102 protein-coding genes (1 of these 102 running past the window's edge) are annotated in these 115,343 nt (G+C 65.1%); 55 read left to right on the top strand and 47 right to left on the bottom strand.

What is annotated here, in order from left to right; translation table 11 throughout:
- Positions 1–293, top strand: partial view of an ABC transporter substrate-binding protein gene (locus CH278_RS18475; RefSeq protein WP_094622566.1) — the 3' end only. The gene continues 1,027 nt to the left of window position 1, outside the view; only the last 293 of its 1,320 coding nucleotides appear in the window; its start codon lies off the left edge, out of view; it ends in the stop codon at positions 291–293.
- A gap of 149 nt (positions 294–442) precedes the next feature.
- On the opposite strand, the gene CH278_RS18470 is transcribed toward CH278_RS18475, so the two are convergent.
- Positions 443–1,741, bottom strand: a complete 1,299-nt coding sequence (locus CH278_RS18470) for an acetyl-CoA C-acetyltransferase (protein WP_032374814.1) — start codon at positions 1,739–1,741, stop codon at positions 443–445.
- Positions 1,742–1,880: 139 nt separating this feature from the next.
- Between CH278_RS18470 and CH278_RS18465 the strand changes: the two genes are divergently transcribed.
- Both CH278_RS18465 and CH278_RS18460 read left to right on the top strand, forming a co-directional pair.
- Positions 1,881–3,227: a 3-oxoacyl-ACP reductase gene (locus tag CH278_RS18465; protein WP_032367092.1), complete on the top strand. Its 1,347-nt coding sequence runs from the start codon at positions 1,881–1,883 to the stop codon at positions 3,225–3,227.
- A complete protein-coding gene (locus CH278_RS18460) occupies positions 3,224–4,081 on the top strand; it encodes a MaoC/PaaZ C-terminal domain-containing protein (RefSeq protein WP_032369490.1) in 858 nt (285 codons plus the stop codon). The genes CH278_RS18465 and CH278_RS18460 overlap by 4 nt, the downstream gene beginning before the upstream one ends.
- 83 nt (positions 4,082–4,164) lie before the next feature.
- Here the strand turns inward: CH278_RS18460 and CH278_RS18455 are convergent, their stop codons facing one another.
- Both CH278_RS18455 and CH278_RS18450 read right to left on the bottom strand, forming a co-directional pair.
- Positions 4,165–4,767, bottom strand: coding sequence for a TetR/AcrR family transcriptional regulator (locus CH278_RS18455; protein WP_027495382.1), 603 nt, complete (start codon positions 4,765–4,767; stop codon positions 4,165–4,167).
- A gap of 62 nt (positions 4,768–4,829) precedes the next feature.
- Positions 4,830–6,005, bottom strand: a complete 1,176-nt coding sequence (locus CH278_RS18450) for a glycoside hydrolase family 3 N-terminal domain-containing protein (RefSeq protein ID WP_032406059.1) — start codon at positions 6,003–6,005, stop codon at positions 4,830–4,832.
- A 154-nt stretch (positions 6,006–6,159) separates the two neighbouring features.
- Here CH278_RS18450 and CH278_RS18445 point away from each other — a divergent pair, with 154 nt between their 5' ends.
- The 3 genes from CH278_RS18445 to CH278_RS18435 all read left to right on the top strand — a co-directional run bounded on the left by CH278_RS18445 (position 6,160) and on the right by CH278_RS18435 (position 11,171).
- On the top strand, positions 6,160–6,627 hold the full coding sequence (locus CH278_RS18445; protein WP_027495380.1) for a universal stress protein: 468 nt from the start codon (positions 6,160–6,162) through the stop codon (positions 6,625–6,627).
- A gap of 103 nt (positions 6,628–6,730) precedes the next feature.
- Positions 6,731–6,901: a DUF2613 domain-containing protein gene (locus CH278_RS18440; protein ID WP_072692026.1), complete on the top strand. Its 171-nt coding sequence runs from the start codon at positions 6,731–6,733 to the stop codon at positions 6,899–6,901.
- A gap of 22 nt (positions 6,902–6,923) precedes the next feature.
- Entirely contained in the window at positions 6,924–11,171 is a 4,248-nt protein-coding gene (locus CH278_RS18435; RefSeq protein ID WP_094622565.1) for an alpha-(1->3)-arabinofuranosyltransferase, read from the top strand.
- On the opposite strand, the gene CH278_RS18430 is transcribed toward CH278_RS18435, so the two are convergent.
- A complete protein-coding gene (locus tag CH278_RS18430; RefSeq protein ID WP_080966193.1) occupies positions 11,149–12,294 on the bottom strand; it encodes an acyltransferase family protein in 1,146 nt (381 codons plus the stop codon). The two genes, CH278_RS18435 and CH278_RS18430, sit on opposite strands and share 23 nt — an antisense overlap.
- Before the next feature lie 167 nt (positions 12,295–12,461).
- On the opposite strand from CH278_RS18430, the gene CH278_RS18425 reads away from it, so the two are divergent.
- Positions 12,462–13,586 carry a DUF3068 domain-containing protein gene (locus CH278_RS18425; protein ID WP_094622564.1) on the top strand — a complete coding sequence of 375 codons (1,125 nt, stop codon included), beginning with the start codon at positions 12,462–12,464 and terminating at the stop codon, positions 13,584–13,586.
- 102 nt (positions 13,587–13,688) lie between these two features.
- Here the strand turns inward: CH278_RS18425 and CH278_RS18420 are convergent, their stop codons facing one another.
- The 3 genes from CH278_RS18420 to CH278_RS18410 all read right to left on the bottom strand — a co-directional run bounded on the left by CH278_RS18420 (position 13,689) and on the right by CH278_RS18410 (position 17,453).
- A complete protein-coding gene (locus CH278_RS18420) occupies positions 13,689–15,407 on the bottom strand; it encodes a nitrilase-related carbon-nitrogen hydrolase (RefSeq protein WP_094622563.1) in 1,719 nt (572 codons plus the stop codon).
- On the bottom strand, positions 15,404–16,846 hold the full coding sequence (locus CH278_RS18415) for a purine-cytosine permease family protein (protein WP_094622562.1): 1,443 nt from the start codon (positions 16,844–16,846) through the stop codon (positions 15,404–15,406). Before CH278_RS18415 ends, CH278_RS18420 begins: the two co-directional genes overlap by 4 nt.
- A 169-nt stretch (positions 16,847–17,015) precedes the next feature.
- Entirely contained in the window at positions 17,016–17,453 is a 438-nt protein-coding gene (locus CH278_RS18410) for a MarR family winged helix-turn-helix transcriptional regulator (protein ID WP_094622561.1), read from the bottom strand.
- Between the two features lie 104 nt (positions 17,454–17,557).
- On the opposite strand from CH278_RS18410, the gene CH278_RS18405 reads away from it, so the two are divergent.
- Positions 17,558–18,634 carry a substrate-binding domain-containing protein gene (locus tag CH278_RS18405; RefSeq protein WP_094622560.1) on the top strand — a complete coding sequence of 359 codons (1,077 nt, stop codon included), beginning with the start codon at positions 17,558–17,560 and terminating at the stop codon, positions 18,632–18,634.
- On the opposite strand, the gene CH278_RS18400 is transcribed toward CH278_RS18405, so the two are convergent.
- Positions 18,603–19,829 carry a polysaccharide biosynthesis protein gene (locus CH278_RS18400; RefSeq protein ID WP_179274551.1) on the bottom strand — a complete coding sequence of 409 codons (1,227 nt, stop codon included), beginning with the start codon at positions 19,827–19,829 and terminating at the stop codon, positions 18,603–18,605. The genes CH278_RS18405 and CH278_RS18400 overlap by 32 nt on opposite strands.
- A 25-nt stretch (positions 19,830–19,854) precedes the next feature.
- On the opposite strand from CH278_RS18400, the gene CH278_RS18395 reads away from it, so the two are divergent.
- Positions 19,855–21,582, top strand: a complete 1,728-nt coding sequence (locus tag CH278_RS18395; RefSeq protein WP_094622559.1) for a hypothetical protein — start codon at positions 19,855–19,857, stop codon at positions 21,580–21,582.
- Here the strand turns inward: CH278_RS18395 and CH278_RS18390 are convergent.
- On the bottom strand, positions 21,517–22,749 hold the full coding sequence (locus tag CH278_RS18390) for a glycosyltransferase family 4 protein (RefSeq protein ID WP_032400525.1): 1,233 nt from the start codon (positions 22,747–22,749) through the stop codon (positions 21,517–21,519). The two genes, CH278_RS18395 and CH278_RS18390, sit on opposite strands and share 66 nt — an antisense overlap.
- A 95-nt stretch (positions 22,750–22,844) precedes the next feature.
- Between CH278_RS18390 and CH278_RS18385 the strand changes: the two genes are divergently transcribed.
- A complete protein-coding gene (locus CH278_RS18385) occupies positions 22,845–23,639 on the top strand; it encodes a class I SAM-dependent methyltransferase (protein WP_057474406.1) in 795 nt (264 codons plus the stop codon).
- A 9-nt stretch (positions 23,640–23,648) separates the two neighbouring features.
- Positions 23,649–24,527: an ROK family protein gene (locus tag CH278_RS18380; protein ID WP_032383203.1), complete on the top strand. Its 879-nt coding sequence runs from the start codon at positions 23,649–23,651 to the stop codon at positions 24,525–24,527.
- A gap of 66 nt (positions 24,528–24,593) precedes the next feature.
- Here the strand turns inward: CH278_RS18380 and CH278_RS18375 are convergent, their stop codons facing one another.
- The 5 genes from CH278_RS18375 to CH278_RS18355 form a co-directional block, all read right to left on the bottom strand.
- Entirely contained in the window at positions 24,594–26,423 is a 1,830-nt protein-coding gene (locus tag CH278_RS18375) for a phosphoenolpyruvate carboxykinase (GTP) (RefSeq protein WP_027495371.1), read from the bottom strand.
- 308 nt (positions 26,424–26,731) lie between these two features.
- Positions 26,732–27,034, bottom strand: coding sequence for a DUF6802 family protein (locus CH278_RS18370; protein ID WP_052067115.1), 303 nt, complete (start codon positions 27,032–27,034; stop codon positions 26,732–26,734).
- Between the two features lie 58 nt (positions 27,035–27,092).
- A complete protein-coding gene (locus CH278_RS18365) occupies positions 27,093–28,643 on the bottom strand; it encodes a hypothetical protein (protein WP_094622558.1) in 1,551 nt (516 codons plus the stop codon).
- A complete protein-coding gene (locus CH278_RS18360) occupies positions 28,640–29,017 on the bottom strand; it encodes a hypothetical protein (protein ID WP_094622557.1) in 378 nt (125 codons plus the stop codon). The genes CH278_RS18365 and CH278_RS18360 overlap by 4 nt, the downstream gene beginning before the upstream one ends.
- Entirely contained in the window at positions 28,960–29,721 is a 762-nt protein-coding gene (locus tag CH278_RS18355; protein ID WP_143538020.1) for a hypothetical protein, read from the bottom strand. The genes CH278_RS18360 and CH278_RS18355 overlap by 58 nt, the downstream gene beginning before the upstream one ends.
- Positions 29,722–29,950: 229 nt before the next feature.
- On the opposite strand from CH278_RS18355, the gene trmB reads away from it, so the two are divergent.
- The 3 genes from trmB to CH278_RS18340 are packed head-to-tail and all read left to right on the top strand — an operon-like array spanning position 29,951 to position 34,785.
- Complete coding sequence (trmB, locus tag CH278_RS18350; RefSeq protein WP_373557338.1) at positions 29,951–30,727, top strand: tRNA (guanosine(46)-N7)-methyltransferase TrmB; 777 nt, start codon at positions 29,951–29,953, stop codon at positions 30,725–30,727.
- Positions 30,728–30,741: 14 nt separating this feature from the next.
- Positions 30,742–31,428, top strand: coding sequence for an NYN domain-containing protein (locus tag CH278_RS18345; protein WP_228139387.1), 687 nt, complete (start codon positions 30,742–30,744; stop codon positions 31,426–31,428).
- A complete protein-coding gene (locus tag CH278_RS18340) occupies positions 31,429–34,785 on the top strand; it encodes an MMPL family transporter (protein ID WP_094622554.1) in 3,357 nt (1,118 codons plus the stop codon).
- A gap of 118 nt (positions 34,786–34,903) precedes the next feature.
- Here the strand turns inward: CH278_RS18340 and CH278_RS18335 are convergent, their stop codons facing one another.
- From CH278_RS18335 to CH278_RS18325, 3 genes are all read right to left on the bottom strand, one after another.
- Positions 34,904–36,817 (bottom strand): DUF2339 domain-containing protein, encoded by a 1,914-nt coding sequence (locus CH278_RS18335; protein ID WP_179274552.1) that lies wholly within the window; start codon positions 36,815–36,817, stop codon positions 34,904–34,906.
- Positions 36,818–36,892: 75 nt separating this feature from the next.
- Positions 36,893–37,543, bottom strand: coding sequence for a DUF1707 SHOCT-like domain-containing protein (locus CH278_RS18330; RefSeq protein ID WP_032369502.1), 651 nt, complete (start codon positions 37,541–37,543; stop codon positions 36,893–36,895).
- Between the two features lie 21 nt (positions 37,544–37,564).
- Complete coding sequence (locus CH278_RS18325) at positions 37,565–38,677, bottom strand: glycosyltransferase (RefSeq protein WP_027495363.1); 1,113 nt, start codon at positions 38,675–38,677, stop codon at positions 37,565–37,567.
- Positions 38,678–38,787: 110 nt separating this feature from the next.
- On the opposite strand from CH278_RS18325, the gene CH278_RS18320 reads away from it, so the two are divergent.
- On the top strand, positions 38,788–39,177 hold the full coding sequence (locus CH278_RS18320; protein ID WP_094622553.1) for a MarR family transcriptional regulator: 390 nt from the start codon (positions 38,788–38,790) through the stop codon (positions 39,175–39,177).
- Positions 39,178–39,180: 3 nt separating this feature from the next.
- On the opposite strand, the gene CH278_RS18315 is transcribed toward CH278_RS18320, so the two are convergent.
- From CH278_RS18315 to CH278_RS18300, 4 genes are read right to left on the bottom strand one after another with little or no spacing between them, the layout of a single operon-like run.
- Positions 39,181–39,399, bottom strand: a complete 219-nt coding sequence (locus tag CH278_RS18315) for a hypothetical protein (protein WP_032367104.1) — start codon at positions 39,397–39,399, stop codon at positions 39,181–39,183.
- Positions 39,400–39,436: 37 nt separating this feature from the next.
- The gene (locus CH278_RS18310) at positions 39,437–40,063 is read right to left on the bottom strand and encodes a response regulator (RefSeq protein ID WP_179274553.1); all 627 of its coding nucleotides are present in this window, start codon (positions 40,061–40,063) and stop codon (positions 39,437–39,439) included.
- A 35-nt stretch (positions 40,064–40,098) separates the two neighbouring features.
- Positions 40,099–41,268, bottom strand: coding sequence for a MacS family sensor histidine kinase (gene macS, locus CH278_RS18305; RefSeq protein WP_032367106.1), 1,170 nt, complete (start codon positions 41,266–41,268; stop codon positions 40,099–40,101).
- Positions 41,255–42,502: an AI-2E family transporter gene (locus CH278_RS18300; protein ID WP_371128955.1), complete on the bottom strand. Its 1,248-nt coding sequence runs from the start codon at positions 42,500–42,502 to the stop codon at positions 41,255–41,257. Before CH278_RS18300 ends, macS begins: the two co-directional genes overlap by 14 nt.
- A gap of 73 nt (positions 42,503–42,575) precedes the next feature.
- Here CH278_RS18300 and CH278_RS18295 point away from each other — a divergent pair, with 73 nt between their 5' ends.
- The 12 genes from CH278_RS18295 to CH278_RS18240 all read left to right on the top strand — a co-directional run bounded on the left by CH278_RS18295 (position 42,576) and on the right by CH278_RS18240 (position 53,909).
- Positions 42,576–44,051 (top strand): adenylate/guanylate cyclase domain-containing protein, encoded by a 1,476-nt coding sequence (locus CH278_RS18295; RefSeq protein ID WP_032367437.1) that lies wholly within the window; start codon positions 42,576–42,578, stop codon positions 44,049–44,051.
- A gap of 9 nt (positions 44,052–44,060) precedes the next feature.
- Positions 44,061–45,194, top strand: a complete 1,134-nt coding sequence (locus CH278_RS18290; RefSeq protein WP_032367107.1) for a lysylphosphatidylglycerol synthase transmembrane domain-containing protein — start codon at positions 44,061–44,063, stop codon at positions 45,192–45,194.
- Positions 45,195–45,306: 112 nt separating this feature from the next.
- Entirely contained in the window at positions 45,307–45,858 is a 552-nt protein-coding gene (locus CH278_RS18285; protein ID WP_027495356.1) for a YceI family protein, read from the top strand.
- Positions 45,859–46,059: 201 nt separating this feature from the next.
- Positions 46,060–46,434, top strand: a complete 375-nt coding sequence (locus CH278_RS18280; RefSeq protein WP_032406050.1) for a DUF3054 domain-containing protein — start codon at positions 46,060–46,062, stop codon at positions 46,432–46,434.
- A 134-nt stretch (positions 46,435–46,568) separates the two neighbouring features.
- Positions 46,569–47,885, top strand: coding sequence for a Na+/H+ antiporter NhaA (gene nhaA, locus CH278_RS18275; protein ID WP_032406211.1), 1,317 nt, complete (start codon positions 46,569–46,571; stop codon positions 47,883–47,885).
- Positions 47,886–47,964: 79 nt separating this feature from the next.
- Positions 47,965–49,218 (top strand): APC family permease, encoded by a 1,254-nt coding sequence (locus CH278_RS18270; RefSeq protein WP_032406049.1) that lies wholly within the window; start codon positions 47,965–47,967, stop codon positions 49,216–49,218.
- A 31-nt stretch (positions 49,219–49,249) separates the two neighbouring features.
- A complete protein-coding gene (locus tag CH278_RS18265) occupies positions 49,250–49,615 on the top strand; it encodes an ArsR/SmtB family transcription factor (RefSeq protein WP_032406048.1) in 366 nt (121 codons plus the stop codon).
- Complete coding sequence (arsB, locus tag CH278_RS18260; RefSeq protein ID WP_032406047.1) at positions 49,612–50,700, top strand: ACR3 family arsenite efflux transporter; 1,089 nt, start codon at positions 49,612–49,614, stop codon at positions 50,698–50,700. The genes CH278_RS18265 and arsB overlap by 4 nt, the downstream gene beginning before the upstream one ends.
- Positions 50,700–51,122, top strand: coding sequence for an arsenate reductase ArsC (locus CH278_RS18255; protein ID WP_032406046.1), 423 nt, complete (start codon positions 50,700–50,702; stop codon positions 51,120–51,122). The genes arsB and CH278_RS18255 overlap by 1 nt, the downstream gene beginning before the upstream one ends.
- The gene (locus CH278_RS18250) at positions 51,119–51,535 is read left to right on the top strand and encodes an arsenate-mycothiol transferase ArsC (RefSeq protein ID WP_032406045.1); all 417 of its coding nucleotides are present in this window, start codon (positions 51,119–51,121) and stop codon (positions 51,533–51,535) included. Before CH278_RS18255 ends, CH278_RS18250 begins: the two co-directional genes overlap by 4 nt.
- 5 nt (positions 51,536–51,540) lie before the next feature.
- Positions 51,541–52,596, top strand: a complete 1,056-nt coding sequence (locus CH278_RS18245) for an ArsO family NAD(P)H-dependent flavin-containing monooxygenase (RefSeq protein WP_032406044.1) — start codon at positions 51,541–51,543, stop codon at positions 52,594–52,596.
- Complete coding sequence (locus tag CH278_RS18240) at positions 52,593–53,909, top strand: FAD-dependent oxidoreductase (protein ID WP_032406043.1); 1,317 nt, start codon at positions 52,593–52,595, stop codon at positions 53,907–53,909. Before CH278_RS18245 ends, CH278_RS18240 begins: the two co-directional genes overlap by 4 nt.
- Positions 53,910–53,984: 75 nt before the next feature.
- Here the strand turns inward: CH278_RS18240 and CH278_RS18235 are convergent, their stop codons facing one another.
- From CH278_RS18235 to CH278_RS18225, 3 genes are all read right to left on the bottom strand, one after another.
- The gene (locus tag CH278_RS18235; protein ID WP_032406042.1) at positions 53,985–54,731 is read right to left on the bottom strand and encodes a sulfite exporter TauE/SafE family protein; all 747 of its coding nucleotides are present in this window, start codon (positions 54,729–54,731) and stop codon (positions 53,985–53,987) included.
- Positions 54,732–54,764: 33 nt separating this feature from the next.
- On the bottom strand, positions 54,765–56,435 hold the full coding sequence (locus CH278_RS18230) for an NTF2-like N-terminal transpeptidase domain-containing protein (RefSeq protein ID WP_441344195.1): 1,671 nt from the start codon (positions 56,433–56,435) through the stop codon (positions 54,765–54,767).
- A 98-nt stretch (positions 56,436–56,533) separates the two neighbouring features.
- The gene (locus CH278_RS18225; RefSeq protein WP_094622550.1) at positions 56,534–58,363 is read right to left on the bottom strand and encodes a penicillin-binding transpeptidase domain-containing protein; all 1,830 of its coding nucleotides are present in this window, start codon (positions 58,361–58,363) and stop codon (positions 56,534–56,536) included.
- A 91-nt stretch (positions 58,364–58,454) separates the two neighbouring features.
- Between CH278_RS18225 and CH278_RS18220 the strand changes: the two genes are divergently transcribed.
- From CH278_RS18220 to CH278_RS18210, 3 genes are all read left to right on the top strand, one after another.
- Positions 58,455–59,000 (top strand): hypothetical protein, encoded by a 546-nt coding sequence (locus CH278_RS18220; RefSeq protein ID WP_032369511.1) that lies wholly within the window; start codon positions 58,455–58,457, stop codon positions 58,998–59,000.
- Between the two features lie 133 nt (positions 59,001–59,133).
- Positions 59,134–60,753 (top strand): ABC-F family ATP-binding cassette domain-containing protein, encoded by a 1,620-nt coding sequence (locus CH278_RS18215; protein ID WP_094622549.1) that lies wholly within the window; start codon positions 59,134–59,136, stop codon positions 60,751–60,753.
- 64 nt (positions 60,754–60,817) lie between these two features.
- Entirely contained in the window at positions 60,818–61,603 is a 786-nt protein-coding gene (locus CH278_RS18210; protein WP_094622582.1) for an alpha/beta fold hydrolase, read from the top strand.
- 178 nt (positions 61,604–61,781) lie between these two features.
- On the opposite strand, the gene CH278_RS18205 is transcribed toward CH278_RS18210, so the two are convergent.
- Positions 61,782–63,497, bottom strand: a complete 1,716-nt coding sequence (locus CH278_RS18205) for an AMP-binding protein (RefSeq protein ID WP_373557337.1) — start codon at positions 63,495–63,497, stop codon at positions 61,782–61,784.
- Between the two features lie 50 nt (positions 63,498–63,547).
- Here CH278_RS18205 and CH278_RS18200 point away from each other — a divergent pair, with 50 nt between their 5' ends.
- Entirely contained in the window at positions 63,548–64,048 is a 501-nt protein-coding gene (locus CH278_RS18200; RefSeq protein WP_204847323.1) for a DUF3995 domain-containing protein, read from the top strand.
- On the opposite strand, the gene CH278_RS18195 is transcribed toward CH278_RS18200, so the two are convergent.
- The 5 genes from CH278_RS18195 to CH278_RS18175 are packed head-to-tail and all read right to left on the bottom strand — an operon-like array spanning position 64,045 to position 69,350.
- Positions 64,045–65,151, bottom strand: a complete 1,107-nt coding sequence (locus tag CH278_RS18195; protein WP_027495338.1) for an ABC transporter ATP-binding protein — start codon at positions 65,149–65,151, stop codon at positions 64,045–64,047. The genes CH278_RS18200 and CH278_RS18195 overlap by 4 nt on opposite strands.
- Positions 65,152–65,162: 11 nt before the next feature.
- Positions 65,163–66,029, bottom strand: a complete 867-nt coding sequence (locus tag CH278_RS18190; protein WP_027495337.1) for a carbohydrate ABC transporter permease — start codon at positions 66,027–66,029, stop codon at positions 65,163–65,165.
- Entirely contained in the window at positions 66,029–66,979 is a 951-nt protein-coding gene (locus CH278_RS18185; protein WP_032367121.1) for a carbohydrate ABC transporter permease, read from the bottom strand. The genes CH278_RS18190 and CH278_RS18185 overlap by 1 nt, the downstream gene beginning before the upstream one ends.
- On the bottom strand, positions 66,976–68,328 hold the full coding sequence (locus tag CH278_RS18180; protein WP_441344194.1) for an ABC transporter substrate-binding protein: 1,353 nt from the start codon (positions 68,326–68,328) through the stop codon (positions 66,976–66,978). The genes CH278_RS18185 and CH278_RS18180 overlap by 4 nt, the downstream gene beginning before the upstream one ends.
- Positions 68,325–69,350 carry a sugar-binding transcriptional regulator gene (locus CH278_RS18175; RefSeq protein WP_094622548.1) on the bottom strand — a complete coding sequence of 342 codons (1,026 nt, stop codon included), beginning with the start codon at positions 69,348–69,350 and terminating at the stop codon, positions 68,325–68,327. The genes CH278_RS18180 and CH278_RS18175 overlap by 4 nt, the downstream gene beginning before the upstream one ends.
- Positions 69,351–69,466: 116 nt before the next feature.
- Between CH278_RS18175 and CH278_RS18170 the strand changes: the two genes are divergently transcribed.
- Together CH278_RS18170 and CH278_RS18165 are read left to right on the top strand one after the other, a co-directional pair.
- Positions 69,467–70,501, top strand: a complete 1,035-nt coding sequence (locus tag CH278_RS18170) for an NAD(P)-dependent alcohol dehydrogenase (RefSeq protein WP_032383310.1) — start codon at positions 69,467–69,469, stop codon at positions 70,499–70,501.
- Positions 70,498–71,973 carry a mannitol dehydrogenase family protein gene (locus tag CH278_RS18165; RefSeq protein WP_094622547.1) on the top strand — a complete coding sequence of 492 codons (1,476 nt, stop codon included), beginning with the start codon at positions 70,498–70,500 and terminating at the stop codon, positions 71,971–71,973. Before CH278_RS18170 ends, CH278_RS18165 begins: the two co-directional genes overlap by 4 nt.
- Here the strand turns inward: CH278_RS18165 and CH278_RS18160 are convergent.
- From CH278_RS18160 to CH278_RS18150, 3 genes are all read right to left on the bottom strand, one after another.
- A complete protein-coding gene (locus tag CH278_RS18160) occupies positions 71,957–72,622 on the bottom strand; it encodes a potassium channel family protein (RefSeq protein WP_027495332.1) in 666 nt (221 codons plus the stop codon). The two genes, CH278_RS18165 and CH278_RS18160, sit on opposite strands and share 17 nt — an antisense overlap.
- A complete protein-coding gene (locus CH278_RS18155; RefSeq protein WP_094622546.1) occupies positions 72,615–73,928 on the bottom strand; it encodes a TrkH family potassium uptake protein in 1,314 nt (437 codons plus the stop codon). Before CH278_RS18155 ends, CH278_RS18160 begins: the two co-directional genes overlap by 8 nt.
- Before the next feature lie 167 nt (positions 73,929–74,095).
- Positions 74,096–75,175 carry an ABC transporter ATP-binding protein gene (locus CH278_RS18150; RefSeq protein WP_032406206.1) on the bottom strand — a complete coding sequence of 360 codons (1,080 nt, stop codon included), beginning with the start codon at positions 75,173–75,175 and terminating at the stop codon, positions 74,096–74,098.
- Positions 75,176–75,323: 148 nt separating this feature from the next.
- Between CH278_RS18150 and CH278_RS18145 the strand changes: the two genes are divergently transcribed.
- Positions 75,324–76,148 carry an NAD-dependent epimerase/dehydratase family protein gene (locus tag CH278_RS18145; protein WP_032383313.1) on the top strand — a complete coding sequence of 275 codons (825 nt, stop codon included), beginning with the start codon at positions 75,324–75,326 and terminating at the stop codon, positions 76,146–76,148.
- Between the two features lie 81 nt (positions 76,149–76,229).
- Here the strand turns inward: CH278_RS18145 and CH278_RS18140 are convergent, their stop codons facing one another.
- Positions 76,230–77,399, bottom strand: a complete 1,170-nt coding sequence (locus CH278_RS18140; protein ID WP_230597480.1) for a hypothetical protein — start codon at positions 77,397–77,399, stop codon at positions 76,230–76,232.
- Between the two features lie 149 nt (positions 77,400–77,548).
- Between CH278_RS18140 and CH278_RS18135 the strand changes: the two genes are divergently transcribed.
- The 6 genes from CH278_RS18135 to CH278_RS18110 all read left to right on the top strand — a co-directional run bounded on the left by CH278_RS18135 (position 77,549) and on the right by CH278_RS18110 (position 83,876).
- The gene (locus CH278_RS18135; RefSeq protein ID WP_236253901.1) at positions 77,549–78,469 is read left to right on the top strand and encodes a hypothetical protein; all 921 of its coding nucleotides are present in this window, start codon (positions 77,549–77,551) and stop codon (positions 78,467–78,469) included.
- A gap of 185 nt (positions 78,470–78,654) precedes the next feature.
- Entirely contained in the window at positions 78,655–79,605 is a 951-nt protein-coding gene (locus CH278_RS18130; RefSeq protein ID WP_048317892.1) for a carbohydrate ABC transporter permease, read from the top strand.
- A gap of 5 nt (positions 79,606–79,610) precedes the next feature.
- The gene (locus CH278_RS18125) at positions 79,611–80,492 is read left to right on the top strand and encodes a carbohydrate ABC transporter permease (RefSeq protein WP_027495325.1); all 882 of its coding nucleotides are present in this window, start codon (positions 79,611–79,613) and stop codon (positions 80,490–80,492) included.
- Positions 80,493–80,518: 26 nt separating this feature from the next.
- On the top strand, positions 80,519–81,841 hold the full coding sequence (locus tag CH278_RS18120; protein WP_027495324.1) for an ABC transporter substrate-binding protein: 1,323 nt from the start codon (positions 80,519–80,521) through the stop codon (positions 81,839–81,841).
- A gap of 13 nt (positions 81,842–81,854) precedes the next feature.
- The gene (locus tag CH278_RS18115; protein ID WP_027495323.1) at positions 81,855–83,015 is read left to right on the top strand and encodes an enolase C-terminal domain-like protein; all 1,161 of its coding nucleotides are present in this window, start codon (positions 81,855–81,857) and stop codon (positions 83,013–83,015) included.
- A 63-nt stretch (positions 83,016–83,078) separates the two neighbouring features.
- Positions 83,079–83,876 carry an IclR family transcriptional regulator gene (locus CH278_RS18110; protein WP_027495322.1) on the top strand — a complete coding sequence of 266 codons (798 nt, stop codon included), beginning with the start codon at positions 83,079–83,081 and terminating at the stop codon, positions 83,874–83,876.
- Positions 83,877–83,939: 63 nt separating this feature from the next.
- On the opposite strand, the gene CH278_RS18105 is transcribed toward CH278_RS18110, so the two are convergent.
- The 3 genes from CH278_RS18105 to CH278_RS18095 all read right to left on the bottom strand — a co-directional run bounded on the left by CH278_RS18105 (position 83,940) and on the right by CH278_RS18095 (position 87,542).
- Positions 83,940–85,139, bottom strand: coding sequence for an L-talarate/galactarate dehydratase (locus tag CH278_RS18105; RefSeq protein ID WP_094622545.1), 1,200 nt, complete (start codon positions 85,137–85,139; stop codon positions 83,940–83,942).
- 73 nt (positions 85,140–85,212) lie between these two features.
- Complete coding sequence (locus CH278_RS18100; protein ID WP_094622544.1) at positions 85,213–86,166, bottom strand: 2-hydroxyacid dehydrogenase; 954 nt, start codon at positions 86,164–86,166, stop codon at positions 85,213–85,215.
- Positions 86,167–86,195: 29 nt separating this feature from the next.
- On the bottom strand, positions 86,196–87,542 hold the full coding sequence (locus CH278_RS18095; RefSeq protein ID WP_032383321.1) for an enolase C-terminal domain-like protein: 1,347 nt from the start codon (positions 87,540–87,542) through the stop codon (positions 86,196–86,198).
- A gap of 288 nt (positions 87,543–87,830) precedes the next feature.
- Between CH278_RS18095 and CH278_RS18090 the strand changes: the two genes are divergently transcribed.
- The 3 genes from CH278_RS18090 to CH278_RS18080 are packed head-to-tail and all read left to right on the top strand — an operon-like array spanning position 87,831 to position 91,655.
- Positions 87,831–89,429, top strand: coding sequence for an aldehyde dehydrogenase (NADP(+)) (locus CH278_RS18090; RefSeq protein WP_032374780.1), 1,599 nt, complete (start codon positions 87,831–87,833; stop codon positions 89,427–89,429).
- A gap of 31 nt (positions 89,430–89,460) precedes the next feature.
- A complete protein-coding gene (locus CH278_RS18085) occupies positions 89,461–90,387 on the top strand; it encodes a 5-dehydro-4-deoxyglucarate dehydratase (protein WP_032374779.1) in 927 nt (308 codons plus the stop codon).
- The gene (locus tag CH278_RS18080) at positions 90,387–91,655 is read left to right on the top strand and encodes a glucarate dehydratase family protein (RefSeq protein ID WP_032406034.1); all 1,269 of its coding nucleotides are present in this window, start codon (positions 90,387–90,389) and stop codon (positions 91,653–91,655) included. Before CH278_RS18085 ends, CH278_RS18080 begins: the two co-directional genes overlap by 1 nt.
- A gap of 7 nt (positions 91,656–91,662) precedes the next feature.
- On the opposite strand, the gene CH278_RS18075 is transcribed toward CH278_RS18080, so the two are convergent.
- Genes CH278_RS18075 through CH278_RS18065 form a run of 3 tightly spaced genes read right to left on the bottom strand, consistent with a single transcriptional unit; the run spans position 91,663 to position 94,639 of the window.
- A complete protein-coding gene (locus CH278_RS18075) occupies positions 91,663–92,310 on the bottom strand; it encodes a TetR/AcrR family transcriptional regulator (protein WP_094622543.1) in 648 nt (215 codons plus the stop codon).
- Complete coding sequence (locus CH278_RS18070) at positions 92,307–93,152, bottom strand: SDR family NAD(P)-dependent oxidoreductase (protein ID WP_094622542.1); 846 nt, start codon at positions 93,150–93,152, stop codon at positions 92,307–92,309. The genes CH278_RS18075 and CH278_RS18070 overlap by 4 nt, the downstream gene beginning before the upstream one ends.
- On the bottom strand, positions 93,149–94,639 hold the full coding sequence (locus CH278_RS18065; RefSeq protein WP_094622541.1) for a flavin-containing monooxygenase: 1,491 nt from the start codon (positions 94,637–94,639) through the stop codon (positions 93,149–93,151). The genes CH278_RS18070 and CH278_RS18065 overlap by 4 nt, the downstream gene beginning before the upstream one ends.
- Positions 94,640–94,777: 138 nt before the next feature.
- Between CH278_RS18065 and CH278_RS18060 the strand changes: the two genes are divergently transcribed.
- Positions 94,778–96,487, top strand: coding sequence for a ribonuclease J (locus tag CH278_RS18060; protein ID WP_045841016.1), 1,710 nt, complete (start codon positions 94,778–94,780; stop codon positions 96,485–96,487).
- A 25-nt stretch (positions 96,488–96,512) separates the two neighbouring features.
- Here CH278_RS18060 and CH278_RS18055 read toward each other — a convergent pair whose 3' ends face one another.
- Together CH278_RS18055 and CH278_RS18050 are read right to left on the bottom strand one after the other, a co-directional pair.
- Positions 96,513–96,917, bottom strand: a complete 405-nt coding sequence (locus CH278_RS18055; RefSeq protein WP_032383326.1) for a MerR family transcriptional regulator — start codon at positions 96,915–96,917, stop codon at positions 96,513–96,515.
- A gap of 34 nt (positions 96,918–96,951) precedes the next feature.
- Positions 96,952–98,460, bottom strand: coding sequence for a SulP family inorganic anion transporter (locus CH278_RS18050; protein ID WP_027495310.1), 1,509 nt, complete (start codon positions 98,458–98,460; stop codon positions 96,952–96,954).
- 173 nt (positions 98,461–98,633) lie between these two features.
- Here CH278_RS18050 and CH278_RS18045 point away from each other — a divergent pair, with 173 nt between their 5' ends.
- Positions 98,634–99,527 (top strand): LysR substrate-binding domain-containing protein, encoded by an 894-nt coding sequence (locus CH278_RS18045; protein ID WP_094622540.1) that lies wholly within the window; start codon positions 98,634–98,636, stop codon positions 99,525–99,527.
- Positions 99,528–99,530: 3 nt separating this feature from the next.
- Here CH278_RS18045 and CH278_RS18040 read toward each other — a convergent pair whose 3' ends face one another.
- The gene (locus tag CH278_RS18040) at positions 99,531–99,926 is read right to left on the bottom strand and encodes a universal stress protein (protein ID WP_094622539.1); all 396 of its coding nucleotides are present in this window, start codon (positions 99,924–99,926) and stop codon (positions 99,531–99,533) included.
- Positions 99,923–100,822 carry a 2-hydroxyacid dehydrogenase gene (locus CH278_RS18035; RefSeq protein WP_179274555.1) on the bottom strand — a complete coding sequence of 300 codons (900 nt, stop codon included), beginning with the start codon at positions 100,820–100,822 and terminating at the stop codon, positions 99,923–99,925. The genes CH278_RS18040 and CH278_RS18035 overlap by 4 nt, the downstream gene beginning before the upstream one ends.
- Before the next feature lie 436 nt (positions 100,823–101,258).
- Here CH278_RS18035 and CH278_RS18030 point away from each other — a divergent pair, with 436 nt between their 5' ends.
- The 7 genes from CH278_RS18030 to CH278_RS18000 are packed head-to-tail and all read left to right on the top strand — an operon-like array spanning position 101,259 to position 108,625.
- Complete coding sequence (locus CH278_RS18030) at positions 101,259–102,836, top strand: ABC transporter substrate-binding protein (RefSeq protein ID WP_094622537.1); 1,578 nt, start codon at positions 101,259–101,261, stop codon at positions 102,834–102,836.
- Position 102,837: 1 nt separating this feature from the next.
- Positions 102,838–103,767 (top strand): ABC transporter permease, encoded by a 930-nt coding sequence (locus tag CH278_RS18025; protein ID WP_027495305.1) that lies wholly within the window; start codon positions 102,838–102,840, stop codon positions 103,765–103,767.
- A gap of 4 nt (positions 103,768–103,771) precedes the next feature.
- Positions 103,772–104,758: an ABC transporter permease gene (locus CH278_RS18020; protein ID WP_094622536.1), complete on the top strand. Its 987-nt coding sequence runs from the start codon at positions 103,772–103,774 to the stop codon at positions 104,756–104,758.
- Positions 104,755–105,780: an ABC transporter ATP-binding protein gene (locus CH278_RS18015; RefSeq protein ID WP_094622535.1), complete on the top strand. Its 1,026-nt coding sequence runs from the start codon at positions 104,755–104,757 to the stop codon at positions 105,778–105,780. Before CH278_RS18020 ends, CH278_RS18015 begins: the two co-directional genes overlap by 4 nt.
- Positions 105,773–106,768, top strand: coding sequence for an ABC transporter ATP-binding protein (locus tag CH278_RS18010; RefSeq protein WP_094622534.1), 996 nt, complete (start codon positions 105,773–105,775; stop codon positions 106,766–106,768). Before CH278_RS18015 ends, CH278_RS18010 begins: the two co-directional genes overlap by 8 nt.
- Positions 106,765–107,505, top strand: coding sequence for a sulfite exporter TauE/SafE family protein (locus CH278_RS18005; protein ID WP_371128958.1), 741 nt, complete (start codon positions 106,765–106,767; stop codon positions 107,503–107,505). Before CH278_RS18010 ends, CH278_RS18005 begins: the two co-directional genes overlap by 4 nt.
- 46 nt (positions 107,506–107,551) lie before the next feature.
- Entirely contained in the window at positions 107,552–108,625 is a 1,074-nt protein-coding gene (locus CH278_RS18000) for an SDR family oxidoreductase (protein ID WP_094622533.1), read from the top strand.
- 37 nt (positions 108,626–108,662) lie between these two features.
- On the opposite strand, the gene CH278_RS17995 is transcribed toward CH278_RS18000, so the two are convergent.
- The 3 genes from CH278_RS17995 to CH278_RS17985 form a co-directional block, all read right to left on the bottom strand.
- Entirely contained in the window at positions 108,663–110,063 is a 1,401-nt protein-coding gene (locus tag CH278_RS17995; RefSeq protein ID WP_094622532.1) for a xylulokinase, read from the bottom strand.
- Positions 110,064–110,103: 40 nt separating this feature from the next.
- Positions 110,104–111,801: a SulP family inorganic anion transporter gene (locus CH278_RS17990; protein WP_094622531.1), complete on the bottom strand. Its 1,698-nt coding sequence runs from the start codon at positions 111,799–111,801 to the stop codon at positions 110,104–110,106.
- A gap of 107 nt (positions 111,802–111,908) precedes the next feature.
- Complete coding sequence (locus CH278_RS17985; RefSeq protein ID WP_032374764.1) at positions 111,909–112,253, bottom strand: ArsR/SmtB family transcription factor; 345 nt, start codon at positions 112,251–112,253, stop codon at positions 111,909–111,911.
- Between the two features lie 115 nt (positions 112,254–112,368).
- Between CH278_RS17985 and CH278_RS17980 the strand changes: the two genes are divergently transcribed.
- The 3 genes from CH278_RS17980 to CH278_RS17970 all read left to right on the top strand — a co-directional run bounded on the left by CH278_RS17980 (position 112,369) and on the right by CH278_RS17970 (position 115,176).
- Positions 112,369–113,016, top strand: coding sequence for a TetR family transcriptional regulator (locus CH278_RS17980; protein WP_027495296.1), 648 nt, complete (start codon positions 112,369–112,371; stop codon positions 113,014–113,016).
- Positions 113,017–113,164: 148 nt separating this feature from the next.
- A complete protein-coding gene (locus tag CH278_RS17975) occupies positions 113,165–114,322 on the top strand; it encodes an acyl-CoA dehydrogenase (protein WP_027495295.1) in 1,158 nt (385 codons plus the stop codon).
- A 5-nt stretch (positions 114,323–114,327) separates the two neighbouring features.
- On the top strand, positions 114,328–115,176 hold the full coding sequence (locus CH278_RS17970; RefSeq protein WP_283548657.1) for a 3-hydroxybutyryl-CoA dehydrogenase: 849 nt from the start codon (positions 114,328–114,330) through the stop codon (positions 115,174–115,176).
- The last annotated feature ends 167 nt before the right edge of the window (positions 115,177–115,343 follow it).

Raw genomic sequence — 115,343 nt, 5'->3', positions numbered from 1 at the left:
GCCAGGCGTACGCGTTCGTACAGGCACTTCAGGCGGCCGGCGAGAACCCCACCCGTGAGGGCATCGTCTCCGCGATCCAGGACGGCGGAATGGACTTCCAAGGCCCGCAGCTGGCCCCGTTCCGATACTCCGACGAAAGCCACCTCGGAATCTCCGGAGCCAGTGTCTTCCAGATCCGTGGAGGTGTACCCGAGTATCTGACTCCCGTGTTGCAGACCGACATCGGAGACTCGGCAGTGGAGGAATACACCGGGGACGAATCGACTCCGCCGGAGAGCGGCATACCCGGCTGACCGAATACGAAAAGGCACGCAGAGCGAGCTCTGCGTGCCTTTTCGACGTTGTGATCAGCAGATCCGAAAACCCCTCGTTTGCCGGATCCGCCGACCCTGTGACCCCCAGATCGTGTCCCCGTATCGGGGAGCAGCCGAAGCTGCGGTGATCAGCGCTCGATGATGGCGGTGACGCCCTGGCCACCGGCCGCGCAGATCGAGATCAGGCCGCGGCCCGAACCCTTCTCGGCCAGCATCTTCGCCAGCGATGCGACGATGCGTCCACCGGTCGCGGCGAACGGGTGGCCCGCGGCGAGCGAGGACCCGTTGACGTTGAGCTTGCTGCGGTCGATGGAACCGAGCGCACCGTCGAGTCCCAGACGCTCCTTGCAGTACGCATCGCTCTCGAACGCCTGCAGCGTCGCGAGCACCACCGAGGCGAATGCTTCGTGAATCTCGTAGTAGTCGAAGTCCTGCAACGTCAGACCGTTGCGGGCGAGCAGACGCGGAATCGCGTACGTCGGGGCCATCAGCAGGCCGTCCTTGAACGATCCGTTGCCGTGGATGTAATCGACGGCGGCGGTCTCGGAATCGACGAGGTGCGCCAGCACCGGCAGGTTGCGCTCGGCAGCCCATTCGTCGCTCGACAGCAGCGCAGCCGACGCGCCGTCGGTCAGCGGAGTCGAGTTGCCGGCCGTCATGGTGGCGTCGCCCAGCTTGGTTCCGAAGACCGGCTTGAGGGTGGCCAGCTTCTCGACGGTCGATCCCGGACGCAGGTTGTCGTCGCGGGTCAGGCCGAGGAACGGCGTCACCAGGTCGTCGAAGAATCCACGGTCGTATGCGGCCGCCATGTTGTGGTGGCTCGCTGCGGCCAGTTCGTCCTGGTCCTCGCGGCGGATACCGAATTCCTTCGCGGTGATGGCGGCGTGATCACCCATCGACAGGCCGGTACGCGGCTCACCGTTGCGGGGGATCTCGATGCCGAGCATGCCGGGACGGACGTTGCCGAGCAGCTTGAGGCGAGCGGTGGTGCTCTTCGCCCGGTTGAGCGAGAGCAGGAACTCGCGCAGTTCGTCGTTGACGCCGATCGGAGCGTCGGACGTCGTGTCCACGCCGCCGCCGATACCGGCGTCGATCCGGCCCGAGGCGATGGCGTCGCCGACGGCGATGATCGACTGCAGACCGGTACCGCAGGCCTGCTGGATGTCGAATGCCGGGGTGTACGGGCTCAGCGCGCTGCCGAGCACGACCTCACGGGTGAGGTTGAAGTCCCGCGAATGCTTGAGCACGGCACCGGCTGCGACGAGACCGAGACGCTCGCCCTGCAGACCGAAACGGGCGACGAGACCGTCGATGGTGGCGGTGAGCATGTCCTGGTTGGACGCCAGCGCGTACTTCTTGTCCGAACGCGCGAACGGAATGCGGTTGCCACCGACGATTGCGACCGGTCGTAGCTGCTTGCTTGTCACTGACGTCTCCAAACATCGTCCCCAGCATGTGGGGAATGGCCCTGGTGGAGTTTCATCTTACTGGCGAGTAAGTTGGTTGTCGACACCCGGTCGTGCGCCTCGCCCTCAGAGCGAGCAGCGCTGAATGAAAGGTACGACAGTGGCAGCCTCCAAGGGAGCCCCAGATCTCTACTCAACGTTCCTCGCGTCCGCGCCGGGAGCCTTCATCGCCAAGCAGGCCGGCCTGCCGCAGCCCGAGAAGCTGCGCCGCTACAAGGCAGGCGAGCCGCCACTGGCCGGACCGGTCCTGATCGGCGGCAACGGCCGCCTCGTCGAGCCGCTGCGTGAGCTGCTCTCGGACTACCCGCAGTCGCAGCCGCACGACGACAAGCACGGCGGATTGGTGTTCGACGCCACCGGCATCGGTAACGTCGCCGAGCTCGAGCAGCTCTTCAAGTTCTTCCAGCCGGTCATCCGCAACCTGGCACCCTCGGCTCGCGTCGTCGTCATCGGCACCACCCCCGAAGAAACGTCGAGCGTCGACGAGCACATCGCGCAGCGCGCCCTCGAAGGCTTCACCCGCAGCGTGGGCAAAGAGGTCAAGCGCGGCGCGACGGCTCAGCTCGTCTACATCTCCCCCAACGCGTCGACCGGACTCTCCGGCCTCGAATCCACCCTGCGCTTCCTGCTGTCGGCCAAGTCCGCCTTCGTCGACGGCCAGGTCATCGTCGTCGGCGACGCCGACTCGCAGGCACCGGCCTCGTGGGACAAGCCGCTCGCCGGCAAGGTCGCCGTCGTCACCGGCGCTGCCCGCGGCATCGGTGCCACCATCGCCGAGGTTCTCGCCCGTGACGGAGCCACCGTCATCGCCGCAGACATTCCCGCAGCGGGAGAAGCACTCTCGCAGACGGCCAACAAGGTCGGCGGTACCTCGCTGGCCCTCGACGTCACCTCGCCCGACGCCGGCCAGGTCCTCTCGAAGCACCTGCTCGAGCGCCACGGCGGTGCCGACATCATCGTGCACAACGCCGGCATCACCCGCGACAAGACCCTCGCGAACATGGACGACGCCCGCTGGAACTCCGTCATCGGCGTCAATCTCGCTGCGCCGCAGCGTATTACCGACGAGCTGGTGGCCTCGGGCGCGCTCAAGGACGGCGGCCGCGTCGTCGACGTCTCGTCCATCGCCGGTATCGCTGGCAACCGCGGCCAGACCAACTACGGCACCTCCAAGGCCGGCGTCATCGGCCTGGTGCACGCCTCCGCACCGGTGCTCGCGAAGAAGAACATCACCATCAACGCGGTTGCTCCCGGCTTCATCGAGACCGCGATGACGGCGGCCATCCCGTTCGCCACCCGCGAGGCCGGACGGCGCATGAGCTCGCTGCTGCAGGGCGGCGAGACCGTCGACGTCGCGGAGTTGGTCTCCTACTTCGCTTCTCCCGCATCCAACGCCGTCACCGGGCAGGTCGTGCGCGTGTGCGGCCAGAGCCTCCTCGGCGCATGAGCACCGTCACGCTCACCGAGCAGCCGAAGACGTCCCAGATCTACACCTCGGCTGCACTGGGTGCCTTGCCCTTCCTCGGGTCCAAGTCGAAGACGGTGCCCAGCACCGTGTTCGAGCTCAAGGGCCTGCGAGTGGACCAGGACAACCTGGCCGGCTACTGCCGCGCGACGGGGCTGCGATTCGGCGATCAACTCCCGATCACCTACCCGTTCACGCTTGTGTTCCCGACAGTGATGAAACTGATGGTGTCCAAGGGCTTTCCGTTCGCCGCCATCGGTTCGGTGCACGCCGAGAACGTCATCGAGCAGTTCCGCGGCATCTCGGCATCGGAGCCGCTGGATATTCGAGTGCACGCGGAGAATCTGCGCGAGCACCGCAAGGGCTTGCTGGTCGACCTGATCAGCGAGGTCAAGGTGGGACGCGAACTGGTCTGGAAGCAGACCTCGAGCTTCCTGAGCCTGCAGAAGACCTCGCTCTCGGGTGGACCCCGTGAAACACCGCCTGCAGACGAGGTACCGCCGCCCCCGACCCGCACCCTGCGCGTCGATCAGCGGATCATCAGCCGGTACGCGGCCATCTCCGGAGACCGCAACCCGATCCACGTATCCTCGCTCGGTGCAAAGGCTTTCGGCTTCCCGAAGACCATCGCACACGGAATGTGGAGTGCTGCAGCGGTACTGCAGACGGTCGAAGGCCGCATCCCGGAGGCCGTGAAGTACAGCATCCGATTCGGCAAGCCGATCATCCTGCCCGCGACGATCAATGCCTACGCCGATGCCGTCGGTACCGGCTGGGACCTGTCACTGAAGAACCCGAAGAAGGGTTACCCGCATCTGACGGGAACCCTGCGCTGAGTTGGCTCGAACTCGAAGTTATGGACGGATTTCCTCGGATTTCCGTCCATAACTTCGAGTTCGGCTGTGTAGGTGGCGGCAGCCTAGGTTGTGGCAGTTTTCTTGCCGGCGAGTCCGCGCCACGCCAGGTTTTCCAGGAGGTCCGCTGCCGCGTCGACCTCGATTTCTCCGCCTGCCACGCGGTCGGCCACGGCCTCACCGGCCCCGACCAGCGCTACGGCCATCAGCCCGAAGTTCTGTGACTGTTCCGGGTCTCGGGTACTCATCGCCAGCAGACCTGCGGTCAGCTCGATCAACCGGTCTCGGCTGCTCTGCACCTGCGAGGCGAAAGCCTGCTGACCGATCGCCTGGCGGTAGAGCACCATCCACGACTTTCGGTTCTCGCCGACGAAGCCGAGAAAACCGACCAGCGCACGGCGCAGTTGTTCGCGCGGCGTCAGGGTCGGGTCTGCAGCGGGCGTCAGGGCCTCGACGAACTTGAGGCCCTCACGATGAATGCACGCAGCGAACAGCTCGTCTTTCGAGCCGTAGTACAGATAGAGCATCGGCTTCGAGATGGCCGCCTTCTTGGCGATCGAATCCATCGATGTCTCGTGAAACCCGTTGTCGGAGAACACATCCACTGCCGCGTCGAGCATCTGCTGCTCGCGGACGGCGCGGGGCAGTCTCTTGGTGCCGCCAGCCATGGATCCTCCAATACGTACGAAGCACTAGACGTTACTCCACAGTAAGGTCGAGCGACGACCGATCAGGCTCCGCACGCCCCTTTGAACCGGGCAACCGTCGCCGCCGCCTCGTCCACCTGGGCTGCGGGAAGGCGCCCCGTCGCCACTGCGTCCTCCAGATTGTCCAACACCGCCGGCACCTGATCGGTGGTCAGCCACAACGCCACATCGGCTCCGGCCACCAACGCCGACTCGACCGCGTCGACGATCCCGAGCCGGGCCGTGATCGCCGCCATGCCACTGAGGTCGTCGGTGAAGATCGGACCGTCGAAGGGCTTCGCTCCGTATCCGACGCCGTCGCGCAGCAACGCCATGGCCGCAGGGCTGATGCTGGCGGGAACACCGGGGTCGGTCAGTCCTGGCACGTCGAGGTGGCCGACCATGACGCCCACTCCGGTAGTGTCGAGCGCGGCGAACGGCAGCAGATCCTTGGCTTTCAGCTCGTCGAGCGGCGGCGTGGTGACGGCCCCGGTGTGCGAGTCACCCGAACCCGAGCCGTGCCCGGGAAAGTGCTTGATGACCGGCTCGACACCCGCATCCTTCAACCCCTTCGCGTACGCCCCCGCGTACTCGATGACGACCTGCGGATCGTCGGAGAACGAGCGGTCGCCGATGACGGAATCATCGGGCTGAGCACTGACGTCGACAACCGGCGCGAAGTCGACGGTGACGCCGAGATCCTTCAGTCCCCGGCCTCGCGTCAAGGCCTCCTGATACGCCTCGTCCACCGACATCGTCTGCGCCAGTTCCCGCGCCGACGGTGCCGCACCCAACAGATCGGCAACCCGCGACACGCGTCCGCCTTCTTCGTCGATCGTCACCATCGGTGCCACCGCGGACGCGTCGAGCACCTGCGGAACCTCACGGTTACCGAGCATCGACTCGTCGGTCCAGCTGCCGACGAAGATCCCGCCCACCTGCTCGGTGGACATGATCCGAATCGCGTCCTGCGTTCCGGTGACGCCCACGGTGAGCAATTGAGCGAGACGTTGTCGCTCGGTCAGACCGTCGACGAAGGTGACACACGCGTCGGCCGGCGGAGGCGTCGACTGCGGGACCGTCGTCTGCGGAGCGGTCGTCGTCGAGGACGGAGCCGACTGCGTCGAGGCCACCTGCGACGATTCACTGGAACACGAGACGAGCAACCCCACCCCGACCGTCACTGCTGCAGCGGACCGAACCGAAAACCGAAGTCGCATGGAATACGACGGTAGCCGAGAAGTTGCGTGTTGCTGACCGCCCTCCGGTTGGGATCAATGCGACTTTGTTGCACTCCGAGCGACCGAAACCCACATTGATCCGGGGCGGGGGCGGGGTAATCTGGACGAAAGCGACATGAGGAGAATCACCACCATGACTGCTGACCTCATACTCATTGCCTACGACGGTTCCGACAACGCCAAACGAGCCATCGACTATGCGGGACGGTTTCTCACCACCTCTCGCGCGATCGTCGTCACGGCCTGGGAACCGATGGTGCGTCAAGCAGCGCGGATGTCAGGTCTGTCGGGTGTCATGCAGCCCGAGTGGGTGCCGGACGACGAGGCCGAGGACGTCGCTCTCACCGATGCGAAGGTGACCAACAGCGAGGGCGTCGCCCTGGCCGAGGCCGCAGGCCTGAAGGTGGAAGGCCAGTGCACCGAATGCACCACCGCCATCTGGAGCGCGATCGTGGAGAAGGCCGACGAGATGAACGTCGACATCATCGTCACCGGCACCAGAGGCACCACGGGGCTGCGGGCCCTACTGCAGAGCTCGGTGGCCGAGCACGTGCTGCGGCACAGCCATCGACCCGTGCTGATCGTTCCTCCCGGAAAGTAACGCGTCCACCGGCCGGTTCACAGGGTGCAGGTGATACCGTGATGCCCGCGTGGGGGACAACCTCGCCCACTGCTTCACTGAGCCGACTGACTGGAGAACCGAGATGAAGTTCGCTGTCCCGGGTGTCATTGCCGCCGTCGTCGGAGCCGTACTGGGTGCCGGCGTCGTATTCGGAGTCACCGCCGGTGCAGCAGACAACTCTCGGCCGGACATCGATCGCACCGGAAACGCCGACTCGTCCTTGCTGAACCAGGTTGAGTACGGCAGCCGCTGACGCTGGTCGCTCACGTGGATCGTTGATCTCGGCCGAGCCGCTCGGTCGGATTTGGCTCTTCGGAGTCTCCGCTCTCGCATTCCTGCTCACGTTTCTGCAGGTCCCGGGCTTCACCGTCGCCGATACCAAGTACGACCTGGCGCAGAACCCTCTCGGATTTCTCGAACGCGCCTCGCATCAGTGGAACAGCGCCGCTCCGCTGGGCCAGGTGCAGAATCAGGCCTACGGCTACTTCTTCCCGCACGGGGCGTTCTTCGCCGGCGGTGATCTGCTGTCGATCCCACCGTGGATCACGCAGCGCATCTGGTGGGCGCTGCTACTCGTCGCCGGCTTCTGGGGAATCGTCCGGCTCGCCGAGGCACTCGGTGTCGGCAGCCGCACTTCCCGTCTGATCGCAGCGACAGCATTCGTGCTGTCCCCCAGGGTGATCACCACTCTGGCGTCGATCTCCTCGGAGACGATGCCGATGATGCTCGCGCCGTGGGTGCTCGTTCCCATCGTTCGTTGCCTGAACAGTCGGTCCGCAACAAATACGGTTCGGCGTGCGGCGGCACAATCGGCGCTGGCCGTGGCGTTGATGGGCGCGGTCAATGCCGTCGCGACGGCCGCCGCCGTTCTGGTGGCCGTCATCTGGCTGCTGTGCCACCGGCCGAACCGCCGCTGGCTGGTGTTCGCGGCCTGGTGGACCGGCTTTCTGGTGCTGGCGACACTGTGGTGGATCGTCCCACTGCTGTTGCTGGGCAAGGTCTCTCCGCCGTTTCTCGACTACATCGAGTCGTCCGGCACGACGACCCAATGGACGTCGCTGACCGAGGTGCTGCGCGGTACCGGCAGCTGGACCCCGTTCGTCTCTCCCGAGCGGGTGGCGGGCGCCGTGCTGGTGACTCAGCCTGCTGCCGTGATCGCGACCGGCTTGATCGCGGCCGCAGGCATTGCGGGTCTGGCGATGCGCTCGATGCCGGCCCGTGGCCGATTGACGATCATGTTGTTCGTCGGCCTCGTCGGCCTGGGCGCGGGGTTCGTCGGCGATCTCGACGGTCCGTTCGCGGCAACCGTGCGAGTGTTCCTCGATTCCGCGGGCGCACCTCTGCGCAACATTCACAAACTAGAGCCGGTCATCCGAATCCCGTTGGTACTCGGCCTCGCTCATCTGCTGGCTCGGGTTCCACTGCCGGGTTCGGTTCCACGGCCGACGTGGCGAGCGGCCGTCGCGCATCCCGAGAAGCACCCGATGATGGCGGTGACCGCGCTGGTCCTGGTGGCGCTGACGCTCTCGACGGCGCTGGCATGGACGGGCAAGCTCGCGCCGCGCGGTGCGTACGAGGCCGTGCCGCAGTACTGGCACGACGCCGCGGACTGGCTCACCGCCCATGCCTCCGGCTCGAGTCCCGATGGTTCCGACGCACAGCGTGCACTGATCGTGCCCGGCGCACCGTTCGCTCTGCAGACTTGGGGCCTGACGCGCGACGAGCCGTTGCAGGCTCTCGCGACCACGCCCTGGGCCGTCCGAGATGCGGTGCCGCTCACGCCGCCCGGTGCCATTCGCGCCCTCGACTCGGTGCAACGACTCTTCGCCGACGGCAGGCCGTCGACCGGCTTGGCCGACACCCTTGTGGGACAGGGCATCAGCTACGTCGTCGTGCGCAACGACCTGGATCCGGAGGATTCGCGGTCCACCCGACCGGCGTCCGTCCACCGCGTGCTCGACGGTTCGCCGGGGCTCGAGAAGGTGGCAGAGTTCGGCGAGGACGTGGCCCCCGGTCAGGTGGACGGGGTGGTTCTGGACGGCGATCTACGGCCTCCGTATCCGGCCGTAGAGATCTACGCGGTCGATGCCGCAGCGGACGTACCTGCCTCCGGTCCGTACACGGTCGATGTGGATCGAGTGCCGGTGGTGCAGGGCGGCCCCGAGTCGATTCTGCGATCGAACGAGTTGCGCAACAACGGTGTTCGCCTGCCCGTTCCGGCCGGACCGACGCTGTTGGCGTCGGATGCAGCTGCTGCCGGCCTGCCCATCGATTCGGTGACGGTGACCGACACACCGATGAATCGCGAGACCGACTTCGGTCAGGTGGACAATCACAACTCCGCGTTGCGGGCCGCCGACGAGCCCCGTCGTTCGCTCAACGAGGTGCCCGATTATCCGGTGTACGGGGCGCAGACCGTGGACGCCGAGTGGGAAGGCGCGACGTTGACCGCGTCGAGTTCGGCGTCGGACGCGACTCAGATCGGGGGCAGTGTGCCCGGCAGCGGGGTAGCGGCCGCAGTGGACGGCGACCTGGCCACCGGTTGGATCAGCAACGGCATCGAACGCGCTGTGGGGCAATGGCTTCAACTCGATTTCGATACTCCGGTGCGCGGCGGGCTGCTGCACATGCGGACCAGCCCGGGAACGATCGGAGACCCGGTCAAGTGGGTCGAGGTCACCACTCCGAACGGCTCGACGGCGGCCCGGGTGGACAAGCCGGGAGACCCGATGACGGTGTCGCTGCCCGGTGGGGAAACTCCGTGGCTGCGCATCACCGCGAAGTCGACGGTCGACGGCACCCGGGGCAGTCAGTTCGGCATCAGCGAGGTGTCGGTGGACGACTACTCCGACCGGGACAACCCGAAGCCGGTCTCCATCGTGCATCGCGCGGTGTTGCCGCCCACTCCTGCGGGCGCGAGCGTCGACGCGTGGGAGCTGGGCCAAGAATTTCCGGGCCGCTCCGGTTGCCTGGACACCGACGATCGAATCCGGTGCAGCAGTGGACTGTCCAAGTCGCCGGAGGAACTGGGCCGCTTCTCGCGCACGATCGACGTCCCGATGGGCACCGCGGTGATCCCCGACCTCACGGTACGCACACGGCAGTCCCCCGAGCTCGAGGCCCTGCTGGCCCAGCCCGGCCGGCCGTTGGCGAGCGGGGCGTCCGACGTCGCGGACCTCGACGGTTCGGCCTTCGCCGCCACCGACGGCGACCCGCGTACGTCGTGGACGGCACCGGAGAAGTCGATCACCGATCGAGCCGGCACCGACCCCACTCTCACCATCCAATTGCCCGCTCCGACACTGGTGGACGGCCTCGAGCTGAGCCCCAGCCTCGGCGCATTGCCTGCCCACCCCACGCGGGTGGCAGTGAACCTGGGCAACGGTCCGATGGTGCGCGATGTGGATACCGACGGTTCGACGACACTCGCGTTGGCACCGTACGTGACCGACAGGATCGTGCTGTCCATCGTCGACTGGGACGGCGTACTCGACCGAAACTCGTTGGGCTTCATCCAATCTCAACCGCCCGGATTTGCCGAGGTCACACCGTTGTCCGCCGGTGAGCCGATCGGGCCGCCGTACGACGGTGACCGGCAGATCACGGTCGACTGCTTCGACGGACCCCTGGTGTCCATCGCGGGGCAGACGGTGCGCACCTCGGTGACGGCGACCGCAGACCAATTCCGTTCCGGCGCAGCTCTACCCGCATCGGTCTGCGACGCGGACATCCCGGTCAACGAAAAGTTCGTCAATCCCGTGTCGCTCCCCGAGGGACGCCAGGACATCGTCGTCGAACCCGGAGCGTCGTTCTTCGTCGACGGGCTTCGACTGCGCACCATGCCCATTCCGGCGTTGTGGCCGGACACGTCTGCACCGCAGGCGGCGCGCACCACAGCATGGAGCCCCGATCACCGCGAAGTGACCCTCACCTCGAGCACCTCGGATCGCCTGCTCGTCATCCCCGAAAGCAACAACAGCGGCTGGCGGGCAACCACACCCGGAGGGACCGAACTCACCCCGGTGGTCGTCGACGGCTGGCAGCAGGCCTGGATCGTCCCGGCCGGGGCGTCGGGCACGGTGTCGTTGGATTTCACCACCGACCGCTGGTATCGACTCGGGATCTTCGGCGGACTACTGCTGTTGATTCCGTTGCTGATCGCGGCGCTGCGACGGCCTCGCGGCGTCGTCGATCCGGGCCCCGCGCCCAGACCCTGGCGTAGCACCCCGGTGGCGTTCGCGGCGCTGCTCGGCGCGGCGATCGTGCTGGCAGGCGTCGTCGGCGCGATCTCGGTGCTGGTTCTCGGTGCCGGCTCGGCGCTGCTGAACCGCCGTTACGGGTCGGAGCTCACGTCTCGCGTATCGGTTTGCGCAGCAGGAGGATTCGCCCTGCTGGGAGCAGCGCTGCTCTCACTCGGGCCGTGGCGGTCGGCCGACGGATATGTGGGCGGGTCCTACGCGGTGCAGCTGGCCTCGTTGATCGGCATCGTCGCGTTGGCCGTCAGCGCGATGCGGAAGCCGTGACCGCCTTCTTCGGCGCGAACCTGCGCCGGGCCGGCTCTTCCACCAGCGCATAGCTCGCGGCAGCGACCGGAATCGAGAGCGCCAGGGTCACCGTCAGCACGAACCACATGCCGCCGGAGAAGGGGACGATGCCGAACACCGGGAACACGACGGCGAGCACGGCCAGGTGCCAGATGAAGATCCCGTACGACCAGCGGCCGAGGGTCAGCATCACCGGATGCTCGAACACCCGATGCCTGCGGCCGGAATCGGCCAGCACCAACGGCGAGAGCATCGCGAACGCCAGCACGGCACCGAAGACGATCTTGAGCTCGAACTGCCACGGCTCGGGCCGCACCAATCCCTGTGGGCCCGCCAGCGGCGTCGCCGACAGAACGAATGCCGTCACCGCGATCGCGGGCATCACCCATGTGCGACGCGCCCAACGATGCACCCACATCTGCGGACCGACCGATACTTCGGCAAGCACCATGCCGGCGGCGAACCACGGGAAGTAGCCGGGCAACCAGTTGTCGTGATGGATGGCTTCCGGTGTCGCGATCGGAATGAACGCCCAGGAAAGCGTCACCGCGGACGCAGCGAGCAGAACCCACACCCGGTACCTCGCCGACGATCCCCGAAGCCGGATCATCAGCCAGGCGAACAGCGGCAGCAACAGATAGAACGCCACCTCCACCGACAGTGACCACATCTGCGTCATGCCCTCGGTCAGCGTCAATGGTACGAACACCTGGGTCAGCGACAGGTTGGCCAGCCACACCCGATAGTCCCCGCCTGCGTGCGGCAGAAACAGCAGGACGAGCACCGTGACCACCCAGTAGGCGGGCAGGATGCGCACTGCGCGTGACCAGAAGTAGCGGCGAGTGGGCTGCGCCTGCGTGAGTCCGCGGGCCTGCGCGGCATGCGGGCGCCACAGCAGAAATCCCGACAGCGCGAAGAAGATCGCCACCGTGAGATCGAACCGGCCCCAGACTCGGCCCATCAGCGGGGAATTGGCGGCCCCGGTCTGGAATGCGACGTGGGTGACGACGATGCCGAGCGCGGCAACTGCCCGCATCCCCTCCAGAGCGGGCACGAAGGCACGCAACGGTACGACGGACGCCGAGTGGACTCGAGTGCTCATGGTGGCTCAAGTGTGCCGTGTCGAACCGGCATGGACGAGACCGGTGCCACTGTCGACTGTTACTGTCACCTGCGACGTGTCGTAAGAAATCGGGCAGCGCATCGGGGAATTCGTACGATCCCGCCTGCGGTGTCTTCCAGTGAAGCGGTCGACTAAGGAGATTCAGCATGGCGGAGCGCTCAGGGCCGAGCCGGATATTGGCCCTTTTCCTCATCGGCTTGGGCGCATTTCTGGTGGTTGCCGCCATCCTCATCCCCACCTACACCGTCTCGGCGCTCGAGAAGACTCCACTCGACCTCGAGGTCACCACAGTCTCCACCGGCACCGGAAGCGTCCTCGACGCGCGGTCGCTGGCAGCCGGTCGCGCCGTGGTCGATCAGAACGTTCCGCTGACCTCACAGCGATTCGTCACCGTCGAGGATCCCTCCGACGCCGACATCATGACTCTTCAGGCCGGACAGACGTTGCGCCGCACCGACAAGCAGGCCGACACCGGACTGCTGACCGCCACGGTCGACCGCGTGACCATCGATCGCAAGACCTCGATGCCCGTCGAAAGCCCGATCGGCACCATTCAGGTGGCAGGCGACAAGCCGGCCGAGGAAGTGGCCCACACCGGTCTGCAGTACAAGTTCCCGTTCAACGCCGAGCAGAAGAGCTACCCGTACTTCGACGTCAACGCGCGCGCCTCGAAGGACATCGACTTCGTCGAGGAAACCGAGATCAACGGCACGCCGGTGTACCAGTACCAGCAGACCGTCGGACCGGTCGACCTGTCGACCGTGGTGAACCTGCCGACCAACAAGGTCACGCTGCCCGCCGACACCTGGGGCGTCGAAGGTGGAACCGCACCGGTGACGATGACCCGCTGGTACGAGAACACCCGCACCCTGTGGGTCGAGCCCGAGACCGGCGTCGTCGTCAAGGGCGAAGAGCAGATCCACCAGTACTACGGCCGTGAGGCAGGCCGTCCCGAGGTCGACGTACTGAAGGCCCCGATCACGTTCGACGAGAACACCGTCGAGTACCAGATCCAGCAGGCGAAGGACGGACAGGACAAGCTGTCGCTCTTCGGCCGCACCGTTCCGATCGTCGCCGGCATCCTCGGTGTCATCTCGCTGATCGCCGGAGTCGTTCTGCTGCTGCGCGGCGGCGGCAACGGTGGACACCGTCAGCCGGCCCGCACCGACGCCGGTCCTCGCCCGACCCCCAGTGGCGGCGCCGCACCGAACCGCGACTGGACGACCGATCGCACGGAAGAGATTCCGAGGACGAACCTCTCCAAGGAGTAAGTGCGCTTCGCAGGAGTGGAGCCTGCGGAACGACCAGATAGCCAGTGGCGTGGTTGTGTGCCCCAGCGGGGACATGACCACGCCACTGGCGTTTTCGGCCACTCAGGCCGTCGAGAGGATTCCGTACTGGTGTGGTTGCCGCATCAGTACGAGGTCTTTGCGGCGCACGACGTTGGTGGGGTACGCCCCACCCAGGCTCGTGGTGTCCACGACGCAGGTCGCGTGGCCCCGTGCGTCACTGTCGACGAGGGCTTCGGTTCGGGGGAAGGCGAAGGTGTCGGGCCCGAATACTCCGCTGTGTCCGGCAATTCCGCGGTCGGTGTCGATCGTGTTGGCGAACGCGAAGTACACGTTGTTCTCGCCTGCCCGGACGCGCATGTGATGCCAGTGCGTGGGATCGGCTCCGGTGGGAATCTCTGCTGCATGAGGGATGTCGGTTCCCGGGTGGGAGCCGACGAAAGTGCCGGCGAGTGCGGCCGGGCAAACGATCAGATCACAGCCACGCAGCGCCAGAATTCGGCCGGTCTCCGGCAACAGTGCATCGTGACCGACGAGCATTCCCACTCTCCCGACGGGAAGGTCGACGACGGTCCAGCGGTCGCCCGCGTCGAACAGCGAGGTGTGTTCGACGGACAGATGGATCTGGCGGTACGCCGTGCAGGTTCCGTTCGGCTGAACCAGCACTGCGGAGTTGTACACCCGATCGGATCCGATGTCGCGCTCGGCCACACCGACGACCATCGAAACACCATGCCGGGCAGCGATATCGACGACGCGTGCGAGCGACGTCCCGTCGATCGACTCCCCGACCTCGCGCGGCGGCCGATCCGCGGAGACCGGCCCGGTGACGGACAGTTCGGGAAACACGATGAGATCGCTCGCGCCCGCGAGGCCGGCGGCCCACTGCTCGATGTCGTCGAGATTGCCGTCGATCGACGTCCCCGGAGTGCATTGCACGACGCTCACCGACGAAGTCCGCCCAGCCGGTAAGGGCGAGTGTCCGTAGAGGGTGAAGAAATCGAGCGGGTTCCACGCGTACGTGTTGGTCTGCAGTTCACGGTACAGATTCGGCCTGCGCACGGGCCCGGCCTCTCGTGTGCGACGAATGTCGATGTCGCCGAGGACAATACCGTCACCGACGTCGAGGCGACCGGCCACGTTTCCGTCGGGTTCGATGATGCAGGTGCCGCCGCTGAACTGAACGGTTCGTTCGAGACCCCAGCGGTTGCTCTCGATGACGTAGCAGTTGTTCTCGAAGGCCCGACTGATCCAGTAGGGGGCAGGAGTGCGTTCGGCGAGCCAGTTGCTGATGTGGCAGATCACGTCGGCACCCTGAAGCGCAACCACACGCGCCGTCTCCAGGAAGTGCAGATCCATGCAGATGAGCAGTGCGATGCGACCGAGCGGGGTCTCGAACACCTGGTGCCCGAGATCGCCCGGGGCCGCCCATTTGGGCTCGGCGATGTACGGATGCGTCTTGCGGTGTGTGCCGACGATTCCCTCGGGACCGATGAGAACTGCACTGTTGTAGAACAATCCGCTCGTCGCATCGACTTCGGGCATGCCCACGACGATGTAGCAGTTACGACGGGACGCGATCTCGGCGAACGTCTCGGTGGTGGGGCCGGGGATCTGTTCGACGACGGTTGCCGCTTCCTCGGTGTCGTGGAAGCAGTAGCCGGTGGTTGCCATCTCGGGTGTCGTGATCAGGCGCGCTCCGTCCGAGGCCGCCTTCTCCACGAGGTCAGTCAGAGCGGCGACGTTCGATTCCTTGGCGAACAGCGTGGGCTCGAATTGGACGGCCGCTGCAGTGAATGTCATGACGCCACAATCCTTTCGGCGATGAGGGGGTCGTTCGATTTCGGTGGTTCGTAGAACTGTCCGCGGGTTGCCATCGTGAGCGGAACGTAGAGAAGAGGACCGAGAAGCATGGCGATGAACGACGCGTAATACGACGGGTAGAGGCCGAACACGCCGAGTCCGCCCACCGCGACGCCCGCTGCCATGGCGATGATGCCGCAGGGGTTCCAATTGCGCACTCGCCCTTCGCGGAACTCGATGTTGTCGCGGGGTGCCAGGCCGAGCAGTCTTCTGCATACGAAGTAGTCCGCGAGCAGAATGAAGATCCACGTGTTGGTCATGATGCCGGTGACGGCCAGGAATTTGTCGGTGTACTGCAGAATGTTGACGGGGTAGCACAGCACGCCCACCACCAGTAGCGCCACCATCCACCATTGACGCCCGACCTTCCTGGGCGAGAGCACATCCCACGCGTTGGACAGGGCCAGGGATCCGGAGTACAGGTTCATGACGTTGATGCGGACCTGGGTGACCACCGCGAAGGTCACGCCGAGCAGACCCATGACGATGGCGAAGTACAGTCCCGGGTCGGTGGCCGAGAGTTCCGGTGTTGCAGTGGTTCCGGTGAAATGACGCAGCATCGTGAAACCGAGGAACACACCGAGAATCATCACGACTACGATCATCAGCAGTTCTGCCAGCATCAGTCCGGCCGTTCCGACATAGCTGACGCTCTTCTTGACGAACCGTCCGTAGTCGGTGGCGATGAGTGCTTGGAACACGACCTGCCCGTTCGCGAGGCTGAAGGCCTGCCACAGTGCGGTGGCGGTGAATCCTCCGGTCGCTTCCCATTCGCCGGGCCCGACGAGTACGTAACCGCTGGCGAGCATGTACATACCGACGGCGAACAGGATCAGGAAGATCGGCATCCCGAAGCGCTGCAGAATGTTCATCGAGTGCATACCGCGCCAGGAGAAGAACAGCGCCACGAGTGCGACCAGCGCGAATACCACTGTGGCCCAGGCGGAGTCGATCTCGATCCCCGCGAGCTCACTGAGCCCGTGTGAGACGATGCTGCCCTCGAAGATGAAGTAGAACACGTAGTTGACCGCGTAGACGAGCGAGGCGACGGCAGAACCCTTGGTTCCGAACCCGAGCCCGCGGGTGAGCAGTGGCAGCGACAGACCCTCTTGGCTGGCGATACGCATGATGAGGCTGCCGACGAGCGTCGCACCGATCACCATGTACGCCACGGGGATCAGGAACATCGGCCATCCCACCAGAAACCCGATCTGGCCGCCGAGGGCGAACCAGAACATCGCGGTCACGTTGCCGGTGAGGACCAGCAGGATCGCCGGCCGCCGCCAGCGTTGGTCGTCGGGCACTCGGGAGGTTGCGTAGCTTTCGATCTGATCGTCGAGGCTGGTCGCTGGCCCCTCGAAGTATTTCTTCATGTTCATGAACGGGTGTCCACTTCGGTTCGCGGCGAGAGCGCTGGCTGCGCTGCATCGGAACAATACTTTCCGTGGACACTATTGCAATATGAAACATGTTAAAAAGAGATCACGAAAGCGGCCGACCTGGCAGGTTACGGCGGAGACCGCGTCCGAGACCGGACGCCGAGAAAGGTCAGTGGGTGATCGAGGCCGTCTTCGCGTTGGTCTCGAGGGCCCGGAGCAGAGACTGCAACAGCTCACGATCCGACTCCGACGGGAAGACCATCGCCGCGGCGTCGTCCATCATCGGGGCGGCCGCGTCGTGCTTTGCTTTCCCACGGGCCGTCAAGCGGATCAGCACCTGCCGACGATCGACGGTGCCGGTACGGCGGTGCACCAGATTGTTGGACACCAGCCGGTTGACCGCCTTGGTCAAGGTCGGCGGGGAGAGCAATGCGAACTCCGCTGTCTCGGCCATCGTGTGTCCCTCACCGTCGGACAACAGCGACAGCACTCGCCATTCTTCGAGGTCCAATTCCCACGGCACGAGGGTGGCGCGCAATCGATCCGACACGGCCCGCTCGACCACGGTGAGCAAACGCGCTGCCGACGCAGCATCCTGGTGATCCACGTGATCGTCCCCCCTGCTCGGTTCCTGCGTCGGCGCTACAGTCTCTCTCAGCGATTCTATGGTGAAGCGAACCGCGAAGAGACACCGAGCGGACGGACGGCACGATGAACAGCGATCGGTTCGACACGTTTCGCGTCGGTCTGATCTTTCCGATGTCCGGACCGTTCGGCATCATCGGACCGTCGAGCGAGCTGTCGGCCCAGCTGGCCAGGGACGAACTCAACGCCTCGGCCGGTGTGTTGAACCGCCGCGTCGAGTTGATGTCCATCGACGGCGGCCGCGATCCGGTGACGGTGGCCCACGAGGTCGCGACGCTCCTCGATGCCGGTGCCCTCGATGCGGTGGCGGGGATGCACACCTCGGCGGTACGGCGAGCCGTCATTCCGGTGACGCTCGGACGGATTCCGTACGTGTACACCTCCATGTACGAGGGCGGCGACCGCTACCCGGGACTGTTCATCACCGGTGAGACCCCTGCCAACCAACTGGTCCCGGCGCTGGAGTTCCTAGTTCGCGAATTCGGACGACGCCGCTGGGCGATCGTCGGAAACGACTACGTCTGGCCCCGAAAGAGCGCTTCCATCACGGCAACTCGGCTCCGTGGGCTGGGCGCATCGGTGGTGCACGCGGAGTTCGCACCGGTCGGTACGAGCGACTTCGCAAGGACCGTCACCGCGATCGAGCGGTCGGGTGCCGACGCGACCGTGGTCCTCCTCATCGGCGACGACGCAGTCCATTTCCATCAGCAATTCGCCGGTGCCGGGCTGGACGCGCACTGCATCCGTCTCAGTCCACTGATGGACGAGAACATGTTGCTGGCGGCCGGCGGCGAGAACACCCACGGGCTGTACGTCGCGTCCGGCTATTTCGAAACCCTCGCCACCGAAGCAAGTTTGGGATTCTCGGCTCGTTTCGCTCGTTCATTCGGGGTCGATGCGCCGATCGTCGGCGCACTGGGACAGTCGTGCTACGAGGGCATCAAACTGTTGGGCGCGCTGGTGAACAGGGCAGGCACAGCAGATGTTCGCATCATCGAATCCGTATCCGATTCGGTGTCGTTCACCGGTGCCCGTGGGCACCTGTTTCTGTCCGACGGCCACGTCTCGCAACCGATCTATCTGGCGTTGGCGGGTGCTGTCGACTTCGAGATCATCGGCGAGATCCGGCCCGCGCGCGACTGATTCTGTCGCCGAACAGGACAACGCCGCACACGACGGCCATCGTGACCGCGGCGGTAACGGCTGCGACGGTGACGAACTGGGCCAGGGTGGAGGCCACGAACAGCAACAGCAGCACCTCGACCGCGAGGGCGAACCAGGCGACGAGGGCCAGGCGGGTGCGCTCCCCCGCGATCGCCCACAGCAGTGCGCTCTGCAGTACCGCCAGGCACGCCCCCTGCAGCACGAAGAGCCACACGTATTGCTGCACACCGGAATAGGTGTCACCGACAACCAAGGGAAGTAGCGGCGACGCCAGCGCGCCCCCCAATACCAGTACCGTGCCGAGTCCGGCGACGACGGTCAGCGCCGATCGCACTGCGGCAGCCGAGTGCAGCGGGTTCGCCATGCGCGGATACAACACCACTCCGACCGCCTGCGGCAGCCAGAACGCCGCTTTGGACGCGACGGCACCGACCGCGTACAGCCCGGCCTCGGTACTGCTGAGCAACGACCGAGCCAGCACCAGATCCAATGCGGACATCGCGATCAGCACCAACTGCACTTGCGAGGCCTGCAGCACCGTCAGAACGGTCACCCTGGTTTCCGACACCGCGTTCACCGGCACTCCAGCGGCCGACCGCGCGCCGACGGCCACCACCCCGATACCGGCCGCCGTGGCCAGCAGCACCGAACCCGGGCCGCCGCCGAGCAGCAACACGACCACCGCCGGCGCCACCTTGCCGAAACCGGCCGCCGCCAACACCACGCTCAGTGCGCCGAACCGGCCGCGTCCTTGCAGCAGCCCCTGCTCCGCGGCCAACAACACCAGCACCGGCGCAGCGATCACGGCCGACACCGTCGCCGCTGCGGAGACGTCCATGGCCGCCGACAACGCCGGGGACACAGCGAAAGCCAGCACACCCACGACCGCCGCACAGCGGTAGCCGACACCGCGCAGCTCGCGAGAACTGCGCCCGCGCACCACCTCGCGCGCGACGACGGACTGCAACGCCAACGCCGGGACCGCCAGAACCAATTGCACCGCAAGAAGACTCGCGAACTCGCCGTAACCCTCGACACCGAGCATGCGACTCGCGAGCACCTGCAGCAGATACGCCACGACATTGGCGAACATCGAGCCGGCCGTCACCATCCCCATCCCGGCGACGGACGCACCCGCCGGGTGGTCTGCCTCGGACGAGGCGCGAAACGACATGCGTCCACGGTATAGGGTGCCGATCATGGCGTGGTCGAGGTCGAGGTGGACGCCGCCGCTCTACAGCCTGCTGCTCTCGCTCGTCGTTCTTGGGCCACTGCTCGGACCCGGATATCTCCTGCTTCGCGACGCCGTCAGCACTCCCCGTTCCTACTTCACCGACTCCGCCTGGGGAATCGCCGACGCGGCCGCGCGGGCAGTGCCGCAGGATGCCGCGATCGCGGCCCTGACCACGGTGTTCGACGGCGGCGTTGTGGTCAAGGCCGTTCTGCTGCTGGCGTTGTGGACGGCCGGCTGGGGCGCGGCGGTGATGGCGCAGAAGATGCTGCCCACCGCACCACTGCCTGCCCTGCTCGTCGCGTCGACGGTGGCCGTGTGGAACCCCTACGTCGCCGAACGCCTGCTGCAAGGACATTGGAGTCTGCTCGTCGGCTACGCCGCCCTCCCGTGGACGGTGGTCGCCGCACTCGCGGTCAGGTCCGGTCGCTCCTGGTGGGCCCTCGCCGTCTGCCTGGCCGCGGCCGGGCTCACCCCCACCGGTGCGTTGCTGGCGGCAACCGTCGCGCTACTCGTCGTCGCCCTCCCCGGGGGTGCCCGACGCGGCCTGCGCGTGGTCGCCACCCTCTCGATCGCAGCCGTCGCGTCGGCACCGTGGCTGGTGGCGACGATGGTGTCGGGCGGTGGCGTCGAACCGGCGGATCCGGCGGGTTGGGCCGCGTTCGCAGCACGCGCCGAACCGGGTCTGGGCACGGTGGGTAGTCTGGCCGGTCTCGGCGGCATCTGGAACTCAGACGCCGTACCCGGTTCTCGGACAGGACTTTTCGCTGTCATGGGGACGGTCCTGTTGCTGACCGTCGTCGCTCTCGGGATACGGCCGCTGTATCGCCGTCGACGCAATCCGGTGATCGTGGGCCTGGGTGTCGTTGCACTCGCTGCCATCGTGCTTCCTGCGCTGGCAGCAACCGGACCGGGGTTGGCGGCGGCTCGCGTACTGGGCGACACCGTCCCCGGGGCCGGTCTGCTCCGCGATTCGCAGAAGTGGGTCGCGCTGGCCATGCCGATGTACGCCCTCGCCGCTGCGGCCGGTATCAGCTGGTTGGCGTCCCGACGCACCCGATTCGGCAACGCGTGGCTCCCGGGGGGCGTTGCCGTGCTGGCGTTGCTCGTTGCGCTCCCCGACCTCGGCTGGGGCGTCGGCAGCGCACTGAAACCGGTGACGTACCCGCAGTCGTGGCAAGCGGTGTCGGCGGAACTCGCCGACCAGGACGGCGACGTGGCCGTCCTTCCCGCCGGAATGTTTCGCCGCTTTCCCTACAGCGGCTCAGCACCCGTTCTCGATCCCGCACCCCGCATGCTGCCGGTCGACGTGCTGCAGACCGGTGAACTCCTCGTCGCAGGCGGCACGGTCCGCGGGGAAGGAAAACGGGCGACGGACGTGCAGAACGCCCTGCTCGCAGGCGACTCCGCGGACACTCTGGCGGCCCTGGGGGTCGGCTGGGTACTGGTGGAGAGCACGACTCCGGGCGAGCTCGGCAATGCGCAGCAGACGTTGGACCGACTCGACGCCGTGTACTCCGACGAGGAACTGAGCCTCTATCGGGTGCCGGATCCGGCGATGCTCGAAAGTCGTTCGGCAACAGCCGTTGTGCTCGCACATCTGGCGTGGGCACTGCTGTTGCTCGGCGGACTAGCGGTAGGACTCCTGAGCCGATTCGGCAGGCGTGTGCGCGTCGGCCGCCCCCACCAGGCCTGACGACCAGGTGCCGCGCGTCGTCCCGTCGAGCACCGAGAACACGCCGTCGGCGCACTGGCCCCAGGAGAACTCACCCGCGCGGACTCGTGCCTTCTCACCGAGGCGAGTGCGGGCCTCGGCATCCTGCAGCAGTTCGGCGACGGCACCGGTCAGCGCGGACACATCGCGGTCCTCCGCTCCGGATGTCGAACCACCCACGAGAACACCGGTGACGCCGTCGATGATCGAATCGGTCAGCCCCTTGGAGCTGCGATAGCCCACCGTGGGAACACCGTGCTGGGCAGCTTCGACGACGGCGAGGCCCCAGCCCTCCTTTCGGGAGGGCATCACATGCACCCACGACCGACCGAGCAGTGCATGCTTGCGCTCCTCGTCGACGTGACCGTGGAAGGTGACGTATCGATCGACGCCCAGGCTCGTGACGTACTCGCGAAGATTCCGTTCCCACCACCCGCCGCCGATGACGTCGAGATGGATGTCGGGAATGCTGCCGCGCAGTGCAGCCACGACGTCGATCGCGTCCTCGATCTGCTTGTGTGGAACCAGCCTCGACAGCACGGACAAGGACGGGTGGGGCGTGCGGGTGTCCTCGCCGCCTTCCGGTACAGACAGTGGGATGTCGTCGGCACCGTTGCGGACCACGGCGATGCGCTCCCGGTCGACACCGAGAGCGATCAGCTCGTCTGCAGAAGGCAACGACACCGTCAGGTACTGATTGCGGCGGTGCACCTTCGGTGAGATCGTCGACTCGAGCCACCAGCCGAGCTTTGCCATCATCGGGCCCGCCACCGGCCACTGCTCGCGGTGACAGTGATGCACCAGCAGCGTCACCGGCACACCGAGTACTGCGCGGGAGAAGAACGGAATGCCGTTCTGGGTGTCGATCACGGCATCCGGGGAGATCCCTTTGAGCGGCCCGAAACCGAGCCGACCGGCGGCGATGGCGGCCAGAGCGCGGGGATACACCGACAGGCGACCACCACCGCGACTGATCCGGATGCCGTCGACGATCTCCTCGGCCGGAGCACCGGGATAGGACGCCGTCCGCAGCGTGACGCGGACACCGCGTCGAGCCAGGCCCGCGCCTACTTGCTCGAGGTAGCGCTCGCTGCCACCGCCCTGCGGATGCCCGGTATCGCGCCAGCACAGCAACAGAACCTCGCGCACCGCTCGCTTCACCCCATCCACCGTGCTCGCTTCTCGACCGTCGTCGAATACCGCTGCCACACTAACCGCTAGGGTTCGTTTTCGTGACTTCCGCCGTGACACGACTGTTCGCCTCTCGCGCGACACTGCGTCGCTCGGTGAAACTCCTGAAGGACTTCGGGCACGAGCAGAGTTCTCCGGACATCTTCTACGGTGCCCTGGCCCGTGATTCGGTCGAACTGATCGGAGACCTGTACCGCGGCCTGACCGGCACCGACATGTCGGCAGCGACCGTGCTCGACGTCGGCGGCGGACCGGGATACTTCGCCGAGGTCTTCGGCGCGAGTTGCGCGCGCTATCTGCCCGTCGAACCCGACGCCTCGGAAATGCACGCCGCCGGACTGCAGATCCCCGGTTCGGTTCGCGGCTCCGGCATGGCGTTGCCCTTCCTCGACGACAGCGTCGACATCTGCTTCTCGTCGAACGTCGCCGAACACGTCCGCGAGCCGTGGACCATGGCCGAGGAAATGTTGCGCGTCACCAAACCCGGCGGCCTCACGGTGCTCTCGTACACCATCTGGTTCGGCCCGTTCGGCGGCCACGAGACCCGGCCGTGGCACTATCTCGGCGGCGAATACGCGGCCCGACGCTACGCCCGCACCACCGGGCACGAACCCAAGAACCGATTCGGCGAATCCCTGTTCGACATCAGCGCGGCAGACGGATTACGTTGGGCGCGAAGCACTCCCAACGCAACGCTACTGGCCGCGTTTCCGCGCTATCACCCGCGCTGGGCATGGTGGATGATGCGTATACCGATACTCCGTGAGTTCCTCGGCAGCAACCTCGTCCTGGTCCTGAAACCGAACGCATACCCAATGGGTCATTCCGCAGGCTCCACTCCCGCATAACCTGGATCGATGACGGCACTCGCGCTCGACATCGGCGGCACCAAGATGACAGCGGCACTCGTCGGCGACGACGGACGTCCGCAGCACCCGGAGACAGTTCCGACACCGGCCACCGGCGTGTGGGAGGCCTGTGCCGAACTGCTGCACGGGGTCGTCGGAAGCGTCGACGTGACGCGGGTCGGGGTCGCGTGTTCCGGTCCGGTCGACCTCGTCACCGGGTCGGTCGCGCCGATCAATGTCGACGAGTGGAAGAACGGATTCGGCCTGCGCGAACACATTTCCGCCGCACTGCCCGACGCCGAGGTACTTCTGGCCATGGACGGCAGCGCAGCGGCATTGGGTGAGCATCGATTCGGTGCCGCTGTCGGGATACCGGACGTGCTCAGCCTCGTGGTGTCCACCGGCATCGGCGGGGGCCTGGTGCTGGGCGGGAAAATCGTTGCCGGGGCCAGTGGCAATGCCGGGCACATCGGCCACATCGTCGTCCCCGGTTCGACGACGCCCTGCGCGTGCGGCGGAATCGGGTGCGTCGAGACCGTCTCCAGCGGCCCCTCGGCGGTGCGGTGGGCTCGGGAGCAGGGCTGGCCGGGGAACACCGGTGTCGAACTGGCTACGGATGCCGCCGCGGGCGAACCGCTCGCCGTCACCGCATTGCAACGCGCCGGAGTGGCTCTCGGTCAGGCCATCGCATCGGCGGTCGCACTGGTGGACGTCCGGATGGTGGTGATCGGCGGCGGCTTCGCTCAGGCCGGCCCGCCGCTGTGGGATCCGATCCGGGAGTCGATCGCCTTGCACGCGCGCCTGAAGTTCCTCGACGGCCTGCAGGTGGTGCCGGCTGCGTTGGGCGGCCTCGGCACCCTGCACGGCGCGGCCGCTCTCACCGCCTGATCTCGCATACTTCGAAAGCCAGAACGGGGCCCACCCCTCGGTGAGCCCCGTTCTGTCTCGTGAATACTACGCGCCCAGGCGCTGCTTGAGGGCGTCGAATTCGTCCTGAATTCCGGTGGGCAGTTTCTCGCCGACGAAGTCGAACCACTCCTGGATCAGCGGGATCTCGGCCTTCCATTCGTCGGTGTTCACCGCGAGTGCCTCCGCGACGTCGTCGACGGTGGTGTCGAGGCCGTCGATGTCGAGTGCCTCGGCCGTGGGGACGACACCGATCGGGGTCTCGACGCCCGCGGCCTTGTGCTCGATGCGCTCGACGATCCACTTGAGCACACGCGAGTTCTCACCGAATCCGGGCCACAGGAAGCGCTTGTCGTCGCCGCGACGGAACCAGTTGACGTAGAACACCTTCGGTAGCTTGGACTCGTCGGCGTTCTTGCCGAGGTCGATCCAGTGCTGGAAGTAATCGCCCACGTTGTAACCGAGGAACGGCAGCATGGCCATCGGGTCGCGTCGGACGGTACCGACGGTGCCCTCGGCGGCAGCGGTCTGCTCGGAGCCGACGGTGGCTCCCATGAACACTCCGTGCTGCCAGTCGCGGGCCTCGGTCACCAACGGAACGGTGGTCTTGCGTCGTCCGCCGAACAGGATTGCGGAGATCGGCACACCCTGCGGGTCGTCCCACTCGGGAGCCATCGACGGGCACTGAGCCATCGGCACGCAGTACCGCGAGTTCGGATGTGCGGCATCGGTTCCGGACTCGGGCGTCCAGTCGTTGCCCTTCCAGTCGATCAGGTGATCGGGCTTGCCTTCGAGGCCTTCCCACCACACGTCGCCGTCGTCGGTCAGGCCGACGTTGGTGAACACCGAGTTGCCCTGATCGATGGTCTTCATCGCGTTCGGGTTGGAATCCCAGTTGGTGCCCGGAGCGACACCGAAGAAACCGAACTCCGGGTTGACGGCGTAGAGACGACCGTCCTCACCGAAGCGCATCCACGCGATGTCGTCACCGATGGTCTCGGCACGCCAGCCCGGAATGGTCGGCTGAATCATCGCGAGGTTGGTCTTACCACACGCGGACGGGAATGCCGCCGCGATGTAGTACGCCTTGTCCTCGGGGGAGATCAGCTTGAGGATCAGCATGTGCTCGGCGAGCCAGCCCTCGTCGTGGGCCATGGCCGACGCGATACGCAGCGAGTAGCACTTCTTGCCCAGCAGCGCGTTGCCGCCGTAACCGGATCCGTAGCTCCAGATCTCGCGGTCCTCGGGGAAGTGGGTGATGTATTTGGTGTCGTTGCAGGGCCACGGCACGTCGGCCTGACCCTCGGCCAGCGGAGCACCGAGCGAGTGCAGCGCCTTCACGTAGAACCCGTCGTCGCCGATCTTGTCCAGAGCGGCCTGACCCATGCGGGTCATCACACGCATGGAGATGACGACGTACTCCGAATCGGTGAGCTCGACGCCCAACTTGGGATCGGCAGCGTCCAACGGTCCCATGCAGAACGGAACGACGTACATGGTCCGTCCGCGCATGCAACCGCGGTACAGCTCGGTCATCAACGACCGCATCTCCGACGGGTCCATCCAGTTGTTGGTGGGACCGGCGTCGATCTCGTCCTTGGAACAGATGTACGTGCGCGACTCGACGCGGGCCACGTCCGACGGATCGGAGTTGCCGAGGAACGAGTTGGGCTTCTTCTCGTCGTTGAGACGGGTGAAGGTTCCTGCCTCGACCAGCTTGTCGGTCAGGCGCTCCCATTCGGCGTCGGATCCGTCAGCGAACACCACGGAGTCCGGTTCGGTCAGTTCGGCTACCTGAGCAACCCAGGCAAGCAGTTCTTTGTGTCGAGTCGGCACGCTGTCGGTGCCGCTCAAACCGGGAATGGTCGCTGAGGTCATCTAACTCTCCTGGGGTTAGCCGGAACCGGGAAGAATTCGCACGATCGCTGTGGGCAAGCACGCACGAGTAGATCTCGGTTTTCCCCTCTCGGCGGGGCGCTGCTCGGCCGTTCGAGCTGCAGTACACCATGTTACTGGATACAGCAAGCCGAGGACCGAGCGCCGGATGTCCTGTTCATCAGGTTAACGCCGAGCGACGTGATTCCAGAAACAGGGTGTTGTCCGATTGGTCACAAGACCGATTCAGATAGGGAAAGACCGACGCAAGAAGCCATCCACCAGCGCCGATGCAAATCAGACCGAATGGCCTACAGTCGGCCGGATTCGGACGATCTGCCCTGCCCGAAACCGTTCGCTTCCCGAAAAATCTCCCAGGATTCGTAGTGCCCGTCACGGTCGAAGGCGGTGAACTTGTCTGTCACACCGTCTCCATCGACATCCGTTCCCACCGTCGTTCCGGCCTCCGTCGTCCGAACGGAAGTCTCGTGACGACCGTCGCCGTCGAGATCGAACCAGTCCGTAGAGACATAACCGCCACCATCGCCCGACGCGTCCTCGGCCGGCTCGTTCGTCTCGAAACCGCCCCCTGCGAAGCCATCCACCGCGATCATCGACGCTCCTCACTGTCGGGTCCCTGTTCGCCGCCTGCGAACCTGTTCGGACGTGCACCTACCCGCTTCGACGCATCGGCGCGCCGATCGGTTCCGGATCGCCGGGAGAGAATTCGACGGGCTTCGACGGCACGACCGAGTCGCGCCCGGACCCGCGAAATCGCTCCAGCCCGCGCTCGAGTGCAGCCAGATCCCGATCGCAGGCCGAGAGCAGCGCCGATCTGTGATCGGCGAGCGTGCGAAGCTCGGCATCGATTTCGGCCAGCGACAGATCGATACGTGCCGCCGCCTCCCGGTCCGCCGAGGTCAACGCCGACGCGAGTGCGGACTCGGCATCGAGAATGCGAGAGAGCAGCCGCTGTTCCACGTCCGATTTCACGCGAGCCAGACTTTCCTGGGTCCAGCCGCGAAGGTGCGCACGGTCGGCGACGAGTGCGCGTGAGCGGGTCAACCACCACGCGATCGCGGCACCGATGGCCAGTGAGACGATCGTGTTGGCGACGGCCAAGGTAGGAATCAGAGCCAGGGGCGAAACGACGAGCCGACCCAGTCCCACCCCCGCCGAGGCCCCCAGTGCAACCATCAGGACGTCCTCGATCCCGCGGCGCCTGGTCGGTTCGCCGATGTCGATCTCACCGCCTGCAGTACCGGATTCGGGCACCGTGTCGGCGAGCCCGAGTTCGACTTCCACGACGCGGAGACCGGTGGACAATGCAGCGTCGGCGCGTGCTCGAACTGCCTGTACGGATTCGGCGAGGTGCCCGGGCAGATGGCCGAGTTCGGCCCGCCGCGATCCCTCTATCGTCTGCCGTACCTGCGCGCCGAGCATCCGAACGTCCTCGGCCGCAGCGTGAACACAGTCGACCCGAAGCCGTTGAATACGGTTGTGCAGCAATGCTCGTCGGTCACCACCGAGATGTTCGCGTGCACCGAGCAACCGCGCCCGCCGGGCACGCAGAGGGGCGGTGTCACCACCTCCGGTCACTGCGCGAGCTTCGGCAACGATGGCGGTCTTCGCCTCTGCGGCAGATTCCTGCACTGCAGCAACGTATTTGCGCTGTGCCCCTACCGCCGCGGCCTGCATCAGCAACGCGTCGATTCTGTCGGCGACCGCCCCGAAACCCGACTCCGCGAACACGGCAGCATCGCCAATCTCCCTACCGGCTCGTGCCAACCGTGCCGAGACCGGATGAACGGAGTGTTCCACCGCACGCGGAACACGCTCGGCGACGATCTCGATATCGGCGTCGACCACTTCGCGCCACCGGCGATGCACATCGATCTTGTTGACCACCAACACAACCGGTGTCGACTCGAAGGCAGGACGCCAGCGCTCGACGTCGGCACGGCCGACCGGAGCCGACGCGTCGACGACGATCACGACCACCGCGGCCTCCTCGATCGAGTCGGCGAACCCGATCTCCGCGCCGTCGCGCCGGGTGAGCAGATGGCACATCTCGGTCTTTCCGGATGCTGCGGTGCCGGTGACGTGAATGCCTGCAGGTCGGCTGCTGCGTGCACGATCGATGCGTACAAGGGATTCCGAGTTCCGTCGACGCAGAACGCCTTTCAGATCGTCCGGCAGCGGGAACCGGTTCGGATCGGTCACGGTCGGAGCATCCGCACATAACCGCGGCACAGGGCCAGGGCGGAGCGCCGGACGGCGTCGTCCTCCGAGGTGGCGGCACACCGCTTCCACACCAATGCCTGCGCCAGCAGGGCCCGCTCCGAGCCCGTCTCGATCGGTACCCCCAATCGCGCTGCAGCACAGCGCATATCGGCAGCCACCGCCTCGTCCGAAGCCAGATACGATTCGACGGCACCTCGAACGTCTCGGTGACGGGCGGATATCTGCAGCAGTTGTTCGTGCAGGTCGTCGTCGCGGGCCGTCGCAGCAGCCGAGACAGCATCGGACACGACCGTCGTCACGGCGTCGACCCCGGTGGCCTCCCACAGCTCACGCAATACATCCGCGTCGGACACTTCGCTACGCCGCCGGAGCGCATCGACGAGTAGGGCGAGACCGCGTAATTCCACCCGGTCCAGCAGTGCCTCTCGGCGCGGCGTCGAGAGCGGAATATCAGCACTCCCAACCGATCGACCGTCATCAGATCCCCAGTACGCAGCGCACCGGCCGCGACGGCCCGCACATCGGCCATGTCCACAGCGGAGCCTCGGTCCGCGCCGCCCAGGCCCGCTGCAACAGATCCCATCACCGGCAGCACTCGTCGCCCCAGTTGCTCGGATGCCGCTGCGGCTGTCGCCGCGGGTTCGTCGAGAGTGTCGGCCTTGTTCAGCAGGATCACGGTGTGTGCCGGCGGTCCGCCGGGTCGAGCGGACAGGAAGGTGATGTCGTCCGGGGACACGGCACCGGCCAGCACGTGGACGAGAACGTCGATATCGGATGCGGTGCGGCTCTGCTGCACCTCCGCTGCACGCGGGATATCGGCCCATCCGCTCTCGTGCAACCGGACCTCGAACCCGTCGGTATGCAGTCGCGCGGCATCGAGCACCGAGACGATCACCGACTTCCCGACTCCGACGCGGCCGGAAACGTGCACCTCCAGCGGCCGCAGACGCCGCTCGACAGCATTCTCGACAGCCTTCCGGCCTGCGCCGGCCCCGGCCGCGTCCACCTCTTCCGAGCGCACACGCAATCGACCCAGACCTGCCTCGGCACCGTCCATCATCGATCCCCCCGGAAACGACCCACCGAACGGCCACATCGAGATGTGCGATCGGCTCGTCGAGCACGATCGGCCACGTGGCCCGCAGCCCCCTGCTGCGGCACCGATTCTGGCACACGACGGCCGTTCCGGACGGGCCGTCGAGAATTACACCGTTGTAGTTATAGGACGCGGTCCTACCGCTGATCAGCGATGGAACGGTAAGTCTCAACTTCAACTCGAGACCCACCTGTCACACACTCCGCCGATGCGCGACAATGGACCGGTGAACGAGCCACAGGACACCTCTGCCGACACCGGAGACAACTCGGTGCAGACCCAGGAACGAGGCTCGCGGCTGTACCCCAGAGTGACCAGTTTCCGCTCCCGCCGCGGAGCGCTGACCGACGCTCAGCAAAGCACCTGGGACAACCTGTGGCCGCGCATCGGCCGCGATGTCGCCGACGAGCAGATCGACATCGACGCCTGGTTCGGGCGGAGCGGTCCGGCGATTCTCGAGATCGGGTCGGGCACGGGCACGGCCACCACGGCGATGGCGATGGCCGAGCCGCACGTCAACCTCATGGCCGTCGAGGTCTACCGACCCGGGCTCGCGCAGACTCTGCAGCAGATCGAGCGCGAGAACATCGAGAACGTCAGGTTGTTCCGCGGCGACGCGATGGACGTCCTCGAGAACATGCTGACCTCGGAGTCCTTGACCGGCGTTCGCGTCTTCTTCCCCGACCCGTGGCCCAAGGTGCGCCACAACAAGCGTCGTCTCCTGCAGGGCCCCACGTTCGCGATGATCGCGGATCGCCTGAAGCCGGGCGGCGTTCTGCACGTGGCCACCGATCACGCCGAATACGCTGAGTGGATTGCCGAGGCCGGGAACGCCGAGCCCGGCCTGACCGTTCTCGATTGGGAGTCGCCCATGACGCACGAGCGGCCGGTGACCAAGTTCGAGGGCAAGGCCCAGCAGGTGGGCAGCTCGGTGACGGAATTGATCTGGGGAAAGAAGACAGCATGAGCGTCAGTACGGACATGCCCGACACCGTGATCGATCCCGCCGAGCTCGGTGCGATCGGTGAGTCCCGCCACAGCAAGCGAGTCCTGCTCGTGTGGGATGCACCCAACCTGGACATGGGTCTCGGCGCGATCCTGGGTGGCCGGCCCACCGCCGCCTACCGCCCACGATTCGATGCGCTGGGCCGATGGCTGCTCAGCCGCACCGCCGAACTGTCCACCTCGGGCACCGCGACGCTCGAGCCCGAGGCAACGGTGTTCACCAACATTGCACCCGGCAGCGCCGACGTCGTCCGCCCCTGGGTCGAAGCATTGCGTAACGTGGGCTTCGCGGTGTTCGCCAAGCCCAAGGTCGACGAAGACAGTGATGTCGACGCCGACATGCTCGACCACATCGACTTCCGCAACCGTGACGGCGGCCTCGCCGGTGTCATGGTCGCGTCCGCCGACGGTCAGGCGTTCAAGGGGCCGTTGGAGGCCATCGCAGCAACCGGAGTACCCGTTCAGGTACTGGGATTCCGGGAGCACGCAAGCTGGGCTGTCACGTCGGACATCCTGGAATTCCTCGACCTCGAGGACATTCCCGGCGTCTTCCGTGAGCCACTGCCTCGGGTGAGTCTCGATTCGCTCCCCGACGAGGGCGCGTGGCTGCAGCCCTTCCGACCGCTGTCCGCCCTGCTCGTCGGGCGCCAAGGAGTTTCTTAAGTGTTCGCCAGATGGGGAGACATCGTCTACCGCCTGCGGTACACCGTTATCGGTGTCATGGTGGCCGGGCTGTTGGGCTTCGCTGCCTACGGTCTCGATCTCAACAGCCATCTCAGTCAGAGCGGTTGGGACGATCCGACCTCGGAATCGGCCCAGGCTGCCCGTCTGGCGGACACGACGTTCGGACGCGACAAGCAGGGTGACGTCATCGTCCTCTACACCGCGCCCGAAGGGTCGTCGATCGACGATCCGGAATTCCAGTCGAAGGTCGTCTCGAGCCTCGAATCGCTCCCCGTCGACCATCCCGACCAGATCGAGAAGGTCAACGGCACCTACTTCAAGGTGCCCGGCGCACCCAACCTCGCAGCTCTCGGTACCAACGACAAGCAACATGCCATCGCCAGCATCGCAATGAAGGGTGCCGACGACACCGAACTGACCAACAATTTCCAGGCCGTCAAGGACGCCTTCTACATCGACGGCGTCGACGTGCAGGTGACCGGTCTTCAGGCCGTGGCCGGCGCACTGCAGTCGACGATGGCCGGCGACATTCACCGCATGGAACTGCTCGCGATTCCCGCCGTCGCGGTCCTGCTGTTCTTCATCTTCGGCGGCGTCGTCGCCGCGGCACTCCCGCTGATCATCGGCGGTCTGACGGTCGTCGGAGCCAACGGCATCGTCAAGGTGTTCACCAACTTCACCGAGGTCAACTCGTTCGTCGCGCCCGTGGTCTCGCTCGTCGGACTCGGGTTGGCCATCGACTACGGACTCTTCATCGTCTCGAGATTCCGCGAGGAACTCGGTGACGGACATACGACGCCACAGGCCGTGCGCCGTACCGTCATGACGGCGGGTCGCACTGTCGTGTTCTCCGCGACGATGATCGTCGCTTCCCTCGGTGGCCTGCTGCTGTTTCCGCAGGGCTTTCTGAAATCCGTCGCATACGGATCCATCGCCACCGTCGCGCTCGCAGCGCTGACGGCCATCACGATCCTGCCCGCGATGCTGGCCATCCTCGGCCCACGCGTCGACGCCCTCGGTCTGAAGTTCATGCGCAAGACCAAGTCGAGCGAAGAGATCGAGAACGGCATGTGGGGCAAGCTCACCCGCTGGGTGATGCGCAACCCCGTCAAGGTCACCGTGCCCATCGTGCTCGGATTGGTCCTTCTGACGCTGCCCGTCGGCAACATCAAATTCGGTGGCATCAACGAGACCTACCTACCGCCGGACAACGTCACCCGCGTCGCGCAGGGAGAGTTCGACAGCCTGTTCCCCGGCCAGCGCACCGAACCCATCAAGATGGTCATCGAAGGCGCGCAGGGTCCGACGCTCGGCGCGATCACCACGCAGGCGAACAACGCTCCCGGGTTGATCGAGAAGTTCACTCCCGTCGGTGCCAGCAAGGACGGCGTCATCGTCTTCAAGGCCGGGTTGACCGATCGCAACGACTCGAAACCGGCCATCGACTTCCTCCGCAGCATCGACGTGCCGGACGGCGCGACGGTCATGATCGGAGGTACCCCGGCAATCGAGCAGGACTCGATCAGCGCACTCATCGACAAGCTGCCGCTGATGGCCGTGCTGGTGGTGTTCATCGTGACGATGCTGATGTTCCTGACGTTCGGATCGCTGGTGCTGCCGATCAAGGCGGTGCTGATGACCGTCCTCGGCCTCGGTGCCACCATGGGCATCCTGACGTGGATCTTCATCGAAGGTCACGGGGCGGGGCTGATGAACTTCACCCCGGGGCCGATCATGGCTCCGGTGCTGGTGCTGATCATCTCGATTGTGTTCGGCCTGTCCACGGACTACGAGGTGTTCCTACTCTCCAGAATGGTCGAGGCACGCGAAAAGGGTGCCAGCACAAGCGAAGCCATCCGCATCGGAACCTCGCATACCGGACGCATCATCACCGCGGCGGCACTGATCCTCATCGTCGTCACCGGCGCGTTCGCGTTCTCCGATCTGGTGATGATGAAGTACATCGCCTACGGCATGATCGCCGCTCTCATCATCGACGCGACGCTGATTCGCATGTTCCTCGTGCCCGCCACGATGAAGCTGCTCGGCGACGACTGCTGGTGGGCTCCGCAGTGGATGAAGCGCATTCAGCGCAAGCTCGGCCTCGGCGAGACCATCCTCGAAGACGAGCTGCTGCCCACCGGAGACGTGCCCGAACTCGCCCTCGCGGGCGGCGCACCCTCGTCGACCGTCGCACCCCCGATGCGTCCGACACCGCGCCGCGGTGAGCCCCTCACCGAACCCATCCCGGTGGTGGCACCGCACGGAGGCGGACCGATCCGTGCCACGCACGCCGCGAAGGAAGAGTCGCGTCGAAGTGTGACCGGCCGGCCGGCGACGCCACCCGAGCCGACCCGCGCGGCACCGACCACTCCCCCGAAGCAGGCTGAGCCCCAGCCCGATTCGGTGCAGCCGTACTCGTCGCAGGCCTACTCGCCCCAGGCTCGCCCGTCGCAGGCTTACTCGCCGCAGGCACCCGCGGCGCGTCCCACTCCGCCGCGTCCTGCCGAACCGCGCCCACCCGTATCCGGGCCGACTCGGGCGCAGCAGGTTCCGCCGCGTCCGCACGTCGAACCCGAACCGACTCAGGCAGCGGACGTCGTTCGACCCGCTCCCCCGAGTGCCGCACCCGCACCGGCACCAGCACAGTCGCCTCAACCGCCGAGTGCACCCCCGAGCCGCACCCGTAGCACGCGAGCGGGACGGGCCGAGGAGCCGGATTCGCGATCCATCGAAAGTTGGCTGGCCGATCTGCGAGCCCCGAGCGCATCGCAGGCACCACGGCCGAGCACTCCGCGAAGCGAGTCGCTCACCAACGGCTCCCACGGTTCTGACAGCCACACCTCGAATGGTCACGGCTCGAACGGTCACAGCACCGGTGCCAACGGGTCGTCGTCCAACGGCTCGACCACCAACGGGGCTGCTACCAACGGGGCTGCCACGAACGGGGCTGACAAGCACGGCACCAACGGCTCGAGCACCGGCACCCACGGTGGCACTGCTGCCGGACGCAACGGTTCCGGGCGAAACGGCAACGCCGACAACGGTTCCGAACGCCGTGGCTCGAACGGAAACGGCATCGACCGCAACGGTTCGGACAGCAGTGGCTCCAACAGCAGTGGTTCCGACCACCGCACCTCGGAACGACATGACACCGAAAGCAACGGCAACGGTGTCGGGGCCAGTTCGGAATCGGATCGCGAGGAGAAGCCATCCGGTCGTCGTGCCGCTCCGTCCACCGAGGGCGGCGACAGTGGCCGCCATCGCGGCGGCGACAACGGCCAGGTGCTCAGTGTCAGCGAACTGTTGGCTCGGGAGCGCAACCGCTCACGCTGACGCGAGTCGTCACAGCCGGGAGGCACCCCTCGCCCGCAACGCGTGAATGGACCACTGCACACCGTCGAGACGTGTGCAGTGGTCCATTCACGCAGTGGGGATCAGGAGGCAGCGGGGGTCAGGAGGTGACCGCTCCCTCTCGGTCCGCGAATACCTTGGCGTATCGGGTCCCCGCGATCAGCAGCAACAAGCCGACTGCGATGAAGGCGATGACGCGGAACAGGCCGTCCAGGGCGACGAGGTCGAACAGGAACAGTTTGGCGATGGAGGCGGCGGTCAGAGACAGTCCGGCCAGCAGTGCCAGGTGAGCGTGGGCAATACTCCGTAACCCGAAGGCCAGCAGGGCGAATGCTGCGATCATCCACTCGATCGTGGCGGCGGTGTGCCCGGCGGTGAATCCGGTGGTGTTGCCGCCGATCGAGGTTCCCAGGCTCACGGTGGCCGAGGTGAGGCCGTACAGGGCGAGCACTCCGGAGACGATGGCGAGGGTCTGCAATCCGTCGTCGATGAGTTTCAGTTCGGTCAGGACATAGGCGAACGCGAATGCTGTTGCAGCGAGCAGTATTCCGCCGATGATGATGCCCGCGTTCCCGGCAGCGTGATCGGAGTCCAGGAGAGCCTCCGGCGGGGAGATCGAGACGAAGGTCAACGCGCCGATCACACCGAACGCGCTTCCGATCAGGTACGCCAACGACGAGCGAGTGCGGTGGGCCGCGGCGAACAGCGCCAGGGCAACCGCGAACAGCACGACCGGACGCACGTCGACCGTCGTCGATTCGACAGCGGCCTGCAGCATGGCCACGGCACCGATGATCGCGACGGTGATGCGGGCATGCGCCGGCAGCCAGTGCACCAGCAGCACGATCGCCAGTGCCGCGGCCACCAGAACCAACTGCACGGTCACGGTGGTCCACCGATCGAACACGCTCGCCGAGATCAGAAGCGGTAGCGCAGCCAGAACGGTCATGACGGTGGCTACCACGTCGGAGACGTTGCGGCGCAGCAGTTCCAGAGACATACCCATACCGGACGCGGCCACCAGTACGACGACGAGAAGCAGTCGGTAGTCGGTCGGTTCGGACAGGTCGGTGCCGACCAGCGCTATCAGGACCGTGCCGACGAGGGGAAGGGTTCGGACGATCTGCAGCAGCGGCCAATCACGGCCGATCTGAGCCGGGAAGCTCGCAATGTAGGTGGCGACGAAGAACGCGATCAGGGCCAGGGTCGGACCGTCGGTCAGGATGGGGCCACACGCCGCGACTCCGGCGAGGATCAACACCGCCATCGGCTGCGACTTCCACTGCACTGCGAGAGCTGTTCCCGCAGCGGCAATTCCGAATGCAGCAATCAACCCGATCACCGGATCGAGCCAGCCGTACAGGACGGACGTCGCCAGAACGTCGAGGTACAGACCCGCAATACCCGTAGCGGCCAGTGCAATTCCGCCGACGCGTCCTCCGGAGCGACCGAACACTCGTACACCGGCACCGATCAGTGCGAGGGAGAACACCCCGCCTGCGGCGACGCGCAGAGGCGGCCCGAACCACCCGGCCTGTGCGGCCAGAACCAGCAGCATCACGACGCCGACGAGCGTGACACCTGCGCCCGCGACGGCGAGCAGGCGACTGATGACGCCGTCTCGTTGCCACCACGGCTCACGGGGCGGAGCGGGTGGCCGCGGCGCGACCACCGGCCCTCGCAACGGCGGGGCTGCCATGGACTGGCCGACCGCAGGAGGCGGCGTGACCGGAGGTGCCGACACCGGGCCGCGCGCGGCATAGGGCTGCTGCGGTGCAGGCATCCGGGGCGGCGAGAACGTCTGCGGAGGGACGGTCGGCGCAGACGACCGCGGCACCGGCTGTGGCCTGGCGGGAGCCGAAACGGGCACGGAAGTGGGTGCGGTACCGAGCTGCGACTGCAATGTATGCAGGTCGACGGCCACCTGACGCATGTGGTCGCCCAGGGAATCGAAGCGGCTGGACAGGCGCGCGACGAGTTGCGGGTCCAGCCCGGAGTTCTGGGAAGAAGTCATGGGATAGATCCTGCGGGCCGCGCGGCTCGATAGCCTGAGTAGTGCTACTCGGATCCCTCGAGTAGTCCAGCCCGACTATCCGAAAATTTTACGGAACGAACTGCCGAAGGGGTGCTTGACGGTGAGGGAACCGAAGCGGACTTTCCCGGTGAGCACCACGTGCAGCGGTCCGTACGGCGGGCCGGTGCGCACCTTGTTGGTGACGGTACCTGCGACGGCCTCGGCACCGTTGACGTCGGCGGTGGCCTCCGTCGGGAGGATCAACGTGACCGAGCTGCAGTAGTCGTCGACGTGGATGTCGACGACCTGGCTGACCATGACGGCCTGCGTGAAGTCGAGTGTCACCGACGACAGCCGCGTCACCACGTTCAACCGGCGCGGTACGTTCCACGGGCCTTTGCGGGTGATGGTGGACATGCTGCCGCGCACCGTGTCCGGGGTACCGCCGCCGTGTCCCCAGTGCTCCTGCACGACGCGTCGCGGCGTCGGTTGTGGGGTGGGATCGGCGAAGGGTTTCGGCGACGGGAGGTGCTCGCCGGCGATCTGCATGCCCGGTAGATCGGCGAGTACCGAGTTCAGCTCGCCCCGGGTCTTCGACGCCAGAGCGGTGTCCATTCTTTCGGTGAACTCACCGAGCGACAACATGCCTTGGCCGACTGCCCGTTGCAGCAGCTGCCCGACGTGCTCGCGTTCGGCATCGGACACTCGCAGATCCCTTGCCTCCATGGGCCCAGGGTAGCGAAGTTCTCAGGCGGCGTGCCCGCGGAGAACCGACAACATTCCGTGTACCGATGCGGGCCAGCCGAACTCTTCGGCGCGAACCCTCGCCGCGATCCGGCGTCCGTCGGCCGGAAGTCGAAGCAGCCGTTGAATTTCCGCTGCGAAGCCGTCGGCGGTGTTGATCGAGGATCCACCGCATTGCGGGGTGACGATCTGGGCCAGTGCCGAGGTTTCGGAGACGACGACGGGCGTGCCCGCGGCGAGCGATTCCAATGCCGCGAGGCCGAATGTCTCGTGCGGTCCCGGCGCGAGGGCGATGTCTGCCGAGGCGAGCAGCTCGGCGACGGCCGACCTGCCGTCGACGAAGCCGAGGAAGTCGACGGGCAGCCCTCGGGCGCGTCGTTCGAGGCCCGCTCGTCGGGGGCCGTCGCCGGCGATGACCAACCGAGCCCGCATACCCGAATCGCAGAGCGCGGCAAGCGAATCGATACTGGTCTCGACATGCTTTTCCACCGACAGCCGGCCACAGTGGACCAGCAGCCGGTCGGCACTACCCAACCATGCCGAGCGCGCGCCGGCTCGGCGACGTCGGGGATGGAACAGCTCGAGATCGACGCCGAGCGGGACTCGATGGACGTTGGGTGTTCCGATTCGATCGAATTCCTGCTGTGCGAACTCGGTGGTGCAGACGACGGCGTCGTACGACTCGGCAGTGCGTCGGTTGGCCGCGTCGGCGAGGGGCCGGGCGTACCGCATCGGCATCGTCTGAGCCAGCAGCCGGTCGAGGCGCTCGTGAGAGATCATCACGCTGCGGATGTCGCGACGCGACGCCCACCTGCCCATTCCGCGCAGGGTCAGCCGGTCCGACACTTCGATCACGTCCGGACGTAGACCCGACGCGATCGAGGCCACTCGCCGCGGGTCGGCCACACGGTAGCCGCCGGTGAACGGAACTTTCGGTGCCGGCACCTCGACGCGCGTCACTCCCGACTGCAGCGTCGTCTCACTCCACCGGGCACCCGGCACGATCAGCGTGACGTCGTGACCAGCGGCCACGTAGCCCGATCCCAGCTGATCGACGGCCGTCCGCAGACCGCCGGACCGCGGCCCGTAGAAGTTCGCCAGTTGAACGATGCGCACCTGCTCAGTCTCTCCAGCCGGACGTCCACCCGATGCCCCGGCGGTGGATGGTGACCGAACGTTCGGCGAATATCCGTGTGGAGACGGCTACCAGCGGGTAGGTGAGGGCTATGCGAGTGACACTGCAATCCACCGGAGACGCCCCGGCACCCGAGGTCTGGGAGCGTTACATGGACCCGACGATCTGGAAGACCTGGGCTCCGCAGATCATGGGCGTCGAATACCGCGGTGAACGCCTCGACTCCGATACCTCCGGCCGAGTGCTGGGGCCGTTGGGGGTGCCGATCGACTTCGAGGTGCACTCGGTGGACGAACACTCGTGGACGTGGGCGTGGTCGGCATGGTTCCAGAACAGGGCCATCGGCGTGGATCTGACACACGGAGTCGTCTCACGACCCAGCGGAACCCGGGCGTGGATCACCATCGACGGCCCGCTGCCGCTGGTTCTTCCCTACCTGCCGATCGCCAAGTTCGCGCTCGGCAGGCTGTGTGCCCAGTAGGGGCTACTCGGACCGGGTGACGGTCTTCTCGTCGCTCTTGTCGGCCACTTCGGTCGGCTCGGGCGTCGGAAGCTCGGACTCCTCGCCCGACCCGTCCAGATGGCCGTCGAATTCGTCGATGGCCTCGGCGCGCTCGTCGCCGGTCTGATCCTGGTCGGCGTCGACGCCCTTCGTGTGCTCGGCCGGATCGACTGTCGTGTCCACTGCTTCGTTGTCGGTCATGGGGTCAAGAGTGCCCGTCGGGCCGGGTCGCAAACCCCTACAGACCCTTTTCGATGGCGTACCGGGTCAATTCGACGCGGTTGGCCAGCTGCAGTTTTCGCAGTGTCGCCTGCACGTGGTTCTCGACCGTCCGGTGGCTGAGCGTCAAACGGGTCGCAATCTGCTTGGCGCTGAGCCCTTTTGCGACCAGTCTGAGCACCTCGGTCTCGCGCTCGGTCAACGTGGGGCGGGTATCGGACTCCGGCTCCGGTGACGACGACATCCGCCGGAATTCGCCGAGAACCAAACCGGCCAGACCCGGGGTGAACACCGCTTGTCCGGCTGCGGTGGCGCGGACGGCGTCGAACAGCTCCTCCGCCGATGCGCTCTTGACCAGGTAACCCGTCGCACCTGCCTTGATCGCGTCGAGCACGTCACTGCGTTCCGCCGACGCCGAGAGCACCAGAATCGTAGATTCCGGGGACGCGTCCAGCACTGCGACGGTGGCATCGGCACCGTTCCCGTCGGGCAGATGCATGTCCATGAGGACGACGTCGGGAGTGGTCGCTCGGGCGCGGCGTCCGGCCGCGGCTACTCCGTCCGCGGTGGCGACCACCCGAAATCCGGCGGCCTCGAGATCCCGGGCGACGCCGTCACGCCACATGGGGTGATCGTCGACGACCATCACCGCGATCTCGGCGTTCGGATTCTCGTCGCCGGTCATCTCGCTCCTCTCGTTCGCGGAACCCGAATTTCCCATTCGGTGCCCTCGCCCTCTCCGGTGTCGAGTATCGCAGTACCGCCGAGAGATTCGACCCGGCCGAGGATGGACTTCGAGACGCCCATCCGGCCCTCGGCCTCGGCGGCGGCGAGCCGTCCGGCGGGTATTCCGCGGCCATCGTCACGAATGCTCAGGATCAGCTCTCCGTCGACGTCTTCGAGCAGTACGTAGGCCTTCGCATCGGCACCTGCGTGAAGCTCGACGTTGGACAGCGCAGTGGTCACGACGGCAGCGAGTTCCTCGGCAACGTCGGATTCGACGAGCACCGGGTCGGCGGGAGTCGACACCGAGATCGACGTGCCGGCCTGAGTACGCAGCAGAGCGCGCACGTCGACGATCGATCCGGTGTGATCGTCGCGCGGAGCCGACTGTTCGGAGATCAGCACGCGCAGAGCGACTTCCTGCTCACCGGCGAGCTCCGCGAGTTCGGCTGCCGGCCCGCCTATTTCGAGACCTCGACGGCGGACGAGGGCCAGCACCTGCAGAACCCCGTCGTGCACCTGTCGGGCCAGTCGCTCACGCTCCTCGGTGATCGCCGCCAACCGTGCCGCACTGCGCAATTCCTCGTGGGCGCGCCGGGCGGTGTTCGACGCCAATCCCAACGCGAGCCCGGCCGACAGCAGCACCGGGGCGGTGGCGTCCGACCACAGGTCGGTGTCGAACCGGTCTCGTACCAGGGCACTGACCAACGACATCACCACACCCGAGGCGATACCGCCCTTGGGCCCCAACAGAATTGCGGCGGAGATGACGGCGTTGGTGGCCCACAGGGTGGTGGGCAGGGTCTGGCGGGTGCTGTACCAGTCGTAGTCGGCCACCAACCGCGTCGACGCCATCAGAGCGATCACGATGATCTGATCTGCGAGCACCACCTGCCAGCGCGGCAGGGTCGCTCGTGAGAGCAGGAGTGCCGAAGCTCCGGACCATACGGCCATCAGGGCGACCAATGCCCAACTCAGCCGCGGGTTGGTGTAGTTGTCGACGGTCGCGGCCTGATAGCTGACGGCGTACACGAGAGTGACCAGACGGAAGGCCTGCGAGGCCCGCCACAGCGGGCTGTCGGGATCGGCCGAGTTCAGCGTCGGCCGCACTCGGTCAGTCGTCCGCATCGGTCTTCGGGTCTGCAGTGTTCAGCTCCCCCTTGGCAAGTCGATCGGGCTCGGACGAACCGGGAGGGGTGTCCGGGTCGCTGGGTTCGGCCGAGTACAGCGTGTCACTGACATCGAGTTCCTCGTACACCTCGTCGGGGTCGTCGGCGAGCAGCGACCGGACGGCGGTGTTGAGCACCGCGACGATCGGGACCGCCAGCAAGCCGCCCACGATGCCCGCGAGCAGAATGCCGACGGTGATGGACAGCACGACGGCCAGTGGGTGCAGCCGAACGGCGCGGCCGAGCAGAAGTGGCTGCAGCACATGGCCTTCGAGCTGCATGACCGCGATCACGATGCCCAGGGTGATGACGGCGGTGATGAGCCCCTTCGTCACCAGGGCGATGAACACTGCGACGAATCCGGTCAGCACGGCACCGATGATCGGTATGAATGCGCCGATGAACACCAGCGAGGCCAACGGAAGTGCCAGCGGTACACCGAGAATGGCGAGTCCGGCTCCGATGCCCACCGCGTCGGCTGCGGCGACGGCCACCGTCGCGCGAACGTAACCCACGAGCGACCCGAAACCTTGGATGCCGGCTGTGCGAATCTTCTTGCGCGCCTTCGTCGGTGCCAGCCGGGTGACGAACTGCCAGATCTGATCACCGCCGTACAGGAAGAAGATCAGCGTGAACAGCGTCAGCAGCGCCCCGGTCAGAATTTCGCCGATCACCGTCGCCGTGGTCAACGCCCCACTGGTGACGGCCTCCTGGTTGTCCTGGATGACCTTGACCAAATTGTCGGTCGCCTGCCGAATCTGGTCTTCGCTGATGTGCAGCGGCCCGTTGCTGAGCCACTCCTCGACGCTGTTGATCGATTGGGTGAACTGATCGCCCACCTGTGGAAGCCCCTCGATGAACTGCTCGACGATGAACGTCATGATTCCGGCGACGACGCCGATGCTTGCGATGATCACGATGATCACCGCAGCGACACGCGGCACTCCTCGGCGCTGCATCCAATCGACGATCGGCACCAGGAGAGCGGCCGCCAGCAGCGCCAGACCCAGCGGGATGACCACCGTGCTCAATTTGGCGATCACATACGCAAAAGTGATGAATCCGGCAAACAGGACCAGCAGTCGCCACGTCCATTCCGCCCCAACCCGTACCAGCGGATGCACCGAATCTGCGGCCGAAGTGAGGCGCGGGGACGCCCCCGTACCTTGCGCCCGCAACTCGTCGGTGCTCACCCGCTAAATTTAACCTGTGCTGGCATCTTTCCGAGCGGTCTCGCTCACCCTGAAGAGTCGCTGGCCGCTCTATATGCTCTCGATGCTCATCGCCAACGTCTTCGGCGCAGTTCTGGTCTTCGCCTTCGTTCGCTACGGTCTGCCCATTCCGGAGTCGCAATCGATCGTCGCCGACCGCGTCCGCAACGTGTACATCTTCGGTGCGTATCTGGGTGTTGCCCTGGTGGTCAGCCTTATCTACGCGTACACACTGCTGCGCTCGGTCATCAGGTGGCAGCTCCGCGGCGGCCCGCCCACCCGCAAGGAACAGATGACGACGCTGCACGCGCCGCTGCGTCAGGCCATCGTGCACCTGATTCTGTGGATCATCGGCGGCATCATCTTCGTGCTGCTGACCATCGCGGAGATGCCGTCGCTGTCCATCGCCGTCATCGTCACCGTCGGCATGGCCGCCACCGTCACCTTCGGTTTCACCTACATGCTCGGCGAACGCATCCTGCGCCCGGTCGCAGCACTGGCACTGAGCGAAGGCCGTTTCGACCGCACGATGACGCCCGGCGTCGGTACCCGCATGGCCATGACGTGGGGACTGGGCACGTTGATGCCCGTCATCGGCATCATCTTGCTGTGTGCCACCCAGCTGACGACCGACCTGGTGTTCTCGCCGAACGCACTGGCCGTGGCCATCATCCTGCTCAGCGTGCTGGCCATCGTGCAGGCCTTCGTCCTGTCGATGCTCACGGCGAGCCAGATCTCCGACCCGATCAGCCAACTGCACAACGCCATCGAACGCGTGCAACGCGGCGAGACCGACGTCGAGGTCGACGTGTTCGACGGCAGCGAGATCGGTCGACTCCAGGTCGGCTTCAACCGCATGATGGAGGAATCCGCCGAGCGACGCGTCCTGCGTCAGCTGTTCGGCCAGCACGTCGGCGAGGACGTGGCGCGTCGAGCACTGCAGTTCGGTACCGAACTGGGCGGCGAGACACGGTTCGTCGCCGTGCTGTTCGTCGACATGGTCGGATCCACCGCCACCGCGTCGGAACGCCCGCCGAGTGAGGTCGTGGTGTTGCTCAACGAGTTCTTCCGGGTGGTCGTCGACGTCGTCGGACGCCACCACGGCTTCGTCAACAAATTCATGGGCGACGCGGCGCTGGCGATCTTCGGGGCACCACTCGACCGTCCCGACGCTCCCACCGCGGCCTTGGCCGCGGCGCGTGAACTGCGTTTCGCTCTGGACGAGATCACCGGACTCGACATCGGCATCGGGGTGTCCGCGGGACTGGCCGTCGCCGGCAACATCGGCGCGTCCGAGCGCTTCGAGTACACGGTCATCGGAGACCCGGTCAACGAGGCGTCGCGGCTCACCGAACTGGCGAAACTGCGGCCCGGACGCGTTCTGGCATCCACCTCGGCCCTGTACTTCGCCGACGACGAGGAGCAGGAACAGTGGGAGTTGGGCGACCAGGTGCAACTGCGTGGCCGACGACGGGCAACCCACCTGGCCTGGCCGGTGGAGTATCCCGACTCCTCCTCGAGTGACGGTTAGTCTGACAGGATGCCCGACCCCAGCTCGACCAGCGGACCCGCAGCGCGGCGCCCGCGAAACCGGCTGAGATGGGTCAAGTGGATCGCCGCAATTGCCCTGGTCGCTCTGCTGGTGGGCGAGGCAATCTACCTGTGGCCACGGCTGCACGAATCCTGGACAGCAGTACGAGAAATCCACTGGGGCTGGCTGGCTGCGTGCGTATTTGCCCAAGCCGTGTCGCTCAGCGCGTTCGGCCGAGTCCAGAAGCAGCTGCTCGACGCGGGCGGCGTACAGGTGCGTCAACGCAAGTCCGTGGCCGTCATCTACGGCAGCACCGCAATGTCGCTCACTCTGCCCGCCGGCCAGGTGTTCTCGACGGCCTTCACCTACCGCGAGACCCGACGCTGGGGTGCGAGTCCGGTTGTCGCCTCCTGGCAGCTCGCCATCTCCGGCGTCATCGCCGCGGCCGGGTTGGCGGTGCTCGGCGTTGCCGGCGGACTGGTTGTCGGTAGTTCGTTCAACACCTTCACCGTGGTGCTCCCGATCATCGGCGTCATCGCGATCGTGGCCGCTGTCCGATACATCTCGAACCACCCGGAGTCCATCAAACAGTTCGCCCGCTGGGGTCTGCGCAAGTACAACGCGTTCCGCAACCACGATCTCGACGCCGGAGCCGAGGCCATCGACAAGGTCATCGGCCAGATCCAATCCGTACAGCTCGGCAAGCGGGACGGCGCGCTCACACTGTCCTGGTCGGCCGTGCACCGGCTCGCGGACGTCGCGTGCCTGGCGTTCGCGTGCTTCGCCGTCGGCGCAGATCCACGACTGTCCGGGCTGTTCATCGCATTCGCGGCGGGTAAGGCCGTCGGATCCGTTCCGCTCGCACCCGGTGGCCTGGTGGTCGTCGACGCCACCCTCATCGCGTTCCTGACCAGCGCCGCGTCCATCACCGCATCTCAGGCAGTGGCGTCGGCCTTGGTCTATCGCGGGGTCAGCTTCATCTTGGTCGCCATCGTCGGGTGGATCGTGTTCCTCGTCCTGTTCCGTAAGCACCAGCACGCCGATCTCGAATTCGACATCGCCCTCGAGCGGCAGGAGACCTCCGATCTCGGCCGAGCCGCCGAGCACGATCGCGACTCCAAAGGCGATCCGGAGACCGCCTAGCCCCGTGCTGTTCGGTATGGCATCCGTCACTGTCCGTTCACCCGGAATATATACGGACCCCGGTCCGCTTGTGTACTATGAGTTTGAAACTTCAACCCAACAAGGAGTCCTCATGACCACCGCCATCGCGCTTCCCGAGCTCACCGCAGGCACCTGGGCCATCGATCCCACCCACTCCACCGTCGGATTCACCGTCCGCCACCTGGTGGTCAGCAAGGTCCGCGGCCGTTTCCAGAACTTCAGCGGCACCGTCACCGTCGCCGCCGACGGCACCCCGTCCGTCGACGCCGAGATCGACGTCACCTCGATCACCACCGACAACGAGCAGCGCGACGGCCACCTCAAGACCGCCGACTTCTTCGAGGTCGAGAAGTTCCCGACCGCGACGTTCAAGTCCACCTCGGTCAAGGCCGACGGCGGAGACTTCGTCGTCACCGGAGACTTCACCCTCCACGGCGTCACCAAGTCCATCGACCTCAAGCTCGAGTTCAACGGCGTCAACGCCGGCATGGGCAACGGACCGGTCGCAGGCTTCGAAGCCAGCACCACCATCAACCGCAAGGACTTCGGCATCAGCATCGACATGCCCCTCGAAGGCGGCGGCGCAGTCGTCGGCGACAAGATCGCCCTGAACCTCGACATCGAGGCCGGCCTCCAGGCGTAAGTTTCACCCCCGCCTTCCGGATTCACCCCTCCCCTTCCGGATTCACCCCTCCCCTTCCGGATCAATGCGCCTTTGTTGCAGTCCAACCGACTGAAACCCACATTGATCCGGACCTGGGGGGGCGAGATCCAGTGGCATCGAACGGCCCGCACCTGCACTCGTAGGCGCGGGCCGTTCGCGTCGGTGTCCTACAGTGGGCCCGTGAAGTTTCGTTCCCCGGCCGTCGCTGCCGTCCTCGATCTCGTCATGATCGTGCTCTTCGCCGCGATCGGCCGTCGCAGTCACGACGAAGCCACCGCGCTGTCCGGCCTCTTCCGCACCGCGTGGCCGTTCGTCGTCGGTGCCGCTGTCGGCTGGATCGCTGCGTTCGCTCTGTACCGCAACAAGTTCGACGCGTTCCTCGTCGTTCCGACGGGCATTTTGGTGTGGGTCACCACGGTCGTCGGAGGCATGATCCTGCGCACGGCGACAGGACAGGGAACCGCTACCGCGTTCATCATCGTTGCGACGATTTCCACCGCGGTTCTGCTGCTCGGCTGGCGCGCGATCGCCAGATTCATTCCCTCGGTTCGGTGACAGGGACCTTTTCGCGATAGGATCATTCACGGTGCGCCGGGAAGTCTGGTCGGCAATAGTTCTGTGCTGCGCACATGTCCGTCGACTCGGCGGACGCGCTCGGCACGACGTTGCTACCGAAAGGCGTTGTTCCCGTGTCTGATTCACCGATTCCCAAAGAGAGATTGCCGCTGTTCTCTCGCGGTTCCTGGTCCGAGGCCGACCGCATCGCACAGGTCTTGCGCAAAGAGACCGTCGGCGGCGCATTGCTTCTCGTTGCCACCGTGGTCGCGCTCGTGTGGGCCAACTCACCGTGGTCCGCCGCCTACGACACATTGATGAGCACTCGCGTCGGGCCGTCGGCTCTGCATCTCGATCTGACTCTGTCGACGTGGGCCGCCGACGGGCTGTTGGCCATCTTCTTCTTCGTCGTCGGACTCGAACTCAAACGCGAGTTCGTTGCCGGTGATCTGCGCGATCCGGCACGGGCGGCACTTCCGGTGGCCGCGGCGATCGGCGGAATGGTAGTTCCCGCAGTCATTTTCGTGCTGTTCAACCTCGGCACCGGGGATGGCGCTCTGCTCGGCTGGGCCATTCCCACCGCGACCGACATCGCGTTCGCCGTGGCCGTTCTCGCTGTGATCAGCACGCATCTGCCGACAGCGCTGCGAACCTTCCTGCTGACTCTGGCCGTGGTCGACGACCTTTTGGCCGTCAGCGTCATCGCGATCTTCTACACCGACGACATCAACTTCATTGCGCTCGGCCTGACGCTGATCCCGCTCGCGCTGTTCGCCGTCGCCGTGCAGATGCGCGTCCGCTCGTGGTGGGTGCTCATCCCGCTGGCCGTGGTGACGTGGGTGCTCATGCACGAGTCGGGTGTCCACGCCACCGTCGCAGGCGTTCTGCTCGGCTTCGCCGTCCCGGTGATCCGGAGCAAGGCGAACGGCGGCCCCGATGCGGGCCCCGGTCTCGCCGAGCATTTCGAGCACAAGATCCGACCCATCTCCGCGGGTATCGCGGTTCCGCTGTTCGCCTTCTGTGCAGCCGGTGTGACTGTCGGCGGCTTCTCCGGCCTGGCCAGCGCCCTGACCGACCCGATTGCCATCGGCATCATCGCCGGCCTCGTCATCGGCAAGGCCATCGGCATCTTCGGCACCACCTACCTGGTCTCGCGCTTCACCCGGGCCACCCTCGATGCCGGCTTGAAATGGCTCGACGTCTTCGGCGTCGCGATGCTCGCCGGTATCGGTTTCACGGTGTCGCTGCTGATCGGCGATCTGGCATTCGGTGAAGGAACAGAGCGCGACGATCACGTGAAGGTCGGTGTGCTGACCGGTTCGATCGTTGCCGCAACCATCGCGTCGATCATTCTGCGTACCCGCAACAAGGCGTACCGGGACTTCCACATCGAAGAGACCCGCGACGACGACCACGACGGAATTCCGGACGTGTACCAGCAGAAGAAGTAGACCGCGGCCGACATCTGGTCTGTTGCCACTGGTAAGGGGCCTCTACAGTTGTCGCCGTGATCGACATCCGGGTCCAGGCATGACCGACCCACAGCCGCTGGCCCGTCGACTGGGCCTTGTCGATGCAGTCGTCATCGGTGTCGGCTCGATGGTCGGGGCGGGAGTGTTCGCATCGTTCGCTCCCGCGTCGGCCGCAGCGGGTGCCGGCTTGCTGATCGGTCTCGCCATCGCGGCTGTCGTCGCGTTCTGCAACGCGACGTCGTCCGCGCAACTCGCCGCCCAGTATCCGACGTCGGGCGGGACGTACATCTACGGTCGCGAACAACTCGGTGAGTGGCCCGGCTTCCTCGCCGGCTGGACCTTCGTCATCGGCAAGACCGCAAGCTCGGCGGCCATGGCGATGGTGTTCGCGGCCTACGTCGCCCCTTCCGGCTATACGAAAGTCGTTGCGATTCTTGCCATTGTCGCGTTGACGGTGGTGAACTACTTCGGTATCACTCGCACGGCGCTGCTGACGAAGATCCTCGTCACCGCGGTGCTCGCCATCCTCGTCATCGGGGTGGTTCTGGGCTTCGCCGGCTCGCCGGGCAACGGCATCGGCGCTTCGGGATCCCTCACCGGGGACGGCTGGTACGGAATTCTGCAGTCCGCGGGATTGCTGTTCTTCGCCTTCGCCGGCTACGCGCGCATCGCCACCCTCGGCGAGGAAGTGGTGCGGCCCGAGCGCACCATTCCACGGGCCATCGTCTCTGCACTCGGCATCGCGTTGCTGATCTATGCAGCGGTTGCCGTGACATTGTTGACGGTATTGGGCCCGGACCTACTGGCCTCGTCGTCGGCTCCGCTGGTCGATCTCGTTGTGACGTCCGGGTATTCGTGGGCATCACCTGTCATGCGCATCGGTGCCGGACTGGCCGCGCTCGGAGCGTTGCTGGCCTTGATCGCCGGTATCGGACGCACGTCGTTGGCGATGGCCCGCCACCATGATCTGCCGTCGTATCTGACTGCGGTCCACCCTCGTTACTCGGTGCCGCACCGGGCCGAGATCACTCTGGCGGCGATCGTCAGTGCCGCAATCCTGCTAGTGGATCTTCGTGACGCCATCGGCTTCTCGTCCTTCGGAGTGCTGCTGTACTACCTCGTCGCCAACGTCAGCGCGTACACCCAGGGCACCGAACACCGACGCTATCCGCGCCCCCTGCAGGCGCTCGGAGCGCTCGGATGCCTGGTTCTCATTGCCACGCTGCCCTTGTCGTCGATCGCGATCGGCACCGTTGTGACACTGCTCGGCGTCCTCTACCGTCTGGTCCGGGTTCAGCGACTGTTCACTTGACGGCTGATTCGACAAGGGTCAATATAGACCAATGTCGAATCAAGACCTGACCTCCTCGGCCGGCGCATGCTGTTCGCCGCTCGTCCACGAACCGCTGACCGTGGACTGGGCCGGGGATCTGGCCCGCATGTTCAAGGCGTTGGGCGATCCTGTGCGCCTGCGGTTGCTCAGCCTCGTCGCCAGCCATGCCGGCGGCGAAGCGTGCGTGTGTGACATCTCCCCCGCTTTCGACCTGTCGCAACCGACGATCTCCCACCACCTCAAGGTGCTCCGCGAAGCCGGGCTGCTCGACTGTGAGCGACGCGGAACCTGGGTCTACTACTGGGTCGTTCCAGCTGCTTTGCAACAACTGTCGTCGGTACTCACCGCCGCGGACCCCACGGTGGTCGCGGTATGAGCACCACCACGGACACCGCCGTCGTCGGCAAACTCTCCACGCTCGATCGGTTCCTCCCGGTGTGGATCGGTGTCGCCATGGTCGTCGGCCTGATCCTGGGGCGCATGGTCCCCGGGCTGAACGACGCGTTGTCGTCCATCTCCGTCGACGGGGTGTCGCTGCCGATCGCCGTCGGCCTGCTCATCATGATGTATCCGGTACTGGCCAAGGTCCGCTACGACCGCCTCGACACCGTCACCGGCGACAGGCGACTGCTGATCGGATCGCTCGTTCTCAACTGGGTCCTCGGACCGGCGCTGATGTTCGCTCTCGCATGGCTTTTCCTGCCCGACCTGCCCGAGTACCGGACCGGCCTGATCATCGTCGGCCTCGCTCGATGCATCGCGATGGTCATCATCTGGAACGACCTCGCCTGCGGAGACCGTGAGGCCGCGGCCGTGCTGGTGGCGATCAACTCGGTGTTCCAGGTCTTCATGTTCGCCGTCCTCGGATGGTTCTACCTCTCGGTACTGCCCGGCTGGCTCGGCCTGGAGCAGACCACGATCGAAGCGTCGCCGTGGCAGATCGCGAAGTCGGTGCTGATCTTCCTCGGAATCCCGCTGATAGCCGGATTTGCATCGCGCTTCTTCGGTGAACGCGCCAAGGGTCGTGCGTGGTACGAGGAGAAGTTCATCCCCAGGATCGCCCCGTGGGCTCTCTACGGGCTGTTGTTCACCATCGTCGTTCTCTTTGCGCTGCAGGGTGATCGGATCACCTCACAGCCCTGGGACGTGGTGCGCATCGCGCTGCCTCTGCTGGTCTACTTCGCGGTGATGTGGGGCGGCGGTTACGCACTCGGTGCCGCCATGGGCCTGGGCTACGAACGCACTACCACCCTCGCATTCACCGCTGCGGGCAACAACTTCGAGCTCGCCATCGCCGTCGCCATCGCCACCTACGGCGCAACGTCCGGGCAGGCACTCGCCGGGGTCGTCGGCCCGCTCATCGAGGTGCCGGTCCTGGTCGGCCTCGTCTATGTCTCCCTCGCCCTACGGAAGCGGTTCTCCCCCAGCCTTTCCACGACCACGTCATCGAAGGATTCCTGATGTCCGACACACCCAGCGTCCTGTTCGTCTGCGTCCACAACGCCGGCCGCTCTCAGATGGCCGCCGGATTTCTGACCCATCTCGCCGGTGATACCGTCGAGGTACGTTCTGCCGGTAGCGCTCCCGCGGACACCATCAACTCGGCAGCGGTCGAGGCCATGGCCGAGGTCGGTATCGACATCTCGTCGCAGTCGCCGAAGATCCTGACCACCGAGGCCGTCGAGACGTCCGACGTCGTCATCACCATGGGCTGTGGCGACGCGTGCCCGGTGTTCCCTGGCGTGAGCTACCGCGACTGGGCACTGGCCGATCCGGCAGGAAAAGGCGTCGAGGCAGTCCGCCCGATTCGCGATGAGATCAAGCGTCGAATCGAAGAATTGATCGCCGAACTGGTTCCAGCGAAGCAGAGTTCGGCATCATGACGACACCCAGCGTGCTGTTCGTCTGCGTCAAGAACGGCGGCAAATCACAGATGGCGGCCGGCCTGATGCGCAAGGCCGTCGGCGATTCGGTCGAAGTGCACTCTGCCGGAACGAAGCCGGGCGGAAAGGTCAATGCACTCTCGGCCGAGGCGCTCCTCGAAGTCGGCGTCGATCTGTCGGGTGAAGTACCGAAACCGATCGACCCCGCTCTGCTCGCCCGGATGGACTACGTCGTCACCCTCGGCGGTGAGGCGAAGGTAGACGTGGTCGACGGCCCCAGATTCGAGAACTGGGACACCGACGAACCGTCCGAACGCGGTATCGACGGCATCGAGCGGATGCGTCTGGTGCGTGACGACATCGCGGGCCGCGTCGGAGAACTGGCATCCCGATTGCGCAGCGCGGAAACCTGATTCGAATGAACACCGAGGTGGTGGTGATCGGCGGTGGTCAGGCAGGACTGGCCGCCGGCTACTACCTGCGACGAGCCGGGCTGGACTTCGTCATCCTCGACAATCAGACGCACGCCGGCGGGTCCTGGCAGGACTACTGGCCGTCGCTACATCTGTTCTCGCCGGCCGAGTACTCGCGACTACCCGGTTGGCCGATGCCGCCGTGGCACAGCGGCTTTCCTCCGGCATCGCACGTCGTGGACTACCTGCGGGCGTACGAGAAGAAGTACGACTTGCCGGTGCACAGGCCCGTCGACGTGAAGTCCGTGCATCGTACGACCGAGGGCTATCGAGTCGACACCGACGGCGAGTCGTACGGTGCCGCAGCAATCGTCAATGCGACGGGAACGTGGTCTCGGCCGTTCTGGCCGAGCTACCCGGGTATGCGTGAGTTCGGTGGAACCCAGCTGCATGCCGCTGACTACCGAACGCCGGGTCAGTTCGTGGGCAAGCGAGTGGGAATCGTCGGCGGCGGAAACTCGGCTGCTCAGATACTTGCCGAGATATCCACGGTCGCGCAGACCCTGTGGTTCACCAACCGCGAGCCCAAGTTTCTCCCCGACGACGTCGATGGTCGGGTGCTGTTCGATGTCGCCAGCGATCGGTCCCGCACTCTGGCGGCAGGCGGTCCCGATACCGGCGGGGTCGCCGGTCTGGGCGACATCGTCATGGTCCCGTCGGTGCGGGAGGCCAGGGATCGCGGAGTGCTGCACGCCCGGCCGATGTTCACCGCGATCACCACCGACGGCGTCACCGACGGACATACGACGGAGAAGCTGGATGTAATCCTCTGGTGCACCGGATTCCGACCCGCACTGCGGCATCTGCAGCCGCTGCACCTGCAGACCGAAGGATCGGGAATCGTATTGGACGGCACTCACGTTCGCGGCGAACCGACGCTGGTGTTCCTGGGCTACGGCGACTGGACCGGCCCGGCCTCGGCGACGCTCATCGGCGTCGGCCGGACGGCACGTGCAGCAGTGGACACTCTAGTTCGACGAGGAAAGGTAGATCAGACATGAACGAATACCCCGTAGTGGTGGTCGGCGCAGGCCCCATCGGTCTCGCTGCCGCGGCGCACCTGACCGAAACCGGTTCTGCCGTCATCGTTCTCGAACGTGGACCGTCGGCCGGATCGGCGGTGTCCGAATGGAATCACGTGCGGCTGTTCTCTCCGTGGTCCGAGGTCGTCGACCCGGCTGCCGCCCGACTGCTCGAACCCACCGGTTGGACTCCACCGGACGGCGACACCTACGCCACCGGACGCGAATGGGTGGAGCACTATCTCGCGCCCCTCGCTGCTGTGCTCGGCGATACCGTCCGAGTCGACTGCGAAGTGGTCGGCGTTGCCCGCCGGGGACGCGACCGCGTCGTCGACGCCGGACGCGACACCGAACCACTGTCGGTGCATGTTCGCCACTCCGACGGCAGCGAGGAACGCATCCTCGCTCGCGCCGTGGTCGACGCGTCGGGCACCTGGGGATCACCGAATCCATTGGGCAGCGAGGGACTTCCGGCCATCGGCGAGAAGGCCGCCGCCGACCGCATCGACTACCGAGTCCCCGATCTGGCCGATCCGGCGATTCGCTCTCAGTTCGCGGGCAAGCACACCGTCATCGCCGGTAGCGGTCACTCCGCGCTGACCGCCATCATCACCTTCGCAGAGCTCGCCGCCGACGAGCCCGGCACGACGCTCACCTGGGCCGTGCGTCGAGGCGTCACCGCGGAGGTCTTCGGCGGCGGCGCGGCCGACGAACTCGCGGCGCGCGGCGCACTCGGCCAACGCGCGAAGAAGGCCGTCGACGACGGTTACCTCACCGTGGTCTCCGGATTTCGCACCGAAGCCGTTGCGGTGCAGGGTGATCGGCTCACCCTCGTGGGCGACGGCGGCACCCGTATCGAGAACGTCGACCGCGTCGTCGCACTGACCGGGTTCCGTCCGGACTTGTCGTGGTTGTCCGAAGTGCGCCTCGATCTCGATCCCACTCTGCAGGCACCGAAGTTCGTCGCCGAGCTGGTGGATCCGAACATCCACTCCTGCGGCTCGGTGTCACCACACGGAGTCGAGGAGCTCACTCAGCCCGAGCCCGGCCTGTACCTGGTTGGCATGAAGAGCTACGGACGTGCGCCGACGTTTCTGGCGATGACCGGATACGAGCAGGTGCGCAGCATCGCCGCCGAACTGGCGGGCGATCACGAGGGCGCGCGAAAGGTGGAGCTGACGTTGCCCGACACGGGCGTCTGCGGTGGAGCCGGCCTGTTCGACGAGCCCGACGCCCCCACGACCAGTGGATGCTGCGGTGTCTCCCCAGAAGCTGAGGCACAACTGATCTGAGTGTCCACTATTTCGTTCCAGAAGCGGGATCGCGCCTCCCGGCTGAAATGGTGGACACTCAGATCACCTACGACGTCAGCCGAATGCCTGGTACCCCAACCAGCCGGCGAGGCCGAGTCCCAGAATTCCGACGCCGACGCGGAGCACGATCGCCGAGATCACCTTGACGGTCGGTGGCCCGCAGGCACCGCCGACGAAGCAGCCGATTGCGAGAGCCAGAGCGGCCCACCAGTTCACGTGACCGGAGAACGAGAAGATGATCGCCGCAATGAGATTGGCGATGCCGAGGAAGAAGCTCTTCAGAATGCTTGCGCGCCAGAACGTATCGGACGTACAGATCAGCGCCAGGGCCAGGAAGATAACCCCGGCACCGGCTCCGAAGTAGCCCCCGTAGATGGCGACGGCGAACAGCGCCAGCGGGTACAGCGCCGGAAATTGCTTGCCGCCGGACAGCGTTCGGATTTTCGGCTGCAGCAGCAGTGCAATCGCAGCCATCGCGACCAGGAACGGCACGATGACCTCGAACGATCCCTCCGGAGTGACGAGCAACAGGATGGCCCCGGTGGTCCCGCCGAGCGCCGAGTAGACGGCGTAGCGAATCAGCTGTTTGCCGTCCTTGGCGAGTTCGGCCGACGAGCTCGTAGTGGCACCCACTCCGGCAGCGACCAGCGCGACGGTGTTGGTGACGTTCGCCGAGACCGCGGGAAGCCCTACCGCCAACAGCGCCGGATAGGACACGAGGGATGCGAGCCCGGTGACGAACCCGATGAGGCCGGCGAAGAACCCGGCCACCACCAGTAGTCCGAAATCGAGCACAGTCACCGAACAAAACTACCGTGCCTAACGATCGAGCCCCTATTCGACGGGGTTCGCCATCTCCTGCAGCAAGCGGCTCGTCATCCGCACTGCCTGATCCCCACCGTCGGCGTCCTCGATGTAGACGGCGAAGGCGACATCGCCGCTGGTCGCGAGCACGAAGCGATCATCGCCGCTCTCTCCTGCAAATCCCTGCACGCCGTCGAACGTATCGAGACCACTGCTGTTCGACGATGCGGCCACGATCTCACGCAGGCGGGCTGCAGCGTCAGGGCCCATGGGCTCGGCTGCGCGGTCTGCCACTGCAGTCTGCCCGGCGACGATGGCCGGCGTTGGCGCGCTGCCGCGGGAGATCGCTGCTGCCATCTGGGCAAGCCCGAACGGTGTCACCGTCGCCTCGGCTCCGGATGCGGTGGAGACGTTCCGAATACCGTCGATCGCGCTCCGGCTGTCGGCGGGGGTGCCGGTGTAGGCGTCGAGACCGGGCATCGCATAGTGGATTCCCAGACCCAATCGTGCTGCCGCGTCTTCCGCACTGTCGTCGCCGCGATCGGCCTGTACGGCTTTTATCAACTCCGACGCGGTGCCGGCCGGATAGGAGCCGGCGAACACCACGTCGCCCTGCTCGTTGGCGTAACTGTTCTGTGCCGCACCGAGAATCGCACCGGTCGACGTGGACACCGCCACGATCGACGCGGACGTACCCGCCATCACCACAGCGTTCTCGGCCGCCAGTTGGACGCGCGGATCGAGTGTTGCGTGCAAGTCCGGTCCGCCCGGTCCCTGGAATCCCACGCGTCGTTCACCGGTTCCGTCGACGGTGTAGGTGTCGACGGCCCAGCCTGCGGTGGCGTCGCGGCCGGATTGCCACGCGGCGCGCAGGGAGTCGAGCACCGGGGAGGTGATTCGACGGTCGTCGACGATGAGCTTCGGCTGCGGGGCGACCACCACTCCCGGCACCGCTCGCAGATCGTCTTCGAGAACGGCGAAGTCGTCGTCGCGCAGTGTCACTGCGGTGATCGGAGCTCCGTGGGCCGAATCGAGTTCCTTCAGTAGCGATTCGGAGGTGATCAGCGGCGCGACGACGTCGATGACATCGGCGAGTTGCTGAGCCGACGCCGCCGGATCACTCATCTGGGCGGGGTCGAGAGAGATGGCGTTGATGGTCCGCTCGCTCATCAGCACGTTGTTCGCGGAATCGAAGATCAACGGCGGAGCGGCGTCGGTGCGGGTGTAGCGAACCGACCCGCCCGAGGTCAGATCCGGAACGAGCGTGGCCGGATCCCACGCGATACGCCAGCCGACACTGAGCTTCTTGGTTGCGCCCTGAGCGCTGTACTTCCAGTCCTTGCCCTCGCCGAAATTCCAGGCGGACGCGAGCGTGAAGAATCCGCTCTCGTCGGAGAGATCCATGTACTGAGTCAGGTCGAAGTCGCCCGTCGATCTACCGTCGGCCGACAAACCGTCGAACATCTGATTCAGAGCTGCCGTCGCGGCGTTCGGGTACGTCGTCAGTGCTGCCGCCGCCGCGACATCGCGGTTGTCCAGCGCGTCGACGAATTTGGAGACCAATACCTCGGCCTCGCTCGGTGGGCGGTCGACCATCCAGAACACGGCCGAGACCGACAGCGTCGCCGATGCTGCAACTGCGACGAGGTAGCGACCGCGGACCTTGCGCGGGCCACGACGGACACGACTCATAGAACTCATGAGTCACAATATTCACTGTAGTCACACGAGTAACAAGCACGAGATTCATACAAGCCGGTCACGATTGAGATACGGAGTGGTCCGTTTACCTCGGGCTGTTACCTCAGAAAGCGTCCTGCAGCCTCGATGGCGGGCGCCGAACTTCCCGCGTTGTTCACGAAGACCGCGAACGCGAGATCCCCGGAGATCCCGACGAACCAGCCGTGCGCTCCTTCGTTGTTCGGCCCGAATTCGGCGGTTCCGGTCTTGCCGAGCAGCCCCGGAATGTCGTTCAGTGCCGTGGCCGTACCACCGGTGATGGTATCGCGCATCATGGCCTTGATCTGCTCGGTGACCTGTGGGTTCACCGCTGCCGGCTGCATGTTTCCCACGCCGGGCTTACCCGAGACGACCGTCGGCGGGAGCAATCCGTTGTTCGCGATCGACGACGCGACCAGCGCCATACCGAACGGCGACGCAGTCACCTGCCCTTGGCCGATGGCGGATTCGACGCGCTGCGCCGGGGTGTCGGCCGACGGCACCGAACCGGTGACGGTCGTCAGGCCCGGGGTCACGTAGTCGACGCCGAGGCCGTACTGCGCGGCCGCGTCGGTCAGACCGTTCGGCGGCAGGGCGACGCCGAGTCGGCCCATCGTCGTGTTGCACGATTTCGCGAAGGCAGTGTGCAACGGAACGTCGCCGAGCGCGAAGTTGTCGTCGTTGGGAATCTGACGTCCCTCGATGTTTTCCGTCGCCGGGCACGGCAACACCGTGTCGGGGGTGACGGCACCGGATTGCAGAGCAGCCGAGGTGGTGACCGTCTTGAAGGTCGACCCGGGCGGGTAGAGACCGGTCAGAGCAATCGGGCCTTCCGCATCCGCCGCGGCGTTCTGTGCGACGGCGAGAACCTCTCCGCTGGACGGCCGAAGCGCGACGATCGCAGCCTGCTGCGGCACCGACGCCAGGGCGTTCTCGGCCTTGATCTGCAACGCCGAGTCGACGGTGGTCGCGATGTCGTCACCGGTGGAGGCATCGCGACCGGCAAGCTGGGTGACGGTGTTGTCGGCAGCGACCGACTGGATCGCCCAGCCTCGATTGGCCGCCTGCTCCTGTTCCCACAGCGTCGTCAGGTCGCTGAGAACCGGCGAGACAAGATTGCGATCGGTGGCCAGCAGCCGAGTCTGTGGCGCCAGGGTGACTCCCGGAACGGCTGCGAGCTGCGCGCCGATGGGATCGATATCCGCCTGACGGAGCGAGACTACGGTCGCCGAATTACCCTGTGCAGCAGCAACAGACGACGCAACAGACTGGGCGGTGATCCCCGGAACGATGGATCCGACGAGAGCGGCGACGGCCACCGGATCGGCCGTCGCATCGACGTTGACGAGGGTGACGACCTGCTGCGACATGAGCTCGCCGCCGTTGGCATCGAAAACCCTGGGCGCGACCAGCGCGTCGGTCGGGGTGAATCGGACCGAGGAATCGGCCGTCAGTCCGGGGACCAAGATGGCCGGGTCCCAGGTGATCTTCCACCCTTGCGGAGTCTCTGCTGCGGTCGCAGACGTCGTGTAGTTCCACTCTTTCGGCTGGCCGTCCGGTTCCGCCGTGCCGTCGGTGGTGGTCGAGAAGCGCCAGCCGGCGTTCAGCGTGAACGTGCCCGCATCCTCGTTCGCGTCGACAGCCTCGAAATCGGGAGTGGCCGTCACCGTTCCGCCGCCGGACAGCCCGTCGTACAGCTGGGTGAGCGCGGTGCCCGCCCCCGCGGGATCGGTCGTCAGCGCGGCTGCCTGATCGATGTTCGAGCTGCTGACGGCGGCCGCGAACTGCTCGGCGACCGTCTGCGGCTGATCGGGCCCACTGTTTCCGCAGGCAGCGACCACCAGGGCCAGCACGGACACGATTGCGGCCAGAGTCGTCGGTCTTCTCGTTGTGCGCACGGAGTCGATCATGCCCCAGGCCTCCGACGAATCGGCGGTGGCGCGAACCCGAGATGGGGTGTAATCATGTAATCAGTATTACTGAACCTACAGAGGAGTCACCATGAAACCCAGTGGACGCTCGTTCGGTCGCCCCGGTGGCTGGCAGCACGCAGATGTTCCCGACGCCACCGATGCCGGCGACTGGTTCGGCGGCAGATTGCCCGACAGCTGGTTCGAGGGCACCGCGTCGGTCGAGGTGGATCGCGAAGAGATCGTTGTGGTCGGGACGTTGCCCACCGAGGAGGGCAGTTCACCTGCCGCCACCGAAGGCCGCATCGCCCGATTCCGAGAAGGCACACGGGCCGAGCGCATGCAGATTGCCGACGAGGCCGAGAAGCGCTACGGACGCAAGGTCGCCTGGGGCGTTCGGACCGATTCCGAGGTAGTCCTGTTCACCCACCTGGCCGTCCCGGTCATGACCCGCCTGCGTCAGCCCGAACGACGCGTCCTCGACACCCTCGTCGATGCCGGAGTCGCGCGGTCTCGTGCAGACGCTCTGTCGTGGGCCGTGAAGTTGGTCGGCGAGCACACGCAGGACTGGTTGGACGAACTGCGCGGAGCCATGTCGACAGTGGACGAACTACGCAAGAAGGGGCCCTCGGTCTAAATCGCTTGCGGATTGCCCACGTTCGGCATTAGCGTGGAGATCGCCTTGTTGCCCACAGATTCGGAGAGGCCATTGCTCTTCCAAAGGTTCTAGACGCCTGCAGTTCGACCGCACGCACACCTTTGGAGCATCCATGCCTCATTCATCTTCCCTCTCTGTCTCCGATCTGACGTTCTCCTGGCCCGACGGCGACCCCGTGTTCGACGCGTTGTCGGCCATCTTCCCCAGCGGCACAACAGGTCTCGTCGGATCGAACGGTGCCGGAAAGTCGACCCTCCTGAGATTGCTCGCCGGAGAAGTGACACCGCAGCGCGGTTCGATCTCGATGCCCGGCGTCCTGGGTTATCTCCGTCAGGACATCGCACTCGACCCCGAGCTCCCGGTGGATCGCGTGCTGGCCATCGATTCGGTCCGAAAGGCATTGCATCGCATCGAATCCGGTACATCTTCCGAGGACGATTTCGCCATCGTCGGATCGGCCTGGGACGTCGAGGAGCGCGCGCTGGCGTTGCTGAACAAGCTCGGTCTGGGCGGCTTCGTCGGCTCCCTCGACGACCTGGATCGACCGGTCGGCACGCTGTCCGGTGGCGAAGCGATGCTGCTGGCTCTCACCGCGCAATTGCTCGCCGAACCAGACGTACTGCTGTTGGACGAGCCGACCAACAACCTGGATCTCGTTGCACGAGAACGACTGTATGCGGCCGTGGACGGATACTCGGGGGTACTCGTCGTCTGCAGCCACGACCTCGAATTGCTCGAGCGTGTCGATACCATCGCCGAGGTCCGCGCCGAACGCAGCGGCACCTCCCGAGTACGCATGTTCGGTGGAAACTACACGCACTACCGATCGGTGATCGACGCCGAGCAGGAAGCCGCGCGGGCGAGCATCCGAGACGCCAAGAACGACGTGCGCAAGCAGGAACGCGAATTGGTCGACACACAAATCAAACTGGATCGCAGGTTGCGCTACGGCAAGAAGATGGCGGAGCAGAAGCGCGTACCGCCGGTCCTTGCGGGCCGACGCAAGCGGGCCGCACAGGAATCGGCCGGCAAACTACGCGGTACCCACAGCGATCGCGTCGACGATGCCCGGACGTCACTGTCTGCCGCCGAGGATCTCCTGCGCGACGATCGCGAGATACGCGTCGACCTGCCCGCAACGAAAGTCCATCCGGGACAGGTAGTTCTGACTCATGACGACGTTCACATCGTCGGTCCCGAACGCATCGCACTCGTCGGGCCGAACGGAAGCGGTAAGACCACCCTGCTGCGCAGTCTCGACGCCGCCGACGCCGAAGTGCCGTGGAAATACCTTCCGCAACGCCTCGACATCTTCGACGAAACACGCACCGTTGCCGAGAACATCGCCGACGTGGCACCGCACGCCACCGCCGAACAGATCCGTGGCCAACTGGCCCGATTCCTCTTCCGCGGATCCGACGCCGATGCCGTCGTCGCCACCCTCTCCGGAGGCGAGCGACTGCGAGCCGCACTGGCACGAATCCTGCTGTCCGAGCCTGCACCGAAACTACTGATGCTCGACGAGCCCACCAACAACCTCGACATCACCAGCCGCCAACACCTCATCGACGCACTGAACACATTCGAGGGTGCACTGATCATCGCCAGCCACGATCGCCCGTTCCTCGACGCGATCGCCCCTACCCGCACCATCGACCTGACGCCGATCGCCCAGCCCACCGAGTCGGCCGAGTCGGCCGCGGAAACACCCACCCGGGAGGAGTCAATGTGACGTTCGGTGGCCTTTTCGGGGGTCAATGTCACGTTGAGTGGACTTCCAGGGTCAGAATCGGAAGGTGGAATACGCCTCGAATGCAGATGATGGGACGCAGATCGCATACACGGTGGTGGGGTCCGGGCCGCCGTTGTTGATGGTGCACGGCAGTTTCCTGACGCACACGATTTGGCGGACGTTCGGATATGTGAAGGCGTTGCGCGGGACTCGGCAGCTCATACTGGTCGACAGTCGCGGTCATGGCCGCAGCGAGAAGCCCCATACTCCCGACGCCTATGCCATGGCCAATATCGTCGGAGATCTGACGGCGGTTCTCGACGCGGTCGGCGCTCCGACCGTCGACTATCTCGGCTATTCGTTCGGTGCGCGGGCCGGTCTCGCGTTGACGGCGGCGAGGCCCGAACGCGTGCGTTCCCTCGCGGTGGGCGGCGGTAGTCACGGCGCTCAGGCGGGAGCGTTCGACAGGCTGTTCTTCCCGGGCTGCGCGGACGTGTTGGAGCGCAGCGGCATGGACGGGTTCCTCGAGGCATGGAACGCGCACCGCATGTTCCCCATCGACTCGGGAACACGAGCGGTGTTCTCCGCCAACGATGCTCAGGCCATGGCCGCGTACATCCGAGCGTCCGACGCCGATCCCGGCCTACCCGACGACGTCCTGCAGCACTTCACGCAGGCGTCGCTGTTCTACGTCGGCAGCGAGGATCGAACCCGGCTGGGCGACACCCGAGCCGCTGCCGCGCTGGTGCCCGACTCCGAACTGCACATCGTTCGCGGATTCGACCATGCGACGACGATGGCCGCATCGGCCGAGGTGCTCGAATTCCTAGAGCGGTTCTGGAGCAACTGATCTGAACGCCCACAATTCGCGTCGAGAATCGGGATCCCGTCGCGAGCAACCAATAATGGGCGCTCACGTCACCTACGACTACCGACCCTGCCGGCCCCACCCACAACTGAGCTCAGCGTCCACAATTCGCCTCGAGAATCGGGATCCCGTCGCGAGCAACCAATAGTGGGCGCTCACGTCACCTCTTCAGCGCGGGGAACTGGTCGTCACGCCACTCGCTGTCCAGTGGTCCGACGGCCGCGTCCTCGCGGGCGCGCAATTCCACGCGGCGGATCTTGCCCGAGATGGTTTTGGGTAGCTCGAAGAACTCGATACGCCGAACTCGCAGGAACGGGGCCAGGTGCTCGCGGGCGTACTTCAAGATCTCGAATGCCGTGTCTTCGTTGGGTTCCCAGCCAGCTGCGAGTGCAACGTACGCCTTGGGGACGGCCAACCGCGTCTCGTCGGGAGCCGGAACGACGGCCGCCTCGGCCACCGCGGGGTGTTCGATCAGCACGCTTTCGAGCTCGAACGGGGAGATCTTGTAGTCCGAGGCCTTGAACACGTCGTCGGTGCGGCCGACGTAGGTGATGTAGCCCTCGGAGTCCCGCGATGCGACGTCACCGGTGTGGTAGTAACCGTCGGCCATGACGGCAGCGTTGCGTTCGGGGTCGCCGAGATAGCCGGTCATCAGGTTGAACGGCTGCTGCGCCAGGTCGAGGCAGATTTCGCCCTCGTCGGCCAGTTCGCCGGTGGTGGGGTCGACGATGACCACGGGGACGCCGGGCAGTGGCCGGCCCATCGATCCGGACTTCAGCACCGCACCCGGCGTATTGGCAACTAGCGCAGTGGTTTCGGTCTGGCCGAAGCCGTCCCTGATGTTCAGGCCCCAGTCCTGCTGCACCCGCGAGATCACCTCTGGGTTGAGCGGCTCACCGGCACCGATTGCCTCACGCAGTGAACCACCCCCGCCGGCAAGGTCTGCCTGAATCAGCATGCGCCACACGGTCGGTGGCGCGCAGAACGTCGTCACCTCGGCCCGGCGGATCTGCTCGAGCAATGCCTTCGCGTCGAACTTGCCGTAGTTGTAGATGAAGATGGTCGCCTCGGCGATCCACGGTGCGAAGAAGCAGCTCCACGCATGCTTGGCCCAGCCCGGCGAGCTGATGTTCAGGTGCACGTCGCCCGGGCGTAGTCCGAGGAAGTACATCGTGCTCAGATGCCCAGCGGGATAGGAGATCTGAGTGTGCTCGACGAGTTTCGGCTTGCTGGTGGTACCGGAGGTGAAGTACATCAGCAGACGGTCGGTGGGTGCGGTGACGGACTCGAACGGCCTGGCCTCGACGGAGCGGGCATCCGAATAGTCGATCCAACCATCGTGGGCGGTAGTGGCGATTCGCAGATAGTCTCCGGGCACGTCGTCGAATTTGCCGGTGTCCGAGGGGTTCACGATCACGGCGCGAGCATTGCCGCGCACTACTCGGTCGGTCAGGTCGGCGGGCCCGATCGCCGTGGTCGTTGGCATCAGGACCGCTCCGAGCTTCATCACCGCGAGCATCGACTCCCAGAGTTCCACCTGGTTGCCCAGCATCAGGATCACCGAGTCGCCGCGGCCGATTCCCTGCAATTCGAGCCAACGCGCCACCTGATCGGAGCGACGCGCCATGTCGTCGAAACTGTATTTGGCCTCGCGGCCGTCCTCTTCGACGATCCACAGCGCGGTGCCGTCGTTGCCACGGGCAACCGCGTCGAACCAGTCGATGGCCCAGTTGAACGTTTCGCCGAACGACGGCCATTCGAAAGTCGCTACCGCACGGTCGTAGTCGCCGTAGGTGTCGAGCAGAAGATCGCGTGCGTTTCTGAATGCCATATATGCCGAGTCGACCATGTTTCCTCCTGCGCCTGTGATGCCCATCACCGCCACGGTAGGGGAGATGAACAATTCCTCGCTACCCCTGAACGGGGGTGGCAACTCGGCTAGCCTCGATCACCGTAGCCATCCGATTCTTTGCGATCGCGTGCGTACTGGGGATCATTCACGCCGCGTTCTCCGCCTATTGGGCTGCAGGCGGTCGATGGCTGCTCGACACCGTCGGTGCCTTCGCCACGGAGTGGGTCGACTCCGAACCGGCAACGGCACGAACGGCACTGCTGGTGCTTGCCCTCGTCAAACTCGCCGCAGCAATTCTTCCGGCCCTCGCCTATCTGAACCGGCCGCGCCTGGCAGCACAGAACCGGACGAGGGTGCCGTCGTTGATCTTCGGCATATCCTGGCCCGGCTCTGTACTGCTAATTGTCTGGGGCGGTGCGTCGTTCATCGGAGCGGTGATCGGATTGGTCGTCTCGGACGAGAACCGATCAGTCAAGTACGGTCACCTGTTCTTCGACGGCATCTTCCTGCTCTGGGGCGCAGCGCTTCTGACGGCACTGATCCTGTCCAGAAAAGTCCCGTACCAACCGCGTTAGATGCGCTCCCCCGTCTCAGGGTGGAAGAGGTGGATCGCACCGTCGAGTCGCGTCAGCCCGATGCTCTCGCCGATCTTGGCCGGAGCTCGAACGGCCGAGCGGGCGACGAGTGAGACCGGCCCGCCGTCGAGCCCCTTGACCTTCGGGTCGTCGAGGTGTGCGTAGAGGTAGGACTCGCTGCCGAGTTCCTCGATCAGATCCACCTTGCCCTCGAAGCCTTCGCCGCCGCCCTGCACGATGCCGAGCTGCTCCGGGCGTAGCCCGACGGTGACGTTGTCGAGGCCGAGGCTCGCGAGCTTGGTCAGCTCGTCGCGTTCGAGCGGAAGCAGGAACGAGCCGATCTGAACGCCACCCGAGCCGATGGGAACCGTCATCAGGTTCATTGCAGGCGAGCCGATGAAGCCGGCGACGAATGCGTTGACGGGGTTGTCGTACAGATCTGTGGGAGAGGCGAACTGCTGCAGTTTGCCACCGCGCAACACGGCAACGCGATCACCCATCGTCATGGCCTCGACCTGGTCGTGCGTGACGTAGACCGTCGTGGTGCCGAGTCGACGCTGCAACGCCGCGATCTGCGTTCGCGTCTGGACTCGCAGTTTCGCGTCGAGGTTGGACAGGGGCTCGTCCATGCAGAACACCTGCGGCTCACGAACGATGGCACGCCCCATGGCAACTCGCTGACGCTGACCACCCGAGAGCTTGCCGGGCTTGCGATCCAGGTACTCGGTGAGGTCGAGGATCTTTGCGGCCTCGGCCACCTTCTTCGTGCGCTCCTCGAGGGACACACCACGCATCTTCAGGGCGAAACCCATGTTCTCCCCGACGGTCTTGTTGGGGTACAGGGCGTAGTTCTGGAACACCATCGCGATGTCGCGGTCCTTCGACGGCACACCCACCATGTTCTTGCCACCGATCTCGATGGCACCACCGTCGATCTCCTCGAGACCGGCGAGCATCCGCAGAGCAGTGGACTTGCCGGAGCCGGAAGGCCCGACCAGCACGACGAATTCGCCGTCCTGGATGTCGAGGTCGAGTGAATCGACGGCGAGCTTGTCGGCACCTTCGTAGACGCAGGATGCCTTCTTGTACGTGATTGCAGCCATGGGACTTTCTCCTACTTGATTGCGCCGAAGGACAGGCCGCGCACGAGCTTGTTCTGCGCGAACCATCCGGCAAGGACGACGGGAAGTGCTGCGAACGTCGCAGCTGCGGAAAGCTGGGCCCAGTACAGGCCCTGACCGGTGATGAATCCGACGAGGTACACCGGAATCGTCTGGGCCTGAACGGCAGTGAGGTTGACCGCGAAGAAGAACTCGTTCCACGAGAAGATCACGCAGATCAATGACGTGGCCGCGATGCCGGGCGAGACCAGCGGCAGGATCACCTCGCGTACCGAGGTCCACAGTGACGCGCCGTCCATACTCGCGGCTTCGAGCAGCTCGCTCGGTACCTCGAGGAAGAACGATCGCATCATCCACACGGCGATCGGAAGATTCATCGCGGTGTACAGCACGACCAAAGTCCAGATGTTGTCGAGCATTCCGATGTCACCGACGATGACGTACAGCGGGACGATCGCGGCGACGACGGGCAGCATCTTGGTGGAGATGAAGAAGAACAGCACGTCCTTCGTCTTCTTGACCGGACGCAATGACAGGGCAAAGGCAGCCGGAACACCCAGCAGCAGAACGAAGATCGTCGAGACGACGGTCGCGAACGCCGAGTTCAGCAACGTCGTGCCGATGCCGCTCTCCAGGACCCCTCGATACTGATCGAGGGTAGGTGTGAAGAACAGCTTGGGCGGGTCGGAGTAGGCGTCGGCCTCCTGCTTGAAACCGGTGAGGACCATCCACAGCACCGGGAAGAAGAACGCGATGCCTGCGACCCAGGCGACGAAGGACCAGATGGAACCCGGGCCCCACTTGCTCTTGCGCTTGATCGGCGCGGAAGTAGTTGTCTTGTCTACAGTTGCGGTACTCATCACGCAGCCTCCTCGGTTCCGCTGAAGCTCTTGAAGATCAGTCTCAGCGCCAGGGTGCTGACGATGATGGTGGCCACGACGGTGACGACGCCCATGGCCGCGGCCTGGCCGATGTCGAAGCCGAGGAACGCTCGCTGGTAGATGTAGAACGGCAGGTTCGCGCTCGCCACACCCGGTCCGCCGGAGGTCATCATGTAGACCGCGTCGAAGGTGTTGACGAGATAGATGGCCCCGAGCACCGCACCGAGCTCGATGAATCGACGCAGATGCGGCAACGTCAACTCACGGAACAGCTTGACCGGACCCGCACCATCGACCCGTGCGGCCTCGGCGATGTCCTTCGGCATCGACTGCAGGCCGGCAAGGATCAGCAGCATCATGAACGGGGTCCACTGCCAGATCAGGTTCGCCATGACGGCGGGCAATGGGTAGCGCGAGACCCAGTCGATCTGATCGACACCGAACGGACTCAGCGCGAAGTTGATCAGGCCGAAGACGGGATCGAACATCGTGGTCTTCCAGATCAACGCGCCGGCAACCGGGGTGATGAGGAACGGGGTGATCAATAGGGTGCGAATCAGGCTGCGGCCGATGAACTTCCGGTCCAACAGCAGAGCCAGGAACAACCCGAGAACCACCGAGATGATGACGGTTCCGACGATCATGATCACCGTGTTGAGGGCGACCTCACGGAACTGACTGTCCTGGAAGACTGCCACATAGTTGTTGAGCCAGTTGAACTTCTGCGAACCCGGTCGAACCAGGTTCCACGACTGCGTCGAGTAGTACAGCGTGAACAGGAACGGAACCTGGGTGACGAGAATGGCGAACACCATGGCCGGCAGCAGCGGGCCGCGGCGACGCCACCCTTCGGCCTTGGAGATCGTCCTCGGTCTCGGTACGAACTCCTCGGAATCGGCCTGCGCCGATCGTGTTGCGGTGGTGGTCATCCCTGGTCCTCCTGGTACGTCTTACCGACCACTTCGGCGTATTGCTGCGCTTGTTCGAGCGCGTCGTGGACGCTGATTCGTCCTGCTACTGCGGCGCTGATCTGTTGACTGACACGGGTTCCGAGGTCCTGGAACTCGGGGATCGTCAGGAACTGCACTCCGGTGTACGGAACCGGATCCACAGTGGGATTGTTCGGATCCGCGCCGTTGATCGAATCGAGGGTGACCTGACCGTACGCAGCGGACGCCTCCTCGTATTCGGGAATCTGGTAGGTCGACAGACGACTGCCGGGAGGCACTCGCTCCCAACCCAATTCGTTGCCGACCTTGTTCAGGTATTCCTTGCTGGTCATCCACGAGACGAACTTCCAGGCGTCGTCCGGATTCTCGGACGTCTTCGGGATTCCGAGGGCCCAGGAGTACAGCCACCCGTTGTCGCCCTTGGCGGCCGACGGTGCCTTGGCGTATCCGATCTTGCCGACGACGTTCGACGACGTCGGGTCTTCGAGGACCGACACTGCAGATGTGGCGTCGTACCACATTGCCGTATTTCCCTGCGACAGTTGCGTTCCGCATTCGCTGAAACCGCTCGTCGCTGCGCCTGCCTGACCGTGCTCACGTACCAGGTCGACGTAGAACTGAACGGCCTGTTCCACCTCTGGGCTGTTGAGCTGTGCGTTCCAGTTCTCGTCGAACCACCGACCACCGAATGCGTTGATGACGGTATCCAACGGGGCGAGTACTTCACCCCAACCGGGCTTGCCGCGCAAGCAGATTCCCGATACGTCCGGGCTGTCGAGCTTCGCGGCCGCGTCGGCGACCTCCTGCCAGGTGGGCTCCTCCGGCATGGTGATGCCGGCAGCCTCCATCAGGTCCTTCCGGTACATCAGGAAGGAGGATTCGCCGTAGAACGGCACCGAGTACATGCTCCCCTCGTACGACAGCGACTCCTTCAGGGTGGGAATGAAGTCGTCCTCGTCGTAGCCCGGTGTTGCGTCGGCATACTCGGACAGGTTGGTCAGCCAGCCGTTCTCGGCCCACTGCGGGGTCTCGAAGTTACTGATCATCACCACGTCGAACTCGCCGCCGCCGGTGGCGACCGAGGCGGTGATCTTGGCCCGCGCCTCGTTCTCCGACAGCGACACGAACTTCAGATTGATGCCGGGGTTCTCCGCCTCGAACTCCGGAGCGAGCGAAATGGCGTCGGACATCTGTGAATTGGAGACGATCGCGACGGTGATCGTCTTGCCGTCACCGTCACCACCGAACGAGCCGGCTCCGGCGCAGCCGGACAGCACCAAGGTTGTCGCAAGCGATGCCGCGACAGCCACTTTCGGTAAAACCCTCACTGAAATACCTTTCCATTGGAGGTCGCCGTTGCAGGAGCTTGCGCAACGAGCCAGCGTGCACTTTCGATGTCGGTCACCAGGATCGAGGCCAGTCCGCCGCGCAGAGCACCGAGGAGCGCCTCGTGTTTACGTTGCCCACCGGTGACGAGCACAGCCCGATCACACGCCCTGATGGCGTCGAGCCCCACCGACACGGTTCGGCCGGGGAGTGATCCTCCGGTATCGATGCCGTCGGCGTCGTAGAACCGTCCGCCGATCTCGCCGACTGCACCGAGGCGGCGCAATTCTTCGAGCACGTCGAGGTCGATGAAGCTGCCCTCGAACAAGGTGGTGGACGTGGAAACGGGACCGATGCCGTACATCATCACATCGGCATCGGTCCCGGCTTTGAGGGCGCGAGAGATCACGGAATCCTGCTCCAACGCAACGACTGTCGCCTGATCGGCGTACAGCGGCGCGTTGAGCCTGATGGGTGTCGCTTGCAGGTACGCAGCGCACCGTCCGAGTGTGTACTCGACACCGGTCTGATAGTCGGCCGAGGTGATCGAGCCGTCGAGTTGTACCACCGCAGCACATTTGGTGGATCGGGTCTTCAGCGAGCTCGCCACCGCCACCGTTTCGGGGCCCCAGGTGAACCCCAGGACGTCGCGATCCTTGAGTCGACGCGAGAGCAACGTCGCTGCCGCTCGGCCGAGGGATCCGTAGCCGGTGTCCGTGCCGTCGATGACGTCCGAGACGACCAACACCTCGGTGAGTCCGAACTTCGCTTCGAGCTCACGCTCGACGTCCGCATGCACGGTGCCCTGCAGATCGTCGGGGACGTTGATCTCGATCGACACGAGCCCCTGGGAACGAGCCCGCGCGACCAACCGTCCTGCAGTCGGGCGCGAGACGCCCAGCTTCACGGCGATCTCGGCCTGCGTCGCACCTTCGAGGTGATACATGGTGGCGGCGCGCAGAGCCAGCCGGAGATCTTCTCCCGACCGCGCGGACTTCGCCCCGCCGGGCTCCGATCCGTCCATGACGCCTCCCTGACCAGTGAGCAAATGCTCAGCTCGTGTTCATCTGCTCACTAAGCTAACATTAAGGTGTGATCTACACAACACCCCCTCGCATCCAGCGGCCCGTGCCACAGTCCATGCAGGCCAGCGTGCTCACCGGCGTGCACGAGATACGAATGGAAGACCGGCCGGTGCCGACCCCCGCCCACGACGAGGTGCTGGTCCAGGTCACTGCCGTCGGCGTGTGCGGGTCCGATGCGCATTACTACCGGGAGGGACGCATCGGCGAGTACGTGGTCGACGGCCCGCTGGTCCTCGGTCACGAGGCGGCCGGTGTGATCGTCGCGGTCGGCTCCGATGTGTCCGACGCCCGCGTCGGGCAGCGGGTGTCCATCGAACCGCAGCGTCCCGATCCCACCAGCGCCCAGTCGCGCGCCGGCCGTTACAACCTGTGCCCGGCCATGGAATTCTTCGCCACGCCGCCGATCGACGGCGCGCTGGCAGAGTACGTACTGATCCAGTCGGTGTTCGCCCACGACGTCCCCGACTCGATCTCCGACGAGGCCGCAGCACTGTTCGAGCCGCTGTCGGTCGGTATCGCCTCGGCGCAGAAGGCCGGAATCACCGCCGGATCCAGCGTGCTCATCGCGGGCGCAGGCCCGGTCGGCATCGTCACCGCCCAGGTGGCCCGTGCTTTCGGTGCCACCGAGGTGATCGTCAGTGATATCGACGCACCGAGACGTGACAATGCCGCGAAACTCGGTGCGACGCGGGTGCTCGATCCAGCAGTGGAGGACGTACGTGCGCTGGAAGTGGACGCGTTCATCGACGCGTCGGGTGCCGCTCGGGCCGTCGTCGACGGTATTCATGCTGTGCGGCCGGCGGGTACCGTCGTACTGGTGGGCATGGGCGGCTCGGATTACCCGCTCCCCATCTCACTGATTCAGAACCGAGAACTGGTTCTCACCGGCGTCTTTCGGTACGCCAACACGTGGCCGATCGCGCGCGAGCTCGTCCTGGCCGGTCGCGTCGACCTCGATGCTATGGTCACCGCGCGTTTCGGCCTCGATCGCGTCGAGGATGCCTTGAATGCAGACAAGCAACCCGGCAGCATCAAAGCCGTTGTGATTCCGGGTCTTTCCCAGAGCCCATCGAAGGAGACGAACGTATGAAGTTGAACTCGCGCAATCTCGACGACTTCATCGAGGACGTGGCCGTTCCCACCTACGACCGTTCCGACGTCACCGTGGGCATCGTGCATTTCGGTGTCGGCGGCTTCCATCGAGCACATCAGGCGATGTACATCGACCGGTTGTTGCAACAGGGGCAAGGGTCCGAGTGGGGCATCTGTGGAGTGGGCGTACTTCCCGGAGACCGCCGGATGAAGGACGTGATGGAGGCGCAGAACTGCCTGTACACGTTGGCGCTCAAGCATTCCGACGGCACGTGGGACACCCGCGTCATCGGATCCATCGTCGAATATCTCTTCGCGCCCGACGACGCAGAGGCCGTCGTCGAGAAGATGGCCGCGGAGACCACGAGGATCGTCTCCCTCACGATCACCGAGGGCGGCTACAACTTCTCCGCGACGACGGGTGAGTTCGACGTCGAAAACCCCGCCATCGTCGCCGATCTCGTGGACGGGGCCGTTCCGGCAACCACATTCGGGCTCGTCGTGGAGGCATTGTCACGGCGCAAGGAACGCGGACTGAAGCCGTTCACGATCATGTCGTGCGACAACATCGAAGGCAACGGCCACATCGCACAATCGACATTCACCACCTTTGCCCGCCTGAAGGATCCAGCTCTCGCAGAGTGGATCGCCGCAGAAGGGGCGTTCCCCAACTCCATGGTCGACCGCATCACTCCGGTCACGACACCGGAAGTGATCGAGGAACTCTCGGCTCGCTACGCCATTGACGATCAGTGGCCCGTAGCCGGTGAGCCGTTCACACAGTGGGTGCTCGAGGACAACTTCACGCTGGGACGACCCCCTCTCGAGGACGTCGGAGTTCAGGTTGTCGACGACGTCACGCCGTACGAGCTGATGAAGCTACGGCTGCTCAACGCCAGCCATCAGGCGCTCGCGTATTTCGGCTACCTCAGCGGTTTTCGACTGGTGCACGAAGTCTGTCAGGACCCGCAGTTCGCCGCGTTCCTACTCGCGTACATGGACGAGGAAGCAACGCCCACATTGCAACCCGTTCCCGGCATCGACCTCGCCGAATACAAGCACACGCTCATCGAACGGTTCTCCAACCCGGAAATCCGCGACACCGTCGCCCGCCTGTGCGCTGAGTCCTCGGATCGAATTCCCAAGTGGCTGTTGCCCGTAATCCGCAAGAATCTCGAGAGCGGCGGTGAGATCACTCGCTCCACCGCAGTCGTTGCCAGTTGGGCACGCTACGCCGAGGCAGTCGACGAGGCCGGTGAGCCCATCGACATCGTCGATCAACTGAAGGATTCACTCGTTCCGATCGCGCGGAGTCAGCGAGAGAATCCGACGGCCTTCATCGCCAATCGAGCAGTGTTCGGCGATCTGATCGACAACGAACGTTTCGTCGCCGAGTACACGACACAGTTGGCGTCACTTCAGGAGAAGGGTGCTCGCGCGACCCTGGAGGCGCTCATGTCGACTCGCTGAATTTTTCGGTGTCTCGAACCTGACCGGAGACGATGACGGTATCGCCTGCGCCGATCACCGTGTCTGCCGTGGCGTAGGTGAACCCTTCACCCGGACGCTTGACTGCAACGACGGTTACTCCGTGCTTGGTGCGAATTCCACTCTCGCCCAGAGTTTTTCCTAGCAGCGAGGCCGGGGGCGACGTCTTCGCCATGGCAAAGCCGTCGTCGAACTCGATGTAGTCCATCATCCGACCACGTACCAGGTGAGCTACTCGCTTACCCATGTCGTGCTCGGGCCTGACGACGTGGTGGACGCCGATCTGGCTGAGAATCTTGGCGTGCGCGTTGCTCAGAGCCTTGGCCCAGATGGTCGACATCGACAGATTCACCAGAGCCGATGCGGTGAGCAGGCTCGCTTCGAGATTGGAACCGATGCCCACGACGGCGCGGTCGTACTCGTGTACCGAAAGTTGTCGCAACGACTCCTCGTCGGTGGTATCGGCCACCACAGCATGCGTCAAACGGTCTGCCACGCGTTGCACTACGGCCTCGTCGCTGTCGACGCCGAGCACCTCGACTCCCTGGCTCATCAGTTCCAGCGCCAGCGACTTACCGAAGCGGCCGAGACCGAGAACGACGACGACGTCGGAGGACGGTTTCCTAGCCAATGAACGGCCTTTCCGTGGGAAGCGTGTAGCGCCGACCGCGGTCGCGGGCGGCGAGAGCACTGACCAGAGTGATGGAACCGATGCGGCCCAGATACATCAGCACGATCAGAATCATCTGGCCCCAGCCCGGCAACTGCGCGGTGATTCCGGTGGACAGGCCCACCGTCGCGAATGCCGAGACGACCTCGAAGAGAAGCACGTCGAGGTCGAAGTTCGTACCGGCCAACAGCGCCACCACCGGCAGCATGATGAGGGCCACCCCGATCAACGCGACGGTCAATGCCTGACGTTGCACCCGAGGATCTATTCGACGGTCGAACACCGTCACCTCGCGGTCACCGCGGATTTCGGCCACGATGACGAACAGCAGCAAGGCAAATGTGGTGACCTTGATGCCGCCTGCCGTACCGCCGCTGCCACCACCGATGAACATCAGGACATCGGTGATCAAGAGGGTCGCGTTGTCCACATCCGCGTAATCGACACTGTTGAAGCCTGCGGTGCGGGGCATGACGCCCTGGAACGTCGCGACGAGCATCTTGTCCCAGAACCCGAATCCGCCCAGGGTTCTCGACCACTCGAAAAGCAACACCACCGTCGGACCGAGAACCAACAGAACGGCGGTGACGGACAACGTCATCCGGGTGTGCAAGGTCCAGCGCTTGCGAGAACGAACGCCGCGAGCACGTGATCGGATACGACGGGCGATCTCGAACAGAACCGGAAACCCGATGCCGCCCAGCACGACCGCGATCAACAACGGCACACAGATCCACGGGTCGGTGGCGAACCCGATCATGTTGTCGCTGAAGAGCGCGAATCCGGCGTTGTTGAACGCCGACACGGAATGGAAGATCCCCAGCCAGAGCGCGCGGCCGAGGGGCTCGTCGTATCCGAAGAAGAAGCGCGCCGCCAGACAGAGCGCGACAACACCCTCGATGATCAGACTGGTACGAAACACACCCACGACGACGCTACGAACGTCGCCCAGCCCCGATGTGCGTACCTCGGCTGCCGCATTCAACCTGCCCCGAAGACCGATCCGATCCGCCAGGAGCAGACCGACCAAGGACGCGATCGTCATGATCCCGAACCCGCCGATCTGAATCAGGCCGAGAATGACGCCCTGGCCAAGACCCGACCAGTACACCGGGGTGTCCACCACGATCAGACCCGTCAGGCTCACCGCCGAGGTGGACGTGAACAGCGCCTGCAGAATCCCGGTGTCGTTTCCAGGCACGGTGGCCGCCGGAACCATCAGGATGCCCGCACCGAGGAGTATGGCCACCGCGAAACCCGTTGCCATCACTCTGACCGGCGTCGGCCTGAAGAGCGCGAACCCTCGTGATGCCTGGTGAGCGTCTGTCACCCGGCAGACAGTACCGGTGGGACGAGCCGCTTCGCGGTACGTGCGCGGAACTTCGTAGCAGGGGTCGAGTTTCCGCGCACGTCAGGGCTCCACCGCCTACGGCATCAGTCGACCAAGCGCTCCCCGGTCACAGTGGAGAACAGGTGGGTGCGCTCGGCGGCGTAGGAGAGCGTGATCGTCGATCCGCGTTCCGGTGGGATGCGGCCGTCGGCGCGGACGACGATGGGCTGACGCGTGCCGTTGATATCGGCCTGGCCGTAGACGTAGGCGTCGGCTCCGAGTTCTTCGACGACGTCGATGGTCACTTCGAGGCCTGCCCCGGTGGTGATCTGCAGGTCCTCGGGCCGCACACCGAGCGTCACTGTGTTCTCGCCGATTCCGGCGATGGCGGAGCGGGGAACCGGAACCACTTCACCGCCGAAGCGGACGCCGCCGTCGACGAGCGGTAGCTCGAGCAGATTCATTGCAGGCGATCCGATGAAGCCGGCGACGAACACGTTGTTCGGGTGTTCGTACATGCGCCTCGGCGAGTCACACTGCTGCAGCACACCGTCTTTGAGGACGGCCACGCGATCGCCCATCGTCATGGCCTCGACCTGATCGTGGGTGACGTACACGGTCGTCGTGGCGAGCCTGCGTTGCAGTGCAGAGATCTGCGCGCGGGTCTGCACTCGAAGCTTGGCGTCGAGGTTGGACAGCGGCTCATCCATGAGGAACACCTGGGGTTTGCGAACGATGGCGCGGCCCATGGCGACTCGCTGACGCTGGCCGCCGGAGAGCGCTTTGGGTTTGCGGTCGAGGAATTTGGTGAGATCGAGGATCTTGGCAGCGTCCTCGACGCGGCGCTTGATCTCGGCCTTGTCCTCGCCGGCGATGCGAAGTCCGAATCCCATGTTCTCGCCGACCGTCATGTGCGGATACAGGGCGTAGTTCTGGAAGACCATCGCAATGTCTCGATCCTTGGGCTGATGGTCGGTGACGTCCTTGCCGCCGATGGTGATGGTTCCCCTGTCGACTTCTTCGAGACCGGCGAGCATGCGCAGCGACGTCGACTTTCCGCAGCCGGACGGGCCCACGAGGACGAGGAATTCACCGTCCTGGATGTCGAGATCGAGCTGGTCGACTGCAGCCTTGTCGCCGCCGGGAAACAGTTTGGTGACGCCCTGAAATGCAACGGTGGCCATGATGGTGGTCCCTTCACCGGCAGGAACGTGCCGGACGATCCGAGTGAGATTCATGTATGTGAATGGATGCCAGAATGCTGACTTCGTTTAGAAGTATGTATTACTGTGATGCCCATTACAAGGTTTCCATCGAAGGAGTTCGAGAAGAATGACCGACACCGTTTCACGAGTGCTCATCACCGGGGCCGCAGGCAACATGGGGGCGATGCTCAGGCCTCTACTGGCGACTCCCGGCCGCACGCTGCGCCTGTTCGATATCGCCGAGATCACCGACATCGATTCGGCCACAGAGGAATTCGTACAGGGTTCGGTCACCGATCGCGCTGCCGTGGCCGCCGCGGTGGACGGTGTCGATGCAATCCTGCACCTTGGGGGATTGAGCACCGAGGACTCGTGGGCCAACATTCTGTCGGTGAACGTCGACGGCACTCAGGCAGTCTTCGAAGCCGCTGTGGCGCAGGGGGTTTCTCGGATAGTGGTGGCGTCGAGCAATCACGCAGTCGGATTCTGGACGCACGACGAGGCAGGCGACTCGCCACTTCCGGGCGACGCCGTTCCGCGACCCGACGGATTCTACGGGTGGAGCAAGGCAGCGGTCGAAGCCCTCGGCCGGATGTACCACGACCGCTTCGGTATCGACGTCGTCAATCTGCGTATCGGTTCGAGCTTCGCCGCGCCGCCCAACTACCGCGGCCTGGCCACCTGGATGTCGCCCGCCGACACTGCGCGACTGATCGAGGCCTCACTGTCGGACAGCGCCAAAGGTTTTCACACCGTGTGGGGAATCTCGAAGAACTCGCGCGCATGGTGGTCGGGCAACGAGGGTGCGGAGATCGGATACCTGCCTCGCGACGACGCGGAACAGTTCGCCGAGCAATTCCTGGCCGAACACGAGTGGACGTTCAGCGATCCGATCCTGCAGCGAGTCGGCGGCGCGTTCTGTGATCACCCGCTCGGCCAACGGATGCGGTGATGCACCCTCTGCTCCACTCGACCACCCGGACTGCGGGATTCCGCGCCGAGGCCGGTCGAGTGGAGCACCCGTTGTCGACCCCTACGAATACGTTGTGACGATCGACCCCAGCGCATCGAGCTGGGGTCGATTGACGAGACCGAGGTGATAGAGGTGCAGCTCGTTCGCCCCCGCGTCGAGGGTCGCGGCCACATGCGCAGCGACCTCGTCCAGCTTCTTCGGCGGCAGTACCGATACGTAGGCACCGACGTCCACCCCGTCGCCGACGGCCGCGCGGGTTGCCTGCACCACCGACACCGTCTCGGCCGTTCCCGGCCAGGCCGACACGAGCACCGCATCGACATCGGCGGGCGCGGAGGCGGTCAACGCAGGCGAAGGCCCGGTCTTCCATGGATCCGGGTGACCGTGCAGCGTCACGCGTGCCGACGGCGCCTGTTCACGCACGGCGGCAAGCACTTCCGCGCGAAGGTGATCGGCGTCGGCGTGCCGGACGGCGAGCACCGCGTCGATCTCGTCGGCGGCCAACACGTCCGTGATCGCCGCACCGGCAGGCAAGGTTCCGGCCGACAGGGCGTCGACACCGTCGCGCAGCTTGTGCGTCACCTTCCCCGAGTCGACGCCTCGTTCGCTCCAGGCGTCGAGCTCGCGCTGTGTGCAGCTGATCGACATCAGCGTGTCGCCGATGCCAGGGAACGCGCCGTCCGTCTTCTCGTGTGGTCCGACATGAGCGAAGCCCAGCTGCCCGCAGGCCTCGACGGACACCCCGTGTACTTCGACGCCGCGGATCGCTTCGGCCGCGAGCGTGGCGCTGTAACGCACGATGTCGGGATGCCCTGGTGCGAGGGCATAGCGATAGGCATCTCCGAAACAGTTGACGACGGTCGCCTCGGGATGGGCGTGGCCGAGAATTGTGCTGTGTGTCAGCACGATCCACGCGTTCACCAGGAATCCGGCCTCCCGCAGCACACCCGCTGCCTCGCCGAACGCGTCCTCGGCACCGCCCCAGGCGGCCGTCCGCGCAGTGATCGTGTGCCCGGCCCAAGCGTCGGGACGAACCGGTCGATACAGCGCTGCGTGGTGGGCGTCGACCACTTTGTGCTGCGGATGCAGCGGGGTTGCCGCTCTGGTGGAGTGGTACGTCGCGGCAAGCGAGATCTCGTGCACCCCGAGTGTGTTGGCGCGTTCGACGAAATGCGGATCGCCCAGGACGTCCCAGGGGTAGGCGTGCGCGACGATGCGGTCGACGGTCATGAAGATCATCCTTCGATGGCTGATTTGTTCGATAGAGAGAACTGAGTTCACACATGGGAACACAATTCGAGCCCAACTGTCCACGATTCACGCGACGAGCAGAGATCCGGCGAGCCCTGGGGGCATTCGACGATCCTTCGCGTCCGCACGTGACCCGCGGTCGGACCTGGACACGCGATGGCATCTCCGGCGTGGAGCTGAACTGGGATGACACGTCCGCATGGCTGCTGACGCCCCCGGACGCAAAGACTCCACTGCCCGCGATCCTGCTCATGCACGGTCACGACGGGATGAAGTTCTACGGCAAGGAGAAGGTGGCAGAGGGCCCTGACGGCATGGCACCCGACCTCGAGGAGTTGCGCAGGCGCGGATACGGCGGCAGCGCGCCCGCCGCCCGTCTGGTTGCAGCGGGTTTCGCAGTCCTGGTCCACGACGTGTTCCCGTGGGGCAGTCGCCGGGTGCCGTGGGAGGACCTCCCCGAGCGGGCTCGACGTGCCGGTGCCCAACTGGAAGGGCTGCCGAGATACGAGGCCGCCGCACGCGAGCACGAGCACGGACTCGCAAAAATGGCAGCGCTACGGGGCAGTTCATTGGCCGGGCAGGTGCTGAGCGAGGACCTGATCGCGCTGCAGGTAATGACGGAGTGCCCCGAGGTGGACGCACACCGCATCGCCACTGCCGGCTTCTCCGGTGGCGGAGTGCGCGTCGCACATCTACTGGCGTGCAGCGATCGCCTGCGGGCAGGAGTGATTACGGCATCGATGAGCACGTTCGCCGATATCGCGAACGGTCACGCGGACGACACCACCTGGTTGATGATCACCCCGGGCCTGCCTGCGGTGTGCGACTGGCCGGAGATCGCCGGGGCAGCAGCCCCGACCCCATTGTTGGTCCAATTCGCTGAGCTGGACTCCCATTTCGGCATCCCCGGCATGCGCGACGCCGAGGCATCATTGCGCCGCGACTACGGAGAATCGGAAACACTGTTCACACAATGGTTTTCGGAACCGCATCGATTCACCACGACCATGCAGGACGCGGCGGCCGGCTGGTTGAGCCTGCACGTGTGACCGGGAATGCTTGACAGCGCTTGTGACTGCCGTCATAGTTGGTCCAGAAATTCACATAGAAGACGCTCGTTCAGATATGTGAACAGACAAAACTTGCACGACCCGGCTCACTCAGGGTCGGAAGACATCCCGCCAGACCCGCTCGCCGGCTTTCCATCCGGCCCCGAACGCTTCGGAGCGTCCCCATGGTCACCACCACACCACCCCGGTCGGGAGGTACCCGCGCGTCCAGCGCGGCCATCCCTCCCGTTCGACCGAAACGCAAGCGCCGCATCTCGGCCCCGTACATCCTGATCGCGCCCGTCGTCATCCTGCTGGCAGTGTTCATCTTCTACCCGGTCGGCAGCGTCTTCTACTACAGCCTGCAGTTCTACAACCCGACGACGCCGTGGGACAACGGCTTTGCGGGCCTGGAGAACTTCAAGCTGATGTTCGCCGACGACCTGTTCTGGAACAGCCTCGTCGTCACCGCCAAGTGGGTGGGCGTGCAGGTCGTGTTCCAGCTGATCCTCGGCCTCGGACTGGCCCTGCTGGTCAACGAGGTGTTCCGCGGACGCGGCCTGGCCCGTGCCCTGGTGTTCTCTCCCTGGGCCGTCTCCGGGGTGCTCACCACCGGCATCTGGCTGCTCATCTACAACCCGTCGACGGGATTGTTCAAACTGCTGGGCAACATGGGCATCGGCGACGGTACCGCCGCGCCGATCGCCGATCCGGACACCGCGTTCTGGGCCACCAGCGTTGCCGAGCTCTGGCGCGGAGTTCCGTTCTTCGCCATTCTCATCCTGGCCGAACTGCAGAGTGCGCCCAAGGATCTGTACGAGGCCGCGAACGTGGACGGCGCGAACCGCTGGCAACGCTTCCGGTTCGTGACGCTGCCACACCTCAAAGCCGTGATTATTCTGTCCACCCTGCTGCGCGGGGTCTGGGAGTTCAACAACGTCGATCTTCTCTACACCCTCACTGCGGGCGGACCAGCCGACGTGACAACCACGTTGCCGCTCTACGTCTCTCAGCTCGCAACCACCGCGCAGGACTTCGGGTACGGATCGGCTCTGACCACCGTGGCCTTCGTGATCCTGCTCTTCTGCTCGATCCTCTACTTGCGCCTCAGCAAATTCAACAGCGATAAGGCCTGACGCACATGACCACTACCGCAGACCGTCCCGTCGTGACCACTCCGCCGCAGGACCACTCCGAGAAGGTGCGCGTGCATCGCGCAAAGCCCCGCGTGTTCAGCGTCGGCCTTCCGTTGGCCGTCTACCTGCTCTTCACCCTCGTCCCGTTCTACTGGATGATCGTCTTCGCGTTCCGGCCTGCCGGGTCCAATTCGATGCTCCCCTGGCCTATCACGCTCGACCATTTCGACACCGTCTGGAACACCCTCGGCTTCAGCTTCTTCTTCAAGAACAGCCTCATCGTGGCCGGCCTGTCTCTCGTGCTCACCACCTTCGTCGCGCTGGCGACCGGCTATGCGTTGGCACGCTTCAAATTCCGCGCCAAGATTCCCCTCGTGATGGCTCTGCTGTGCAGCCAGTTCGTCCCCGGCGCGATGCTGCTCATTCCGCTGTTCCAGGTTTTCCGCGAAATGGGCCTGGTGAACAACCTCTTCGGTCTCATCGTCGCCGATACCGTCTTCCAACTACCACTTGCAGCAATGCTGATGGCAGGCTTCATCTCTCAGATCCCCGTCGAACTCGAAGAGGCCGCGATGGTCGATGGCTGCTCGCGTCTGAAAGCCTTCCGAATCATCATGCTCCCGCTTCTGCGGCCCGGGTTGATCGCCGTCGGTTCCTTCGCATTCATCGGCAGCTGGAACAACTTCCTGTTCGGTCTGATGTTCATCAGTAGCCAGGACAAGTTCACTCTCCCAGTCGGTTTGAGCTACACGATCGGCTCCTACAACGTCGACTTCGGCGTCCTCGCGGCCGGCGGTCTGATCGCCGCAGTGCCCGTGGTCGCGGTCTTCGCCGTCATCCAGAAGTACCTCGTCCAAGGCCTCAGCGCCGGTGCGGTGAAGGGCTGATCATGACGTACGGAAAGAGAATCGACATGAATCGACGCACCCTGCTGCGCACCACCCTCGTCGGTGCGGTGGCCACGCTCGTGCTGGCATCCTGCAGTTCCGAGACCTCCCTGCCCGACGGTGCCCTCGGCGATCCGAACAGCGGAACCCTCACGTTCTGGGACAACAACGCCGGGCCTGATCGAACCCCGTTGTACGAGGAACTGATTCGACGCTTCGAGAACATCAACCCAGGCATCGACATCGAATACGTCGGTCTACCGTCCGACAGTGCCCAGCAGAAGTATCAGACAGCCCTCGCCGGTGGGTCGGCTCCCGATCTGGGCATCGTATCCACCGCGTACCTCGCACCGCTCGTTGCCCAGAGTGCCGTGATTCCGCTCGACGACTTCATGGCAGCCTCTCCGCAGAAGGACCAGTACGACCCGAAGATCATCGAGTCGGCGATGGAGTCCGGAGGCGGCGAGAACCTGTACGGTCTGCCGTTCACCAGTAACAACGCCACGCTGTGGTACCGAGCCGACTGGTTCGCGGAGGCCGGCATCGAGCCACCGGATACCTGGGACGAATTCTACGAAGCCGCAGACGAACTGACCGACAAGTCCGCGGGTCGTTACGGGTTCACCATCCGAGGCGGTGCCGGCTCGATCTACCCGTTGTTGCAGCACATGTTCGCCACCACCGGCATCGACAACTTCTTCGACGGTAGCGAATCCACCGTCAACCGGCCCGAGATGGTGGACGCCATCGAACGTTTTGCGGCCCTCTACGACGTCGACACACCTACCGCCGACGTCAACAACGGTTTTCCACAGATGGTCGCCAGCTTCGGCGGTGGTTCGGTTGCGATGATGCAGCACAACCTCGGATCACTGAGCAACCACCGCAAGGCACTCGGCGACAAAGTCGGTGCCGTTGCGCTTCCACTCGCGGACAACGGCGTCCGCACGGTGATGACCGATCCGTTCCCCTCCTACACAGTGTTCAAGAGTAGCCAGCACCAGGCAGCGGCCTGGAAGTTCCTCGAGTTCATGACCTCGCCGGATTCGCAGGCCTATTGGAACGAGAACGTCGGCCAAATCCCGGTCAATGCCACCGCCAGATCCGCACCGTCCTTCCAGACGATGCCATCGGTCCAGGCGGCCCAGTCCGCCCTCGACGATCCGAAGACCGTGCTGGTCACCCCGCCGGACTATCTACCCGATTTCGGAAAGATCGTGCAGGTTCAGATGCTCGGGCAGTGGCAGAAGGTGCTCATCGGACAGCTCAGCGCCCAGGATTTCGCCGACGACTTCGCCGAGAAGCTCAACCGTTCCAAGGCCAAATACGATGCCCGACAGGGTAAATAGGGGTTCCACTACTATGTCCAGCGTCATCACCGAGATTGCCGTCCAGGTCTTCAAGACCGAGGCCCGTACCGCCGTCGACTCCTACGGACATCGACACCCCGGACCGTCGATACCCACAACCCAGGCTTTGCTGCGCATCACCGATTCCGACGGAGTCAGCGGGCACGTGCTGGGCAAGACCAACTATCTGCGTGAAGATCAAGTGGAGCAGCACTTTCGGCCGGTGCTGATCGGTACCGACCCGCTGCATCGCGAGGAGATGGATCGCAAGTTCGCGATTCGACAACGCACCAGGGCCGTCGAGCTTCCCGAACACACCTGCAGCTACCTCGATCAGGCCCTGTGGGATCTGGCCGGCAACCGATTCGACACCCCGGTGTGGAAGCTGCTGGGCGGAGCCCGAAGTGAAGTCAAGGCCTACGCGAGCACCATGTGCGGAGACACCATCGAGGGCGGCCTTTCGAGTCCCCAGGAGTACGCGGATTTTGCTGTTGCACTGAAGAATCAGGGCTATCAGGGAATCAAACTGCACACCTGGATGCCACCCCTGGAGGGGGCTCCGAACCTGACTCGGGACATCGAGGCCTGCGCCGCGGTACGAGATGCCGTCGGGCCCGGGTTTTCGTTGATGCTCGACGGCTATCACTGGTACTCCCGCACCGACGCTCTCAAGCTCGGCCGCGAACTCGATGCGCTGAAGTTCGATTGGTTCGAGGAGCCCATGGACGAATTCTCGATGCGCTCCTACAAGTGGCTGGCGGATCAGATCGCCACACCCGTCATCGGTCCCGAAACCACACCAGGTCGGCATCGTTCGCGAGCGGACTGGATTGCGAGCGATGCCTGCGACATCCTGCGCGTCGGTGCGATGAACGGCGGCGGCATCACGCCTGCACTCAAGACGGTGCACATGGCCGACGGCTTCGGACTCGACTGCGAGATCCACGGCAACGGCGCACCCAACCTCGCGCTCGTCGGCGGTGCTCCGAACATCCAGTGGTACGAGCGCGGCCTGCTGCATCCGCTGGTGGACTACGACTGGGTGCCGCCGCATCTGAAGTCCATCGTCGATCCGATCGACGCGAACGGGATGGTCCAGATGCCCACCCGCCCGGGCCTGGGCGAGGACATCGACCTCGAGTACATCTCGAACAATCTGGTCGCCGAGTACTGATGTCCGTCCACAAAATTCGTGTCCGCGTATGAGCCGTCGTTCATCATGGGGGACACTGTCTCCATGGTGAACGATGTCACGGCAACAGCTGCGCCGGAGAGCCAGCCGGTGAAGTCCGCCGAACGCACGATCCACATCCTCGAGACCCTGGCCGCGTCTCCCGCCCGCATGAGTCTCGGCGAGCTCCAGGAGGCCTGCGGGTATCCGCGGTCGAGTCTGCATGCACTGCTCAGGACGCTGAAAGACCTCCGCTGGATCGAGGCCGACGAATCCGGTTCGCGATATGGCATCGGGACTCACGCGCTACTCACGGGCACGTCCTACCTGGACAAGGATTCCGTCGTCGGTCGGGCCGCAGCGGTACTGGAGACGTTGCGCTCGGACGTCCGGCACACCGTCCACTTCGCCCGGCGCGACGAGGATTGCGTCATCTACCTCGCCAGCCGCGGTTCCAAGCTCGAGGTGCGGCGCATGCACCGTGTCGGACGCAAGCTGCCGTGCCACGTCACCGCCCTCGGCCAAGCACTGCTCGCCGAACTCACGACCGACGAGGTGACACAGCTGCTGCCGAAGAAACTCGAGCGGTACACCGAGAACACCATCGTCGACCGTGATGCCCTGATCGCCGAACTCGCGCAGGTTCGCCGCCGCGGCTGGTCACTGGAGCAGGAGCAGGGCACCCCCGGCGTCGTCTGCATCGCGACCGTGGTGCCGTACCGAATTCCGGCCACCGACGCACTCAGCGTCTCCATGCCTGCCGAAGTCGCGTCGTACCCGGGCGAACTCGAACGCATCGCGGGCGTCCTCACCGACCATGCTGCGGCCTGGGCCCGAGAACTGCGAGCCGAGGGAGTGCGGTAAAGCCGCTTCGCGGCACGTGCGCGGAACTTCGTAGCAGGGGTCGAGTTTCCGCGCACATGCGCGTCAGCGCACCACTGCCTTCGCCACCGTCCAGGCCCGGCCCTGCTCGCTCAATGTGAATCCCAGCCCCGGGCGAGCGGACAGGTGCATCCGGCCGTCCCGCGTCTCGAGGTGCTCGTCGAACAATGGGTCCAACCAGTCGAAGTGCTCCACCCATGTCTGCAGTGGGTACACCGCCGCGAGGTGCAGATGAATCTCCATCGCAAAGTGCGGGGCGAGCTGCACGTTGTGGTGTTCGGCCAACCCGGCCAATTTCAGGAACTGGGTGATGCCGCCGATGCGGGGTGCGTCGGGCTGCAGGATGTCGACCGCGCCGGCCTCGAGGAGACGGACATGCTCGCCGACGCTGGCCAGCATCTCCCCCGTCGCAATGGAGGTGTCGAAATTCCTGGCCAGCATCGCATGCCCCTCGGCGTCGTAGGCATCGAGCGGTTCCTCGATCCAGACGAGGTCGAACTGCTCGAGGATGCGGCACATGCGGTTCGCCGTCGGACGATCCCACTGTTGATTGGCGTCGACCATCAGCGGGACGTCGTCACCGAGGAACTCGCGTACCGCGGTGACGCGGGCGATGTCGGTGCGCCAATCAGGTTGACCCACTTTGAGTTTGATACCGCCGATGCCGTTCGCGAGCGACCCGGCCGCGTTGTCCATGACCTCCTCGATCGGAGTGTGCAGAAATCCACCGGAGGTGTTGTACGTCTGCACCGAATCGCGGGACGCGCCGATCAGCTTCGCCAGCGGTAACCCGGCGCGCTTGGCTTTGAGATCCCACAGGGCAATATCGATCGCAGCGATGGCCTGTGTGGCAACGCCACTGCGGCCGACCGACGCTCCGGCCCACACCAACTTGGTCCAGACCTTGCCGATATCGTTCGGGTCCTCACCGATGAGCACCGGCGCGATCTCCTGGGCGTGCGCGAACTGGGCAGGCCCACCCGCCCGCTTCGAATAGCTGAAACCGATTCCCTCATGGCCCTGTTCGGTACGGATCTCGACGAACAGAAACACCACCTCGGTCATCGCCTTCTGTCGACCGGTGAGAACCTTGGCGTCGCTGATCGGATTGCGCAGCGGCAGCACGATCGAGGACAGCGTCACCTCGGAGATGCTGTCGACGGACGCGTCACCGGATGCGAGGGCCCGAATCGCCGCATCGGGCGCGGTGAGTCCGCTCGAGGGCTTGTCGATGTACGTTGTCATCTCACGTCTCCTGTGATTGCGAAGGGTGTTGCCTCACAGCCTAATTCGGGTTTCTATACGCGTCCAACACAATTCAGCGGGCCATCGATACGGCAAGTGCATTGATGTTCGACGCGATGTCGGCGACCCGGCCGACGAACGTGTGATGCGTGACGCCCGACGAGTGCGGCGTCATCAGCACGTTCTCCAGCTCGCGGAACGGCAAGGAACTGGGCTCACCACGCCCGTCCGGCCCCGGGTAGCTGTACCAGACATCGATGGCGGCGGCGGCAATCTCGTTGCGAGACAGGGCGTCGAACAGTGGATGTTCCTGAATCAGCGGGCCTCGACCGACGTTGACGACGATCCCTCCGCTTCCCAGCCTGCGCAGTTCCTCGGCACCGATCATGCCGCGGGTGTGCTCGTTCAGCGGTGCGGAAACCACGAGTACATCGGCGAACTCGGCAAGCTTTCCCAAATCCTGTGCATCCGAGACCCATTCGAGACCCTCGTCCGAAGCCCGACCGCTCCCGGTGACGGCAGCACCGGTTGCCCCGTATGCCCGAAAAAGCTGCCAGGTCTGCCGGCCGATGTGTCCGAACCCGACGAACCCGATCCGCGCACCGCTGAGCGACAACGGCTGCGGGATGGTCGGGTCGTACACGGACGTGGCAAACAATCCCGAGCGGAGGGCGCGGTCCTGCTGCAGGAACTTTCGTCGCAACATCACCGTTGCCGCGACGACGTATTCGGCAATCGACTGCTCGTGGTGAAAGGAGTTGCACACCTGCACATCGGGCCGCATTCCGGATCGATCCACGTTGTCGGTACCGGCACCGGCAACGTGAACCATCCGCAGCCTCGGGGCAGCCGCGCCCATGGCCGCACTGAACTTGCCGCCGACATAGACGTCGGCGTCGTGCAGATGCGCGATCACGTCCTGCTCGTCGAAGGGAACGCTCCACACCACCTCGGCGTTCGCCGGCAAACCCGCCTCGAACTGCTCGCGATGCGGCACGACGTTGCGGTCACCGACGACGATCTTCATCGACCCAACAGAACTCGACGCACCAGAACTCATCGAACGAGGGCCGGGCGCTTGCTGTCGAATGTCCAGCCCTCGATCAGGTACTGCATGCCGATGGCGTCGTCTCGGGCCCCCAGTCCTTCCTTCTGGTACAGCTCGTGCGCCGCATCGATCTGCTCGAAGTCGAGTTCGACACCCAGACCCGGCTTGTCGGGCACCGTGAGGTAGCCATCCTCGATCGTGAACGGCTCCTTGGTGACTCGCTGCCCGTCCTGCCAGATCCAGTGGGTGTCGATGGCGGTGATGTTCCCGGGAGCTGCAGCAGCGACATGCGTGAACATCGCCAGGGAGACGTCGAAGTGGTTGTTGGAGTGCGATCCCCACGTCAGGCCCCACGCGTCGCAGAGCTGCGCGACACGCACCGACCCGGCCATCGTCCAGAAGTGCGGATCGGCCAGCGGGATGTCCACGGCACCGGACCGGACGGTGTGGCCCATCTCGCGCCAGTCCGTCGCGATCATGTTGGTCGCGGTCTGTAACCCGGTGGCCCGCTTGAACTCCGTCATCACCTCGCGGCCCGAGAAACCACCCTCGGGGCCGACGGGATCCTCGGCATACGCCAGCACGTCACGCAGCCCTCGGCAGGTCTCGATCGCATCCTTCAGCAGCCAGCCGCCGTTGGGATCCAACGTGATTCGAGCCTCGGGAAAGCGCTCGGCCAGAGCACGAACAGCGGCGGCCTCCTCGGCTGCCGGCAGTGCACCACCCTTGAGCTTGAAATCCTGGAACCCGTAGCGTGCCTGCGCAGCCTCGGCGAGGCGCACGATCGACTCCGGATCCATCGCCTCCTCGTGCCTGATCCGCAGCCAGTCGTCGGCTCCGGCCGCCTCGTCGGCGCTGCTCCGATACGCGAGATCCGTCTTGTTGCGATCGGCGACGAAGAACAGGTAGCCCAGCGCCTGCACCTTCTCGCGCTGCTGCCCCTCGCCCAACAACGCCGCGACGCTGACGCCGAGATGCTGACCGAGCAGATCCAACAATGCCGATTCCACCGCGGTCACCGCATGAATGGCGATCCGCAGATCGAACGTCTGCGCGCCGCGGCCACCGGCATCACGATCTGCGAACGCGCGACGCATGGCGGCCAGCACCGCGTTGTACCGGCCGATGTTCTGCCCCTCGACCAGCACGCGCGCGTCTTCGAGCGTCTGCCGAATCGGCTCCCCGCCCGGCACTTCGCCGACGCCGGTGCGCCCGTCCGAGTCGGTGAGCACCACCAGATTGCGGGTGAAATACGGCGCGTGCGCGCCGCTGAGGTTCAGCAACATGTCGTCGTGACCGGCAATGGGAATGACACGCATTTCGGTGACGACGGGGGTGCTGGTGTGGACGACCATGCCCGACCTTTCTCGCATACCTCTGGTGACTCGGCTCACAGACGACAGTAGGGCCAGCTATCGATTCCCGTCCAACACCATCTGCGCATCGACTGATGCAGTCGAGGTATCGAGGATCGGCATCCACGCTCGAGTAGACGGTCAGCCAGGCGATACCGAGACTGCATCAAACACAACATTTTTAGACTTGGACATGTATCGATCCGGCTCCTACGGTGGTGAGTTATGAGCCAGGTCACGGCCTCGGCGTCACTGCACGTACCGCACCACTGCCTTAGGAGTCACCCCATGACAGCGTCGACGACACAGTCCACCGACCTCACCGGTCGGATGATCATCGCCGGCGTTCCGGTTTTCGGTGCCGGGACGCAGATTCACGGAATCGATCCCGGTACCGGAGAGAATCTCGAACCCGCCTACGGCCACGGCGACGACTCGGATGTCGAGCGCGCCTGTGCCGCAGCGGCCGACGCCTTCGCCGACTACCGCGCTACCTCGTCGGACACTCGCGCACGGTTTCTCGAGACCATCGCCGACAACATCGCGGCCCTGGGCGACACGCTCATTGAGCGGACGGTCGCCGAGTCCGGTCTGCCGCTGGCACGCATCACCGGCGAGGTCGGCCGCACCACCGGTCAACTCCGTCTGTTCGCTTCGGTTCTGCGCGAGGGCAGTTGGAACGGAGCCCGCATAGACCCCGCCCAGCCCGAGCGCAGCCCGCTGCCGCGTGCAGACATCCGTCAGCGTCAGATCCCCCTCGGGCCGGTTGCTGTGTTCGGTGCCAGCAACTTCCCCCTCGCCTTCTCCGTCGCCGGTGGCGACACCGCCTCTGCCCTCGCGGCCGGCTGCCCCGTAGTGGTCAAAGCACACGACGCCCATCCAGGAACGTCCGAGCTGGTCGCCCGCGCCATCACCGACGCGGTTATCTCCACCGGAATGCCCTCCGGCACATTCTCGTTGCTCTTCGGCTCCGGCCGCGGACTCGGCACCGCTCTGGTGACCGACCCTCGCATCAAGGCCGTCGGATTCACCGGATCGCGTTCGGGTGGAACAGCTCTCGTTGCTGCTGCGGCGGGTCGTCGTGAGCCCATCCCGGTGTACGCCGAGATGAGTTCCATCAATCCGGTGTTCGTCATGGACGGTGCACTCGCCACCCGTGGAGCCGAATTGGGCCGCGCGTTCGTCGCATCGCTGACGATGGGCTCGGGCCAGTTCTGCACCAATCCCGGTCTGGTCATCGCCGTCGACGGCCCGGGCTTGCAGTCGTTCATCGACGCCGCTGCCGCCGCAGTGCAAGAATCCGCTCCCTCGACGATGCTGACGCCGAACATCGCCTCGAGCTACGCCGAGGGTGTGCGAACACTGTCCGACGCGGTGACGGTGGTAGCGCGGGGATCCGACACCGACGCCCCGAATGCCTGCCGCGCAGCGCTGTTCGACACCGATGCGGCCACGTTCCTCACCTCGGAGGCAGCGCAGGCCGAGGTGTTCGGCGCGTCGAGCCTCGTCGTGCGCTGTGCAGATGCCCAGCAGGTTCGGCGGGTGGCGTCACAGCTCGAAGGTCAGCTCACCGCCACCATTCATGCCGACGAATCCGATCATTCCGAGGCCGGAAAGCTGCTCTCGGTGCTCGAACTCAAGGCCGGCCGGATCCTGTTCGACGGATGGCCCACCGGAGTCGAGGTCGGCCATGCCATGGTGCACGGCGGGCCGTTCCCCGCGACCTCGGACTCCCGCACCACGTCGGTCGGATCGCTCGCGATCGAACGCTTCCTGCGCCCGGTCGCGTACCAGGACGTACCGAAATCGTTGTTGCCCAACGCCATCGCAGACGGAAATCCGGACGGCATCTTCCGCCGCATCGACGGCCAGCTCACCCAAGACTGACACACCCAACCTAGTTCTCGAGGAGACCCCCATGCTCGACGGAGTTCTGTTCTTCCCCGTCACCCCGTTCACCGCATCCGGTGAGGTCGATTACGACCTCCTGGCCGCTCACATCACGAAGGGTGTCGACGCGGGACCCGGTGGAGTGTTCATTGCCTGCGGCACCGGCGAATTCCACGCCCTCGAACTCGAGGAGTTCGGCAAGATCGTCCGTACCGCAGTCGACAGCGTCGCAGGCCGCGTTCCTGTCTACGCCGGTGCAGGCGGATCCGTCGCGCAGGCAAAGGCATTCGCACACGCGGCGAAGGCCAACGGAGCCGACGGCATCCTGTTGCTGCCGCCGTACCTGGTGACGATGCCGCAAGCCGGTCTCGTCAACTACACCAAGGCCGTTGCCGCCGCATCGGATCTGCCGCTGATCGTCTACAACCGCGGCAACGCTCGCTTCACCGAGGAGTCCGCCGTCGAGGTTGCGCAGCTTCCCACGGTCGTCGGATTCAAGGATGGCACCGGCGATCTCGACCAGGTCGGCCGCATCGTCCGCGCGGTACTGGACGCTCTGGAGCCGTCGGGCAAGCCCTTCCAGTTCTTCAACGGACTACCGACCGCCGAGGTCTCCCAGCAGGCGTACCGAGCGATCGGTGTCACGCTGTACTCCTCCGCGACATTCGCGTTCGCACCCGAACTGGCACTGGCGTTCTACCGCTCTCTCGACAGCGGAAACGAAAAGCTCACTGCCGCATTGCTCCGCGAGTTCTTCCACCCGCTCGTGCGCTTGCGCGACAAGGTTCCCGGCTACGCCGTCTCCCTCATCAAGGCCGGCGTGACGATGGAGGGCATCGAAGCAGGGCCGGTTCGCCCACCCCTGGTGGACATCAGCGCACCGCACCTCGAGGAACTCACCGCAATCGTTGCCGCCGGCCGGGCCGTGCTGGCAGACGAGCTTGCGGTGCACTGATGCAAGAACCGGTCCTGATCACCGGCGCTCGAATCACACCGATCGCCTTCGTCGATCCTCCGTTGCTCAACACCGTCGGCGTACATCAGCCGTATGCGCTCCGCGCGATAATTCAGCTGGACACCGACGCCGGTGTCGTCGGACTCGGTGAAACGTACGCCGACACTGCTCATCTGGCTCGACTGGAAGCGGCCTCCACCGCCATCTCCGGTCTGGACGTGTTCGCGCTCAACGAGATCCGAGATGCCATCGATGCCGTTCTGGGAACCCTGTCGATCACCGGCGGAGACGGCGTCGCAGGCATGATCACCACGGCCAGCACCACCGATCGGGTGTTCTCCCCGTTCGAGATCGCGTGCCTGGACGTGCAGGGCAAGGTCCTGGGTCGACCGGTGTCCGACCTGCTCGGCGGCAAGGTTCGGGACTCCGTTCCGTTCAGTGCGTATCTGTTCTACAAGTGGGCAGCTCATCCCGGCCAGGAGCCCGACGAATGGGGTGAGGCGATCGATCCGGACGGATTGGTTCGTCAGGCCCGAAAGATGATCGACGAGTACGGCTTCGGGGCCGTCAAGGTCAAGGGCGGCGTCTTTCCACCCGACGAGGAGATCGCCGGAATCAAGGCTCTTCGTGAGGCGTTCCCGGAGCTACCGTTGCGGTTGGATCCCAACGCCGCCTGGACTGTCGACACATCCATCCGGGTAGCCGCCGAACTCGACGGCATCGTCGAATATCTCGAAGATCCCACGCCCGGGCTCGACGGGATGGCCGAGGTCGCGCGCGAAGCCAAGATGCCGCTGGCGACGAACATGTGTGTCGTTGCCTTCGATCACCTGAAGCCTGCCGTGGTGAAGGATTCGGTGCAGGTGGTGTTGTCAGACCATCACTATTGGGGTGGACTGCAGCGATCGAGGTTGCTCGCCGGAATCTGCGAGACGTTCGAGATGGGACTGTCGATGCACTCGAACAGCCACCTCGGAATCAGTCTGGCCGCCATGGTTCATCTCGCAGCGGCGACACCGAACTTGACCTATGCCTGCGACACGCATTGGCCCTGGAAGAACGAGGATGTCGTCGTGCCGGGGGTGTTGAACTTCGTCGACGGCGCAGTGGCCGTTCCCACCGGACCCGGTCTGGGCATCGAGATCGACGAGGACGCGCTCGCGGCACTGCATCAGCAGTACCTGGACTGCGGAATTCGTGACCGCGACGACACCGGATACATGCAGAGCATCGATCCGCGCTTCGAGAACACCTGCCCGCGTTGGTGATCGGACTCTACGTCTGCAGCGGCGCGACGATATTGGCGAGCATGGTCGCGATCGTGGCGACGACGATGCGGCGATCCGCGGCGTAGTCGCTCTGGTACCAGGTCATGGCGGTGTGGCTGATGGCACCGATGGCAGCGGTGGCGAGCAGGTCCACGTCGAGCTCCGGGCCCGACGGCACCTCGCCGGCGAACGTGCGGAGGTAGCCGAGCAGCAGGGTGCCGAATTGCTGCATCACCGTCAGATACGTCTGCTCCACGCGAGGGCTGACGCCGAGCACCTCCATCCACACCACGCGGGCCAGGTGCGGGTCCTCGACGACCCGGAAGAACGGGTCGAGCAACTGCTCGGTGACAGCCCTCAGATCACCGTCCCGATTCACCTGCACAATTGCGTCGGACACGGAGTCGGTCAGGTGTGCAATGCATTCTGCGTAGACGGCGAGCAGAAGATCCTCGGTCTTGTCGAAATACTGGTAGAAGTGCCGATCGGCGATCTTGGCCTCACGGCACAGTCCACGGACGGTTGCGGCGCGGTACCCGACGCTGCCGAACACCCGCAGTCCCGCGTCCAGCAACTGTCGCCGCCTGCGATCGTCGCGGTCGGCCGCGCTTTCACCGCCGTAGGCGCGGCCGGCCGCTTCGGACACCGTGCTCATGACTGTCGGGCATCCAGTTCGGCAGTCAGACGGATCAATTCGGCATCCCGCTCCATCGCGGCGTCCATGATCGGGTTGACGATGCCGCGCAATATCGAGATCGGGATCCAGCGACCGGGAACGGCAATGCGCGCGGCCCGCCGTCCGATGCCTCGTACGGCCACGCGGGCAAGCTTGTCCGGTGTGATCGGGCGGAGCAGTGGCGAGGGAAAGGCCCGGGCCGTCATCGCCGTCGCGACGGTGTCGCCGCCGAACGCAACGTCGGCGATCGGCGTCGCGACCCACCCCGGATACAGCACTCCCGCTGTCGCTTTCGTGCCCGCGAGTTCCGCACGCAGAGCGCGACCGAGTTGTTCCACCGCCGCCTTCGAGGCCGCGTACGGTGCGTTCGCCAGACCGTTGATATAGGCGTACGTCGAGGAGGTGAGCAGCACGTAGCCCCCGGACTCGACGATGTGCGGCAGCGCCGCTCGCACCGTGTTCCACACACCGACGAGATTGACCCCGATGACTCTCTCGAAAACACCATCGTCGACGGAACGGATCGTCGATGCCTGTGCACCGCTGGAGATTCCGGCGTTGGCCATCACGATGTCGAGCGAGCCGAAGGTGTCGATCGCGGTGGCGACCGCCGCGTCGAGTTGCTCTCGCACGGTGACGTCGGCATAGGCGATTGCCACGCGTTGGTTGCCCAGCTTCGCTGCTACCGACTCAAGATCGGTCGACGCCATGTCGACCAGGACGATCGAGGCACCGCGCCGATGCAGTGCTGCCGCCACAGCAGAGCCGATACCGCCTGCCGCACCGGTGATCAGCGCTACCTGGCCCGAATGATTCTTCATGCCGATACCTCGTCCTTCGTCGTCACGTCGGTGGACGACCGATGGATGTGATGGGCTTCCGGCCGAAAACGCTTGGCCCACCGTCGGAACGTGAAGCTGAAGCCGGGGAACATTGCGACAACATGCCCGGATTTCGACTGGTACCAGCTGTGGCAGCCGCCGTCCTTCCAGACGGTGCCGTCCATCTCGCGGTGAATCGTGTCGGTGTACTCCTGCTCGGCGGCGGCAGTGACCTCGATGGCGGTTGCACCCGCGCGCTGAACTGCGTCGACGGCTCGAACGATGTATTCCATCTGCGCCTCGATGAGGAAGATGGCGGAGGTGTGCCCGATTCCGGTGTTCGGCCCGGTGACCACGAACAGGTTGGGGAAACCGGGAATCGTGGTGCCGAGGTAAGCGCGGGGGTAGGGATCCCAGACCTCGGACAGCGCCCGGCCGTCCCGCCCGATCACCGGATACGAGATGACCCCGTCGGTGGCGTCGTATCCGGTCGACCACACCAGCAGGTCGACGTCGACGTGTTCCCCCGAGGTGGTCACGATCCCGGTTTCGGTGATCTCGGCGATGCCGTCGTTCTTGTCGTGCAGGGTCACGTTCGCTTCTCCCAGTGCGGGATACAGCGTGTTGGACAGCAGCACCCGCTTGCACCCGATGGTGTAGTCGGGGGTGACTTTCGCCCGAAGCTGGGAGTCCGGAACCTGAGACTCGATGTGCTTCAGGGCAGTCCGCTGGGCCACGGCTTTCAGCATCCGCCGCGAGTACTTGAATCCGATGATGCGGGTCTCGAGACTCCAGTAGATGCCGGCTCGCACCAGCCGTCGAATGGGCTCGAATCGCAGCAATTTTCTTTGCAGCGGCGTGAATTCGCGATCGTGACGCGGCATCACCCAGTGTGGCGTGCGCTGGAAGACGTGCAACGCTTCGACGTCGGGCTGGATCGCGGGGATCACCTGTGCGGCGCTGGCACCGCTACCGACGATGGCTACCCGTTTTCCGGCGTGATCGTAGGAGGTGTCCCAGTCGTTGGTGTGGAACTGCTTGCCGCGGAACTTCTCTCGGCCCGAGAACGGAGGGATCACTGGGGTGCTGAGCGGCCCGGACGCATTGACGACGAACTTCGCCGCGTAATCACCGCGCGACGTGGTGATCAGCCAGTGATCGCCGACCCACTGGATCTTCTGAACGTCGGTGTCGGCATGTGTGCGTTGCGGCAGCCCGTTGGACTCGAGCACGTGCTGGGTGTAGCGCTCCAGTTCCTCCCGCTCGGCGAACATGCGCGACCACTCGAACGGCTCGGAGGCAATGGAGTACAGGGGACTCTGCACGTCGACTGCCGCGCCCGGGTAGCGATTCTGCTTCCAGGTTCCACCGAGAAAGGGCCTTCGCTCGAGAATGACGAGGTCGTCGATACCGCGGTCGAGCAGGGCTTTGGCGGCGCATTGACCTCCGAAGCCGCTACCGATGGTCACTGCTGTGTGGATGTGCATTCGTCGACCCTCTCCCACCCTCGGCATCCGATGATGCGCGTCATCACTTTAAAGTGATGACGCTCGATTCCGCAATGATGTTGCGATCTACGGACCGGGGTGAACGCCAGGTCGGCAGTCCCCCGTAGCGTTGAGGTCATGTCTAGATCACCACGCCAACGCAGATCCCCCGCCGCACCTCGAAAGCGATCCTCCTCAGCGCTGTCGGCAGGGCACCTTCGCGTGATCGCGACGGGCGGTCTCGGCGAGATCGGCCGGAACATGACCGTCTTCGAATTCGACGGAAAGCTGCTCATCGTCGACTGCGGCGTGCTGTTTCCCGAGGAGCATCAGCCCGGCGTCGACGTCATCCTCCCCGACTGGAGTTGCATCCGGGATCGCCTCGACGACGTCGTCGCCATCGTTCTGACGCACGGACACGAGGACCACATCGGCGGCGTCCCGTATCTGCTGCGCGAGCGCGGCGACATTCCCGTCATCTCGTCGCGACTGACGCTGCATTTCCTGGCTGCCAAATTCGAGGAGTTCAAGGTCTCGACCACGCTGATCGAGGTCGAGGCGGGGCAAACCCGGCAGGAAGGCCCGTTCGAGCTCGAGTTCATCGCCGTCAACCACTCGATACCCGACGGTCTGGCCATCGCCATTCGTACCGACGCCGGGCTGGTGCTGCACACCGGTGACTTCAAGATGGACCAGTTCCCGCTGGACGGTCGGATCACCGACCTCCGGAGCTTCGCACGCCTCGGCGAGGAAGGGCTCGATCTCCTCCTCGTCGACTCCACCAACGCCGAAGTGCCCGGGTTCATGGTCTCCGAACGCGACCTGGTCCCGGCCATCGAAAAGGTGTTCCGCGAAACAACGGGACGCGTCATCGTCTCAAGCTTCGCCAGTCACGTGCACCGCATTCAACAGGTACTCGACGCCGCGCACGCGCAGGGCCGCAAGGTTGCGTTCGTCGGCCGATCGATGGTGCGCAACATGAAGATTGCGACCGACCTGAGCTACCTCGACGTTCCCGACGGCCTCGTCGTGGACCTCCCGAAGCTCAATCGGCTTCCGGCCAACAAGATCACGCTGATCTGCACCGGCTCCCAGGGCGAGCCCCTCGCGGCGCTGTCGCGGATGGCGTCGGGTGAGCATCAGATCAAGGTCGGCGACGGCGACACCGTGCTGATGGCGAGCAGTCTGATCCCCGGCAACGAGAACGCGATCTACCGCGTCATCAACGGCCTCGTCGACAAGGGTGCACGCGTGGTGCACAAGGGCAATGCGAAGGTGCACGTCTCCGGTCACGCCAGCGCCGGCGAGCTCGTCTACTGCTACAACATCCTCGAACCCGCCAATGTGCTTCCCGTACACGGTGAATCGCGGCACCTGCGTGCCAATGCCGATCTCGCCATCAGGACCGGTGTTCCTCGCGATCGCGTGATCATCGCCGAGAACGGAAGCGTCATCGACCTGTACGACGGCGTCGCACAGATCACCGGCTCCGTCCCCATCGAGCTGATCTACGTCGACGGCAGTGCCGTCGGTGGCGTGACGGAGGATTCACTGGCCGAGCGTCGCCTCCTCGCGAACGAGGGCGTGCTGACCGTCATCGCCATCGTCGATCCCGACACCGGGCTGCTGGTCGACGACGTCGACTTCATCGGACGCGGATTCGCCCACGAGGCAAACGCTTTCGACTCGTTGGCCAAGGCGATCGGCAAGACCCTCACACGCGAGAGCGACGTCAAGGTTGCCTCCCGCGAGAACATCGAGAAGCGCATCGTGCAGGAATCGGCCCGCTGGGCCAAGCAGACCCTGGGCCGCCAGCCCCTCATCGTCCCGGTGGTCGTGGACGGCTAGAACTGGGCGGTCCGATCTGGGCCGGTCAGATCTGGGCCGCTGCGCCGCGAGTCGACAGCACCTCGGTCAACTCCTCGGCGTAGGCGAGCTGCCGCCGCAACGTGCGGCAGCTTTCCTCGGCCTTGGTGTGGCACTCACGAACGAAGGCCGCGGCCGACGACCTCGCGTCGTCGGTCGCGTTCTCGTCGCCGAGAATGTCGAGGGATTCGAGTAGCTGTTTCATTTCGGCCAACGTGAAGTCGAGTGGCTTCATCCGGCGAATCACGAGCAGGCGTTCGACGTCGGACTCGGTGTAGAGCCGGAAGCCGCCGACGGTCCGAGCAGAGGGCGTGACCAGACCGACATCGTCGTAGTGACGAACCGTGCGAATCGACAGCTCGGTTCGCTGAGCTACCTGCCCGATCTGCATGTGTACGCCGTCGTCTGTCATGTGCCGCCTCTCTTCGCCCGACCAACCACCCTAGTCAGTGCTCGGCACCCAGGTTTCCACTGAGACGATCGTGCCGCTCGGTCGACGGCGCGTTCAGGCCCACGATCTCTACCGTCTTGCCCTTGGCTGCGTACTTGGTGGTGATGGCGTCCAGGGTCGCAACGGTCGACGCGTCCCAGATGTGCGACTCGGACATGTCGATGACGACGTTCTTCGGATCTCCGACGTAGTCGAACTGGTAGATCAGATCGTTGCTCGACGCGAAGAACAACTCGCCCTTGACGGCGTAGACGCGGGTGTCGTCGTCGGGATGTGCGACGTCGACAACCTCGGTCAGGTGTGCAACCCGCCTGGCGAACAAGACCATAGCGGTGATCACTCCGACCACGACGCCGTACGCGAGGTTGTGGGTGACCACGGTGACAGCGACGGTGGCCACCATGACGAGAGTTTCGCTCTTGGGCATGCGCCGCAACGTCTTCGGGTGAATGCTGTGCCAGTCGAAGGTGCCGACCGACACCATGATCATCACGGCGACCAATGCGGCCATCGGAATGAGCGCGACGATGTCGCCGAGACCGACCACCAGGATCAGCAGGAAGGTGCCGGCGAGGAACGTGGAGATACGGGTGCGGGCACCGGAGACCTTCACGTTGATCATGGTCTGGCCGATCATCGCGCAGCCGCCCATACCGCCGGTGAATCCGGTGACCAGATTCGCCACGCCCTGGCCCCAGCCCTCACGAGTCTTGTTGGAGTGCGAGTCGGTGATGTCGTCGACGAGCTTGGCCGTCATCAGTGATTCGAGCAGACCGACCAGGGCAATGGCCAGAGCGAACGGCGCGATGATCGACAGGGTGTCGAACGTGAACGGCACGTCCGGGATCAGGAACGACGGCAGCGAGGACGGCAGTTCACCCTCGTCGCCCACGTCCGGGACGGCCAGCGCGAAGACGAGCGTGACGGCGGTGAGAATCACGATGGCGATCAGAGGTGCCGGCACGACAGTGGTGAGCTTCGGCAGGAAGAACATGATGAGCAGTCCGACGGCGACCATCGGGTAGACCAACCACGGCACCCCGATCAGGTACGGCACCTGTGAGGTGAAGATCAGGATCGCCAACGCATTGACGAATCCGACCATGACACTGCGCGGGATGAATCGCATCAACTTGGCGACGCCGAGGACGCTCAACACGATCTGCAGCACTCCCCCGAGGATGACCGCGGCAATGAGGTAGTCGAGGCCGTACTCGCGAGCCAAGGGGGCGACCACCAGGGCGATCGCTCCGGTGGCCGCGGAGATCATCGCCGGTCGACCCCCGACGATGGAGATGGTGACGGCCATCGTGAACGACGCGAACAGGCCGACGCGCGGATCGACACCGGCGATGATCGAGAACGAAATGGCTTCCGGGATCAACGCCAGCGCCACCACCAGTCCGGCAAGAACCTCGGTCTTCAGTCGCCTCGGTGAGCGCAACGCACCCAGCACCGAGACGTCTTCGACGGCGGTGCCGGGCACCTGGGCAGCTCGAGACACGACGACTCCGTTCGATGGTTACGAGGGACGACAACCGGGATGGGCGTCCACTCCGCGAGCAACTCTACTCTTACCGGAGGGAAGGTTACCAATCATCGAAGCACGGACGACGTGCGCTAGATTTATACGAAAAGGCACGCCGGAACTCCCAGCGCGATGCAAGGAATGAATCGATGTTCTCGCTCAACAGGCTGTCCTGTTTCATCGCCGTCGCCGAGGAATTGCACTTCGGCCGCGCCGCCGAACGTCTCCACATGACGCAGCCGCCGCTCAGCAGACAGATCCAACAACTCGAGAGCGAAGTCGGCGTGCAGCTGATCGACCGCACGAGCCGGTCGGTGACCCTGACGGCCGCGGGATTGGCCTTCCTACCCGAGGCCCGACGCATCCTCGACCTCGCCGAGGGCGCACTGCTGACGGTGCGACGCGTTCCCACCGGAGACTTGGGGACAGTGATCGTGGGCTTCACCGGGGCATCGGCGCATGCGGTGCTCCCGCAGCTGCTCGACGCCGCGCGCGTGAAGCTACCGGACGTGAAACTCGTTCTACGCGAGATGGTCTCGGCGGTACAGATGGAGTCCTTGGCCATCGGCGATCTGGATCTCGGGTTGGCCAGACCCCCGCTCAAGCGACCGGGCATCGCGTCCCGGCCCGTACTGCACGAATCGTTGATCGCGGCGATGCCCGAAGAACACCCGCTGGCCGAGAAGGACGAACTGTCGGTAGAGGACTTCGACGAGCAGCCGATCATCATGTACTCGCCCGTCGACGCGCGGTACTTCCACGAACTGCTGATCAGCACCTTCACCATCGTCGGGGTCTCGCCGCGCTACGTGCAGTACGTGACCCAGGTACACACGATGCTGGTGCTCGTTCGCTCGGGAATCGGACTGGCCCTGGTACCCGAGTCGGCGTCGACCATGCGGCCGGAAGGCGTTGTGTTCCGACCGGTTCGGACCGTAAAGGAACGCCCCGTCGAACTCGACGCTGCCTGGCGCGTCGACAACGACAACCCGGCACTGCACCGCTTCATGACCGACGTGCTGCCGACGCGCGAGTGGGCGTGACGACTACCGCGGCGTCCCCACCGGCGGCTTGACGGCCGTCACCGGGCAGTGCGCCTCGAGGAGAACACGCTGAGAGATGCTGCCCATGAACAACTTTCCGACGGGCGATCGACGTCGGATGCCGATGACGACCAGCTGAGCCTGCTCGTCGAACGACAGGTCGATCAGGTTGTCGGCGTGCGAGCGGCCGGCCTCGTTGTCGTGAATCTTCGTCGTGACACCGACCGCCGACGCCTCCTCGCGAGCCGATTCGACGGTGGCAGCGAAGTCGGCGTCTGCCGCGCTGTTGTCCTCGGCGACGATGAGCAGATCCGTTCCGCGCATCTGGGCCTCGCGAAATGCGAAGGGCAGCGCGCCTTTTCCTTCGGTGGTCGACGAGTAGCCGACGACGACGGTCACTTCGTCACCGGCGTGACGAGGGAGCCGTCGGCCAGGAATCGATCGAGGTTCTCCAGTGTCAGTGCTTCCATGGCGGCGCGAGTCTCCACCGTTGCGCTGCCCACGTGCGGCAGCAGCACCACGTTGTCCATCGCCAGCAGGGCGTCCGGCACGTTCGGTTCGTGGGCGAACACGTCCAGGCCCGCACCGGCGAGCTGCCCGGAGGCGAGCAGCTCGATCAGCACCTCCTCGTCGACGACGCTTCCGCGCGCCACGTTGATCAGATAGCCCTGCGGCCCCAGCGCGTCGAGCACCGCGCGATCGACCAGATGGGCCGTTCCCGAGCCGCCCGAGGCGGCGACGATCAGTACGTCGACGCTCTCGGCGAGCGCTACAGGACTGGCCGCGTACACGTACGGTGAACCGTCGATCTCGTTCCGGTTGTGGTACGAGATGGGGCAGCGGAATGCGGTGAGCCGGTCCGCGATTGCAGATCCGATCCGGCCGAGCCCGATGATCCCGACTCGTTTGCCGGTGACCTGACGGGTCAGCGGAGTGTTGCCCTCGGCCGGCCAGCGGCCGGCCCGTACGAATCGCTCCGCGGACGAGAGCCCACGCACGGTGTCGATCACCAGGCCGACAGCGAGATCCGCGACGCAGTCGGTGAGCACGTCCGGGGTGTTGCTGACCCCGATGCCACGCTCGGTGGCCGCGTCGACGTCGGTGGTGTCGTATCCGACTCCGAAGTTCACGACGGCTCCGAGCTGCGGCAACCGCTCCATCAGCGCTGCGTCGACGCCGGTTCGGCCGGAGGTGACGACGGCGGTGATCGACGGGCCGTGTTCGGCCAGGAACTGCTCACGCTCGTCCCCGTCGGGCAAGGTCAGCGCGTCGTAGTCGGCAACCAGAGTGTCCATCAGGGACGGCTTCAGCGGCCCGACTCGGAGCACGCGGCCCCCCTGACGTGAATCTTGTTGCAACACAGACTTTTCCTGTTGACCGGTGGTCACCGTTGTTCTCCTCGCGATGTGGTGGAGCGTGCGCGTTTCCTGTACGGTATGCCGCTTCTCGGATACCTGTCCAACACGCAAATAACATGGACCGATACCCAAACGGCATGAACATGACCCTCGGCATGCAGGTAGACCTAACACGTTTCGGCGTTCGACCTGCTCAGAGGCGCTGAACTGCAAGCAGCCGCACTGATCCGGCACGATTGTGACGTGGATAACGGGCCGAAACGTCGCTTTCGTCCGGTTGACGGTGGAGATCACCCACTCCTACCGTGTGTCTACCGTCACAGATCCGAATGCGGCTCGATGACGCGTATCCCTTTTCCCACTGGAGGCCACCATGAGCCCTGCACTCTCCGTGCAGCAGGGACGGACCCATCGCGTCGCCGCTATTGCTGTTGGCGCACTAGCACTTTCATTGATCGCAAGCGGCTGCACCGTCGCGAACTCGAGCAACGGAGCCGCAGCCCGCGCAGACACCTTGCGCATCGTTCTGCCTCAGGAACCGCCCACCCTCGAAGCCTGCGACGTATCGCTGACGTCGGTCGGAGTGGTCACGCGCTCGAACATCACCGAGCCGCTGATGGAGCGCAATCCGAGTACCGGTGATCTCGAACCGAAGTTGGCGGACTCGTGGGAGCAGACCTCGGACACCGAGTGGACGTTCGCCATTCACCCCGGCGTGACGTTCAGCGACGGCAGCCCCTTCGAAGCCGAGGATGCAGCGTTCTCCATCGACCGCACCGTCAACTCCGAACTGGGATGCAACGTCGAGGGATACGTCTTCGGCGACGCCGACCTGGTGGTGAAAGCCGTCGACCCGTTGACGCTGACGGTGCAGTCACCCGAGCCCGATCCCATTCTGCCGCTGCGGCTCTCGTTCGTGGAAATGGTTCCGCGCACTTCGAGCTACACCGAGCGGGTACGCGAACCGATCGGCACCGGCCCGTTCGCGATCGAGCGGTGGGACTACGGCCAGAAGCTCTCCCTGGTACGCAACGAGACCTACTGGGGCCCGAAGCCCGAATACGCCAGGGCCGAATACCAATGGCGCAGTGAAGGCAGTGTCCGCGCGTCGATGGTGACCAACGGCGAGGCCGAGATCGCCACGTCGGTCGGACCGGAGGACGGTGCAGGCGACCTCGGCGTGGCCTATCCCAACAACGAGACCACGGCACTGCGCATGCAGGCCGCGCAACCGCCACTGGACGACATGCGGGTTCGGCAGGCGATCAACTACGCCATCAATCGCGACGGCATCGTCAAGGCGTTGTTCCGCGGACTCGGTTCACCTGCAGCACAGCTCATTTCCGAGGGCGTCGTGGGATACAACGAAGACCTGACTCCCTGGCCCTACGACATGGACGAGGCCAGGACGTTGATCGAGCAGGCCCGTGCCGACGGGGTTCCGGTGGACACCGAGATCCGTCTCATCGGACGCACCGGACAGTTCCCGAAGATCAACGAAACGGTGGAGGTAATCCAGAACTCGCTGTCCAAGATCGGCATGAACGTCAGGATCGAAATGATGGACGCCGCAGGTACGGCCGAATACCAGGAACGTCCGTTCCCGAACGTCGGGCCGTATCTACTGGTGATTCAGCACGGCAACCAGGCCGGCGACTCCGCCTTCACCGTCGATCAGTACTTCACCAGTGATGGGTTCCAGAGCGCCTACGGCACAGCGGACTTCGACAAGGAGATCGCCGCTGCCGGCGCTCTCACCGGAGAAGACAGGCAGGCCGCGTACGCGCAGGTCTTCGCGGACGAGCCGAAGGACATCATGCAGATGGCCTACATCGCGCACATGAACGGGGTGCTCGCCAAGGCCGCCTCCGTGGACTACACCCCGGACTCGGCCACGGTCGACGAAATGCATCTGGCCGCGATGACCCGCGCCGAAACCGAGAGGCCCTGACATGTTCAGATTTCTGCGCCGACGGATCTACACCAGCCTGATCCCGCTGTTCGTCGTTCTGCTGGGCGTCTTCTTCCTCGCCCGGCTCACCGGCGACCCCACCAGCCTGTACCTCCCCGAGTCCGCGACCCAGGCCCAACGCGAAGCATTCCGTGCCACCAACGGATTCGATCAGCCGGTCCTGACACAGCTGTTGGACTACTTCAAGGGTGTCGTGCAACTGGACTTCGGGCAGTCACTGCGCACCGGTGAGGACGCGTCGGCAATGGCCCTGCGCGCCTTCCCCGCAACGCTGCAGCTGGCGTTCGCAACGATGTTCCTCGCCATCCTCGGTGCGGTGATCATCGGCTGCTGGGCCGCATACCGGCCGAACTCGCTCGCCGATCGTATCTCGAGCCTGCTGTCGATGACGGCGGCGTCCATTCCCGACTTCTGGTTCGCCATCATGGGCGTCTACGTCTTCGCCATCCTGTTCGGTTGGCTGCCCACCTCCGGGGTGGACAGCGGAATGCTCTCGTGGGTGTTGCCGATCGCCACGCTGCTCATTCGACCGCTCGGCGTCCTGACTCAGGTCGTCCGTGGCGCGATGGTCTCGGCGCTGTCGGCACCATACGTTCGATTGGCGAGAAGCAAAGGGGCAGGAGACCTTCGGGTCGTCACCCACCACGCTCTGCGCAACGCCGCGGCACCGGCGTTGACCGTCGCAGGCGACCTGATGGTCGGGCTCGTCAACGGCGCAGTGGTGGTCGAGGCCATCTTCGGCTGGCCCGGTATCGGAAAACTGATGATCGACGCCATCCTGCAGCGCGACTTCGCTGTTCTGCAGGCGGCCGTGCTGTTGACGGCGGTGAGCATCTTCGTGCTCAACATCGTCATCGATGCCTGCTATGCACTGCTCGATGCCCGGGTTCGCGACAAGGTGAAGGTCTAAGAACATGTCACTCGACTTCGAAGCACCGAAAACATCCGAGCCGGAGGATGTTCCACCGACGGCTCCGGTGGAAGCCCGCAAGGCGTCGGCCCCGCTGTGGAAGCTACTCCTGCGAGACAGGGTGGCCACCGTCGCTGCCGCAATCCTGGTGCTGGTCTTCCTCACCGCAATCTTTGGCCCGATGTTGGTCGGGGACGCCGCCACCGACCAAGATCTCGACCGCTCCAATCTGCCTCCGTTCACCCTCGACACCGGCTGGATGAACATCTTCGGCACGGATCCACTGGGACGCAGCATGTTGGCACGGCTGATCGTCGCCAGCAGAACCACACTCTCGGTGGCCATTCCAGCAGTGATCCTCTCGGCGATCATCGGCTCGTTCATCGGTATGTGGGCCGGTTTCCATCGCGGCTGGCGCGAGACCGCGGCGATGCGCGTCGCCGACGTCATCCTCAGCTTTCCGTCCCTGCTGATGGCCGTCGTTGTGCTCTACGTCTTCTCACCGAGCGCCGCCAATATCGTTCTGGTGCTGACCATCACGCGAATCCCGATCTACCTGCGCACCGCTCGCGCCGAGTCGGCCGAGCTGCAGAGCCGACTGTTCGTCGACGCCGCCCGCACGTTCGGTGCCACGAGCGGGTCGGTGATCCGGCGTCACGTGGCCCCGATTCTGCTGCCGACTCTGCTGACCGTCGCAACCCTGGACTTCTGCTTCGTCATCCTCGCCGAGTCGTCACTGAGCTTCCTGGGCATCGGCATTCAACCGCCCGACGTCTCCTGGGGCCTGATGGTCTCGCAGGGCCGTACCTACCTGCAGACCGCCTGGTGGCTCTCCTTCTTCCCCGGCCTCGCGATCGTGTTGACGACCGTCTCGGCCACCGTTCTCGCCGCCTGGGCCCGCATCGCCACCGATCCCGCGCAGCGGTGGCGACTCAATGTCCCCCGCTCCAAGCGGTCTCGCCTGATCCCCGCACGAAAGGTCGTCTCATGAGCGCACCGGCAACCAGCGCACCGTCGGCGCGACCCGACACCGGCAGTGTCGCCCTGGACGTACGCGGACTGACCGTCGACCTGCGAACGCCGTCGGGCGTCATCCGCGCCGTCGACAACGTCACCTTCAGCGCACGCCGCGGTGAAACCCTGGCTTTGCTCGGTGAATCCGGCTGCGGAAAGTCGATGACAGCACAGGCCATCGTCGGGTTGCTCGAGCCGATCGCCGACATCACCGGCGGCTCGGTGGAGATGGGCGACGTCGATTTGGTCACCGCCAAGACCAAGGTGCGACGCACCATCGCGGCCACAGAACTGGCCATCGTCTTCCAGGATGCACTGACCGCACTCAATCCCGTCTATACCGTGGGAACTCAACTGGCCGAGCCGTTTCGGATCCACCGGGGTATGTCGGCCAAGCAGGCGCGAGTCGAGGCCATCGCCCTGATGGCCCGCGTGGGTATCCCCGAGCCCGAATCACGCGCCGACTCCTACCCACACCAGTTCTCCGGCGGCATGCGGCAACGCCTGCTGATCGCGATGGCCGTGGCCCTGAGTCCGTCGGTACTGCTGGCCGACGAACCGACCACCGCCCTCGATGTCACCGTGCAGGCGCAGATCATGGCACTGCTCAAGGAATTGCGCACCGAGCACGACATGGCCGTCGTACTCATCACCCACGATCTCGCTCTGGTGGCCGAAGAGGCCGATCGAGTGGCAATCATGTACGCGGGCAACGTCGTCGAGACCGGACCGGTGGCCGAGGTGTTCGGCGAACCGCGCCACCCGTACACCAAGGGACTGCTCGACTCGGTTCCCGTTCACGCCGTACGCGGTGAGGATCTGAAGTCGATCGGCGGCACCCCGCCGGATCTGCATTCCATTCCCAGCGGATGCGTCTATCAGGCCCGCTGCCCGATCGCCCGCGACATCTGCATCAGCGCTCGCCCGCCGCTCGAATCCGTCGGCAACGGCCGTATGTCGGCATGCCACTTCCCGAACGAGGTATCCAGCCATGTCTGAGCAACTGCTGACCGTGCGCGGCCTGAACAAGACCTTCGACGTCGGCCGCGGCAAGCTCCGCGCCCTCGATGCCATCGACCTGGATCTGCGACGCGGCGAAACCCTCGGCCTGGTCGGCGAATCCGGCTGCGGCAAGTCCACTCTCGCGCGGACGTTGATGATGCTCGAACGCCCGGACTCGGGGACCGTCGCCTTCGACGGCATCGATCCCTTCGCTCTGCGCGGCAAAGAACTCCTCGCGTGGCGTCGACGGGTGCAGATGGTGTTTCAGGACCCGTACGGTTCACTGAACTCGCGGATGACGGCAGGCGACATCATCGGCGAACCGTGGCGAACTCACAAGAGCCTGTACAAGACTCGGCGCGATCGTTCGGCACGAGTACGCGAACTGCTGCACCTGGTAGGCCTGCGACCGAGCGACGAGAACCGATTCCCGCAGGAGTTCTCCGGCGGTCAGCGGCAGCGCCTCGGCATCGCGCGCGCTCTGGCACTGAACCCGGACGTCATCATCTGCGACGAGCCGGTGTCGGCTCTCGATCTCTCGGTCCAGGCCCAGGTGCTCAACCTGCTCAACGATCTGCAGAAGCAACTCGGCATCTCCTACGTCTTCATCTCGCACGATCTCTCGGTGGTCCGGCACGTCGCCGACCGAGTCGCGGTGATGTACCTGGGCCGCATCGTCGAATCAGGCGCTACGGAGGCAGTATTCGATCGGCCCGCCCACCCCTACACCGCAGCGTTGATGTCGGCCGCACCCACACTCGACGCGTCGAGCCGCGGGGACAAGATTCTGCTGAAAGGCGAGGTGCCGTCGCCACTGAATCCGCCGTCGGGATGCCGTTTCCGTACTCGCTGCTGGAAGGCGACCGACCTGTGCGCGAGCGACGCACCACCCGTCGCACACGACGCCGACGAGGCCGATCATGTTGCCGAATGCCATTATCCGCTCGTGGCAGGGAATCTCGGTCTCGTCGCCGCCGGAACATGACACTCACGCACCTGAGTGTCACCGGCTTCGTCGTCGTCGCCCTCGCGATCTTCTTCGCATCCGCGATGCAGGCGTCGATCGGCTTCGGCATGGGCATGCTGGCCGCCCCCATCGTGGCCACCGTCGACCCCGGACTCGTACCGGGAACGCTGATCATGCTCGCGGTCGTGGTCAGCGTGCTCGTACTGGTACGCGACCGGACGGCTCTCGATCTCTCGGGAGCCGGATGGGCACTCGCCGGACGACTCCCCGGCTCGGTGGTGGGCGCGCTCCTACTGGTCCTGTTGCCCGAACGCGGGCTGGCGATACTGTTGGCACTCGTGGTCCTGGGCGGCGTCGCGCTGACGTCGTTCGGCTGGGTTCCGTTGCCGCACAGACGTAATCTCGTCGTCGCCGGGGCCGCGTCGGGAGTTCTGGGGACCGCCACCTCCATCGGTGGGCCACCGATGGCTCTGGTGTGGCAAGGCAACTCCGGAGCCGAACTCCGCAGCACGATGAGTTGCTTCTTCCTCGTCGGCTCGATCATCTCCATCGCGGTGTTGACGGTGGCCGGAGCGGTGAACAGCCACACCGCCACGCTGTTCGCGTTCCTGGCCCCAGCGACAGTTCTGGGGTTCCTGCTCTCTCGGGTGATCAACCGAGTTCTCGATCGGCGACGCCTACGTATCACGGCAATCGCCGTCTCGGCCGTGGGCGCGATCGTGCTCGTCGTCCAGCAAGTACTGGCCCTGACGTGAGTGAAGCGTCACGTGTTGCATCGGCTCCAGTGGGTAACCGGACCCGATGACTACGAACACCACGCGCGCGTTGATCGTCGGTGCCACCGGCATTTCCGGGCAGGCGCTGTGCCGCGCAGCACTCGATGCAGGCTGGACCACCTACGGACTGAGTCGGAGCGGCAGTACCCCCGTCGACGGCGTCGTGCCGGTCGCGGCGGATCTGCTCGACCCGCAGTCCCTCGAGGACGCGCTGAAGGACGTCCGCCCCGAGGTCGTGTTCTTCACCGCGTGGATGAAGAAGGACTCCGAGCAGGAGAACATCGAGGTCAACTCGGCGACCCTACGCAATGTGCTCGATGTTCTCGGCCCCCTCGATTCGGTGAAGCACGTCGCGCTGATGACCGGACTCAAGCACTACCTCGGACCGTTCGATGCATACGGTGAGGCCGTGATGGCCGAGACGCCGTTCCATGAGACCGAGGACCGCCTCGACACTCCGAACTTCTACTACGCGCAGGAAGACGAACTGTTCGCCGGCGCAGACAAATACGGGTTCGGATGGAGCGTGCACCGCGCTCACACCGTCTCCGGTTTTGCCGTGGGCAACGCGATGAACATGATGCTGACGCTGTCCGTCTACGCGTCGATCTGCAAGGAACTGGGCGAGAAGTTCGTCTTCCCCGGCTCCGAAACCCAGTGGAACGGGCTCACCGACCTCACCGACGCCGACTTGCTCGCCGAGCAGATGGTCTGGGCGGCAACCGACGACAACGCGCGCAACGAGGCGTTCAACATCGCCAACGGTGACGTCTTTCGCTGGCGCTGGCTGTGGCCGCAGTTCGCCGAGCACTTCGGCATCGAGCCCGAGGGCTTCGACACCGAACCGCGTCCCCTCGAACCCCGCATGTCCGACGCGGCCGCCGCGTGGAAGCGCATCGCCGAGAAGCACGATCTGGTGGAGAGCGATGTCTCCCGCCTGGCGTCGTGGTGGCACACCGACGGTGACCTCGGCCGCGACATGGAATGCCTGACGGACATGAACAAGTCCAAGAAGGCCGGCTTCCTGGGCTTCCGATCCACGCCCGATGCCATCGCCTCGGTGATTCAGCGTTACCGAGATGCGCGCCTGATTCCCTGAGCGGCTGCGCCGCATGTGCGTGGAAACTCGACCCCTGCTACGAGTTTCCACTCACATGCGCGAAGCGCTCTCGCACCGCCGGCGTGGGGTCTGCCTCGTATGTCTTCGAGGTGGCCTGCGCCCAGGTCGGCGGTTCACTGGTCCCGGCCAAAGTCCATGCTGCCTGGCGCGCTGCCCCGTCGGCGACGTATTCACCGGGCTCGGGTACGGCCACCGGCACCCCGAGAATTGCCGGGGCCAAGGCTCGGAGCGCCGCGGACTTGGCACCGCCGCCGATGAGCAGTACGCGCCGCACTTGCACTCCCTGTGCACGCAGGTAGTCGATACCGTCGGCCAGTCCGCACAGCAGCCCTTCGACGGCAGCGCGAGCGAGATGGCCCGGAGTCGAATTGTTCAGTCGTAGTCCATGAATCGCACCGGACGCATCGGGGAGATTGGGCGTCCGCTCGCCCTCGAAGTACGGCACCATCACCACACCGTCGCTCGTCGTCGACAGAGCCAACCGCGACAACTCGTCGTGATCGACGCCCAGCATCCGCGCCGTCGCATCGAGGACACGCGCCGCGTTGAGCGTGCACACCAACGGCAGCTGACGCCCGGTGGCGTCGGCGAATCCGGCGACCAGGCCCGAACCGTCGGCCGCGGCGGCGGTGGTCACCGCCGAGACGACACCGGACGTGCCGATCGAGACCACCACATCACCGGGCTGCGCATCGAGGGCAAGCGCCGCCGCGGCATTGTCTCCGGTACCCGGGCCGATCAGCGCACCGGCGGCAGTGTGGCCTATCGCCTCGTTCGGCGCAGCCACGCGGGGCAGCAGTGGGTTGCGGCCACGAAAGCCCAACTGCAACAGATCCGTTCGATACTCGTTCGTGGCCGCCGAGAAGTATCCGGTGCCGCTCGCATCGCCGCGATCGGTGGCCAACGCGTCGAGCCCCGACGCGCCACCGAGCTGCCAGCCGATCCAATCGTGCGGAAGGCACACCGCCGCAGTGCGATCGGCGTTGTCGGGCTCGTTGTCGGCGAGCCACCGCAGCTTGGCGACGGTGATCGAGGCCAACGGAACCACGCCGACGGCGTCGGCCCAGGCCTGACCGCCGTCGCCACCGGTCTTCTCGCCGAGCTCCGCGATCAGATCCTCTGCCGCCTGGGCCGATCGAGTGTCATTCCACAGCAATGCTTTACGGACCACGGATCCGTTGTCGTCGAGGCAGACCATGCCGTGTTGTTGCGCGCCGACCGACACCGCAGCGACATCGTCCAGCCCGCCGGCGGCGTCGACGGCCTCGTCGAGTGCTTCCTTCCACCGCTGCGGGTCGATCTCGGTGCCGTCGGGATGACCGGCACGGCCGTGACGCACCAACTCCCCGGTGTCGGCATCGCGAACGAAAACCTTGCACGATTGGGTGGAAGAGTCGATTCCGGCAACGAGAGCCACGATGAGCTGGTCCTTTCGTACGCAAGTGTGACCTACGACCCTACCCGCGGGGCGTGGTCGCCTCGGTCACCAGCGTGCGTGCACAGGCGATGGCCTGCGGGGTGGTGTCGAAGACGTGTCGAGCGTCGTCGTCCTTGGTGGTGAACACGCCCAGGGCTGCGAGGGGACGCAGGTGCTCGGGCTTGGCACCGGAGATCAGGACGGTGATGTGTCGGTGTTCGAGTTCGGTGATGGTGTCCTTGAGAACAATTGCGCCGGTGGCGTCGATCGTGGTGACTCGGGACATGCGCAGGATCACCACCTTCACGTCCGAGACGTCGGCGAGTTCGAGCAGGAAGCTGTGCGCGGCACCGAAAAACAGCGCACCGTCGATGCGGTACGCGACGATGTGTTCCCGCAGCAGGTCGCCTTCTTCCTTCGAGACCGCATCGAGTGTGTTCAACGGGACCTGCTCGACCGTGGCCGATCGCGCAACGGCCCGCAGAGCCAGGACGGCAGCGAACCCGACGCCGACCGCCACCGCCGTCACGAGATCGAAGACCACCGTGACGAGGAAGGTCGCCGCCATCACCACGGTGTCCCCGCGGCCGGCGCGGGTGATCGCCCGGATGGACGCGGTCTCGACCATCCGCACCGTGGTTGCGAGCAGCACTCCGGCGAGGGCTGCAAGCGGGATATCGGCGACCAACCCCGCCGCGGAGTACATGATGGCGGCGAGGATCACCGCGTGGGTGAGGGCCGCGAGCCTGGTGCGGGCACCGGATCGAACGTTGACCGCAGTCCGGGCGATGGCACCTGTGGCGGGGATGCCCCCGAACAGGGGTGCGGCGATGTTCGCTAGGCCCTGTCCGAACAATTCGCGGTCGGGGTTGTGGCGAGCGCCGACGCCCATCGAGTCCGCGGCGGTCGCGGACAGCAACGATTCCAGGGCAGCCAGAGCGGCGACGGCACACGCCGGGGCCAGCAACGCCGTCACGTCGCCCAGGTGGAAAAAGCCCAGGCTCGGCGCGGACAACGACGACGGAATGGTGCCGATGCGGGCGATGTCCAGATCGAACAGCTGGGTGGCCACGGTAGCGGCAGCAACCGCGACCAAGGAGAACGGGATCTTCGGTGCCAGGCGGCCGCCGACGAGCATGACGATCGCGACGGCGATCGCCACAGCGGGGGTGAGGATGCTCGCATGCGCAACGAACGAACGGACAGCATCGAACGCGGACTGCCAGACCTTGTCACCTTCCGCGTCCGTGATACCCAGCGCCGACGGAACCTGTTGCAGTGCAATGACAACGGCGATGCCCGCGGTGAATCCTTCGATGACGGGCGCGGGCATGTACCGCACGGCTCGGCCGATACCTGCTACCGCGAGCACCAACAGAATGATCCCGGCCAGCAGCCCGACCGCGAGCACTCCCGTCGGCCCGTATTCGGCAACGATCGGGACCAGCACCACCGTCATCGCACCGGTCGGACCCGATACCTGAAACCGTGAGCCACCGAATACCGCGGCCACGACTCCCGCGATGATGGCGGTGGTCAGTCCCGCCGCTGCACCCAGCCCGGTGCTGACTCCGAATCCGAGCGCGAGGGGCAGCGCCACCAGCGCCACGATGAGGCCGGCGAGAAGATCCGAACCGGGTGCGCGTAGCGCGGGCTTCCACTCGCTCCAGCGGGGTAGAAGGGCGGATACCGCCCTCAGGGCGTCGTTCGTGCGGGTGCGTTTCGTCGGTTCGGACATGCGACGCTTCCTGAAAACTCATCGTTCTTGATCCAGTTAATTGCTAAGTTTAGCAAGTAATGAATCAAGTCGCCGCGAGATACTGCGCACCATCCGCGATCGTCAGGTCAGTTGCGCGATCCGGACTCGCCGTCCAGCAGTTCGACCTGGTTGGCCACCACTCCGGTCAATATCTCCCGGGCCACCACGAGGAGGTCCGCCACTTTCGGCGACGTCAGCGTGTACGACACCGACAATCCCTCCCGAGTGCCCTCGATGAGACCCGCGCGACGCAGAATCGACAGCTGCTGCGACAGATTCGCCGGCTCGATGCCCACCTCGGGCAGCATCTCGGACACTGCGTGTTCACGTTCGCTCAACAGTTCCAGCACTCGAATGCGCGCGGGATGAGCCAACGTCTTGAAGAAGTCGGCCTTCATTCTGTACAGCGGTCGACTCGAATCCGTGGCCATGACGTCCTTCCGCTTCGCCGAGCACTGCGAAGCAGGCTACTTGCGAACACTAGCAATCAGCCACCGAGAAGGACGACCTCAGTGCCCCTGCCGAAACTCCGCTACCTTCACTGGCATGCGCGGAGAACCCGAGGAATCCACCGACTTCAGGCTGACCGTGGCCACCGCGGCCCTGGATCTGTTCTCGGTCAAGGGCTACGACTCGACGACGGTGGACGACATCGCGGTGGCGGCCGGAATCTCGCGTCGAACGTTCTTCCGGCAGTTCCGCGCCAAGGAAGACGTCGTCTTCGCCGATCACGAGATTCTGCTCGAACAGGTCGGCGCTTTGCTCGCGTCCAACACCGGCGACCCATGGCAGGCCGTCTGCGATGCCGCCCAGTTGGTGTACGAGCGATTCTCGGACTGGAAAGAGATGTCGCGGCTGCGATATCAGGTGGTGCATCGAATTCCCGCCCTCCGCGATCGCGAGATCGTCACCGTGTTCCGCTACGACCGTCTCTTCGTCGAATATCTGCAGCGGGCGCTACCCGACCACCCTCATCTGGAGATCCTGCAGTTCTCCGCCTCGGTGACCGCGACCCACAACTACTTTCTACGACGGATGATTCGCGACGGCCTGCCCACGTCCGTCACCGACTTGCGCGCAGCGTTGGCGCAGGTCCGCGCCCAGTCCTCCGGAGACGTCGTGGTCGCGACATTCCCGCGGGGCACGTCCGTGAACACCGTCGCCGACGCGTTGGCCCGCCACCTTCCGGAGTGACACCCACCCAAGATGGCACTCAGTGCCGTCTTGGCGAGCCCCACCCTTGAATCGGGGCCGGTCCGGTCGTACACTGAGGTGAAGCTTGGCACTGAGTGCCCTTTCTGGGCAGTGCTGTACCCCCGACATCGCGAGGAGCGTGGCCGACATGGCCGGAAATCCCGACTTCGATCTCTACCAGTCACCCGAGGAGCACGAGGAGCTGCGCGCAGCGATCCGGGCCCTGTCGGAGAAGGAGATCGCCCCGTACGCCAAGGAGGTCGACGAGGACTCGCGCTTCCCGCAGGAGGCGCTCGATGCCCTCAACGCCTCCGGCTTCAACGCCGTGCACGTTCCCGAGGAGTACGACGGTCAGGGTGCCGACTCGGTTGCCGCCTGCATCGTCATCGAAGAGGTCGCCCGCGTCTGCGGCTCGTCCTCACTGATTCCCGCCGTCAACAAGCTCGGCACGATGGGCCTCATCCTCAAGGGCTCCGAGGAGCTCAAGAAGCAGGTCCTGCCCTCGCTCGCAGGCGGCGCGATGGCGTCGTACGCACTGTCCGAGCGCGAAGCCGGCTCCGACGCCGCCAGCATGCGGACCCGCGCGAAGGCCGACGGAGACGACTGGATCCTCAACGGCTCCAAGTGCTGGATCACCAACGGCGGCAAGTCCGACTGGTACACCGTCATGGCCGTCACCGATCCCGACAAGGGCGCCAACGGCATCAGCTCGTTCATCGTGCACAAGGACGACGAAGGATTCGTCGTCGGCCCCAAGGAGAAGAAGCTCGGCATCAAGGGTTCGCCCACCGCCGAGCTCTACTTCGAGAACTGCAAGATCCCCGGAGACCGCATCATCGGTGAGCCCGGTACCGGGTTCAAGACCGCGCTCGAGACCCTCGACCACACCCGGCCCACCATCGGCGCACAGGCCGTCGGCCTCGCTCAGGGCGCTCTCGACGCAGCCATCGCATACACCAAGGACCGCAAGCAGTTCGGCACGTCGATCTCGAGCTTCCAGGCCGTGCAGTTCATGCTCGCCGACATGGCAATGAAGGTCGAAGCTGCCCGCCTGATGGTTTACAGCTCCGCGGCACGCGCCGAGCGCGGCGAGAAGAACCTCGGATTCATCTCTGCCGCAGCGAAGTGCTTCGCCTCCGATGTCGCGATGGAGGTCACCACCGACGCCGTCCAGCTCTTCGGCGGTGCCGGCTACACCACCGACTTCCCCGTCGAGCGCATGATGCGCGACGCCAAGATCACGCAGATCTACGAGGGCACCAACCAGATTCAGCGTGTCGTCATGTCGCGGGCGCTGCTCAAATGAGCAACATCGAACTCGTAGGCGTCATCGGCGGCGGCACCATGGGTGCCGGTATCGCCGAAATGTGCGCCCGCTCCGGTAGCTCGGTGCTGATCCTGGAAACCAGCCAGGGCACCGCCGACGCCGCCGAAGCACGCCTGGACAAGTCGTTCGCACGGGCCGTCAAGTCCGGCCGCATCGACGCCGACGCGGCCGAGAAAGCCCGCGCCGCAATCTCGTTGACGCTCGACATCAACGATTTCGCCGATCGCGATCTCGTCATCGAGGCGGCACCGGAGATCGAATCACTGAAGCTGGATCTGTTCGGCAAGCTCGATTCCATCGTCAAGCCCGAAGGGATCCTGGCGACGAACACCTCGTCGATCCCCGTCATCAAGATGGCCAACGCGACGAAGCGGCCCGGCCAGGTCGTCGGAGTGCACTTCTTCAACCCGGTGCCGGTACTGCCGTTGGTCGAAATCGTCGTCAGCCTCCTCACCAGCGAGGAGACCGTCGACGCCGTCACCGATTACGCGGCGAACACCCTGGGCAAGAAGACGATTCGTGCGGGCGACCGTGCGGGATTCATCGTCAACGCGCTGCTCATCCCGTACATGGTCTCGGCCATCCGGATGCTCGAATCCGGCTTCGCCAGCGCCGAGGACATCGACGACGGCATGGTCAACGGTTGCGCCCACCCCATGGGACCGTTGCGTCTGACCGACACCGTCGGCCTCGACGTCACCCTCGCGGTCGCAGAATCGCTGTACGCCGAATTCCGCGAGCCGCATTACGCTCCGCCCCCGCTGCTGCAGCGCATGGTGGACGCGGGAATGCTGGGTCGCAAGAGCGGCAAGGGTTTCTACACGTACTCCTAGCCCACAGCCTTGTTTTTCCGGCACGCCCCCCTTCTGGATCAATGCGGCATTCAGCTACTCCGAGTAGCTTGCACAGCTCCCCGGAAGTTGGACTGAGTAATTCAGTTCCGACTACCGGGGAGTTTTGTATGCGTGCACGAAGTTCACTTACCGAGGATCAGCGGGTC

This window comes from Rhodococcus sp. 05-2254-5, assembly GCF_002258575.1.
GTDB lineage: Bacteria > Actinomycetota > Actinomycetes > Mycobacteriales > Mycobacteriaceae > Rhodococcoides > Rhodococcoides fascians.
The sequence above is the reverse complement of the archived record's forward strand: the minus strand, read 5'-3'. Positions and strand labels throughout refer to the sequence as shown.

What these genes read in the sequence shown, in the direction of transcription:
- CH278_RS18460 (WP_032369490.1), top strand. Translation starts at nt 3,224, where the DNA reads ATGAGCACCGTCACGCTCACCGAGCAGCCGAAGACGTCCCAGATCTAC.
- CH278_RS18455 (WP_027495382.1), bottom strand. Translation starts at nt 4,767, where the DNA reads ATGGCTGGCGGCACCAAGAGACTGCCCCGCGCCGTCCGCGAGCAGCAG.
- CH278_RS18450 (WP_032406059.1), bottom strand. Translation starts at nt 6,005, where the DNA reads ATGCGACTTCGGTTTTCGGTTCGGTCCGCTGCAGCAGTGACGGTCGGG.
- CH278_RS18445 (WP_027495380.1), top strand. Translation starts at nt 6,160, where the DNA reads ATGACTGCTGACCTCATACTCATTGCCTACGACGGTTCCGACAACGCC.
- CH278_RS18440 (WP_072692026.1), top strand. Translation starts at nt 6,731, where the DNA reads ATGAAGTTCGCTGTCCCGGGTGTCATTGCCGCCGTCGTCGGAGCCGTA.
- CH278_RS18430 (WP_080966193.1), bottom strand. Translation starts at nt 12,294, where the DNA reads ATGAGCACTCGAGTCCACTCGGCGTCCGTCGTACCGTTGCGTGCCTTC.
- CH278_RS18425 (WP_094622564.1), top strand. Translation starts at nt 12,462, where the DNA reads ATGGCGGAGCGCTCAGGGCCGAGCCGGATATTGGCCCTTTTCCTCATC.
- CH278_RS18420 (WP_094622563.1), bottom strand. Translation starts at nt 15,407, where the DNA reads ATGACATTCACTGCAGCGGCCGTCCAATTCGAGCCCACGCTGTTCGCC.
- CH278_RS18415 (WP_094622562.1), bottom strand. Translation starts at nt 16,846, where the DNA reads ATGAACATGAAGAAATACTTCGAGGGGCCAGCGACCAGCCTCGACGAT.
- CH278_RS18405 (WP_094622560.1), top strand. Translation starts at nt 17,558, where the DNA reads ATGAACAGCGATCGGTTCGACACGTTTCGCGTCGGTCTGATCTTTCCG.
- CH278_RS18400 (WP_179274551.1), bottom strand. Translation starts at nt 19,829, where the DNA reads ATGTCGTTTCGCGCCTCGTCCGAGGCAGACCACCCGGCGGGTGCGTCC.
- CH278_RS18395 (WP_094622559.1), top strand. Translation starts at nt 19,855, where the DNA reads ATGGCGTGGTCGAGGTCGAGGTGGACGCCGCCGCTCTACAGCCTGCTG.
- CH278_RS18380 (WP_032383203.1), top strand. Translation starts at nt 23,649, where the DNA reads ATGACGGCACTCGCGCTCGACATCGGCGGCACCAAGATGACAGCGGCA.
- CH278_RS18375 (WP_027495371.1), bottom strand. Translation starts at nt 26,423, where the DNA reads ATGACCTCAGCGACCATTCCCGGTTTGAGCGGCACCGACAGCGTGCCG.
- CH278_RS18370 (WP_052067115.1), bottom strand. Translation starts at nt 27,034, where the DNA reads ATGATCGCGGTGGATGGCTTCGCAGGGGGCGGTTTCGAGACGAACGAG.
- CH278_RS18355 (WP_143538020.1), bottom strand. Translation starts at nt 29,721, where the DNA reads ATGGACGGTGCCGAGGCAGGTCTGGGTCGATTGCGTGTGCGCTCGGAA.
- CH278_RS18345 (WP_228139387.1), top strand. Translation starts at nt 30,742, where the DNA reads ATGCCCGACACCGTGATCGATCCCGCCGAGCTCGGTGCGATCGGTGAG.
- CH278_RS18335 (WP_179274552.1), bottom strand. Translation starts at nt 36,817, where the DNA reads ATGACTTCTTCCCAGAACTCCGGGCTGGACCCGCAACTCGTCGCGCGC.
- CH278_RS18330 (WP_032369502.1), bottom strand. Translation starts at nt 37,543, where the DNA reads ATGGAGGCAAGGGATCTGCGAGTGTCCGATGCCGAACGCGAGCACGTC.
- CH278_RS18320 (WP_094622553.1), top strand. Translation starts at nt 38,788, where the DNA reads ATGCGAGTGACACTGCAATCCACCGGAGACGCCCCGGCACCCGAGGTC.
- CH278_RS18315 (WP_032367104.1), bottom strand. Translation starts at nt 39,399, where the DNA reads ATGACCGACAACGAAGCAGTGGACACGACAGTCGATCCGGCCGAGCAC.
- CH278_RS18310 (WP_179274553.1), bottom strand. Translation starts at nt 40,063, where the DNA reads ATGGTCGTCGACGATCACCCCATGTGGCGTGACGGCGTCGCCCGGGAT.
- macS (WP_032367106.1), bottom strand. Translation starts at nt 41,268, where the DNA reads ATGCGGACGACTGACCGAGTGCGGCCGACGCTGAACTCGGCCGATCCC.
- CH278_RS18295 (WP_032367437.1), top strand. Translation starts at nt 42,576, where the DNA reads ATGCTCTCGATGCTCATCGCCAACGTCTTCGGCGCAGTTCTGGTCTTC.
- CH278_RS18290 (WP_032367107.1), top strand. Translation starts at nt 44,061, where the DNA reads ATGCCCGACCCCAGCTCGACCAGCGGACCCGCAGCGCGGCGCCCGCGA.
- CH278_RS18285 (WP_027495356.1), top strand. Translation starts at nt 45,307, where the DNA reads ATGACCACCGCCATCGCGCTTCCCGAGCTCACCGCAGGCACCTGGGCC.
- CH278_RS18270 (WP_032406049.1), top strand. Translation starts at nt 47,965, where the DNA reads ATGACCGACCCACAGCCGCTGGCCCGTCGACTGGGCCTTGTCGATGCA.
- CH278_RS18265 (WP_032406048.1), top strand. Translation starts at nt 49,250, where the DNA reads ATGTCGAATCAAGACCTGACCTCCTCGGCCGGCGCATGCTGTTCGCCG.
- arsB (WP_032406047.1), top strand. Translation starts at nt 49,612, where the DNA reads ATGAGCACCACCACGGACACCGCCGTCGTCGGCAAACTCTCCACGCTC.
- CH278_RS18255 (WP_032406046.1), top strand. Translation starts at nt 50,700, where the DNA reads ATGTCCGACACACCCAGCGTCCTGTTCGTCTGCGTCCACAACGCCGGC.
- CH278_RS18250 (WP_032406045.1), top strand. Translation starts at nt 51,119, where the DNA reads ATGACGACACCCAGCGTGCTGTTCGTCTGCGTCAAGAACGGCGGCAAA.
- CH278_RS18245 (WP_032406044.1), top strand. Translation starts at nt 51,541, where the DNA reads ATGAACACCGAGGTGGTGGTGATCGGCGGTGGTCAGGCAGGACTGGCC.
- CH278_RS18240 (WP_032406043.1), top strand. Translation starts at nt 52,593, where the DNA reads ATGAACGAATACCCCGTAGTGGTGGTCGGCGCAGGCCCCATCGGTCTC.
- CH278_RS18230 (WP_441344195.1), bottom strand. Translation starts at nt 56,435, where the DNA reads ATGAGTTCTATGAGTCGTGTCCGTCGTGGCCCGCGCAAGGTCCGCGGT.
- CH278_RS18225 (WP_094622550.1), bottom strand. Translation starts at nt 58,363, where the DNA reads ATGATCGACTCCGTGCGCACAACGAGAAGACCGACGACTCTGGCCGCA.
- CH278_RS18220 (WP_032369511.1), top strand. Translation starts at nt 58,455, where the DNA reads ATGAAACCCAGTGGACGCTCGTTCGGTCGCCCCGGTGGCTGGCAGCAC.
- CH278_RS18215 (WP_094622549.1), top strand. Translation starts at nt 59,134, where the DNA reads ATGCCTCATTCATCTTCCCTCTCTGTCTCCGATCTGACGTTCTCCTGG.
- CH278_RS18205 (WP_373557337.1), bottom strand. Translation starts at nt 63,497, where the DNA reads ATGGGCATCACAGGCGCAGGAGGAAACATGGTCGACTCGGCATATATG.
- CH278_RS18195 (WP_027495338.1), bottom strand. Translation starts at nt 65,151, where the DNA reads ATGGCTGCAATCACGTACAAGAAGGCATCCTGCGTCTACGAAGGTGCC.
- CH278_RS18190 (WP_027495337.1), bottom strand. Translation starts at nt 66,029, where the DNA reads ATGAGTACCGCAACTGTAGACAAGACAACTACTTCCGCGCCGATCAAG.
- CH278_RS18185 (WP_032367121.1), bottom strand. Translation starts at nt 66,979, where the DNA reads ATGACCACCACCGCAACACGATCGGCGCAGGCCGATTCCGAGGAGTTC.
- CH278_RS18175 (WP_094622548.1), bottom strand. Translation starts at nt 69,350, where the DNA reads ATGGACGGATCGGAGCCCGGCGGGGCGAAGTCCGCGCGGTCGGGAGAA.
- CH278_RS18170 (WP_032383310.1), top strand. Translation starts at nt 69,467, where the DNA reads ATGCAGGCCAGCGTGCTCACCGGCGTGCACGAGATACGAATGGAAGAC.
- CH278_RS18165 (WP_094622547.1), top strand. Translation starts at nt 70,498, where the DNA reads ATGAAGTTGAACTCGCGCAATCTCGACGACTTCATCGAGGACGTGGCC.
- CH278_RS18155 (WP_094622546.1), bottom strand. Translation starts at nt 73,928, where the DNA reads ATGGCAACGGGTTTCGCGGTGGCCATACTCCTCGGTGCGGGCATCCTG.
- CH278_RS18150 (WP_032406206.1), bottom strand. Translation starts at nt 75,175, where the DNA reads ATGGCCACCGTTGCATTTCAGGGCGTCACCAAACTGTTTCCCGGCGGC.
- CH278_RS18145 (WP_032383313.1), top strand. Translation starts at nt 75,324, where the DNA reads ATGACCGACACCGTTTCACGAGTGCTCATCACCGGGGCCGCAGGCAAC.
- CH278_RS18140 (WP_230597480.1), bottom strand. Translation starts at nt 77,399, where the DNA reads ATGACCGTCGACCGCATCGTCGCGCACGCCTACCCCTGGGACGTCCTG.
- CH278_RS18130 (WP_048317892.1), top strand. Translation starts at nt 78,655, where the DNA reads ATGGTCACCACCACACCACCCCGGTCGGGAGGTACCCGCGCGTCCAGC.
- CH278_RS18125 (WP_027495325.1), top strand. Translation starts at nt 79,611, where the DNA reads ATGACCACTACCGCAGACCGTCCCGTCGTGACCACTCCGCCGCAGGAC.
- CH278_RS18120 (WP_027495324.1), top strand. Translation starts at nt 80,519, where the DNA reads ATGAATCGACGCACCCTGCTGCGCACCACCCTCGTCGGTGCGGTGGCC.
- CH278_RS18115 (WP_027495323.1), top strand. Translation starts at nt 81,855, where the DNA reads ATGTCCAGCGTCATCACCGAGATTGCCGTCCAGGTCTTCAAGACCGAG.
- CH278_RS18110 (WP_027495322.1), top strand. Translation starts at nt 83,079, where the DNA reads ATGGTGAACGATGTCACGGCAACAGCTGCGCCGGAGAGCCAGCCGGTG.
- CH278_RS18105 (WP_094622545.1), bottom strand. Translation starts at nt 85,139, where the DNA reads ATGACAACGTACATCGACAAGCCCTCGAGCGGACTCACCGCGCCCGAT.
- CH278_RS18100 (WP_094622544.1), bottom strand. Translation starts at nt 86,166, where the DNA reads ATGAAGATCGTCGTCGGTGACCGCAACGTCGTGCCGCATCGCGAGCAG.
- CH278_RS18095 (WP_032383321.1), bottom strand. Translation starts at nt 87,542, where the DNA reads ATGGTCGTCCACACCAGCACCCCCGTCGTCACCGAAATGCGTGTCATT.
- CH278_RS18090 (WP_032374780.1), top strand. Translation starts at nt 87,831, where the DNA reads ATGACAGCGTCGACGACACAGTCCACCGACCTCACCGGTCGGATGATC.
- CH278_RS18085 (WP_032374779.1), top strand. Translation starts at nt 89,461, where the DNA reads ATGCTCGACGGAGTTCTGTTCTTCCCCGTCACCCCGTTCACCGCATCC.
- CH278_RS18080 (WP_032406034.1), top strand. Translation starts at nt 90,387, where the DNA reads ATGCAAGAACCGGTCCTGATCACCGGCGCTCGAATCACACCGATCGCC.
- CH278_RS18075 (WP_094622543.1), bottom strand. Translation starts at nt 92,310, where the DNA reads ATGAGCACGGTGTCCGAAGCGGCCGGCCGCGCCTACGGCGGTGAAAGC.
- CH278_RS18070 (WP_094622542.1), bottom strand. Translation starts at nt 93,152, where the DNA reads ATGAAGAATCATTCGGGCCAGGTAGCGCTGATCACCGGTGCGGCAGGC.
- CH278_RS18065 (WP_094622541.1), bottom strand. Translation starts at nt 94,639, where the DNA reads ATGCACATCCACACAGCAGTGACCATCGGTAGCGGCTTCGGAGGTCAA.
- CH278_RS18060 (WP_045841016.1), top strand. Translation starts at nt 94,778, where the DNA reads ATGTCTAGATCACCACGCCAACGCAGATCCCCCGCCGCACCTCGAAAG.
- CH278_RS18055 (WP_032383326.1), bottom strand. Translation starts at nt 96,917, where the DNA reads ATGACAGACGACGGCGTACACATGCAGATCGGGCAGGTAGCTCAGCGA.
- CH278_RS18045 (WP_094622540.1), top strand. Translation starts at nt 98,634, where the DNA reads ATGTTCTCGCTCAACAGGCTGTCCTGTTTCATCGCCGTCGCCGAGGAA.
- CH278_RS18035 (WP_179274555.1), bottom strand. Translation starts at nt 100,822, where the DNA reads ATGGACACTCTGGTTGCCGACTACGACGCGCTGACCTTGCCCGACGGG.
- CH278_RS18030 (WP_094622537.1), top strand. Translation starts at nt 101,259, where the DNA reads ATGAGCCCTGCACTCTCCGTGCAGCAGGGACGGACCCATCGCGTCGCC.
- CH278_RS18025 (WP_027495305.1), top strand. Translation starts at nt 102,838, where the DNA reads ATGTTCAGATTTCTGCGCCGACGGATCTACACCAGCCTGATCCCGCTG.
- CH278_RS18020 (WP_094622536.1), top strand. Translation starts at nt 103,772, where the DNA reads ATGTCACTCGACTTCGAAGCACCGAAAACATCCGAGCCGGAGGATGTT.
- CH278_RS18015 (WP_094622535.1), top strand. Translation starts at nt 104,755, where the DNA reads ATGAGCGCACCGGCAACCAGCGCACCGTCGGCGCGACCCGACACCGGC.
- CH278_RS18010 (WP_094622534.1), top strand. Translation starts at nt 105,773, where the DNA reads ATGTCTGAGCAACTGCTGACCGTGCGCGGCCTGAACAAGACCTTCGAC.
- CH278_RS18005 (WP_371128958.1), top strand. Translation starts at nt 106,765, where the DNA reads ATGACACTCACGCACCTGAGTGTCACCGGCTTCGTCGTCGTCGCCCTC.
- CH278_RS18000 (WP_094622533.1), top strand. Translation starts at nt 107,552, where the DNA reads ATGACTACGAACACCACGCGCGCGTTGATCGTCGGTGCCACCGGCATT.
- CH278_RS17990 (WP_094622531.1), bottom strand. Translation starts at nt 111,801, where the DNA reads ATGTCCGAACCGACGAAACGCACCCGCACGAACGACGCCCTGAGGGCG.
- CH278_RS17985 (WP_032374764.1), bottom strand. Translation starts at nt 112,253, where the DNA reads ATGGCCACGGATTCGAGTCGACCGCTGTACAGAATGAAGGCCGACTTC.
- CH278_RS17980 (WP_027495296.1), top strand. Translation starts at nt 112,369, where the DNA reads ATGCGCGGAGAACCCGAGGAATCCACCGACTTCAGGCTGACCGTGGCC.
- CH278_RS17975 (WP_027495295.1), top strand. Translation starts at nt 113,165, where the DNA reads ATGGCCGGAAATCCCGACTTCGATCTCTACCAGTCACCCGAGGAGCAC.